The sequence below is a fragment of the Neisseria flavescens genome, assembly GCF_005221285.1.
GTDB lineage: Bacteria > Pseudomonadota > Gammaproteobacteria > Burkholderiales > Neisseriaceae > Neisseria > Neisseria flavescens.
In genome coordinates this window covers 114,034-228,491 of the sequence record NZ_CP039886.1, presented here as the reverse complement: position 1 = coordinate 228,491, position 114,458 = coordinate 114,034, and the positions used below count along the sequence as shown (strand labels likewise).

At 49.3% G+C, this 114,458-nt stretch carries 106 protein-coding genes, 3 tRNA genes, 3 rRNA genes, 7 pseudogenes and 1 riboswitch (1 of these 120 running past the window's edge); of the genes and pseudogenes, 46 read left to right on the top strand and 73 right to left on the bottom strand.

What is annotated here, in order from left to right:
* The 6 genes and pseudogenes from nusA to FAH67_RS01190 all read left to right on the top strand — a co-directional run.
* Positions 1-1,476 carry the 3' portion of a transcription termination factor NusA gene (nusA, locus tag FAH67_RS01215; RefSeq protein ID WP_003678742.1) on the top strand. 30 nt of this gene lie to the left of the window's left edge, so 1,476 of the gene's 1,506 nt are visible here — the last part of the coding sequence; the start codon falls outside the window, past its left edge; the stop codon is at positions 1,474-1,476.
* 11 nt (positions 1,477-1,487) lie between these two features.
* Positions 1,488-4,355 carry a translation initiation factor IF-2 gene (gene infB / locus FAH67_RS01210; RefSeq protein WP_115287601.1) on the top strand — a complete coding sequence of 956 codons (2,868 nt, stop codon included), beginning with the start codon at positions 1,488-1,490 and terminating at the stop codon, positions 4,353-4,355.
* A 338-nt stretch (positions 4,356-4,693) separates the two neighbouring features.
* A pseudogene (locus FAH67_RS01205) lies at positions 4,694-5,191 on the top strand (calcium-binding protein); the annotation flags it as partial.
* A gap of 52 nt (positions 5,192-5,243) precedes the next feature.
* Positions 5,244-6,200: an immunity 49 family protein gene (locus FAH67_RS01200; protein WP_039863457.1), complete on the top strand. Its 957-nt coding sequence runs from the start codon at positions 5,244-5,246 to the stop codon at positions 6,198-6,200.
* Between the two features lie 19 nt (positions 6,201-6,219).
* Positions 6,220-7,740, top strand: a complete 1,521-nt coding sequence (locus FAH67_RS01195) for a calcium-binding protein (protein WP_003678751.1) — start codon at positions 6,220-6,222, stop codon at positions 7,738-7,740.
* A gap of 110 nt (positions 7,741-7,850) precedes the next feature.
* Positions 7,851-8,408, top strand: a complete 558-nt coding sequence (locus FAH67_RS01190) for a nitroreductase family protein (protein WP_003678753.1) — start codon at positions 7,851-7,853, stop codon at positions 8,406-8,408.
* A gap of 79 nt (positions 8,409-8,487) precedes the next feature.
* Here FAH67_RS01190 and FAH67_RS01185 read toward each other — a convergent pair.
* The 4 genes and pseudogenes from FAH67_RS01185 to yajC all read right to left on the bottom strand — a co-directional run bounded on the left by FAH67_RS01185 (position 8,488) and on the right by yajC (position 12,828).
* A pseudogene (locus tag FAH67_RS01185) lies at positions 8,488-9,368 on the bottom strand (carbohydrate kinase family protein).
* A gap of 325 nt (positions 9,369-9,693) precedes the next feature.
* Positions 9,694-10,629, bottom strand: coding sequence for a protein translocase subunit SecF (gene secF / locus FAH67_RS01180; RefSeq protein ID WP_003678758.1), 936 nt, complete (start codon positions 10,627-10,629; stop codon positions 9,694-9,696).
* 3 nt (positions 10,630-10,632) lie between these two features.
* The gene (gene secD / locus FAH67_RS01175; protein WP_003678760.1) at positions 10,633-12,486 is read right to left on the bottom strand and encodes a protein translocase subunit SecD; all 1,854 of its coding nucleotides are present in this window, start codon (positions 12,484-12,486) and stop codon (positions 10,633-10,635) included.
* Between the two features lie 75 nt (positions 12,487-12,561).
* Entirely contained in the window at positions 12,562-12,828 is a 267-nt protein-coding gene (gene yajC / locus FAH67_RS01170; protein ID WP_003678762.1) for a preprotein translocase subunit YajC, read from the bottom strand.
* A gap of 177 nt (positions 12,829-13,005) precedes the next feature.
* On the opposite strand from yajC, the gene FAH67_RS01165 reads away from it, so the two are divergent.
* From FAH67_RS01165 to copM, 6 genes are all read left to right on the top strand, one after another.
* Positions 13,006-14,064: a histone deacetylase family protein gene (locus tag FAH67_RS01165; protein WP_115287600.1), complete on the top strand. Its 1,059-nt coding sequence runs from the start codon at positions 13,006-13,008 to the stop codon at positions 14,062-14,064.
* Positions 14,065-14,296: 232 nt separating this feature from the next.
* Positions 14,297-15,361 (top strand): 2,3-butanediol dehydrogenase, encoded by a 1,065-nt coding sequence (locus tag FAH67_RS01160; RefSeq protein ID WP_003678765.1) that lies wholly within the window; start codon positions 14,297-14,299, stop codon positions 15,359-15,361.
* A gap of 141 nt (positions 15,362-15,502) precedes the next feature.
* Positions 15,503-16,051, top strand: a complete 549-nt coding sequence (locus tag FAH67_RS01155) for a GNAT family N-acetyltransferase (protein WP_039863458.1) — start codon at positions 15,503-15,505, stop codon at positions 16,049-16,051.
* 132 nt (positions 16,052-16,183) lie between these two features.
* Positions 16,184-17,326 carry an NADH-dependent flavin oxidoreductase gene (locus FAH67_RS01150; RefSeq protein ID WP_003678768.1) on the top strand — a complete coding sequence of 381 codons (1,143 nt, stop codon included), beginning with the start codon at positions 16,184-16,186 and terminating at the stop codon, positions 17,324-17,326.
* Positions 17,327-17,539: 213 nt separating this feature from the next.
* Entirely contained in the window at positions 17,540-19,135 is a 1,596-nt protein-coding gene (locus FAH67_RS01145) for a peptide chain release factor 3 (protein WP_003678769.1), read from the top strand.
* 241 nt (positions 19,136-19,376) lie between these two features.
* Positions 19,377-19,760 carry a CopM family metallochaperone gene (copM, locus tag FAH67_RS01140; protein WP_108043333.1) on the top strand — a complete coding sequence of 128 codons (384 nt, stop codon included), beginning with the start codon at positions 19,377-19,379 and terminating at the stop codon, positions 19,758-19,760.
* A gap of 24 nt (positions 19,761-19,784) precedes the next feature.
* Here the strand turns inward: copM and FAH67_RS12375 are convergent.
* Both FAH67_RS12375 and FAH67_RS01130 read right to left on the bottom strand, forming a co-directional pair.
* Positions 19,785-19,880, bottom strand: a pseudogene (locus tag FAH67_RS12375) (IS3 family transposase); the annotation flags it as partial.
* A gap of 61 nt (positions 19,881-19,941) precedes the next feature.
* Positions 19,942-20,508: pseudogene (locus FAH67_RS01130) on the bottom strand (sulfite exporter TauE/SafE family protein); the annotation flags it as partial.
* A gap of 376 nt (positions 20,509-20,884) precedes the next feature.
* Between FAH67_RS01130 and FAH67_RS01125 the strand changes: the two are divergent.
* Complete coding sequence (locus FAH67_RS01125; protein ID WP_003678776.1) at positions 20,885-21,166, top strand: YqhA family protein; 282 nt, start codon at positions 20,885-20,887, stop codon at positions 21,164-21,166.
* 173 nt (positions 21,167-21,339) lie between these two features.
* On the opposite strand, the gene FAH67_RS01120 is transcribed toward FAH67_RS01125, so the two are convergent.
* Both FAH67_RS01120 and FAH67_RS01110 read right to left on the bottom strand, forming a co-directional pair.
* Positions 21,340-22,290, bottom strand: a complete 951-nt coding sequence (locus FAH67_RS01120; protein WP_003678778.1) for a bile acid:sodium symporter family protein — start codon at positions 22,288-22,290, stop codon at positions 21,340-21,342.
* 308 nt (positions 22,291-22,598) lie between these two features.
* The gene (locus FAH67_RS01110; protein ID WP_305887810.1) at positions 22,599-23,486 is read right to left on the bottom strand and encodes a YicC/YloC family endoribonuclease; all 888 of its coding nucleotides are present in this window, start codon (positions 23,484-23,486) and stop codon (positions 22,599-22,601) included.
* Between the two features lie 138 nt (positions 23,487-23,624).
* On the opposite strand from FAH67_RS01110, the gene rph reads away from it, so the two are divergent.
* Positions 23,625-24,353 carry a ribonuclease PH gene (gene rph, locus FAH67_RS01105; RefSeq protein ID WP_039863460.1) on the top strand — a complete coding sequence of 243 codons (729 nt, stop codon included), beginning with the start codon at positions 23,625-23,627 and terminating at the stop codon, positions 24,351-24,353.
* A 62-nt stretch (positions 24,354-24,415) separates the two neighbouring features.
* Here rph and FAH67_RS01100 read toward each other — a convergent pair whose 3' ends face one another.
* Together FAH67_RS01100 and FAH67_RS01095 are read right to left on the bottom strand one after the other, a co-directional pair.
* Positions 24,416-25,312, bottom strand: a complete 897-nt coding sequence (locus tag FAH67_RS01100) for an IS3 family transposase (protein WP_112890689.1) — start codon at positions 25,310-25,312, stop codon at positions 24,416-24,418.
* The gene (locus FAH67_RS01095) at positions 25,216-25,566 is read right to left on the bottom strand and encodes a helix-turn-helix domain-containing protein (protein WP_112890781.1); all 351 of its coding nucleotides are present in this window, start codon (positions 25,564-25,566) and stop codon (positions 25,216-25,218) included. Before FAH67_RS01095 ends, FAH67_RS01100 begins: the two co-directional genes overlap by 97 nt.
* Positions 25,567-25,777: 211 nt before the next feature.
* On the opposite strand from FAH67_RS01095, the gene FAH67_RS01090 reads away from it, so the two are divergent.
* Entirely contained in the window at positions 25,778-26,998 is a 1,221-nt protein-coding gene (locus tag FAH67_RS01090) for an aspartate kinase (protein ID WP_003678784.1), read from the top strand.
* A 79-nt stretch (positions 26,999-27,077) separates the two neighbouring features.
* On the opposite strand, the gene FAH67_RS01085 is transcribed toward FAH67_RS01090, so the two are convergent.
* Positions 27,078-27,518 (bottom strand): DNA polymerase III subunit chi, encoded by a 441-nt coding sequence (locus FAH67_RS01085; RefSeq protein WP_003678786.1) that lies wholly within the window; start codon positions 27,516-27,518, stop codon positions 27,078-27,080.
* A 37-nt stretch (positions 27,519-27,555) separates the two neighbouring features.
* The gene (locus FAH67_RS01080; protein ID WP_003678788.1) at positions 27,556-30,042 is read right to left on the bottom strand and encodes a heavy metal translocating P-type ATPase; all 2,487 of its coding nucleotides are present in this window, start codon (positions 30,040-30,042) and stop codon (positions 27,556-27,558) included.
* Between the two features lie 360 nt (positions 30,043-30,402).
* Between FAH67_RS01080 and FAH67_RS12230 the strand changes: the two genes are divergently transcribed.
* Entirely contained in the window at positions 30,403-30,528 is a 126-nt protein-coding gene (locus FAH67_RS12230; RefSeq protein ID WP_003678791.1) for a hypothetical protein, read from the top strand.
* Positions 30,529-30,596: 68 nt separating this feature from the next.
* On the opposite strand, the gene hflX is transcribed toward FAH67_RS12230, so the two are convergent.
* Genes hflX through FAH67_RS11980 form a run of 3 tightly spaced genes read right to left on the bottom strand, consistent with a single transcriptional unit; the run spans position 30,597 to position 33,022 of the window.
* Entirely contained in the window at positions 30,597-31,757 is a 1,161-nt protein-coding gene (gene hflX, locus FAH67_RS01075; protein ID WP_039863461.1) for a GTPase HflX, read from the bottom strand.
* A 44-nt stretch (positions 31,758-31,801) separates the two neighbouring features.
* Complete coding sequence (locus FAH67_RS11985) at positions 31,802-32,275, bottom strand: hypothetical protein (protein ID WP_003678795.1); 474 nt, start codon at positions 32,273-32,275, stop codon at positions 31,802-31,804.
* Between the two features lie 27 nt (positions 32,276-32,302).
* Positions 32,303-33,022, bottom strand: coding sequence for a glycosyltransferase (locus tag FAH67_RS11980; RefSeq protein ID WP_232500788.1), 720 nt, complete (start codon positions 33,020-33,022; stop codon positions 32,303-32,305).
* 4 nt (positions 33,023-33,026) lie between these two features.
* On the opposite strand from FAH67_RS11980, the pseudogene FAH67_RS12370 reads away from it, so the two are divergent.
* A pseudogene (locus tag FAH67_RS12370) lies at positions 33,027-33,227 on the top strand (IS5/IS1182 family transposase); the annotation flags it as partial.
* Positions 33,228-33,246: 19 nt separating this feature from the next.
* Here FAH67_RS12370 and lptG read toward each other — a convergent pair.
* On the bottom strand, positions 33,247-34,317 hold the full coding sequence (lptG, locus tag FAH67_RS01065) for an LPS export ABC transporter permease LptG (protein ID WP_003678801.1): 1,071 nt from the start codon (positions 34,315-34,317) through the stop codon (positions 33,247-33,249).
* Positions 34,308-35,429 carry an LPS export ABC transporter permease LptF gene (gene lptF, locus FAH67_RS01060; protein WP_003678804.1) on the bottom strand — a complete coding sequence of 374 codons (1,122 nt, stop codon included), beginning with the start codon at positions 35,427-35,429 and terminating at the stop codon, positions 34,308-34,310. Before lptF ends, lptG begins: the two co-directional genes overlap by 10 nt.
* A 180-nt stretch (positions 35,430-35,609) precedes the next feature.
* On the opposite strand from lptF, the gene FAH67_RS01055 reads away from it, so the two are divergent.
* From FAH67_RS01055 to znuD, 3 genes are all read left to right on the top strand, one after another.
* On the top strand, positions 35,610-37,019 hold the full coding sequence (locus FAH67_RS01055; protein WP_039863462.1) for a leucyl aminopeptidase: 1,410 nt from the start codon (positions 35,610-35,612) through the stop codon (positions 37,017-37,019).
* Positions 37,020-37,120: 101 nt separating this feature from the next.
* Positions 37,121-37,603, top strand: coding sequence for a cupin domain-containing protein (locus FAH67_RS01050; protein ID WP_039863463.1), 483 nt, complete (start codon positions 37,121-37,123; stop codon positions 37,601-37,603).
* Between the two features lie 219 nt (positions 37,604-37,822).
* Positions 37,823-40,099, top strand: a complete 2,277-nt coding sequence (znuD, locus tag FAH67_RS01045) for a TonB-dependent zinc receptor ZnuD (protein ID WP_003678809.1) — start codon at positions 37,823-37,825, stop codon at positions 40,097-40,099.
* 84 nt (positions 40,100-40,183) lie between these two features.
* Here the strand turns inward: znuD and FAH67_RS01040 are convergent, their stop codons facing one another.
* Positions 40,184-41,002, bottom strand: a complete 819-nt coding sequence (locus FAH67_RS01040; RefSeq protein WP_003678811.1) for a phosphatidylserine decarboxylase — start codon at positions 41,000-41,002, stop codon at positions 40,184-40,186.
* A gap of 225 nt (positions 41,003-41,227) precedes the next feature.
* Complete coding sequence (locus tag FAH67_RS01035; protein WP_232500789.1) at positions 41,228-41,497, bottom strand: hypothetical protein; 270 nt, start codon at positions 41,495-41,497, stop codon at positions 41,228-41,230.
* Positions 41,498-41,831: 334 nt separating this feature from the next.
* On the opposite strand from FAH67_RS01035, the gene FAH67_RS01025 reads away from it, so the two are divergent.
* Positions 41,832-42,158, top strand: a complete 327-nt coding sequence (locus tag FAH67_RS01025) for a hypothetical protein (protein ID WP_003678816.1) — start codon at positions 41,832-41,834, stop codon at positions 42,156-42,158.
* Between the two features lie 173 nt (positions 42,159-42,331).
* On the opposite strand, the gene FAH67_RS01020 is transcribed toward FAH67_RS01025, so the two are convergent.
* From FAH67_RS01020 to lpdA, 6 genes are all read right to left on the bottom strand, one after another.
* Entirely contained in the window at positions 42,332-42,739 is a 408-nt protein-coding gene (locus tag FAH67_RS01020; RefSeq protein ID WP_039863466.1) for a phage holin family protein, read from the bottom strand.
* Positions 42,740-42,848: 109 nt separating this feature from the next.
* Positions 42,849-43,283: an ElaB/YgaM/YqjD family protein gene (locus FAH67_RS01015; protein ID WP_003678820.1), complete on the bottom strand. Its 435-nt coding sequence runs from the start codon at positions 43,281-43,283 to the stop codon at positions 42,849-42,851.
* Positions 43,284-43,475: 192 nt separating this feature from the next.
* Positions 43,476-44,366, bottom strand: a complete 891-nt coding sequence (gene sucD / locus FAH67_RS01010) for a succinate--CoA ligase subunit alpha (protein WP_003678822.1) — start codon at positions 44,364-44,366, stop codon at positions 43,476-43,478.
* A gap of 10 nt (positions 44,367-44,376) precedes the next feature.
* A complete protein-coding gene (gene sucC / locus FAH67_RS01005; RefSeq protein ID WP_039863467.1) occupies positions 44,377-45,543 on the bottom strand; it encodes an ADP-forming succinate--CoA ligase subunit beta in 1,167 nt (388 codons plus the stop codon).
* Between the two features lie 71 nt (positions 45,544-45,614).
* Positions 45,615-45,902: a hypothetical protein gene (locus FAH67_RS01000; RefSeq protein ID WP_002213751.1), complete on the bottom strand. Its 288-nt coding sequence runs from the start codon at positions 45,900-45,902 to the stop codon at positions 45,615-45,617.
* A 124-nt stretch (positions 45,903-46,026) separates the two neighbouring features.
* Positions 46,027-47,460, bottom strand: coding sequence for a dihydrolipoyl dehydrogenase (gene lpdA, locus FAH67_RS00995; RefSeq protein WP_003678824.1), 1,434 nt, complete (start codon positions 47,458-47,460; stop codon positions 46,027-46,029).
* Between the two features lie 205 nt (positions 47,461-47,665).
* Here lpdA and FAH67_RS11680 point away from each other — a divergent pair.
* Positions 47,666-47,773, top strand: a pseudogene (locus FAH67_RS11680) (IS5/IS1182 family transposase); the annotation flags it as partial.
* Positions 47,774-47,824: 51 nt separating this feature from the next.
* Here FAH67_RS11680 and odhB read toward each other — a convergent pair.
* From odhB to sdhC, 8 genes are all read right to left on the bottom strand, one after another.
* Positions 47,825-49,009: a 2-oxoglutarate dehydrogenase complex dihydrolipoyllysine-residue succinyltransferase gene (gene odhB, locus FAH67_RS00985; RefSeq protein ID WP_002239635.1), complete on the bottom strand. Its 1,185-nt coding sequence runs from the start codon at positions 49,007-49,009 to the stop codon at positions 47,825-47,827.
* A gap of 99 nt (positions 49,010-49,108) precedes the next feature.
* Positions 49,109-51,937: a 2-oxoglutarate dehydrogenase E1 component gene (locus tag FAH67_RS00980; protein WP_003678826.1), complete on the bottom strand. Its 2,829-nt coding sequence runs from the start codon at positions 51,935-51,937 to the stop codon at positions 49,109-49,111.
* 209 nt (positions 51,938-52,146) lie between these two features.
* Positions 52,147-53,430, bottom strand: a complete 1,284-nt coding sequence (gene gltA, locus FAH67_RS00975; RefSeq protein ID WP_003678828.1) for a citrate synthase — start codon at positions 53,428-53,430, stop codon at positions 52,147-52,149.
* A gap of 124 nt (positions 53,431-53,554) precedes the next feature.
* The gene (locus FAH67_RS00970) at positions 53,555-53,803 is read right to left on the bottom strand and encodes an FAD assembly factor SdhE (RefSeq protein ID WP_003678830.1); all 249 of its coding nucleotides are present in this window, start codon (positions 53,801-53,803) and stop codon (positions 53,555-53,557) included.
* 3 nt (positions 53,804-53,806) lie between these two features.
* Positions 53,807-54,514 (bottom strand): succinate dehydrogenase iron-sulfur subunit, encoded by a 708-nt coding sequence (locus tag FAH67_RS00965; RefSeq protein WP_003678833.1) that lies wholly within the window; start codon positions 54,512-54,514, stop codon positions 53,807-53,809.
* A 119-nt stretch (positions 54,515-54,633) separates the two neighbouring features.
* Positions 54,634-56,397, bottom strand: coding sequence for a succinate dehydrogenase flavoprotein subunit (gene sdhA, locus FAH67_RS00960; protein ID WP_003678835.1), 1,764 nt, complete (start codon positions 56,395-56,397; stop codon positions 54,634-54,636).
* A gap of 2 nt (positions 56,398-56,399) precedes the next feature.
* The gene (sdhD, locus tag FAH67_RS00955) at positions 56,400-56,741 is read right to left on the bottom strand and encodes a succinate dehydrogenase, hydrophobic membrane anchor protein (RefSeq protein ID WP_003678837.1); all 342 of its coding nucleotides are present in this window, start codon (positions 56,739-56,741) and stop codon (positions 56,400-56,402) included.
* On the bottom strand, positions 56,735-57,112 hold the full coding sequence (gene sdhC, locus FAH67_RS00950) for a succinate dehydrogenase, cytochrome b556 subunit (RefSeq protein WP_003678839.1): 378 nt from the start codon (positions 57,110-57,112) through the stop codon (positions 56,735-56,737). The genes sdhD and sdhC overlap by 7 nt, the downstream gene beginning before the upstream one ends.
* A gap of 463 nt (positions 57,113-57,575) precedes the next feature.
* On the opposite strand from sdhC, the gene FAH67_RS00945 reads away from it, so the two are divergent.
* Positions 57,576-57,959, top strand: coding sequence for a YkvA family protein (locus FAH67_RS00945; RefSeq protein WP_039863469.1), 384 nt, complete (start codon positions 57,576-57,578; stop codon positions 57,957-57,959).
* Between the two features lie 84 nt (positions 57,960-58,043).
* Here the strand turns inward: FAH67_RS00945 and FAH67_RS00940 are convergent, their stop codons facing one another.
* From FAH67_RS00940 to dapF, 4 genes are all read right to left on the bottom strand, one after another.
* Entirely contained in the window at positions 58,044-58,544 is a 501-nt protein-coding gene (locus FAH67_RS00940) for a membrane lipoprotein lipid attachment site-containing protein (protein WP_370446675.1), read from the bottom strand.
* A 154-nt stretch (positions 58,545-58,698) separates the two neighbouring features.
* The gene (cysK, locus tag FAH67_RS00935; protein ID WP_100066411.1) at positions 58,699-59,631 is read right to left on the bottom strand and encodes a cysteine synthase A; all 933 of its coding nucleotides are present in this window, start codon (positions 59,629-59,631) and stop codon (positions 58,699-58,701) included.
* Between the two features lie 105 nt (positions 59,632-59,736).
* On the bottom strand, positions 59,737-60,339 hold the full coding sequence (locus FAH67_RS00930; protein WP_003678846.1) for a hypothetical protein: 603 nt from the start codon (positions 60,337-60,339) through the stop codon (positions 59,737-59,739).
* Positions 60,336-61,187: a diaminopimelate epimerase gene (gene dapF / locus FAH67_RS00925; protein ID WP_003678849.1), complete on the bottom strand. Its 852-nt coding sequence runs from the start codon at positions 61,185-61,187 to the stop codon at positions 60,336-60,338. The genes FAH67_RS00930 and dapF overlap by 4 nt, the downstream gene beginning before the upstream one ends.
* Before the next feature lie 180 nt (positions 61,188-61,367).
* On the opposite strand from dapF, the gene FAH67_RS00920 reads away from it, so the two are divergent.
* Complete coding sequence (locus tag FAH67_RS00920) at positions 61,368-61,859, top strand: hypothetical protein (protein ID WP_003678851.1); 492 nt, start codon at positions 61,368-61,370, stop codon at positions 61,857-61,859.
* 139 nt (positions 61,860-61,998) lie between these two features.
* Positions 61,999-62,074 (top strand) — tRNA-Asn (locus FAH67_RS00915).
* 154 nt (positions 62,075-62,228) lie between these two features.
* On the opposite strand, the gene FAH67_RS00910 is transcribed toward FAH67_RS00915, so the two are convergent.
* The gene (locus FAH67_RS00910; protein ID WP_003678854.1) at positions 62,229-62,564 is read right to left on the bottom strand and encodes a YbaB/EbfC family nucleoid-associated protein; all 336 of its coding nucleotides are present in this window, start codon (positions 62,562-62,564) and stop codon (positions 62,229-62,231) included.
* Positions 62,565-62,653: 89 nt separating this feature from the next.
* Positions 62,654-64,654, bottom strand: a complete 2,001-nt coding sequence (gene dnaX, locus FAH67_RS00905; protein ID WP_003678856.1) for a DNA polymerase III subunit gamma/tau — start codon at positions 64,652-64,654, stop codon at positions 62,654-62,656.
* 198 nt (positions 64,655-64,852) lie between these two features.
* Between dnaX and FAH67_RS00900 the strand changes: the two genes are divergently transcribed.
* Positions 64,853-65,566: an aldose epimerase family protein gene (locus FAH67_RS00900; protein WP_039863478.1), complete on the top strand. Its 714-nt coding sequence runs from the start codon at positions 64,853-64,855 to the stop codon at positions 65,564-65,566.
* Positions 65,567-65,626: 60 nt separating this feature from the next.
* Here FAH67_RS00900 and mltB read toward each other — a convergent pair whose 3' ends face one another.
* From mltB to rpsF, 5 genes are all read right to left on the bottom strand, one after another.
* A complete protein-coding gene (gene mltB / locus FAH67_RS00895) occupies positions 65,627-66,706 on the bottom strand; it encodes a lytic murein transglycosylase B (RefSeq protein WP_003678860.1) in 1,080 nt (359 codons plus the stop codon).
* Positions 66,707-66,914: 208 nt separating this feature from the next.
* The gene (rplI, locus tag FAH67_RS00890) at positions 66,915-67,367 is read right to left on the bottom strand and encodes a 50S ribosomal protein L9 (protein WP_003678862.1); all 453 of its coding nucleotides are present in this window, start codon (positions 67,365-67,367) and stop codon (positions 66,915-66,917) included.
* A 16-nt stretch (positions 67,368-67,383) separates the two neighbouring features.
* Positions 67,384-67,614 (bottom strand): 30S ribosomal protein S18, encoded by a 231-nt coding sequence (gene rpsR, locus FAH67_RS00885; RefSeq protein WP_003678863.1) that lies wholly within the window; start codon positions 67,612-67,614, stop codon positions 67,384-67,386.
* A 6-nt stretch (positions 67,615-67,620) separates the two neighbouring features.
* Positions 67,621-67,923, bottom strand: coding sequence for a primosomal replication protein N (gene priB, locus FAH67_RS00880; RefSeq protein WP_172459153.1), 303 nt, complete (start codon positions 67,921-67,923; stop codon positions 67,621-67,623).
* Positions 67,920-68,291, bottom strand: coding sequence for a 30S ribosomal protein S6 (gene rpsF, locus FAH67_RS00875; protein ID WP_003678865.1), 372 nt, complete (start codon positions 68,289-68,291; stop codon positions 67,920-67,922). Before rpsF ends, priB begins: the two co-directional genes overlap by 4 nt.
* A 245-nt stretch (positions 68,292-68,536) precedes the next feature.
* Here rpsF and hscA point away from each other — a divergent pair, with 245 nt between their 5' ends.
* The 4 genes from hscA (at position 68,537) to fdx (ending at position 72,475) form a co-directional block, all read left to right on the top strand.
* A complete protein-coding gene (gene hscA / locus FAH67_RS00870) occupies positions 68,537-70,399 on the top strand; it encodes a Fe-S protein assembly chaperone HscA (protein ID WP_112890840.1) in 1,863 nt (620 codons plus the stop codon).
* An 85-nt stretch (positions 70,400-70,484) separates the two neighbouring features.
* On the top strand, positions 70,485-71,237 hold the full coding sequence (locus FAH67_RS00865; protein ID WP_003678870.1) for a DUF695 domain-containing protein: 753 nt from the start codon (positions 70,485-70,487) through the stop codon (positions 71,235-71,237).
* 76 nt (positions 71,238-71,313) lie between these two features.
* Positions 71,314-72,072, top strand: coding sequence for a DUF2314 domain-containing protein (locus FAH67_RS00860; protein ID WP_003678872.1), 759 nt, complete (start codon positions 71,314-71,316; stop codon positions 72,070-72,072).
* A 61-nt stretch (positions 72,073-72,133) separates the two neighbouring features.
* Positions 72,134-72,475, top strand: coding sequence for an ISC system 2Fe-2S type ferredoxin (fdx, locus tag FAH67_RS00855; protein ID WP_003678874.1), 342 nt, complete (start codon positions 72,134-72,136; stop codon positions 72,473-72,475).
* 76 nt (positions 72,476-72,551) lie between these two features.
* Here fdx and FAH67_RS00850 read toward each other — a convergent pair whose 3' ends face one another.
* Complete coding sequence (locus tag FAH67_RS00850) at positions 72,552-73,172, bottom strand: hypothetical protein (protein ID WP_039864320.1); 621 nt, start codon at positions 73,170-73,172, stop codon at positions 72,552-72,554.
* 316 nt (positions 73,173-73,488) lie between these two features.
* On the opposite strand from FAH67_RS00850, the gene iscX reads away from it, so the two are divergent.
* The 3 genes from iscX to metE all read left to right on the top strand — a co-directional run bounded on the left by iscX (position 73,489) and on the right by metE (position 77,105).
* Positions 73,489-73,686: a Fe-S cluster assembly protein IscX gene (iscX, locus tag FAH67_RS00845; protein ID WP_003682097.1), complete on the top strand. Its 198-nt coding sequence runs from the start codon at positions 73,489-73,491 to the stop codon at positions 73,684-73,686.
* A 171-nt stretch (positions 73,687-73,857) separates the two neighbouring features.
* On the top strand, positions 73,858-74,739 hold the full coding sequence (metF, locus tag FAH67_RS00840) for a methylenetetrahydrofolate reductase (RefSeq protein WP_003682095.1): 882 nt from the start codon (positions 73,858-73,860) through the stop codon (positions 74,737-74,739).
* A gap of 89 nt (positions 74,740-74,828) precedes the next feature.
* A complete protein-coding gene (gene metE, locus FAH67_RS00835; RefSeq protein WP_003682093.1) occupies positions 74,829-77,105 on the top strand; it encodes a 5-methyltetrahydropteroyltriglutamate--homocysteine S-methyltransferase in 2,277 nt (758 codons plus the stop codon).
* A 92-nt stretch (positions 77,106-77,197) separates the two neighbouring features.
* Here metE and FAH67_RS00830 read toward each other — a convergent pair whose 3' ends face one another.
* Entirely contained in the window at positions 77,198-77,455 is a 258-nt protein-coding gene (locus FAH67_RS00830) for a hypothetical protein (RefSeq protein WP_003682091.1), read from the bottom strand.
* A gap of 102 nt (positions 77,456-77,557) precedes the next feature.
* Here FAH67_RS00830 and FAH67_RS00825 point away from each other — a divergent pair, with 102 nt between their 5' ends.
* Together FAH67_RS00825 and FAH67_RS00820 are read left to right on the top strand one after the other, a co-directional pair.
* Positions 77,558-78,157 carry a hypothetical protein gene (locus tag FAH67_RS00825; protein WP_003682089.1) on the top strand — a complete coding sequence of 200 codons (600 nt, stop codon included), beginning with the start codon at positions 77,558-77,560 and terminating at the stop codon, positions 78,155-78,157.
* A gap of 160 nt (positions 78,158-78,317) precedes the next feature.
* A complete protein-coding gene (locus tag FAH67_RS00820) occupies positions 78,318-78,659 on the top strand; it encodes a hypothetical protein (protein WP_003682087.1) in 342 nt (113 codons plus the stop codon).
* Between the two features lie 194 nt (positions 78,660-78,853).
* On the opposite strand, the gene FAH67_RS12225 is transcribed toward FAH67_RS00820, so the two are convergent.
* Both FAH67_RS12225 and FAH67_RS12365 read right to left on the bottom strand, forming a co-directional pair.
* Positions 78,854-78,994, bottom strand: a complete 141-nt coding sequence (locus FAH67_RS12225) for a replication initiator protein A (protein WP_256593451.1) — start codon at positions 78,992-78,994, stop codon at positions 78,854-78,856.
* A 13-nt stretch (positions 78,995-79,007) separates the two neighbouring features.
* Positions 79,008-79,151: a replication initiator protein A gene (locus tag FAH67_RS12365; RefSeq protein WP_198400932.1), complete on the bottom strand. Its 144-nt coding sequence runs from the start codon at positions 79,149-79,151 to the stop codon at positions 79,008-79,010.
* Between FAH67_RS12365 and FAH67_RS00810 the strand changes: the two genes are divergently transcribed.
* Positions 79,123-79,743 carry a hemagglutinin repeat-containing protein gene (locus FAH67_RS00810; protein ID WP_003682083.1) on the top strand — a complete coding sequence of 207 codons (621 nt, stop codon included), beginning with the start codon at positions 79,123-79,125 and terminating at the stop codon, positions 79,741-79,743. The two genes, FAH67_RS12365 and FAH67_RS00810, sit on opposite strands and share 29 nt — an antisense overlap.
* A gap of 432 nt (positions 79,744-80,175) precedes the next feature.
* A complete protein-coding gene (locus tag FAH67_RS11450) occupies positions 80,176-80,352 on the top strand; it encodes a hypothetical protein (protein WP_157749801.1) in 177 nt (58 codons plus the stop codon).
* 889 nt (positions 80,353-81,241) lie between these two features.
* Here the strand turns inward: FAH67_RS11450 and ilvE are convergent.
* From ilvE to FAH67_RS00780, 5 genes are all read right to left on the bottom strand, one after another.
* Positions 81,242-82,240, bottom strand: a complete 999-nt coding sequence (gene ilvE, locus FAH67_RS00800) for a branched-chain-amino-acid transaminase (RefSeq protein ID WP_002224877.1) — start codon at positions 82,238-82,240, stop codon at positions 81,242-81,244.
* Between the two features lie 82 nt (positions 82,241-82,322).
* The gene (locus FAH67_RS00795; protein ID WP_003682079.1) at positions 82,323-83,126 is read right to left on the bottom strand and encodes a LicD family protein; all 804 of its coding nucleotides are present in this window, start codon (positions 83,124-83,126) and stop codon (positions 82,323-82,325) included.
* A gap of 73 nt (positions 83,127-83,199) precedes the next feature.
* Positions 83,200-83,928, bottom strand: a complete 729-nt coding sequence (locus FAH67_RS00790) for an NTP transferase domain-containing protein (protein WP_003682077.1) — start codon at positions 83,926-83,928, stop codon at positions 83,200-83,202.
* A complete protein-coding gene (locus FAH67_RS00785) occupies positions 83,925-84,803 on the bottom strand; it encodes a DMT family transporter (protein ID WP_003682075.1) in 879 nt (292 codons plus the stop codon). The genes FAH67_RS00790 and FAH67_RS00785 overlap by 4 nt, the downstream gene beginning before the upstream one ends.
* Complete coding sequence (locus FAH67_RS00780; protein ID WP_172459139.1) at positions 84,803-85,771, bottom strand: choline/ethanolamine kinase family protein; 969 nt, start codon at positions 85,769-85,771, stop codon at positions 84,803-84,805. The genes FAH67_RS00785 and FAH67_RS00780 overlap by 1 nt, the downstream gene beginning before the upstream one ends.
* A gap of 120 nt (positions 85,772-85,891) precedes the next feature.
* Here FAH67_RS00780 and FAH67_RS00770 point away from each other — a divergent pair, with 120 nt between their 5' ends.
* Both FAH67_RS00770 and lapB read left to right on the top strand, forming a co-directional pair.
* The gene (locus FAH67_RS00770; protein ID WP_003682072.1) at positions 85,892-86,206 is read left to right on the top strand and encodes a LapA family protein; all 315 of its coding nucleotides are present in this window, start codon (positions 85,892-85,894) and stop codon (positions 86,204-86,206) included.
* 10 nt (positions 86,207-86,216) lie between these two features.
* Positions 86,217-87,386, top strand: a complete 1,170-nt coding sequence (gene lapB / locus FAH67_RS00765; protein WP_039864322.1) for a lipopolysaccharide assembly protein LapB — start codon at positions 86,217-86,219, stop codon at positions 87,384-87,386.
* 114 nt (positions 87,387-87,500) lie between these two features.
* Here lapB and FAH67_RS00760 read toward each other — a convergent pair whose 3' ends face one another.
* The 3 genes from FAH67_RS00760 to FAH67_RS00750 all read right to left on the bottom strand — a co-directional run bounded on the left by FAH67_RS00760 (position 87,501) and on the right by FAH67_RS00750 (position 92,453).
* Positions 87,501-88,007: a thioredoxin family protein gene (locus FAH67_RS00760; RefSeq protein ID WP_003682068.1), complete on the bottom strand. Its 507-nt coding sequence runs from the start codon at positions 88,005-88,007 to the stop codon at positions 87,501-87,503.
* Positions 88,008-88,010: 3 nt separating this feature from the next.
* Positions 88,011-91,310 (bottom strand): exodeoxyribonuclease V subunit gamma, encoded by a 3,300-nt coding sequence (gene recC, locus FAH67_RS00755; protein ID WP_003682067.1) that lies wholly within the window; start codon positions 91,308-91,310, stop codon positions 88,011-88,013.
* A gap of 267 nt (positions 91,311-91,577) precedes the next feature.
* Complete coding sequence (locus FAH67_RS00750; protein WP_003682066.1) at positions 91,578-92,453, bottom strand: lysophospholipid acyltransferase family protein; 876 nt, start codon at positions 92,451-92,453, stop codon at positions 91,578-91,580.
* Between the two features lie 108 nt (positions 92,454-92,561).
* Positions 92,562-92,672: riboswitch (SAM-I-IV-variant riboswitch) on the top strand.
* Between the two features lie 173 nt (positions 92,673-92,845).
* Here FAH67_RS00750 and metK point away from each other — a divergent pair.
* From metK to FAH67_RS00715, 6 genes are all read left to right on the top strand, one after another.
* Positions 92,846-94,015, top strand: a complete 1,170-nt coding sequence (metK, locus tag FAH67_RS00740; RefSeq protein ID WP_003682062.1) for a methionine adenosyltransferase — start codon at positions 92,846-92,848, stop codon at positions 94,013-94,015.
* A gap of 109 nt (positions 94,016-94,124) precedes the next feature.
* The gene (locus FAH67_RS00735; protein WP_003682060.1) at positions 94,125-94,445 is read left to right on the top strand and encodes an accessory factor UbiK family protein; all 321 of its coding nucleotides are present in this window, start codon (positions 94,125-94,127) and stop codon (positions 94,443-94,445) included.
* Positions 94,446-94,458: 13 nt separating this feature from the next.
* Complete coding sequence (locus FAH67_RS00730; RefSeq protein ID WP_003682057.1) at positions 94,459-95,955, top strand: YifB family Mg chelatase-like AAA ATPase; 1,497 nt, start codon at positions 94,459-94,461, stop codon at positions 95,953-95,955.
* A gap of 154 nt (positions 95,956-96,109) precedes the next feature.
* Positions 96,110-97,114 carry an SPOR domain-containing protein gene (locus tag FAH67_RS00725; RefSeq protein WP_112890839.1) on the top strand — a complete coding sequence of 335 codons (1,005 nt, stop codon included), beginning with the start codon at positions 96,110-96,112 and terminating at the stop codon, positions 97,112-97,114.
* Positions 97,115-97,127: 13 nt separating this feature from the next.
* On the top strand, positions 97,128-97,769 hold the full coding sequence (locus tag FAH67_RS00720; protein WP_003682051.1) for a thiol:disulfide interchange protein DsbA/DsbL: 642 nt from the start codon (positions 97,128-97,130) through the stop codon (positions 97,767-97,769).
* Between the two features lie 44 nt (positions 97,770-97,813).
* Positions 97,814-98,638, top strand: a complete 825-nt coding sequence (locus FAH67_RS00715) for an undecaprenyl-diphosphate phosphatase (RefSeq protein ID WP_003682048.1) — start codon at positions 97,814-97,816, stop codon at positions 98,636-98,638.
* A gap of 78 nt (positions 98,639-98,716) precedes the next feature.
* Here the strand turns inward: FAH67_RS00715 and FAH67_RS00710 are convergent, their stop codons facing one another.
* From FAH67_RS00710 to FAH67_RS00680, 7 genes are all read right to left on the bottom strand, one after another.
* Positions 98,717-99,130: a type IV pilin protein gene (locus tag FAH67_RS00710; RefSeq protein ID WP_341869382.1), complete on the bottom strand. Its 414-nt coding sequence runs from the start codon at positions 99,128-99,130 to the stop codon at positions 98,717-98,719.
* A gap of 264 nt (positions 99,131-99,394) precedes the next feature.
* On the bottom strand, positions 99,395-99,682 hold the full coding sequence (locus FAH67_RS00705) for a ComEA family DNA-binding protein (protein ID WP_039863774.1): 288 nt from the start codon (positions 99,680-99,682) through the stop codon (positions 99,395-99,397).
* Positions 99,683-99,982: 300 nt separating this feature from the next.
* Positions 99,983-100,096: ribosomal RNA gene (gene rrf, locus FAH67_RS00700) — 5S ribosomal RNA — on the bottom strand.
* 96 nt (positions 100,097-100,192) lie between these two features.
* Positions 100,193-103,081: ribosomal RNA gene (locus FAH67_RS00695) — 23S ribosomal RNA — on the bottom strand.
* Positions 103,082-103,429: 348 nt separating this feature from the next.
* Positions 103,430-103,505 (bottom strand) — tRNA-Ala (locus tag FAH67_RS00690).
* Between the two features lie 5 nt (positions 103,506-103,510).
* Positions 103,511-103,587, bottom strand: a tRNA-Ile gene (locus tag FAH67_RS00685).
* Positions 103,588-103,692: 105 nt separating this feature from the next.
* Positions 103,693-105,233, bottom strand: a 16S ribosomal RNA gene (locus FAH67_RS00680).
* Together the 16S, 23S and 5S rRNA genes with 2 tRNA genes alongside form the textbook arrangement of a ribosomal RNA operon.
* 526 nt (positions 105,234-105,759) lie before the next feature.
* On the opposite strand from FAH67_RS00680, the gene thrB reads away from it, so the two are divergent.
* Positions 105,760-106,677, top strand: a complete 918-nt coding sequence (thrB, locus tag FAH67_RS00670) for a homoserine kinase (protein WP_003682602.1) — start codon at positions 105,760-105,762, stop codon at positions 106,675-106,677.
* Positions 106,678-106,858: 181 nt separating this feature from the next.
* Here the strand turns inward: thrB and FAH67_RS00660 are convergent, their stop codons facing one another.
* The 10 genes and pseudogenes from FAH67_RS00660 to FAH67_RS00625 form a co-directional block, all read right to left on the bottom strand.
* Entirely contained in the window at positions 106,859-107,263 is a 405-nt protein-coding gene (locus tag FAH67_RS00660) for a hypothetical protein (protein WP_003682599.1), read from the bottom strand.
* 119 nt (positions 107,264-107,382) lie between these two features.
* On the bottom strand, positions 107,383-107,865 hold the full coding sequence (locus FAH67_RS11665; RefSeq protein ID WP_112890680.1) for an IS5 family transposase: 483 nt from the start codon (positions 107,863-107,865) through the stop codon (positions 107,383-107,385).
* A gap of 17 nt (positions 107,866-107,882) precedes the next feature.
* Entirely contained in the window at positions 107,883-108,146 is a 264-nt protein-coding gene (locus FAH67_RS11660; protein ID WP_208648187.1) for a transposase, read from the bottom strand.
* 144 nt (positions 108,147-108,290) lie between these two features.
* Positions 108,291-109,817: a DHA2 family efflux MFS transporter permease subunit gene (locus tag FAH67_RS00650; protein ID WP_003680001.1), complete on the bottom strand. Its 1,527-nt coding sequence runs from the start codon at positions 109,815-109,817 to the stop codon at positions 108,291-108,293.
* A gap of 101 nt (positions 109,818-109,918) precedes the next feature.
* Positions 109,919-111,109 (bottom strand): HlyD/EmrA/EmrK family protein, encoded by a 1,191-nt coding sequence (locus FAH67_RS00645; RefSeq protein WP_003680002.1) that lies wholly within the window; start codon positions 111,107-111,109, stop codon positions 109,919-109,921.
* Between the two features lie 292 nt (positions 111,110-111,401).
* Positions 111,402-111,513 (bottom strand): annotated as a pseudogene (locus FAH67_RS11655) (IS5/IS1182 family transposase); the annotation flags it as partial.
* Between the two features lie 134 nt (positions 111,514-111,647).
* A complete protein-coding gene (locus FAH67_RS00640; RefSeq protein WP_003680004.1) occupies positions 111,648-111,947 on the bottom strand; it encodes a hypothetical protein in 300 nt (99 codons plus the stop codon).
* Between the two features lie 3 nt (positions 111,948-111,950).
* Positions 111,951-112,175: a hypothetical protein gene (locus tag FAH67_RS00635; RefSeq protein ID WP_003680006.1), complete on the bottom strand. Its 225-nt coding sequence runs from the start codon at positions 112,173-112,175 to the stop codon at positions 111,951-111,953.
* Positions 112,176-112,244: 69 nt separating this feature from the next.
* The gene (locus FAH67_RS00630; protein WP_003680009.1) at positions 112,245-113,651 is read right to left on the bottom strand and encodes an efflux transporter outer membrane subunit; all 1,407 of its coding nucleotides are present in this window, start codon (positions 113,649-113,651) and stop codon (positions 112,245-112,247) included.
* A gap of 48 nt (positions 113,652-113,699) precedes the next feature.
* Positions 113,700-114,194 (bottom strand): MarR family transcriptional regulator, encoded by a 495-nt coding sequence (locus tag FAH67_RS00625; protein WP_003680011.1) that lies wholly within the window; start codon positions 114,192-114,194, stop codon positions 113,700-113,702.
* Positions 114,195-114,458: the final 264 nt, after the last annotated feature.

Here is a 114,458-nt window from a genome sequence, read left to right as displayed (position 1 = left end):
GCGCTGGCAAGTGAAAAAAACGTTGAAACGGAAGTCGTATTCAAAGCCCTTGAATTCGCCCTCTCTACTGCTGCCAAGAAAAAAGCCGACCGCGAGCACATGGACGTGCGCGTTGAAATCGACCGCGATACCGGCGAATACCAAACCTTCCGCCGCTGGCTGATTGTTGCCGATGAAGACTACACCTACCCCGACGTAGAAAAAACCATCGAGGAAATCCAAGAAGAAATTCCCGGCACTACCATCCAAATCGGCGAATACTACGAAGAGCAGCTGCCAAACGAAGGCTTCGGCCGCCAAGCCGCACAAACTGCCAAACAAATCATCCTGCAACGCATCCGTGATGCAGAGCGCGAGCAAAACCTGAACGAGTTCCTCGCTTCTAAAGAAGACATCGTTTCCGGTACGGTAAAACGCGTTGAGCGCCACGGCATCATCGTTGAAGTCGTCGCAGGCAAACTTGACGCACTGATTCCGCGCGAAGAAATGATTCCGCGCGAAAACTTCCGCAGCGGCGACCGCATCCGCGCCCTCTTCCTGCGTGTGGACGAAATCGGCAATACCGGCCGCAAACAAGTCATTTTGAGCCGTACCAGCGGCGACTTCTTGGCCAAACTCTACGCCAACGAAGTACCTGAAATTGCAGACGGCCTGTTGGAAATCCGCGAAGTAGCACGCGACCCCGGCCAACGCGCCAAAGTTGCCGTTAAAGCCAACGACCAACGCATCGACCCGCAAGGTACTTGTATCGGCGTGCGCGGTTCCCGTGTTAACGCCGTGAGCAACGAATTGTCCGGCGAACGCATCGACATCGTATTGTGGTCTCCTGAGCCAGCCCAATTCGTGATGAATGCGCTGTCTCCTGCCGAAGTGAGCCGCATCGTGATTGACGAAGACAAACACGCCGTTGACGTGATTGTTGATGAAAACCAACTGGCGCTAGCCATCGGCCGCGGCGGTCAAAACGTCCGTTTGGCTTCCATCCTGACCGGCTGGCAGCTGAACATCATGACCGTTGAAGAAGCAGACGAGCGCAATGCCGCCGAAGACGCGGTTATCCGCAACCTCTTCACCACCCACTTGAACATCGACGACGAAACCGCCGATATCTTGGTGGAAGAAGGCTTTGCCACTTTGGAAGAAGTTGCTTACGTTCCAGCGGCAGAATTGCTCTCGATTGACGGTTTTGACGAAGAAATCGTTGAAACCCTGCGCAACCGCGCACGCGATGCGATCCTGACCATTACCATCGCCGCAGAAGAAAAACTGGGTGAAGTGTCTGAAGACATGCGCAATTTGGACGGTGTAGATTCCGATATGTTGCGCAAACTTGCCGAAGCCGGCGTGACCCAACGCGATGATCTGGCCGAGTTGTCTGTTGACGAATTGGTCGAAATTACCGGTGTTGACGAAGAAGAAGCCAAAAAAGTAATTTTGGCTGCACGCGAACACTGGTTTACTGAAGAAAACAACTAAGGGGGTACTGAATGAGTAATACAACCGTAGCGCAATTTGCCGCCGAACTAAACCGCCCCGTCGATGATTTGCTTAAACAATTGAAAGAAGCCGGGGTCAACAAAAACAGCGGCAATGACAGCATAACCACTGACGACAAACAACTGTTGACTGCTTATCTGCAAAAGAAAAACGGCAGCAACAGCGGCATCATCAGCATCCGCCGCAAAAAAACCGAAGTCAGCACCGTTGACGGCGTAAAAGTGGAAACTCGCCGCCGCAGCCGTGCCGTTACCATTCCTTCTTCCGAAGAATTGGCAGCGGAAGCCAAAGCCAAAGTAGCAGCGGAAAACCAAAAGGCCGAAGCAGAAAAAGCAGCCGCCCAAGCAGCCGAAGAAAAAGCCAAAGCTGCTGCAAAAGCCGAAGCCCGCGCCAAAGCAGAGGCCGAAGCAGCCAGACTGAAAGCAGCCAAAGCGGAAGGCAAACCTGCCGAAGCCAAAAAAGAAGAAGCCAAACCGGTTGAAACCGTAGAAGCCAAGGCCGAAGCAAAAGTTGAAGCTAAAGCAGACAACAAGCCGTCTGAAAAATCCGTTGAAGCTGAAAAACCAGCAGAAGCCAAAAAACCTGCCAAAGCCAAACAAGACAAAGGCAGCAAAGGCAAAGAAGCGAAAAAGGCAGCCAAACCTGCCGCTCCTGCCGTACCGCAACCTGTCGTCAGCGTGGAAGAACAGGCTCAACGCGATGAAGAAGCCCGTCGTGCCGCCGCCCTGCGTGCGCATCAAGAAGCCTTGTTGAAAGAAAAACAAGAGCGTCAGGCGCGCCGCGAAGCCATAAAACAACAGGCCGAGAAAGACTCAAAACCTACGAAAGAAGCCAAATCAGGCGAACGCAATAAACCTGCTGAGAAAGCCAAAGCAGCATCCGGCGAAGGCAAATCCGAACACAACGCTCGCGGTAAAAAAGAAGACCGTCGTGAGCGTGATGAAGACATTCAAGGCCACAATGCTAAAGGCAAAGGCGGCAAAGGTGGTCGCGACCGCAACAATGCCCGCAACGGCGACGACGAGCGCGTACGCGTCGGCAAAAAAGGCAAAAAACTCAAACTCGAGCCGAACCAGCACGCCTTCCAAGCGCCGACCGAACCTGTCGTACACGAGGTTTTAGTTCCCGAAACCATTACCGTTGCCGATTTGGCGCACAAAATGGCGGTCAAAGGCGTGGAAGTGGTCAAAGCCCTGATGAAGATGGGCATGATGGTAACCATCAACCAATCCATCGACCAAGACACCGCCCTGATCGTGGTGGAAGAACTCGGCCATATCGGCAAACCTGCCGCCGCCGACGACCCTGAAGCATTCTTGGATGAAGGCGTTGAAGCGGTGGAAGCCGAAGCATTGCCGCGTCCGCCGGTGGTTACCGTGATGGGGCACGTCGACCACGGTAAAACCTCGCTGCTGGACTACATCCGCCGCGCCAAAGTGGTGCAGGGCGAAGCGGGCGGCATTACGCAGCACATCGGCGCGTACCACGTCAAAACGCCGCGCGGCGTGATTACCTTCTTGGATACTCCGGGTCACGAAGCGTTTACCGCTATGCGCGCCCGCGGCGCGAAAGCGACCGACATCGTGATTCTCGTGGTTGCCGCAGACGACGGCGTGATGCCGCACACCATCGAGGCGATTGCCCACGCCAAAGCCGCGGGCGTACCGATGGTGGTTGCCGTCAACAAAATCGATAAAGAAGCCGCCAACCCTGAGCGTATTCGCCAAGAGCTGACTGCGCACGAAGTCGTGCCTGACGAATGGGGTGGCGATGTACAGTTTATCGACGTTTCCGCTAAAAAAGGCCTGAACATCGATGCATTGCTCGAAGCCGTCTTGCTCGAAGCCGAAGTTTTGGAACTGACTGCCCCTGTCGATGCACCTGCCAAAGGCATCATCGTTGAGGCGCGTTTGGACAAAGGCCGCGGCGCGGTTGCCACATTGCTGGTTCAAAGCGGTACGCTGAAAAAAGGCGATATGCTGCTGGCCGGTACCGCGTTCGGCAAAATCCGCGCGATGGTCGATGAAAACGGCAAAGCCATCAATGAAGCCGGCCCGTCCATCCCCGTCGAAATCCTCGGCTTGTCCGACGTACCGAACGCAGGCGAAGACGCGATGGTGTTGGCGGACGAGAAAAAAGCGCGCGAAATCGCCCTCTTCCGCCAAGGCAAATACCGCGACGTGCGCCTTGCCAAACAGCAGGCGGCGAAGCTGGAAAATATGTTCAACAATATGGGCGAAACCCAAGCCCAATCTTTGTCGGTCATCATCAAGGCAGACGTGCAAGGTTCTTACGAGGCTTTGGCGGGCAGCCTGAAAAAACTGTCCACAGACGAAGTGAAAGTGAACGTATTGCACAGCGGCGTGGGCGGCATTACCGAATCGGATGTCAACTTGGCCATCGCGTCCGGGGCGTTCATTATCGGCTTTAACGTGCGTGCTGCCTCTTCGCGCAAACTTGCCGAAAATGAAAACGTGGAAATCCGCTACTACAACATCATCTACGATGCCATCGACGACGTGAAGGCGGCGATGAGCGGTATGCTTTCCCCGGAAGAGAAAGAGCAAGTAACCGGTACGGTCGAAATCCGTCAGGTCATCTCCGTTTCCAAGGTCGGCAACATTGCAGGCTGTATGGTTACCGACGGCGTGGTCAAACGCGATTCCCATGTCCGCCTCATCCGCAACAACGTGGTCATCCACACGGGCGAACTGGCTTCGTTGAAACGCTATAAAGACGACGTAAAAGAAGTCCGCATGGGCTTCGAGTGCGGTCTGATGCTCAAAGGCTACAACGAAATCATGGAAGGCGACCAACTGGAATGCTTCGACATCGTCGAAGTGGCCCGTACTCTGTAATCAGACAGGCCGTCTGAAAAATCAGAAGCAGGTTTTGCAATGCGAAACCTGCTTCTTTTTTCAGACGGCCTTTTTACAACCATTCATAGTTTGAAACTATTGAAATTGATGTGTGGTATATAAGCCGCACAAGGCAAAGCCATTTGGCAAAAGAATTGGCGGCAAACTAAGCCTGATGAAGCTCCCTATATATTGTCATATCTTAACGTTTCTGTTGTTTTTATCAAATTTCGGCACTAGTATATACAGCCTAAACACAATACAAATTAAGCAATACCGACCATATGCCGGATACGTTTACTTCCTTGTTACTCTCATCAATATCTAAAGAAAATATCATGACAATCGAAAAAGCAATGCGCATCCGCAATGCGCAATTTGAATTACGACATTTAGAGCAATTACAGCCATCTCCCCTTGCACAAGCAACAACAGGCACGTCGGAAGATGACGTTTATTACGTAACCCTCAGTGACGATATAATCATTGAAAACCCAAATAGCGGCGATGATACGGTTTGCAGCAACGTCAGCTATACCCTTCCAAACCACGTTAAAAACCTTGTTTTGACCGGTACGGCCAATATTTTTGCCGCCGGCAACAACAGCCATAACATCCTGACCGGTAACGAAGGCCGCAACCGCCTCAACAGCGGTCGCGGTGATGATACCGTTTACGGCATGGGTGGCAACGACAACCTCAACGGCGGCGACGGCAACGATTATCTGGATGGTGGCGACGGTAACGATGCCATCAACGGTGATGCAGGCGACGACATTTTGGTGGGCGGCAAGGGGAAAGACATTCTGAAAGGCGAAGCCGGAAACGATACCTATTCCCTTATACTTCCCCACTCAACAAATAAACAAACCGAAGAGGTAAACCAGCATGAGTTTTATGTGCAGTAAAAAATGGTACGACCATATCAGCAGCATCGTTATCGAGTACGCCGAAAGTTTCAACCAATACCTTTCGGGTAAAGGCGATCCTGATATTGCAAACAGTCTTTCATATATTGACGAGCGCAAAGGCTCCCCCTTTGCAGCCATGTCGATTCTGGAACAGCCGGTGTATGCGGCCTGCGCCCACGCATTGTGGGCGGAGCGCGACCTGCCCAAATTCAAGCGCTATGCCTACCAACTGGGCAAGCTCGAAATCTTAAGCAGCATGGGTTGGAGTGCCCCCGAGCCGTTTTTCCTGTGTGCCGAAACCCCCAATGTGGCCAACCCGCTGTTTGTGATGCTGATGAGCGACAGCCCGAAAATCCGCTCCTTCCTGCTGCGCAATATCGATTTAATCAGCAACGATACCGAAGAGTTTGCCGACCGCTACGATTTGAACCGCCAGTTGAAGTACAACACCCTGCTGATGCTGGAAGGCACACAGTTGGAACGCTTGGAACGGCGCAGCCTGAATGTGCTCGAAAACCACCAGCAAAATAAATGGCTGCAACTGCGGCGCGAAGACTTCCTCTTCTTCCTGGCCTTCGCCCGCCAAGATCCTGCTGCTATGCGGCAGGCGCTCGATCCTTTGTTTGAGAAAAAACGCGCCCGTCAGGCAGCTAAAGAAACCCTCAGCTATTTCGATTTCTTCTTGCAGCCGCAAATTGTGATGTACGCCAAAATCGCCGCCATCCACGGTTTTGATTTGGGCATCGACCATGAAATCGCGCCCAAAGAAGCCATTGCCTATGCGCCACTGCCTGAGGACGAATACCAAGATCCCTTCGACTTTATGCGCGCCTACGATTTGGACTTCCCCTACGAATACCTGCAAAACTGGGTGGATTACTACACCGGCCAAACAGATACTTTGGGTTTGCCGCCGCTTGCGAATGACGAATAGAGTTTAGGATTAAGTTGCTGTGTGTTTACATCGCAGGCAGCCTGCCCCCTTTTCCCATTTTCAGGCTGCTATCTACGGCGACAACGATACCATTATCGACAACCAAGGCATCAATACCCTCAAGTTTTCAGACGGCCTGAGCAATGCCAAGCTCAACCTGAAGACCATTCATAACGATGATGGCAGCCAAAGTTGGGAAATTACTTCGGAACAAGGTTCAGCCCTGATTCAAAACCAAATCGGCGCGGATGGCAGCATTTCCATCGACCGCTTCCAGTTCAATGACCAAACCTATACTGCCGCGCAGTTCCAACAAGCCTTCCAAGCTCTGAAGGCCGAAACCATTAAATTTGTCGGCACAAACAGCGACGATACCTTGCATGGCGATGCAGGCAACAATGAAATCGACGGCGGCAACGACGGCCATGACACACTATACGGCCACGATGGCGATGACATCTTGCGCGAACACAGCGAAACCTATTACGGCAACGAGCCCGCTTCCGACGATAAACTCTATGGTGGCAACGGCAATGACAAACTCTATGCCCATGTAGGCACCGACTTACTCGACGGCGGTGCAGGCAATGATTATCTGGAAGGCGGCGAACACAACGATACCTATGTTTTCGGAAAAGGTTACGGTCACGACACCATTTTTGACTACAACTTCGGTTCTGATAGCGAAGCAAGCCTACACAGACTCAACGCCAACGTCGTTAAATTTACCGGCGGCATTACCCTTGACGACCTCGAAATTACCGTTGAAAAAGGTTACGACAAAACCGGGATTGCCAACATGCCCGACAGCAACCAATTTGTATCTAATCCCCTGCTGGATGGCGACACATGGCATATCCGCATTAAAGGTACAGATGATGTTTTAACCATCAAAAACCAAAGCGGCATTTATGGTGCGATTTCCGAGTTTCAGTTTGACGGCAATACCTCATACAGCACAGGCGAGCTGATCAACCACTTCAAACTGTCCATCCCGCACATGATCGGCAATACAAACATCGTCCAATACACCGGCCAACCCGTTGAAGAACTCAACCGTGATGTGTACAACAACTTCAACCACACCATCCACGCCGATAGCGACAACAACGATTTAGATTTGTCGCGTTACACTTCTGTTGTCGAATACAGGGGCAATCGCAGCGATGAAACCATTACATTAGGACATGGCATCACCATCGTTGATACATCCAGCGGCAACGATACCATTACCGACCCGGATGCCGACAACACCGTTATCATGTTTGGCAGAAACAGCGGCAACGACACCTTTAATCCGTATGGTGGCAGCGATACCCAAGTCCTTTTCAAAGAAGGGCTTGCACTGAAAGATTTACAGTTGAAAACCGGCGATGATTGGGTCTTAACCATCAAAGATACAGGCGATCCCCTGACCATCCATGACATTGCCAACAATAATGTCGACAGCTTTGTATTCGGAAACGGTAAGAGCTACACCACCGACGAAATCAACAAAGCACTGATTACTGAAAATACACAAAACAACGGTATCCTGTAAAACTCAAAGGCCGTCTGAAACCTTAATTCAGACGGCCTTAGTCCTTTGCTGATTTATTTACCTTTCCGCTATATAATTATTCTCATTCTAGTTCAAAAGAAAGACTAAAAATGGATGCCTTAAATCTCCTCACCACGCGTCGCTCTTCCAAAAAACTGACTGCTCCGGCACCCAATGCCGAGCAACTGGAACAAATGCTGCAAGCGGCAACACAAGTTCCTGATCACGGCAATATGCGCCCTTACCGCTTTACCGTTATTCAAAGCGAGGACGGCTTACAACGTTTCCGCGAGCTGTTGAGCAAGACCGTTACCGAACTCAACTTCGGCGATGATGCCATGAAAAAAGCCGAACGCATTGGGAACATGGCACCTATGATTATCGGCGTTACATTTACGCCGAACCGTGAAGTGGCAAAACCCAAACCTGAATGGGAGCAAATGCTGACTGCCGGCTGCGCCGCCTATGCTTTGCAACTGGCTGCTTCAGCCCAAGGCTTTGACAATGTTTGGATTACGGGCATGTGGGTCAATAGCCCATTGTTGCGCGAAGCATTTGAGTGTGCCGACAAAGACAAAATCATCGGCCTGATGATGATTGGTTCGCCGACCGAAGAAGGCGGCGGCCCGAAAAATACCAACTTGAAATGTTTTACAACTTATTGGTAAAGCCTGAAAACACTAAGGCCGTCTGAAAATCAGATTTAATGGTTTTTCAGACGGCCTTTTTATATCTATTATCGAAGCATCAAGCCGGATACATAAACGCTTCAATTTCTTCCAAAGAAATATCCGCCGTTGCACCATGACGTGAAGCCACCAACGCACCCAGCGCACAAGCAAAAGCAATGGCTTCTTGAGGAGGCGCATTGTTCAGCAGTTTGTAAGTCAAACCCCAAGGAAGCTGTCGCCGGTGCCAACAGTATCCACCACTTTGACGCGGAAACCGCAATGACGGTATAACTCGCCGTCCTTATACAAAACTGCGCCATGGCTGCCCAAAGTCACGCAAAGGATTTTGACGCCGGTCAGCCCAACGAGGTAGCCGATATTTTGTTCGATACTGTGATAAGGAGAGCCATAGGCCGCAGCCAATTCATACAACTCATCATCATTGAGCTTGACCATATCGGACTGTTTCATGGTCTCCAACAAGCGGTCAATATCGTAATGGGGCTTACGCAGGTTAACGTCAAAAATTTTGAATTTGGCTTCTTTCAGCAAAACTGCCAAGCTTTTACGCGAAACTTCATCACGGGTTGCCAAGCTGCCAAAAACGAAAGCATCTGATTCTGCCACACGTTTGATTGCCGCATCATCAACCGCAATTCTGTCCCACGCGCAAGGATAGACAATCTCATAAGACGCGCTGCCACACTTGTCCAAGTGTACTTTCACCAAGCTGGTCGCACATTCATGGCAAACCTGCAAATAATCAGTGTTGACGTTTTTACTTTGAATCTGGCGTAGCAATTCTTCGCCATCGGCATCATCGCCACGACGGCTGATGATGGCGGTATCGATACCCAAAGACTGCAAACGAACGGTAACATTCAGAGGCGCACCACCCAATACCTTTCCGTTTGGAAAATCGTCCCACAGCACTTCGCCGAAACTGGTTACTTTCATTCTTGGCCTTCCTTTTTTGAGGTTGATTGGCAGGGTCTGCACACCCGATAGATTTTTTGCAAATCATGTACTTGTAGTAAAACTCCAGCATCGGGGGCGAAAGTATTATGTTTTAAAATATTGGGACTGACAAGCAATTAAGGGCATATCCGACAATAAACTTGATTCATCACAAAATTATATTGTTCCTATTTTTTTCTTTTTCTTTCACATTTATCCTCTTCTATTTCATTAAAACAAAATATTCTGAAATTTAAATACAAAAGGCCGTCTGAAAACTGATTCAATCAATTTTCAGACGGCCTTTATCGAATTATTGCAGTGTTTAGACTACAACTTCTTCTTTTTTCTTCACTTCTTTGGCAATGTTCTCACGACTCAAGCCAAACATCAGCAAGAGCGGACTGGCAACCAATACGGAAGAGTAAATACCGAACACGATACCGATGGTCAGCGCCGTAGAGAAACCGTGCAAGGCTGCGCCACCGAACACCAGCATAGAAACAACCATTGCCTCGGTCGAACCGTGGGTAATGATGGTACGGCTCATGGTTGCAGTAATCGCGTTGTCGATGACTTCCGGCACAGTATGGCCGCGCATATGCGGCTTACGGAAGTTTTCACGAATACGGTCAAACACAACCACAGATTCGTTCACGGAATAACCCAAAACTGCCAAGATACCTGCCAAGACAGTCAATGAGAATTCCCATTGGAAGAAGGCGAAACAGCCGAGAATAATCACGATGTCGTGCATATTCGCAATAATCGCGGACACTGCAAAACGCCACTCAAAACGCATGGACAAGTAAATAATAATACCCGCCACCACGAAGCCCAAGGCCATCAAACCATTGGTAACCAGTTCTTCACCAACCTGAGGGCCGATGAATTCGACTTGGCGCAAAGCAACGTCAGGATTGTCTTTTTTCAGCAAATCCATCACTTGGTTGGACAGCTGGGCAGACGTTACGCCTTCTTTATTCGGCAGGCGAATCATGATGTGTTTGTTCGTACCCAGTGCCTGAACCTGTACATCACCCATTTTCAGCGTATCGAGGCGTTCGCGCGTTTTATTCACATCCACGCCCTGCTGATATTGGACTTCCATCACCGTACCGCCGGTAAATTCGACGGAGAAATTCAGGCCTTTGGTTACCAAAAAGAACACGGCAGCGATAAACGTAACCAACGAAATAAAAGTCGTCAGTTTGCCGTAGCTCATAAACGGAATATCGCGTTTGATTTTAAATAATTCCATGTTTTACTCCTTGCCTTCTGCCATTTCAGCTTTCGGCTTCCATACCGCACCAATGGAAATATTCCGCAATTTGCGACGGCGGCCGTACCACAGGTTGACCAAAGCACGGAACACGACCACAGATGAATACATCGAGGTCAGAATACCGATACAGTGTACAACGGCAAAACCGCGTACAGGACCGGAACCGAATACCAACAAAGCAATACCGGCAATCAGAGAAGTCAAGTTAGAGTCGACAATGGTTGCCCAAGCATGTTGGAAACCCAGATTGATTGCCTGCTGAGGTGGCATACCTCCGCGCAATTCTTCACGGATACGCTCGTTAATCAATACGTTGGAGTCAATCGCCATACCCAATGTCAATGCCAACGCGGCAATACCCGGCAAGGTCAGCGTTGCCTGCATGGCAGACAAAATACCTAACAAGAACAAGATATTGGTACTCAAAGCGATGGTAGAGAAGAAACCCATCAGGCGGTAGTAAACCACCATAAATGCAGCAACGGCGGCAAAGCCCCACAAGGTGGAATTGAAGCCTTTTTCAATGTTTTCTTTACCCAAAGACGGGCCGATGGTACGTTCTTCGACAATCTGCATAGGCGCAGCCAGCGAGCCTGCACGCAGCAACAATGACGTATCGTTGGCTTCGGCAGTTGTCATGCTGCCGGAAATTTCCACACGGCCACCGGTAATGGCGGAGCGGATGACAGGCGCGGTCACGACTTCGGATTTACCTTGGTCGATCAACACCATAGCCATACGTTTACCCACATTGGCTGAAGTCAATTCGCCAAAAATGCTGCCACCTGCGCTGTCCAAGCTCAGGCTCACGGCAGGCGCACCCACTTGGTCAAAGCTAGGTTGCGCGTCGTTGATGTTGTCGCCGGTCAGTTCAACTTGTTTGCTGACCAAAATAGTTTCCGGACGATCGCCACCGCTTGACAGCAACTCATAACCAGTCGGTACATTACCGTTTAAGGCTTCTTGCAATTTAATCGGATCGTCTTCCACCATGCGAACTTCCAAAGTCGCGGTACGACCGATAATGTCTTTTGCTTTGGCAGTATCTTGTACACCCGGCAGCTGTACAACAATGCGGTCAAGACCGGATTGTTGGATAACCGGTTCTGCCACACCCAATTCGTTCACACGATTGTGCAAAGTATTGATGTTTTGTTTTACCGCATCAGAGCGTACTTTATTGATCGCCTCTTCAGACAGAGTCAGCACGATATTGTTGCCGTCTGCAAGTAAAGTAGCTTCAGGGAACATCTTTTGCAACTGAGGCAAGGCCTTTTGTACATCGGCAGCATCTTGCAGAGGCACGGTCAGACCGTTTTCAGCCTGATGCACCGTACCGGTACGGATTTTTTCGCGACGCAATTCGCGGCGGATATCGCCGGCATAACGTTCAAACGTTTTCTGCATAGCGGCTTTCATGTCCACCTGCATGGTGAAATGCACGCCGCCGCGCAAGTCCAGACCCAAGAACATCGGATTAGCTTTGATTTTCGCCATCCACTCAGGACTGTCTGCCAAAAGATTGAGTGCGGTAATATAACCTTCGCCCAAAGTATTTTCGATGATGTCGCGTGCTTTCAATTGCGTTTCAGTGTCTTTGAAACGCACTTTCAACGAATTGTCGACGACAAACATCCCATCAGTCTGAATACCGGCCTGCTTCAGTGCGGCATCTACTTTAGACTGGGTTTGCTCATTGATAACGATGGCTTGTCGGTTGGTTGATACCTGTACGGCAGGCGTTTCACCGAAAAGGTTGGGCAGCGAATATACAGCCGCAACCACAATCGTGAACGCAATCAGCAGGTATTTCCATAAAGGATAACGGTTCATGGTAAACCTTTGCTTTATTTATAAAGGCAAACAGCCGCACTCGGAAAATGAGGCGGCTTTTCGCAAAAAAACGGATTATTCAGCTTTCGCGGCAATCGCGTTGCGTTCCACTTCTACTTCGATTCTCGCACCTTGGCCGATGTCGACAGTGTAGAATTGCTCGCCAACTTTGGTCACGCGGCCTTTGAAACCTGCAGCCAAAACGACTTTATCGCCTACTTTCAAAGCAGCCAGCATAGCTTGGTGTGCTTTGAATTTCTTTTGTTGAGGACGCATAATCAGGAAGTAAAACACCACCATAATCAGCAGTAAGGGGGCAAATTGAGCCACAGCTTGATTCATAATATATCCGTTCTTTTGAGTTTTAAGATAAAGTAAAAAACTGCATACAGCCCAAAACGCAGTTGGTTGGACTGTAAAATTGAGCTATTCTAAAGGCCGTCTGAAAAATTTCCAAGCATTTCCGTATTTATTAACCATATTTAGCAGTCCGTGCGACTCGTTCGATACACACCTTCCATGCTTAAAAAAATCATTTGGCGCGTGCGTACCCTGCTGCGTCGACTACTCGGCAAAAATGCCCGCACCGTATGGATTTCCCATCCGATATTTTTGCGGCACCAGCCGGGCACCAACCACCCCGACAAGCCTGAACGCATCAGCGCCATTCAAGCCACCTTAAAAAAGGAAGGCATTTGGCGTCATCTGCAAACCGCTAAAGCGCCCGAAATCAAAGATGCGCAACTGGCATTGGTCCACTCGCGCAACTATCTGCACGAATTGGAGGCCGCCCAGCCGCTTCCAGGAAAAATCCACCGCATCGATGATGATACGGTCATCTGCCACGACTCCCTTAAAGCCGCCCGTTTTGCAGCCGGTGCCGTTGTCAAAGCAGTCGATATGGTGATGAACAAAAAGGCCTGGCATGCTTTTTGCGCCATCCGCCCACCCGGCCACCATGCCCACAGCAACAGCGCCAGCGGATTCTGCCTCGTCAACAACATCGCCGCCGGTGTGATGCACGCCATTGCCCAATATCGCTTGCAACGCATCGCCGTCATCGATTTCGACGCCCACTTCGGCGACGGTACGGCGGAGATTCTACGAGACGATCCGCGCGTGATGTTTTTCAACCTATTTGAAACCGACATCTTCCCCTTCCCGGAGGCGGAACAATACGCCTGCAGTAAAAATATGCTGCATACGCCCCTCAAACCGGGCACAGGCAGCCGTATCTTCCATACGACCATCCGTGAACAATGGCTGCCCAAGCTCACGGCTTTCCATCCCGAGTTGGTGTTACTTTCAGCAGGTTTTGACGGGCACAAACAAGACGAAACAGGCCGTCTGAACCTGCATGAAGCCGATTTTGCCTGGCTGACGCACAAAATCGTCCAAGCAACGGCAAGCTGTCAGGGGCGTGTCGTTTCCGTACTGGAAGGCGGCTACACTTTGGAATCCATGTCCAAATCCGCCGCCGCCCACATCCGCGTATTGGCGGGCTTGAGCAAGGCCGATTACGTCATCGCCTACCAAAAGCATTTGAAGCGTGACAAAAGTAACAATCCTACGCAATAACGCATTTAAGCTATCGATCCAAGCCGTCTGAAAACACATCATCCGTTTCAGACGGCCTTTTCTTCATTTACACACGTTAATTTGAGCAAAGACAAACCATTTCCATATTATCAGTAGTAAAATAACAAAAATAAAACGTACAAATAAAAATAGTTCACACACCTCACTGCTACCCTTTCCCCAATTGACCGTCTTTTTCAGACGGCCTCCATTTAAAAAAAGGAGCGTTACAATGAAAGCAGCACGTTTTTATAACAAAGGCGACATCCGCATCGAAGACATTCCCGAGCCAACCGTCGCTCCGGGTACTGTCGGCATCAATGTTGCTTGGTGCGGTATCTGCGGTACCGACCTGCACGAATTCATGGAAGGCCCGATTTTCATTCCGCCTTGCGGCCATCCGCACCCAATCTCCGGCGAGTCAGCGCCAGTTACCATGGGTCACGAGTTCTCCGGTGTAGTTTATGCTGTAGGCGAAGGCGTGGACGACATCAAAGTCGGCCAACACGTTGTTGTCGAACCCTACATCATCCGCGACGACGTACCGACCGGCGAAGGCAGCAACTACCACCTCTCCAAAGACATGAACTTCATCGGCTTGGGCGGTTGCGGCGGCGGCTTGTCTGAAAAAATTGCCGTCAAACGCCGTTGGGTACACCCTATTTCCGACAAAATCCCGTTAGACCAAGCCGCTTTGATTGAACCCCTGTCCGTCGGTCATCACGCCTACGTCCGCAGCGGCGCGAAAGCAGGCGACGTCGCATTGGTCGGCGGCGCAGGCCCTATCGGTTTGCTGCTTGCCGCCGTGTTGAAAGCCAAAGGCATCAAGGTCATCATCACCGAATTGAGCAAGGCGCGCAAAGACAAAGCCCGCGAATCCGGCGTTGCCGATTACATCCTCGACCCGTCCGAAGTCGACGTCGTCGAAGAAGTGAAAAAACTGACTAACGGCGAAGGCGTGGATGTCGCATTCGAATGCACCAGCGTCAACAAAGTGTTGGATACTTTGGTGGCCGCCTGCAAACCCGCTGCCAACTTGGTCATCGTATCCATTTGGAGCCACCCCGCCACCATCAACGTCCACAGCGTTGTGATGAAAGAGTTGGACGTGCGCGGCACCATCGCCTACTGCAACGACCACGCCGAAACTATCAAATTGGTTGAAGAAGGCAAAATCAACCTCGAGCCTTTCATCACCCAGCGCATCAAACTGGACGAATTGATTTCCGAAGGCTTCGAGCGCTTGATCCACAACAACGAATCCGCAGTAAAAATCATTGTTAATCCCAATCTTTAATCCTAAGGTTTAAAGATTAGACAGGCCGTCTGAAACTTTTCAGACGGCCTGTTTACTTGATAAATTCCCGAATGGCCCAATTCTATATGATAAATGAATCCTTTTGTGCTCTGTTTTAACCATTGGTTTAGGAGGAAAACGATGAATCCAATAGGAACAAAAACAATTCAGACAGAACGATTGCTACTCAGACCTTTTCAACTAGAAGATGCGTCAGCGATGTTTAAAAACTGGTCGAGTGATGCAGAAGTGACGCATTATTTGACGTGGCTTCCACATGAATCTGTCGAGGTCACGAAGGAGAACCTTAAACGGTGGGTAGACGGCTATCAAAATCCACTTCAATTCAAATGGGCAATCGTATTTAACAATGAGGTTGTTGGTAGTATTGATGTTGTGCATTTAGAAGAAAAGCCGGATGCTGTGGAAATCGGATATGCACTTAGTCGCAAATGCTGGGGAAAAGGAATTATGACAGAAGCGCTTATTGCAGTAATCGATTATCTCTTAGAAGAAGCAGGCTGTAATAGAGTAGCCGCGCGTCACGATGTGAATAATCCAGCCAGCGGAAAAGTGATGCTAAAAGCTGGAATGACTTATGAAGGCACGCTAAGACAATATGGCAAGAATAATCAAGGTATCTGTGATATGGCATATTATTCAATCATTAAAGCGGATAGATTGAAGTAAGAGTAAAACAATTATCATAAGGCTTAAAGAATAAACAGGCCGTCTGAAGTTTTTCAGACGGCCTGTTTACTTGATAAATTCCCGAATGGCCCAATTCTATGCCGACCATTCACTTATCAAGAGTAAAACTCCATGAATCCAAAATACGCCCCACTCTTTCAAACATACACCCTCAATAACGGCGTAACCATCAAAAACCGCCTTGTCGTCGCACCCATGACCCATTTCGGCTCACAAGCCGACGGTTTGATCAGCGACCAAGAGCGTACCTTCCTCAGCAACCGCGCAGGCGATATGGGCTTGTTTATCACTGCCGCCACTTTGGTTCAAAAAGACGGCAAAGCCTTTCACGGCCAACCTGAAGCCACAGGCGAACACTGCCTCGACAGCCTGGAAGAAACCGCACAAATCCTGCAACAACAAGGCGCAAAAGCAATGTTGCAAATCCATCACGGCGGTTCCAAAGCCATTGATGACCTTTTGGACGGTCTCGACAAAATCAGCGCTTCCGCCAGCGAAGCCGAACACGCGCGCGAAGCGACCGAAAAAGAAGTCGAAGCACTCATCGCTTCTTATGCGCAAGCCGCCGATTTGGCGCTTCGTGCCGGTTTTGACGGCGTGGAAATCCACGGTGCCAATACCTATCTGATCCAACAGTTTTACTCTGCCCAAAGCAACCGCCGCAACGACCAATGGGGCGGCAGCTTGGAAAACAGAATGCGCTTCCCGCTGGCCGTTATTGATGCCGTGGTTGCCGTCCGTGAAAAACACCAGCGCGACGACTTCATTATCGGCTACCGCTTCTCCCCCGAAGAGCCGGGCGATGACGGCTTAACCATGACCGAAACCGGCGCACTGATTGACGCATTGGTGCAAAAACCGCTGCAATATCTGCACGTTTCCCTGTGGGAATTTGATAAAAAAATCCGTCGCGGCGGCGATACCGCGCAAACCCGTATGCAGTTTATCCACGAACGCATCAACGGCAAACTGCCGCTTATCGGCGTGGGCAACCTGTTTACCGCCGACCAAATTTTGGCCGCCTATGAAACCGGCTGGGCGGAATTTATCGCATTGGGCAAAACCGTGATGATTAATCCGCACATTGCCACGCAAATCCGTGAAGGCCGCGAAGATGAAATCAAAACGCAACTCGACCCAACGCGTGCCGACCATTACGGCTTACCCGACACCTTGTGGGGCTTTGCCTCCAGCGGTACGCAATCATGGCTGCCGCCGGTAAAAGGCGCAGAATGGAAACCGATGGATATTTAATCATCGATTCATAAACAAAGGCCGTCTGAAACTTTTCAGACGGCCTTTGTTTTGGTACAAACATTGAATTATCAAGCATTTTTTTGTACAATTCCGCATCTTTCAATCTATTGCAGGGCGTGTTGCACACGCCCTTATTTTAGCCTGTTTTCCAATACCCATATCCTTCAGGCCGTCTGAAAAAACGGCCTGAACCTTTTTGCAAAGAAAACCATGTCCCAAGAAATCCTCGACCAAGTGCGCCGCCGCCGCACGTTTGCCATCATCTCCCACCCCGACGCGGGTAAAACCACGCTGACCGAAAAACTCTTGCTGTTTTCAGGCGCGATTCAAAGCGCGGGTACGGTAAAAGGCAAGAAAACCGGCAAATTCGCTACCTCCGACTGGATGGACATCGAGAAGCAGCGCGGCATTTCCGTGGCATCAAGCGTGATGCAGTTCGACTACAAAGACCACACCGTCAACCTCTTGGACACGCCGGGACACCAAGACTTCTCCGAAGACACCTACCGCGTTCTGACCGCCGTGGACAGCGCATTAATGGTTATCGACGCGGCAAAAGGCGTGGAAGCGCAAACCATCAAACTCTTGAACGTCTGCCGCCTGCGCGATACGCCGATTGTTACCTTTATGAACAAATACGACCGCGAAGTGCGCGATTCGCTGGAACTTTTGGACGAAGTGGAAAATATTTTAAAAATCCGCTGCGCGCCCGTAACCTGGCCGATCGGTATGGGCAAAAACTTCAAGGGCGTGTACCACATCCTGAACGACGAAATCTATCTCTTTGAAGCCGGCGGCGAACGTCTGCCGCACGAATTCGACATCATCAAAGGCATAGACAATCCCGAATTGGAACAACGCTTTCCGTTGGAAATCCAACAGTTGCGCGACGAAATCGAATTGGTGCAGGCGGCTTCCAACGAATTCAATCTCGACGAATTCCTCGCCGGAGAACTCACGCCCGTGTTCTTCGGCTCGGCGATTAACAACTTCGGTATTCAGGAAATCCTCAATTCATTGATTGAATGGGCACCTGCGCCGAAACCGCGCGATGCGACCGTACGCATGGTTGAGCCTGACGAACCTAAGTTCTCCGGATTTATCTTCAAAATCCAAGCCAATATGGACCCGAAACACCGCGACCGTATCGCCTTCTTGCGCGTCTGCTCTGGTAAATTCGAGCGAGGCATGAAGATGAAACACCTGCGTATCAACCGCGAAATTGCCGCCTCCAGCGTGGTAACCTTCATGTCGCACGACCGTGAGCTGGTGGAAGAAGCCTACGCCGGCGATATTATCGGTATCCCGAACCACGGCAACATCCAAATCGGCGACAGCTTCTCCGAAGGCGAACAACTGGCGTTCACCGGCATCCCCTTCTTCGCACCCGAACTGTTCCGCAGCGTCCGCATCAAAAACCCGCTGAAAATCAAGCAACTGCAAAAAGGTTTGCAACAGCTTGGCGAAGAAGGCGCGGTACAGGTTTTCAAACCGATGAGCGGCGCAGATTTGATTTTGGGCGCGGTCGGCGTGTTGCAGTTTGAAGTCGTTACCTCGCGGCTGGCCAACGAATACGGCGTAGAAGCCGTGTTCGACAGCGCATCCATCTGGTCGGCGCGCTGGGTATCGTGCGACGACAAGAAAAAACTGGCGGAGTTTGAAAAAGCCAACGCGGGCAATCTGGCGATAGACGCAGGCGGCAACCTCGCCTACCTCGCCCCCAACCGCGTCAACCTGAATCTGACGCAAGAACGCTGGCCGGACATCGTGTTCCACGAAACACGCGAGCATTCGGTTAAACTGTAAAACACAAAGGCCGTCTGAAACATTCAGACGGCCTTTTTTTCATTCGATATCAACCCAATAAATCCCAAGCAAACTTTCCAATGGTCAGGCACAGCAGCAACATAAATCCGTAACGCAGCTCAAATATTGTCTTATTTTAGCTTTTAGCACCTCACCAAACATTTTCGGAATAAATGTTGACTTTAACCTTATGTCAAAGTTTATAATTTGTGCTCCTTCAGTTATCACATAGGCGAAAAACATGAAAAAACTTATGACTTTTATCACACTTAGCGCTGCTGCAGTTTCAATTTATGCCCATGCTAATGAACTACCGCATCAAGCACACATGAATATGCCAATGTCGACAGGTTCTGCAATGCAACAAGAATTTATGCAAGGTATGAATCAAATGCATCAAGACATGATGGCAGCTGCGCAATATAAAGATCCTGATGTTGCTTTTGCAGCAGGTATGTTGCCACACCATATTGGCGCAGTAAAAATGGCGGAAGTTGAATTAAAATACGGAAAAGATCCTGAGATGCGTAAGCTTGCTGAGGATATTATTAACGCACAACAAGCGGAAATTGAACAAATGCAAAAATGGCTTAAAGCACACAACAAAAAAAGCTCCGTAAAATGATCTGACCCCAAAAGTTAGACTGATTTAGTTCAAGGACTGAGTTCTGTAATTCACAGAGCTCAGTCCTTTTAGTTTCCCCTGAATGCGCTCATGGTTGTAATAATGAATGTACTCATGAATCGTTTTTTCCAGTTGTTAGAACGTCTCAAATCATTTACCGTAATAACATTCCATTTTTAATCGTCCAATTGATGACCTTTGCCGAAGCGTTGGCCGCTAAAAAATCATAGCCGTAAAAGCGGACGAACACAAAAGCCAGCAGGCTGCCCGTCCCCGGCCCGAACACGCCGTCGTAAAACCCGATTAATGCGCCGAAAAATAAGCCCCATAAAGTTTCGCGGCGCGTCAGCTTTTCAGTGCGCACCGTCTGCCCCAAGTCTTTTTTCAAAAAAGTGTACAGACACATGGCAATCATGATGACCAACATCGTCGGTTTCATGTATTGCACGGGAAAATACACCACCGTTTTCGCGCCCAAATATGAAGCAGCAAATGCCTACACCGCGGCAGGCAGCAGCATTTTCCACGGCACAGGGATTCGGCGCAGATATTGCCCCGTCGCAGTCAACGTGCCGCAGCAGGAAGCAAATTTATTGACCCCCATCACCGAGGCCACAGGCGTAGCATTTGGCAATAGGTTGAACAATCCGGGAATCTGCAACAGCCCGCCGCCGCCAACGGCCGCATCTATCAGCCCTGCGGCAAAACCGACCAACACCAGATAATAAAAAAACGAATCTGCAAGCATAATGTCCATCTCTAAAAAGCAAAGCGATTTTGCGCGTGTTTGCCTGTCCTGACAACCTACAAGGCCGTCTGAAAACAAGAAACCATATTCTGTTTTCAGACGGCCTTTCTTTTTCAATTCAGCCGCTCAAATTGCAGCTTAAAAATTTTTCCATTAAAATGCCGCCCCTTATCTTTCCTGCACACAACACATTATATGGAACATCCCACCCCCGACCAAACGCACAGCCCACGACCGAATGGGCATCTTCGCGCATTTCATTTTCGCCAGCCGCTGGCTGCAACTGCCGATTTATATAGGCTTAATCATTGCCCAAGTCATTTATGCCTGTAAGTTCCTCAAATCCCTGTGATACTTGATCTCCAACTTCGGCATTATGGATGACAATACCGTCATGATCGCCGTGTTGAATCTGATCGATATCGTGATGATTGCCAACCTACTGACCATGGTCATCGTCGGCGGCTACGAGACCTTCGTTTCCCGCCTCCATGTTGACGAACATCCCTACCAACCCGAATGGCTCAGCCACGTCAATGCTTCGGTTTTGAAGGTTAAGCTGTCGATGTCCATCATCAGCATTTCCTCCATCCATCTGCTGCAAACCTTCCTCAACGCCGCCAATCTGCCAGAAAATAAATCATGTGGCAATGTATGACCCACATCTGCTTCCTGATTTCCGCGCTCGCCATGGCTTTAACGGACAAAATCGTGTACAGCACGACGCATAAAGCGCATTGATAATAAAAGGCAATCAAAAGGCCGTCTGAAAACCATACGTTCAGACGGCCTTTTGATTATTGGGCAATGTTTGAAACCGACACTTTCAACTTATTGCTTACGCTTGTCCCACCAGGCAAACAAGTTGCCCAAAACCGTTCCCGATACGGAGTGCCAAACGCAGGCAACGGCGGCAGCAACGGCAGACTCGGCATTACCGGGGAAGAATTTAGCACTCAAACCGGTGGCAAGTCCGGCATTTTGTACGCCGACTTCGATGGCAAGGGTGCGTTTTTTGGCGGTGTTCATGCCGGTCAGCGCGCCGCTGTAATAGCCGAGGATGTAGCCGCCGATGTTGTGTGCAGCAATGGCGAGGACCATAACGAAAGCGGATTCAGCAAAGCGGTGGCCATGAACGGCAGCAACGCCGCCGACGATGCAGGCAAACGCGACAACGGCAACAGCAGGCATAATCGCGCGCACGTCTTCAAACCAATGTTTTTTATGCAGCAAGATATTGGCGACAGAGCCGATAATGACAGGCAACAAGGTAACAAGCAACATAAACTTAAACATACCCCAACCGTCCATTTCGACGGTTTGACCAACAAGATAAGTCATCCACAATGGCGTCATCACAGGAGCGAGGACGGTGGAAACAGTGGTCATGCCGACCGAAAAGGCAACATCGCCTTTAGCCAAAAAACTCATAATATTGGACGAAACACCGCCCGGACAAGTACCGACCAAAACCAAACCCAACGTCAATCCGGGTGAAAGATCAAAAGCTTTGGCAATACCGATGGCAAGCAGCGGCATGATGGTGTATTGGGCGATGGCACCGATAAAAATATCGAGCGGACGTTGCGCCAAAATTTGATAATCCTCTTTGCCCAAAGTCATGCCCATACCCAGCATGATGATGCCGAGTACGACGACTTGCGTATCGCCTTTTACCCACGAAAAAGTGGCAGGTTCGATAAAGGCGATGATAGAAGCAAGGACGATGATCAGAGCGGTGAAGCGGGTCATTTGCCGACTGATAGCGGTCAGAAAGTTCATATTTTACTCCTTTGTATGTTTTTATCATGACAATAATTGCCATAATTTAACACATGTTAACTCTTGTGTGCAATTACAGTAACGAAACAGGAAATCCGCCATCCAATAATGTTTATAGTGGATTAACAAAAATCAGGACAAGGCGACGAAGCCGCAGACAGTACAGATAGTACGGCAAGGCGAGGCAACGCCGTACTGGTTTAAATTTAATCCACTATAAAAACACACCACAACGATCCCACCCTATATCAACACAAAGGCCGTCTGAAACTTTTCAGACGGCCTTGATTTATCTGGTCGTTATCGATTTATTCGATATTTTGAACCTGTTCACGCATTTGCTCGATTAAGACTTTCAGTTCTACCGAAGCTTGCGTACATTCGGCGGCAATGGCTTTGCTGCCCAAGGTATTGGCTTCACGGTTCAACTCTTGCATCAAGAAATCCAAACGTTTGCCTGCACTGCCCTTGCCTTCGGTAACAATGCGGCGTACCTCGGTGATATGGGTGCGCAAACGGCTAAATTCTTCATCCACATCAGATTTTTGAATAAACAAAGCAAATTCCTGTTGCAGGCGGTCGTTGTCGATGTTGCCGACAGCTTCTGCCAAACGGGCTTTGACTTTGTCCATATGCGCTTGCAGCAGGCTTGGGAACAGCTCGTTCAAAGCGTCCACAATCTCTTCCATAGCGGTCAGACGTTGCAATAAATGTTCGCCCAGTTTTTTGCCTTCGCGTTTGCGGGCTGCGGTAAACTCTTTCAACGCGCCGGTCAATAAATCCTTAACACCTTTCGCCAAAGCCTCAGAGTCTTCGCTCTGACCCGCCAAAACGCCGGGGAAGCGCAAAACGTCGGCCACGCTCAGCTTGCCGAAATTGTGTTCCTTGCGCCATTCTTTGTTCAAATGCGCCAACTGTGCGACCAAATCCTGATTGACTTCCAAAGTCTGCCCACCAGAAGCCGCATCTTGCAGCTGAACGCGGCACTCCAGTTTACCGCGCGCCACAGCCGCGGCAATCTGTTCGCGCAATGCGCCTTCCAAATAGCGCAGCTCTTCCGGCATACGGAATTGGACATCCAAATAACGATGGTTGACCGCGCGGATTTCCAAATTAATCCGCTTACCGCCGCATTCGCCTGCGGCATTGGCAAAGCCGGTCATGCTGTGGATTTGAATAGTTCGTCTTGTAGCCATGGTTTTACTCCGTTTCCAAATACGAGTGAAAGTATGGACACTATAACACACCCGACCGACGATTTTCAGACGGCCTTTGGTGCCAAATTCCTCTATAATTCAAGGCAACCTGTTTTTTATTCTCCCCAAAGGACCATCATGAGCGACTACACCCGCACCGGCCGCGCCGCCGACAGCCTGCGCAACATCAAAATTACACCCAATTTCCTGCCACACGCCGACGGCTCCTGCCTTATCGAGTGCGGCAACACCAAAGTGATTTGCACTGCCTCCATCGACGAAAATGTCCCGCCCTTCTTGCGCGGTAAAGAACAAGGCTGGGTAACGGCCGAATACGGAATGTTGCCGGCCTCCACCGCCTCCCGTATGCGCCGTGAAGCCGCCGCAGGCAAACAGTCCGGCCGCACACAAGAAATCCAACGCCTAATCGGCCGCTCGCTGCGCGCCGTTGTCGATATGGAAAAACTCGGCGAACGCCAAATCCTGATTGACTGCGACGTTATCCAAGCCGACGGCGGCACACGTACCGCTTCCATTACCGGCGCCTACGTCGCCCTGCAAATCGCCGTGGACAAACTCCTTTCAGACGGCCTTATCAGCGAAAACCCCATCCGTGAAGCCGTTGCCGCCGTTTCCGCCGGCGTGGTGGGTGGTGTACCGCTTTTGGACTTGGACTATCCCGAAGATTCAGGCTGCGACAGCGACGTTAACATCATCATGACCGCATCCGGCAAAATCATCGAAATCCAAGGTACAGCCGAAGGCGCACCGTTCAGCATCGAAGAATTGGGCAAACTCATTGCCCTCGCGCATAAAGGCATTGCCGAATTGGTTCAACACCAGCAGGCCGCCCTTTTTGCCCGATAATCAGCAAGGCCGTCTGAAAACTTGAACTGGCCCCCAAATCTTGGACACTCATAAAAGCCTATTCAGGCACTCTGTGTAAGCCGGGTTCTGTATGCGACAGGACTCAGCTTTTTCAATTTCAAACTGCAACGCTCGCGGTTGTAGTAATCCATATAGTCATCTATCTGTTTCATCAATTCATCCACCGTCAATTCCCCTGCACGGTAGAAACACTCCGTCTTCAGCACCGCAAAGAAGCTTTCCATCGGTGCATTGTCCCAACAATTCGCCTTTCGCGACATGCTTTGAACCATGAAATACTCCGCAAGCAATTCCCTATACCCCGCCGTACGGTACAGCACACCTTGGTCGGAATGAAGCATCGTTCCTTTATCAGTCAGCCGGGGTGCCGCTTTTTCGAGCATTTCCTTCACCATTTCACTGTCGGCTCTGCGGCTCATGGCGTAGGCGATGATTTCGCGGTTGAACAGGTCCAAGATCGGCGAGAGGTACAGTTTGCCGTCCTTTCCTTTGAGTTCGGTCACGTCGGTCAGCCATTTTTCGTTGGGCTTTCGGGCTTTGAACCGGCGTTTGAGGAGGTGTTCCGATATTTCGCCCATGGCGGGATGGCGGTAGGCTTTTTTTGCCCGTATGAGGGCTTTCAGTCCTAGCTGCCTCATCAGCCGCGCCACTTTTTTGCGGTTCCAACCTAATGCTGCTGCAATGCGCCTTTGCCCGTAGCGTCCTTTATGCCGTTCGTAGATTTCGGCGATAAGGGCTTTGTCGGCTTCATTGGGGTCGGGTCGGTCCTGATGATGGTAGTAAAAGCTGCTTTTGGGCAGGTTTGCGATGTGCAGCAGGTATTTGAGCGGGTGTTGCGCCCTCAGTGTTTGGACGGTTTGGCTTTGTCCTTTTCGGTCTGTTTTTTGCTGAGGGCTTTTAACTCCTTTAGGTAGGCAACCTTTGCGCGCATATAGCACAACTCTTCGATAAGCTCTGCCTGTGTTTTTTCGTGGTCGGGTTTGTCGGCGATGAAGGGGTTTTTGCGGTGTTGGGGCATGGTTTTGGATTGGGGATGTTCGAGTGCGCCGATGCCGCCTTCTTGATAGGCGCGTATCCATCGTCGCAGGTTGGTTCGGGAAATGCCGTAGTGGTCTGCGGTACGCTGTTGACTGCGTATGTGCAGGTAGTGGAGTACGGCTTGGTATTTGAAGTGTAATGTATATTTGCTCATAAAAAAACTGCACCTTGTGAGTTGGAGGGGGGGTGTCCAACTTTTGGGGTGCAGTTCAAACTTTCAGACGGCCTTTTTCAACCCAACCCTTTTATGCGTATTTACTCAAAAAAGCACGTTCCATCCTTGAATTTCATGTAAAAAATAGTAATAATAACCCTTCTTCCAGCAAACCAAGCTGCCCGACAACCCCCACAAGAAAGCACGAAACATGGCGTTAATCGTACATAAATACGGCGGCACATCAGTAGGCTCGCCCGAACGCATCAAAAACGTAGCCAAACGTGTCGCCAAAGCCCGCGCCGAAGGACACGACATCGTAGTCGTCGTATCCGCCATGAGCGGTGAAACCAACCGACTGGTCGCACTGGCGCACGAAATGCAAGAGCATCCCGATCCGCGCGAACTCGACGTCGTTCTCGCTACCGGCGAACAAGTGACCATCGGTCTGCTGGCCATGGCTCTGAAAGACATCGGCGTTGATGCCAAGAGCTACACCGGCTGGCAAGTCGCCCTCCAAACCGACACTTCCCACACCAAAGCCCGCATCGAAAACATCGACGACGAAAAAATGCGTGCCGATTTGGCCGCCGGTAAAGTCGTTATCGTAGCCGGTTTCCAAGGCATCAGCAGCGAAGGCAATATCTCAACCCTCGGCCGCGGCGGTTCGGACACTTCCGCCGTTGCCATCGCCGCAGCCCTCAAAGCGGACGAATGCCAAATTTACACCGACGTGGACGGCGTTTACACCACCGACCCGCGCGTCGTACCCGAAGCGCGCCGCATGGACACGGTTACATTTGAAGAAATGATCGAACTGGCCAGCCTCGGTTCGAAAGTCTTGCAAATCCGTTCAGTAGAATTCGCCGGAAAATACAAAGTGCGCCTGCGCGTACTGAGCAGCCTGCAAGACGGCGGCAACGGCACCTTAATTACCTTTGAAGAGGACGAAAACATGGAAAGAGCTGCCGTAACCGGTATCGCATTCGATAAAAACCAAGCCCGCATCAACGTACGCGGCGTACCCGACAAACCCGGCGTTGCCTACCAAATCCTCGGCGCAGTGGCCGATGCCAACATCGAAGTCGACATGATCATCCAAAATGTCGGCAGCGAAGGCACAACCGACTTCTCCTTCACCGTTCCACGCGGTGACTACAAACAAACCATCGAACTGCTGCAACAACGCCAAGACAGCATCGGCGCCGCCTGCATCGACGGTGACGACACCGTATGCAAAGTCTCCGCAGTCGGCTTGGGTATGCGTTCACACGTCGGCGTAGCCGCCAAAATCTTCCGCACCCTCGCAGAAGAAGGCATCAACATCCAAATGATTTCAACTTCCGAAATCAAAGTATCCGTCCTGATTGACGAAAAATACATGGAACTGGCTACCCGCGTTCTGCACAAAGCATTCGACTTAGGCAACTAATTCCAGCCAGTCAAAAAGGCCGCCTGAAACTTTATTGCTTCAGACGGCCTTTTATATTAAAACTTTGCTGTTTTAAAACTCAATCCTTCCCTTCTCTCGAAAAATGCTCAATCTCAAATCCGCTCTGACGATAAGCTCGGAAACGGTCTCGGGCTTCGGCCAAATCTTCCAAGCTGTTGCCTACAATTTCGAGGATACGGTTTGGAATGGCCGGGGCTTGGCTCCAAAAATCGGCAGACAGGTTCAAAACTGTGCAATCTTGCGGAATATTCGGCAATGCGTTTCCAAACGCAAGCAATACCGGCGTTTCAGACGGCATGGGATCGGTAGGCAGCCAGACTTCATGCGGAATAAAGCTTTCGGGAATCTGCTGCCACAAATCAATGTCGAGTTGCTGTACTGCCGCAGCAGAATCCGACCACACCAAAATCTGCCCGCCATCGCGTATGGCGCGCGCAATCAGGCGGCAGGCAAAGGCAGCCTGCTGGGCGACGTGTGTATAAAAAGTGGCTTTAGGCATGGCGTATTCTTTCGTTTGAGCAATGAATTTGCTGTTTTCAGACGGCCTTTTTGGTTTTTAACAATCTCAAGGCATTGCCCAACACCAGCAGCGAGCTGAAACTCATGCCGAGCGCGGCGATCCACGGGGTAACGTAACCAAACACGGCCAATGGAACGGCAACCAGATTGTATGCGCTCGCCCAAGTCAGGTTTTGGCGGATGATTTGATGGGTGCGGCGTGCCTGTTCCATCATCACGGGCAAAACGTTCAAATCATCATTGAGCAAAACCACATCGGCACCGTCTCGCGCCACATCGGCACTCGTGGCCACGGCGGCCGATACGTCGGCTTGGGCAAGGACGGGGGCATCGTTGATACCGTCGCCGATCATCATGACTTTACGCCCTTGTTTTTGCAGATTTTCTACATAAGCCAGTTTGTCTTCAGGCGTGGCTTCGGCACGATAGGCATCCAAACCCAGCTCTTGCGCGACTTGGGCTACGGCAGCCTGACGGTCGCCGCTTAAAAGGTGCAGGCGGATGCCGTGCTGTTTCAGGTTTTGCAACATTTCAGCGGCGCTGTCTTTGATTTGGTCTTCCAGCAAAAAGGCCGTCTGAAAACCGCTTTGATTGCCCAAGAAAATAATGCCGCCTGTGTGGTCGATATGGGCAAAGGCTTCGGGCAGATTACCGGCAATTTCCGAAACAAATACCGCTTTGCCCAAAGCCCAAACTTGGGTTTTGCCGTCAAATTCGATTTGCGCGCTGACGCCGTGTCCGATACGGTTGACCCGTTGCTGCACTTTCACATCAAGCGCGGATACAGGGCCGTCTGAAAGCGTATGGTTCAAAATGGCACGGGCGATGGGGTGTTCGGATTGCTGTTCCAATGCTTGTGCGATAGCAAGGGATTGGACTTCGTTCAGACGGCCTGCGGACAACATACGGCTGACGGAGAGCTGCCCTTTGGTCAGCGTACCGGTTTTATCGAACACGACGTCGTCAATTTGGGCAAGCGTTTCCAGGCTTTGTTTGCTGCTGATGAGAATGCCGTCTTTGGCAAGTGCGCCGGTCGAAGCAGCCAGCGCGGTCGGCGTGGCGAGCGACAAGGCACACGGGCAGGTAATGACCAGCAGGGCAACGGTAATCCACAAGGCAGTGTGTGCGTCGGCATACCAAGCCCAGCCGATAAAAACGGGAATAGCAAGCAAGAGTTCGCCAAATACAAAACTGGACGCGTATTTTTCTGCCAACTCGGCGGCACGCGGTTTTTGCGCCAGCGCACGGTCGAGCAGTTTGACGATATGGGACAGGCGCGTGTTGCCGCCGGTATGGTCGGTGCGGATGATTAAAGGACTACTGGTGTTAAGCGTGCCGGCGGTTACTTTTTCAGACGGCCTTTTCACGATGGGCAGGCTTTCGCCGGTCAACATGGCTTCGTTAACTTCACTCTCGCCGGACAAAACCGTACCGTCCACCGGAATGACTTCGCCGGGTTTCACAACAATCGTATCGCCGATATTGAGGCGGACGACTGCGGCTTCCTCGATGGCTTCGCTTTCCGGATAAGCCGGAAAACGGTGGCAGAATGCCGGAACCAGTTTGACCAACCGCTCCGCCGCATCGCCGGCTTTGCGTCGGGCAATCTGTTCCATAAAACGCCCGCCCAACAGGAAAAACAGCAGCATGGCGATGGATTCAAAATACATGCCCTGCCCTGCGTTGGTAGCCAAGCTGTAAATACCGGCGATAAAGGTCATCACAATGGCAATGGCAATCGGCGTATCCATGCCGACACGGCGGTTTTTCCAGTCGCGCCATGCGCCGCGGTAAAACGGCAACGCGCTGTAAAACACAACGGGCAACACCATCAAAAAGCCGCCCCAATGCAGGATTTCCAAATAAAGCGGCTCGATGTCGCCGCCGTAAAAATAAGTTGGCAGGGCAAACATCATCGTCTGCATCATACCCAGACCGGCCACGGCCAATCTGACGATAAACTGTTTGCGTTCCTTCTGCGCCTGCACTTCGATTTTTTGCGCATCATAAGGCGCGGCGGTATAACCGGTTTGGCGGATTTTCAGCAAAATGTCCGACAATTCGATGTGGGCGCTGTCCCACACCACGCGGCAACGATGGGTACTGTAATTCAAATCCACGCGCACCACGCCCTTCATGCGCAACAACTGCTGTTCAATCAGCCACACACACGCGGCGCAGGTAATGCCGCCCAGCATCAACACCGCCTCGCGCTCATCCCCTGCGCCGACCTCGACAAAATCAGCCTGCACTTCGGGCAAATCGTACAGCTTTAATTGCGACAATACTTCCGGCGGCGGCAATTCGGATTTTTCCGCGTCTGCAGTACGCTGTTTGTAATAATTACCCAAACCTGCATCGATGATACTCTGCGCCACCGCTTGGCAACCGGCGCAGCAGGTTTCGTGTTCTTCGTCTTCAAAACGAACCGTCAGATGCAGATGTTCCGGGACTTCAAGTCCGCAATGGAAGCAGTTTTTTTGGGGATGTGTGGAAGATGTCATAATGTGTACGATTTATTTTTCAGACGGCCTGAAACAATCGTTTCAGGGGGTTACATTTTAGCAAAAAGCGTTTTTCGCCTCATTTCATTTACCTTTGAATTAATAGACTGTCGAATTTTATAAAAAACATGGAAAACAAAGTATTGACCGTTTATCATATGATGAACGGTAACATATAAATACCGTTTATCCTTAAAAACTTCCAATTATTTTAATGTAAAAATGGAACTTTTTTAAAAAATACAATACATTTTTTATTGACCTCAATCCATTTAAGCAGCATACTTTAGGCATTCCGCAAAGACAGAAATAAAAAAATACACACTTACTTATAAAACTAACTTATTGGGAAACCTCACCATGATTGATCGCCTTATGCCTATCTTCGCCGTTATCGGCATTTTGTCCAGCACCGTATACCTGAGCCTCGCCGCTTGGATGCTTTACGAAAGCGTGTTCAAAAAGAAAAGCCCTCTGTCGGCATAATCCTCGGATTTAAAATTTTACGGTAAGGCCGTCTGAATATTCAGACGGCCTTGTTTCATTCCATACCATCAATCATTTGGCTGTACGGCCAATTCAATCATCGCTTCGCGCAAACCGTCCAAGCCCAAACTTTCGGCAACGGAAACATTCACGCCGACGGCATGCCCGGAATTGTCGCGCAAAATGCCTGCTTCACGCACACCTGACGGCAGCAAATCGATTTTGTTGTACACCACCAATTGTGGAATTTCATGCGCGCCGATTTCTTCCAAGACTTCGTTGACATCGTCCATCTGCCGTTCAAAATCGGGATTGGACGCATCAACGACGTGAAGTAGCACATCCGCCATCGCCGTCTCTTCCAAAGTAGCGGAAAACGCCGACACCAGCTTGTGCGGCAAATCGCGGACGAAGCCGACGGTATCGGTCAAAATCACGCTCGCTTCGTGCGACAGGAAAAGCCGTCGCGCAGTGGTATCTAAAGTGGCGAACAACTGGTCTTTCGCCAATACGTCCGCTTTGGTCAACCGGTTGAACAGGCTGGATTTTCCGGCGTTGGTATAGCCGACAATGGCAAAGGTTTTCAGACGGCCGCTCATGCGCGATTTGCGGCGTGTGGCGCGTTGTTTGCGGACATCGGCAAGCTGTTTTTTCAATGCCGTGATTTTTTGTCCGATTAAACGGCGGTCGGTTTCCAACTGGGTTTCGCCCGGCCCTTTCAAGCCGATGCCGCCCTTTTGGCTTTGTAAATGTCCATAACCGCGCACCAGCCGTCCGCTCAAATGGTTCAGCTGGGCCAGCTCCACCTGCAACTTACCTTCCTGCGACTGGGCGCGTTTGGCGAAAATCGCCAAAATCAAACCCACTCTGTCGAGGACGCGGCATTGAAGCTCTTTTTCCAGATTACGCTCTTGCGTCGGCGTGAGTTCGTGGTTGAACACGACCAGCCCGACATCATGCTGCTTGACCACTGCCGCCAACTCTTCCGCCTTGCCCGTACCGACAAACAAAGCCGGATGCGGTTTGTCACGGCGTGAAGTTTCGATAGAAACCAAATCGCCGCCGGCCGCGCTCACCAATTCTGCCGCTTCGGTCAAGGCCGTCTGAAAGCCGCGCTCGCGCGTTTCGTTTGCGCCGGAATAGTCCGCCGTCAGCATTACGCCGACCAAGAGGACGCGTTCGGGCTGCTCCAAAGATTTATCGACGGAAAACAGATTGCGCTTGCTCAAAAAATTTCCTTTCAGACGGCCTGGCGGCTGGGTCAAAGTGCTGATTAACGGTTTTTCAAAATATCGGCAAAATATTCGGTTACTTCTGCCAAACGTCCGCCCTGCGCGGCATAAGGCTGCATCACCGCCACCAGCTGCTCCAACGCTTCACGCGTTTCGGTTTGCGCGTGTTCGCGGTAGAGCCACATATTTTGCATGGTCACCGTGGTCAATGCCTCGCGTACATTAAGCAAGAGCAAGTGTCTGCAAGACTCATAGCCTTGGCGAAAATCGCCGGCCGCATAGGCGGTAACCGACAATTCATAGTCGATGTCCAACTGATAAACATTGCTTTGGACAAAAAGAATATCGTCTGTTGGGAACGGAATGCGTTTCGCCATCAGGCCGATCGCATGGGAAATGCGGTATTTTCCTTCCTGACGCAGCATGGTTTGCGCAAGGTAGAGACACTCGGCACGGCGCGGATTGTAATCGTAGCCTGCCAACCAAGTCACCAAGGCTTCATCGCGTTTGCCCATTAATTTGTAGCACTCGCCCAGTTGTTGTTAAGAAACCGTCACTTCCTCAATCCAACCGCCCAACTCGATGCGTTTTTTAAACCATTCGCTTGCACGCTCGGGCATATCAGAATCCCAATAAGAACGCGCCGCATAAAAGGCGTAACGCGGTTTCAGCTCCTCATCTTCAGGGCTGTAAAACGCTTTTTCCAAAGAAACGGCGTCGAGCAGGTATTTGTTCGCCATATTGCTGCGTGCGCCGAAACGGCCGCTGAGAACCATATAGTCGCCATGAAGCGTGGCTTCGCTGGTATCTTGTTTGTCGGTTTCGATAAACTCGTGCAACACGCCGCGCCAGTAGAATGTTCCGTCATTGCGCAACAACAGCGGACGGTAATAAACCACGCTGCCCATGGCATTTCGCATGCGGAGGCGGTAACGGTCGGCGGTCAGCTCGGGCAATTCCAATTTGCCTTCAAAGCGGTCGTCCGCATCAAAAATCAACACATAATCGGTTTTGTCTTTTGCGTGTTTCAACGCCTGATTGCGGTTGTACGCAAAATTTTGCCAACCATCATGATGAATCTCGCCTGCGATGCTTTTTGCATCGAAAAAGTGGCGGAACACGCCGACGGTATCATCGGTCGAGCCGGTGTCGCTGATGACATAGTAGTCAAGTTTAATGTGGTCGGTGATGTTGGCCAGTGTTTCTTCGATGATTGCCGCTTCGTTTTTGACAATCATATTCAAGCAGATGGTTTGGGACATTTTCAATAGCCGCATTGGTTTGGAAAGGTATAGTGGATTAAATTTAAATCAGGACAAGGCGACGAAGCCGCAGACAGTACAGATAGTACGGCAAGGCGAGGCAACGCCGTACTGGTTTAAATTTAATCCACTATATTATTTTACTTTAGCATTTTGTTTTTTGCACACAAAATACTCAGGCCGTCTGAAGATTGCCTTTCAGACGGCCTGAAGTTTATTTTGCCTTATCTTTTTTCCTGACAGCGTATCAGATACACCGCCAACAGTGCAAACAAAACCGTCGGCAATGCACCTGCCAAAAATGGCAGCACGCCGTACAACTGGCTGGTAAAGCCGAAGAGCCTTCCGGCAAAGTGGAACAGCAAACCGAGGCAGATACCGCCGAAGAGTTTCAAGCCCATATTGCCGTGGCGCGTGGTTTGCGGCGTAAAGGCGAAGGCAACGAGCGCCATCACCCAGGCGGCGACGGGGTAAACCAATTTGCGCCACCAGGCGATGGCGTAGATTTGGGTGTTTTGGTTGTTGTTTTCGAGGTGGCTGATGTAGGTGGTCAGTTCGCCGACGGACATTTGGTCGGGTTTGACGAGCAATACGTCCATCAGGTTGCGCTTGACGGCAATCGGCCAGTTTTCTTCGGCGGCGGTGGAGACTTCGACTTTGTCTTCGCTAAGTGTGCTGCGGCGGATGTTTTTCAACTGCCAACTGCCGTCGTTGTTTAAAACGGCGGATTCGGCTTCCGTCGCCTGCGTCAGTTCGTTTTTGTCGTTGCGCGCCCAGATTTTAATGCCCAGCAGGGTATGGTCGGGCAGCATTTCGCGCACGTTGATAATGCTGTTTTTTTCTTTGAGCCAAAGGCCGGTATTGCCGGTACTGATTTTGCCGTTGATGGCGGCGGCTTTGATGTTTTCGGCTTTTTGGCTGAGGACGGGAGCGATCCATTCGCCGAGTGTGGCGGTAGCGATAGCGAAAATCAGTCCGAACTGCGACAGAATCAGTAATATTTTTTTGGTACTCATGCCGCTTGCTTTGATAACGGTCAGTTCGCTTCCTGCGGCAAGCTGGCTGAGGGAAACCAGTCCGCCGATAAGGACGGCGAGGGGCATGAGTTCGTAGGCGCGCGCGGGCATCTGCATAAGGACGTATTGCGCCATGGTTGTGCCGTTATAGCTGCCTTTGCCCAAATCGCCGACTTCGTTGATGATCTCGAAAAAGCTATACAAAGCGAGGAAGGCAAGGAGGGCGTAAACCGCCATAACCGCCATTTGGCGGATGATGTAACGTGAAATCAGGTCCATTTTCCGCCTTTCAATGTCAGACTTTTGCCAACCGCCTGCCAGAAGGGTTGGCTAGGCATACTGCGGACACGCAGCAGAACGACGGCAATCACAAACATGATGATGTGCATAGGCAGTAGTCCGAGCCAGAAATGGATTTTGCCGTCTTCCACGGCATTGCGCAGGAAGGTCAGACCGTTTTGGTAAATCAGGAAAAGCCCGATTGCGATGAGGATGTTGTAGGTGTGGCCGCTGCGCGGGTTGAAATAGGAAAGCGGCACGGCAAGCAGGCACAGCAACAAAACGCTGACGGTCAAGGAAATACGCCACATCAATTCCGCCTGATGTTGCGGGTTGCTGCTGCCGATAAGTTGGGATGTCGGGATGGTGCGGCGGTGTGAAACAGGGTCGATGAGTTTGGGCGTGGTGCTGATAATCAGGCTGAGGTTTTGGAAGGAAACGCGGTTGTAGTCGGCGCGTCCGGGCGTGCCGCTGTATCGGTAGCCGTTGCGCAGGTCGAGTGTGCGCTTGTTGTCGTTCAGCGAGAAATTACCTTCTTTGGCGAAGATAATGTTGTCGTTGCCGTTTTTGTCCTGTTCGCGCAGGAACAGGTTTTTCATGATGCCGGATTCGGTATCGAAGGTTTCGACGAAGTAAACCCTGCCGTTGCGTTTGCCCAAACTGTTGAACTCGCCTGCCTCCACCAAAGACAATTCCTGCTTCTGCTTCAGGATTTCGGCGTATTCGCGGCTGCGCAACTCTGCCCACGGCATCACCCAAAGCTGCATGACGGCAATCAAAATGGCAAACGGCACGGCAAACTGCATGACCGGGCGTATCCATTGTTTCAATGCCAATCCGCAGGAAAGCCAAACCGACATCTCGCTGTCGCGCCAGTAGCGGGTCAACACAGTCAGCGTGCTGATGAACGCGGTCAAAACCAGCAAAAGCGGCGTCATACCGATGACCCAGAAGCCGACCAATGCCAGCACGGCATCGATGGCGACACGCCCGTCGGCGGCACGTCCGAGCAAGTTGATCGCTTGCGTGGAGACCAACACCGCCAAGAGGACGACGAAAATGCCGACGGCGGTAAAAGAGAGTTCTTTGATGAAGTTTCTTTGGTAAATCATAAGATTAAGCGTGGTATACGGTTTATGGGAAACCTATATTTATTTTATGGGAAACCTATATTTATTAATAAGGCTTCAGACGGCATGACACAAATGGAGTACAATGATTTTCATCTGTTCGGACGGCTGGTCAACAGGCCGTCTGAACAACCGACAACCGTTCCAATCAGGAGAATAAACGTGAAATTTAGCACAAAAGCCGAAACTTTGCAGGCTCAGCAGACAGGTGCGCAATTATTTGTCTGCGCCGAAGCATCGCAACTGAACAACCCGACTGCCCTCGCCCTCTTCGCTTCCCTTGAAGAAGGTCAAACTTTTGCAGACACAAAAATCCCGACAGGCAACGGTTTACAAGCCATTGCCGTCGCCCGCCTCGCTAAAACCGACCGTGCCGCGCTGAACAAAGCTGCTGCCGAAGCCGCCAAATGGGCGCAAAATCAAGAAACGGTCAATGTGGACGTTCATGCCTTTGAAGAAGCGCAAGCCGCAGCCGTTGCCGAAGCGTTTGCGATTGCGTTCGGCAGTGCCGCCTACCGTTTCGACCGCTACAAAAAAGAAGCCAAACCGGCCAAATTTGCAGAAGCCGTGTTCCACAGCGCACACGAAGCTGCCGTCAAAGAAGCCTTGCGCGTCGCCGAAGCGCAAGTTTACGGACAAAACCTCTGCCGCGATTTGGGCAATGCCGCGCCCAATGAATGCACGCCCGAATTTTTAGCGCGCACCGCCAAAGCCGAAGCCGAAAAACTGGGCGCACACGCCAAAATCATTGAAAAAGACTACATCAAAGAAAACATGGGTTCGTTCTGGTCTGTCGCCAAAGGCAGCGTCGAAGATCCCTATTTGGTCGAACTGAGCTATTTCGGTGCGGCGGACAAAGAAGCCGCGCCTGTGGTATTGGTCGGCAAAGGCATTACCTTCGACACCGGCGGCATTTCCCTCAAACCTGGCCTGAACATGGACGAAATGAAGTTTGATATGTGCGGCGCGGCAACCGTCATCAGCACCTTCTGCGCCGCCGTCAAGCTGCAACTGCCGATTAACCTGATTGCCGTCGTCGCTACTTGTGAAAATATGCCTTCCGGCGCGGCAAGCAAACCGGGCGATGTCGTGAAAAGTATGAAAGGTCTGACGATTGAAGTGTTGAACACCGATGCCGAAGGCCGTCTGATTTTGTGCGACGCGCTCACTTACGCCGAACAGTTCAAACCCAAAGCCGTCATCGACGTTGCCACTCTGACCGGCGCGTGCATCATCGCCTTGGGTCATGATGTCAGCGGCGTGATGGGCAATAATCAGGATTTGGTCGACAGCCTGCTTGCCGCCTCCCGCAACGTGGACGACAAAGCATGGCAACTGCCGCTCTTTGAAAGCTATAAAGATCAGCTCAAGTCCAATTTTGCCGACATCCCCAATATCGGCACGCCCGGCGCAGGCACGATTACTGCCGCAACATTCTTGTCTTACTTTACCGAAGACTACCCGTGGGCGCACCTCGACATCGCGGGTACGGCATGGAAATCCGGCAGCGAAAAAGGCGCGACCGGCCGCCCTGTTCCTTTATTGTTAAACTATCTGCGCAATGTGAAATAAATCTTGGGGGGAAGCCTGTGGGGTTACACATTTCAACCCCGCAGGCCGTCTGAAAACGGAATCCGCATTATCTGACTCAACCTGACAAACGGAGAACCATGATGAAACCGCTATTTGCCGCATTGTCCGTCGCCCTTCTGCTCGGCACATCCATAAGCGCTCAAGCTGCCGAACAAACCACCCCCACCGACCGCAGCATCCAAGTGTACAAAAAAGCCGACTTGGCAGAATGGAACCGCGAAAACGCAGCTGGAGGCCAAGGCCCGTTGCTCGGCAGCTTTGCCTTCACGCGCCATCAAACCGCCGACCAAGACGCATTCAAAGAAATCGGCTGGCTCACATTACCGCCGGGCGCTTTCATCGGCCAACACAAACATACCGGCAATGAAGACGTTTACATCATCGTATCCGGCAAAGGCCTGTTTACCGACAGCGAAGGCAAACAAACCGAAGTCGGCGCCGGCGACATTACCATCGCCCGCCCAGGCCAGTCACATGCACTCAAAAACATCGGCAAAAAGCCGTTGGTATTCCTTGATCTGATTGCAGAGACCGCTGGCGCTAAAGCCGCCGAAACCAAGTAATGCTTTCAATGAAAGCAAACCATCTGCCATGACTTTCTGCCTTACCCAAACCAGGCTGCAGAGAGATTGTTCCATTTTCATTTAAACCCACATACAAGCTAAAGGCCGTCTGAAAACCACGCTTCGTTTTCAGACGGCCTTTTTTTCTCAAAAATCTTATCATATAAATGACGCAATGTTATATAATAACAACCTTTCAAAATATGATGAGAAACTAAAATGACACAAACTACACTCAAACCCATTGTTTTATCAATTCTTTTAATCAACACACCCCTCCTCGCCCAAGCGCATGAAACCGAGCAGTCTGTTGACTTGGACGAGGTTACCGTCGTCGGCAAAAGCCGTCCGCGCGCCACATCCGGGCTGTTGCACACTTCGACCGCTTCCGACAAAATCCTCTCCGGCGATACCTTGCGCCAAAAAGCCGTCAACTTGGGTGATGCTTTAGACGGCGTTCCGGGCATCCACGCTTCGCAATACGGCGGCGGCGCGTCCGCTCCCGTCATTCGCGGTCAAACGGGTAGGCGGATTAAAGTGTTGAACCATCACGGCGAAACAGGCGATATGGCGGATTTTTCGCCCGATCACGCCATTATGGTAGATACCGCCTTGTCGCAACAGGTTGAAATCCTGCGCGGGCCGGTTACGCTTTTATATAGTTCGGGCAATGTGGCGGGGCTGATTGATGTTGCCGACGGCAAAATCCCCGAAAAAATGCCTGAAAACGGAGTATCGGGCGAACTGGGGCTGCGTTTGAGCAGCGGCAATCTGGAAAAACTCACGTCCGGCGGCATCAATATCGGCTTGGGCAACAACTTCGTGCTGCATACCGAAGGCTTGTACCGCAAATCGGGCGATTACGCCGTACCGCGTTACCGCAATCTGAAACGACTGCCCGACAGCCATGCCGATTCCAAAACAGGCAGCATCGGGCTGTCTTGGGTAGGCGAAAAAGGCTTTATCGGCGTAGCGTACAGCGACCGTCGCGACCAATACGGTCTGCCTGCCCACAGCCACGAATACGATGATTGCCACGCCGACATCATCTGGCAAAAGAGCTTGATTAACAAACGCTATTTGCAGCTTTATCCGCACCTGTTGACCGAAGAAGACATCGATTACGACAATCCGGGCTTGAGCTGCGGCTTCCACGACGACGATAATGCACACGCACACACCCACAACGGCAGACCGTGGATAGACCTGCGCAACAAACGCTACGAACTCCGCGCCGAATGGAAGCAACCGTTCCCCGGTTTTGAAGCCCTGCGCGTACATCTGAACCGCAACGACTACCGCCACGACGAAAAAGCAGGCGATGCGGTGGAAAACTTCTTCAAAAACAAAACGCAAAACGCCCGCATCGAGTTGCGCCACCAACCCATAGGCCGTCTGAAAGGCAGCTGGGGCGTTCAATATTTACAACAAAAATCCAGTGCTTTATCTGCCACATCCGAAGCGGTCAAACAACCGATGCTGCTTGACAACAAAGTGCAACATTACAGCTTTTTCGGTGTAGAACAGGCAAACTGGGACAACTTCACGCTTGAAGGCGGCGTACGCGTGGAAAAACAAAAAGCCTCCATCCGGTACGACAAAGCATTGATTGATCGGGAAAACTACTACAACCACCCCCTGCCCGACCTCGGCGCGCACCGCCAAACCGCCCGCTCGTTCGCACTTTCGGGCAACTGGTATTTCACGCCGCAACACAAACTCAGCCTGACCGCCTCCCATCAGGAACGCCTGCCGTCAACGCAAGAGCTGTACGCACACGGCAAACACGTTGCCACCAACACTTTTGAAGTCGGCAACAAACACCTCAACAAAGAGCGTTCCAACAATATCGAACTCGCGCTGGGCTACGAAGGCGACCGCTGGCAATACAATCTGGCACTCTACCGCAACCGTTTCGGCAACTACATTTACGCCCAAACCTTAAACGATGGACGCGGCCCCAAATCCATCGAAGACGACAGCGAAATGAAGCTCGTGCGCTACAACCAATCCGGTGCGGACTTCTACGGCGCGGAAGGCGAAATCTACTTCAAGCCCACACCGCGCTACCGCATCGGCGTTTCCGGCGACTATGTACGAGGCCGTCTGAAAAACCTGCCATCCCTGCCCGGCAGGGGGGATGGCAACGACAAGCGTCCCTTCATCGCACAAGCCGACCAGAACGCGCCCCGCGTTCCGGCTGCGCGCCTCGGCTTCCACCTGAAAGCCTCGCTGACCGAACGTATCGATGCCAATTTGGACTACTACCGCGTGTTCGCCCAAAACAAACTCGCCCGCTACGAAACGCGTACGCCTGGACACCATATGCTCAACCTCGGCGCAAACTACCGCCGCAATACGCGCTATGGCGAGTGGAATTGGTATGTCAAAGCCGACAACCTGCTCAACCAATCCGTTTACGCCCACAGCAGCTTCCTCTCTGATACGCCGCAAATGGGTCGCAGCTTTACCGGCGGCGTGAACGTGAAGTTTTAAAATCGGACAGGCAAACAAAAAAGGTTTTCAGACGGCCGTCTGAAAACCTTTTTCTTGTTTTAACCAATCATTTAAAACTGACTATTAATCTTTCAACACATCTTGCACAGCCGCTTGAATCTTAGCCGCCGCCGCTTCGATTTGCTGCTGTTCGGTAGATTGGTTTGCCACTGTCTCAACCGGAGCAGCTTGAGAAACCGGAGTCGCTTGTGAAGCTGGTGCAGCGGCTTTAGGCTCAGATTCAGTTTGCGGCGCAGTCAGCGGCAAACGCGCCAATACAGTGCTGACGCCGGTAACTTTATCGCCAATCGCCACTTGCGCCTGCGCATCGACAGGCAGATACATATCCACGCGCGAGCCAAAGCGGATGAAGCCATAGCGTTCACCGCGAGACAGTTTCGCACCTGCTTGGGTGTAGCACAAAATACGGCGCGCCACCAAACCGGCCACTTGAACAAAAGTAATTTCACGACCAGAAGCCGTAGTCGCCAACACCGCATTGCGTTCGTTTTCCGTGCTGGCTTTGTCCAAATCCGCATTCACGAATTTGCCTTTGTTATAGACCACTTTCGTTACCGTACAATCGGCAGGCGATTTTTGCGAATGCACGTTGAACACGTTCATAAAAATACTGATTTTCAAAGCATCGACATCACGATACGGATCGCGTGCGCGCTCAACCACCACGATACGGCCGTCAACCGGGCTCAACACCGCTTCAGGATTTTGCGGAATCTCACGCGCAGGGTCGCGGAAAAACTGCAATGCAAATACGGTAAACACCCAAAACGGCAAAGACCACCAACCGCAGCACATCGACACCAGCAGGCTCAAAGCCAAACCGCCGCCGATAATCGGCCAGCCCTCACGGGCGATAATCGGGTGGGGATACAAACGGTTCATCACTTATCCTTTATTTAATAATTTCAAAATTGCCGCCATTATATCTGAAACTCCAAACATTGAGGCCGTCTGAAATGTTCAGACGGCCGGTGTCTTTTGTAAAAAATACTCAACATAAATAAAGCTTCAGTTGCGGCAACACAATGACGCAGCGTCCTCAACAAGCGGTTCACACTCTCCAACAACACGCCGCAAATATCATTTTGACCAAACCTCAGCCCTCGGTTATCTCGACAAGCCCAGCATGACCGCCAATACCAGCCAAATCCAATGCCGACGGCGCGATGTAGAAAACAAAGCGCGTTGAGACAGCAAACGCGTTTGGCTCAACTGATACGCCATATCGGCCAACATCACCAAGCAATTAGTCTGCCGAGCATTACTTTCTTCCGCTTTACGCAGTTTCAAATTTTCCGCTTCAATCCGCAGCCGCACCAGCTTGGCTTCCAAAAGCAGCAGCTCGCGCGCTTCCTCATACTCCTGTTGCTTCATCATCCGCATCCTTGTCTATCTCACCGCGCAAATACGCAATATCCGATCGAATATCCTGCAAGGTCTCAGCCACGCGACTGCCCTGCTCCCGATAATCTGCCGATACTGTTTAAAATAATACAGTATAATCAACAGTTTCATAAAAATAGCTAAAAATATCCTCAAAGCCACCAGATTTGACAATGCTATTTTAATTATCTCTTTTCAGGAAAACATAAGGATTAAATAAAAGAAGATGTAACTGCCCTTAAAAATTAAAAGTTTGAGAGTCTTTTTCCAATAATAAATAACAGCTCGAAATCTTCTGCTACCATAATACTCAAAGGAGGAAACCAGAATGAATAATGCTAAATTAGTGATTCCAAATTGTAATGAGTTTATGTCTATTTATGGGTTTGATTGCGAAATAGATGATGTTATTCAGACCGTTAAGTTTGTTAACGGTGATGAGCGAGTTACTTTGAGCTTTGATCTGACAGTAAATTCTGTCAAACTCTTGTTTTACAGAAAAGATTGTATTGTCATTGATCTTTATCTAGAAGATCTGTCGGAGCTATATTTGGATGAAAATGGTAATTCTCTATCATTTAAATTTTCCAACAGCCTTCATATAATGATAAATTTCTATCCACAAATCAATATTATTGGAACTGCCCTGCTATAGATAACCAGAACAAATCTTTCTTTACTGATTATTCGAGGGCAACCCCTTATCATTAGATAGCAAGTGCCTAATCAAGGTTTCAAGAGTATCTTAAAAGCTACGAGAATATTTTTATGTCTATCTATGACGGCATTTGCAATAAAATTGACATGTTCTAATATTCTTAGAAAACTCTATGTCCTTGTTGCTTCATCGTCCGCACCCTTGTCTATCTCACCGCGCAAATACGCAATGTCCGATCGAATATCCTGCAAGGTTTCAGCCACGCGGCTGCCCTGCTCCCGATAATCTGCCGATACTTTGCGGAACAATACGGCAATAATCAGCAGGCTCACAAAGAAAATGCCGAAAAATACCCACAAAGCGGCGACATCCGACAGCACGCGGTTCAATCCGAACAGCAAACCGACCAAGCCCACCATCAACAGCGCGCCGGACAATACCAACCAAATCGCCAACCGGAACACATTCTCCGCCTGACGCGTCAAATCCAAGCTCAATACCTGCAAACGCAGCAGCAGCAAATCCGCGCCCTGATTCAACAAAGCCTTGCCATGTTCAAAACGCTGGCGAATTCCCATCTCGATTATCCTTTTTCTCAGGAAACATAAGGCTAAGGCCGTCTGCACGGCGCAATGAAATCCATGATTTCATGTGCACGCCTGTTCAGACGGCCTTAACATATTCACATTAACGGCGGTTCAACAACACACCGACAACCAAACCGGCCAATGCAGCAAAACCCATCGCATAGTATGGTTTTTCATGCACCACTTCATCAGCGTGTTTGGCACCGCGTTTCAAACGCGCACCTGCATCGGCTTCAAATTCGGCAAAACGCTCTTTGCCTTCTTTAAAACGCTCCTGAGCCGCTTCTTCAAACTGCTCGTATTTTTCACGCGCACGCTCGGCATGATGGCGCAGACGCTCGCCGGCCTCTTCTTCAAAACGACTCAAACGCTCTTTGGCCACAGCCAATTTTTCTTCCAATTTGGCCCGGGCTTTGCCGCCCTCTTCCGAACCGGCTTCAACCCCATTGCGGTACAACTCTTCCACATCATCCATTACTTCTCGGATGTCTTTCAGCAAAGCCTCGCGACGTGCTTCAAAATCGTGTTTTTTCATGCTTTTCTCCTTGATATAGGTTGATATGGTTACAGACTGTTTATCTGTTAATAAATTATAACCGTTTATTCCAAAATAAACGTTAATTTAAATAAAATTAAGTGCTTATTCTGAAAACAAGCAAATGGAATTTAAAAAAGGCCGTCTGAAAACTTCAGACGGCCTTTTCAACTCAGCTTAAAGACCTAAGTCTTATGCCAAACCTTTTGCTTTCAACACTTCCAGCATCGTCGTGCCCAATTCGGCAGGGCTGCGGGTGTAAGCGATACCGGCTTTTTCAAACGCGGCGAATTTTTCTTCGGCAGTACCTTTGCCGCCGGAAATAATCGCACCGGCGTGTCCCATACGTTTGCCTTTAGGAGCGGTAACGCCGGCGATGTAGCCGACAACAGGTTTGGTTACATTGGATTGGATGTATTCGGCTGCTTCTTCTTCCGCAGTACCACCGATTTCACCAATCATGATGATGGCGTCGGTATCTGGGTCTTCTTGGAAGAGTTTCAGTGCGTCGATTTGGTTCATACCAGGAATCGGGTCGCCGCCTATACCGATACAGGTTGATTGACCCAAGCCCAGTTTGGTGGTTTGTGCCACAGCTTCGTAAGTCAATGTACCGGAGCGGGAAATAATACCGATGCGGCCAGGTTGGTGGATGTGGCCCGGCATAATGCCGATTTTGCACTCGCCCGGAGTAATCACGCCCGGGCAGTTAGGGCCGACCAAACGTGTGCCGTTGCCGTTGGTTTCCAAGTAACGTTTGGCTTTGAGCATGTCCAGAGTAGGCACGCCTTCGGTAATCACAACGACCAAGCCTACGCCTGAATCAACGGCTTCAACGATAGAATCCAAAACAAACGGAGCGGGAACGTAAATTACAGATGCGTCCGCGCCGGTTTCTTTAACGGCTTCTTTCATGGTGTTGAACACAGGCAGGTTCAGGTGGGTTTGACCGCCTTTGCCCGGGGTAACGCCGCCGACAACTTTAGTGCCGTAAGCCAGAGCTTGTTCGGAGTGGAAAGTACCGTTTTTACCGGTGAAACCTTGAACCAATACTTTGGTGTCTTTATTAATCAATACGCTCATTCTTTTCTCCTTAGGCGTTTACGGCTGCAACAATTTTTTCGGCTGCGTCATTCAGGCCGTCTGCAGAAGTCAGTTTCAGACCTGATTCGTTCAGGATTTTCGCGCCGAGTTCGGCGTTGTTACCTTCCAAACGAACAACGACAGGAACGTTGACGTTGATTTCTTTAACGGCTGCCACGATGGCTTCCGCAATCATGTCGCAACGTACGATACCGCCGAAGATGTTGATCAATACGCCTTTAACGGATTTGTCTTCCAGAATCAGTTTGAACGCTTCAACCACGCGGTCTTTGGTTGCGCCGCCGCCGACGTCCAAGAAGTTGGCAGGTTGGCCGCCTTTGAGTTTGATGATGTCCATAGTGGCCATCGCCAAACCGGCACCGTTAACCATACAGCCGATGTTGCCTTCCAGGGCAACATAGTTCAGGTCGAATTCAGAAGCTTTCAGCTCACGTTCGTTTTCTTGAGATTTGTCGCGCAAAGCGGCAATTTTCGGCAGGCGGTAGAGCGCGTTGCTGTCGATACCGATTTTGCCGTCCACGCAAGCCAGTGCGCCGTTTTCTCGAACTGCCAGTGGGTTTACTTCAAACAGTGCGAAGTCGTTTTCGACAAACGCTTTGTACGCGCCAGTCATCAGTTTGACGAACTCGTTGATTTGTTTGTCTTTCAAGCCCAGTTGGAAGGCAACTTCGCGAGCTTGGCAAGGTTGCAGGCCGACCAGCGGATCAACGGTTACTTTGAAGATTTTTTCAGGAGTTTCGGCAGCAACTTTTTCAATTTCCACGCCGCCTTCGGTAGAAGCCATGAATGTAACGCGGCGGGTAGAACGGTCAACCACTGCGCCCAAGTACAGCTCGGTTTGAACCGGATACATGTCTTCGCAAACCAAAACGCTGTTGACAGGTTGGCCGTTGGCATCGGTTTGGTAAGTTACCAAGTTGGTGCCAATCAGGCTTTCAGCCACTTCTTTAGCTTCTTCGCGGCTTTTAACGACTTTTACGCCGCCCGCTTTACCGCGGCCGCCGGCGTGTACTTGTGCTTTGACAACAGCGAATTTGCCGCCCAATTTATCGTAAGCTGCAGCGGCTTCTTCGCCGTTGTGTGCCAAAATACCGCCTTGTACGGGCAAACCGTAGCTAGCCAGCAGTTCTTTAGCCTGATACTCGTGTAAATTCATGGATTTCTCCTTAAGGTGAGTGGGTTTTAGGAATCGCCCTGCGGGCAATCCCATATTTTCAGACGGCCCTACTATTTACTGAAGGGCAACCACATCCGCGCCAGCAGATACATGGCTGCACCGCCTCCCCCGAGAATAAAAAAGACAATGCCTTTTTTACGCGAATTCGGGCAAAGCAGATAAACGGCAAGGCTGAAACTGATAAACAACAATGCCACGCGCCAAACCAATTCTTTATCTTTGAAACGGTTGAGCGTATAAGTTTCGGTCATCATCACATACATCTGCCACAATGCGGCCATACACATGCTGATGATGCCCATCGGTATAAAGAAAATACCGACTATTTCTTTGTTCATAATGAATGTAAATGCTGTTTGTTTGTCTGACGGAATTATAAATCAGAAAACGAAGCTCTCGGAACATTCAATTTGTCGAAGGCCTTAAGGCCGTCTGAAAAGTTTCAGACGGCCTTAATGTCTATCAACCGTGCAAAGCGCGTTTGTCGGCCGCCAATGCAGCTTCGTGAACCACTTCGGACAAGGTTGGGTGGGCATGGATAATGCGGGCGATGTCTTCGCTGCTGGCGAAGAATTCGAGCGCAGTCACGCCTTCGGTAACCAATTCGCTGACAACCGGGCCAATCATGTGTACGCCCAAGATACGGTCGGTTTTGGCATCTGCCAATACTTTAACCGTACCTTTGGCTTTGCCCATGGCCAATGCGCGACCATTCGCACCGAAACCTGAAGTACCTTTTTTGTACTCCACGCCTTCGGCTTTGAGCTGCTCTTCGGTTTTACCCACCCAAGCGATTTCAGGGTCGGTGTAAATCACAAACGGTACGTTGTTGAAGTCGATATGCGGTTTTTGACCGGCAATGCGCTCGGCAACGGCAACACCTTCGTCGCTGGCTTTGTGTGCCAACATCGGGCCGCGAACCACGTCACCGATTGCCCATACATTAGGCAGGTTGGTACGGCATTCGCCATCTACTTTGATAAAGCCGCGCTCGTCTTTTTCCAAGCCTACGGCTTCGGCGTTCAGGCCTTTGGTGTTTGGAATACGGCCGATGGCAACAATCAGTTTGTCGAATACTTCGGTTTTGGCTTCGCCGGCAGCAGTTTCGTAAGCAACAGAAACGCCTTTGCCTTCAGATTTGATGTCGCCGATTTTCACACCCAATTCAATGCTCAAGCCTTGCTCTTTGGTAAAGTATTTGAAGGCTTCTTTGGCGATTTGTTGGTCGGCGGCAGCCAAGAAGGTCGGCGCAGCTTCAAGAATGGTAACTTCTGCACCCACGCGGTTCCATACGGAACCCATTTCCAAACCAATCACGCCGGAACCGATCACGCCGAGTTTGGCAGGTACTTCGATCAGGTTCAATGCGCCTTCGTTGTCCAATACGTTCACATTGTCGATAGTGACTTGTGGCAGCGGACGCGGTACGGAACCGGTGGCTACGATGACGTGTTTGGCTTCGATAACGGTTTTCTCGCCTTTGTTATCGACTTCGATTTGATAAGCATCGCCATTTTTACCGGCAAAGGAAGCCGTACCGAACAGGCTGGTTACTTTATTTTTTTGAAACAGGAATTTCACGCCGCCGGTCAGTTTGGTCACGATGGCATCTTTGCGCTCAATCATTTTGGCCGCGTCGAATTTTACGTCGCCGACAGTGATACCGTGTTCGGCAAAATCGTGTTGCGCGGCGTGGAAATGTTCGCTGGATTGCAACAGGGCTTTGGAAGGAATACAGCCTACGTTCAAGCAAGTACCGCCCAATGCAGGGGCATTGCCTGCTTTGTTAACGCCTGCATCGACACAGGCAGTTTTGAAACCCAGTTGCGCGGCACGGATAGCGGCAACGTATCCGCCCGGGCCTGCACCAATCACTACTACATCATATTGAGACATCGTGTCATCCTTTGCTTTTGGCAGTATCTCAAAATAAAAACGATACTTTTTGTTTCTTTTTTATTTTGAATGACTGCGTTTTGATGGTTTTAAGAAAAGGCCGTCTGAAAGTCTATATCTGTCGATTCATTCGAATCAAATGTTTCAGACGGCCTCAATCGTTCGTTGAGCCTATTGTAGCACGATACTACATTACGCTACATCTAAATATAGTGGATTAAATTTAAATCAGGACAAGGCGACGAAGCCGCAGACAGTACAGATAGTACGGCAAGGCGAGGCAACGCCGTACTGGTTTAAATTTAATCCACTATAAAAATTCAGACGGCCTTTTCATTAACAAATAAAAGGCCGTCTGAAACGATTACAGATCCAACAACAGGCGGGCTGGGTCTTCCAACGCGTCTTTAATGGCTACCAAGGTCAATACAGCTTCGCGACCGTCAATGATACGGTGGTCGTAAGACAGAGCCAGATACATCATTGGACGGACAACAACTTGACCGTTTTCAACCACAGCGCGCTCTTTAGTGGCGTGCATACCCAAAATCGCAGATTGAGGTGGGTTGATGATCGGGGTAGACATCATAGAACCGAAAGTACCGCCGTTGGTAATACTGAATGTACCGCCGGTCAGATCTTCGATAGCGATTTTGCCGTCTTTGGCTTTTTTCGCGTAATCAACAATTGCTTGTTCGATGTCGGCAATGCTCATTTGGTCGGCATCACGCAGAATTGGCACAACCAAACCGCGTGGGCTGCCAATTGCGATACCGATGTCGAAGTAGCCGTGGTACACGATGTCTTTGCCGTCAACAGAAGCATTCACAACCGGATATTTTTTCAGGGCGGCAACAGCGGCTTTAACGAAGAAGGACATAAAGCCCAGTTTTACGCCGTGTTCTTTCTCGAATTTTTCTTTGTACTTCGCACGCAAGTCCATGATCGGTTTCATGTTGACTTCGTTGAATGTAGTCAAAATGGCGTTTTCTTGTTGAGAAGCCAGGAGACGTTCTGCAACACGGGCACGCAGGCGGCTCATCGGTACGCGTTCTTCAGGACGTGCGCCGGCAGGCAGTGCAACGGCAGGAGCAGCGGCTGCGGCAGGTTTGGCAGCGGCATTTTGTACGTCTTCTTTCAATACGCGACCGTCACGGCCGGAACCTTGCAATGCGTTCACGTCAACACCGGTCTCGGCAGCCAGTTTGGCGGCAGCAGGCATAGCGGCGTTGTTTTGTGCAGCATCAGGAGCGGCGGCGGCTGGGGTAGCTTCGGCAGGCGCGGCGGCTGGGGCTTCAGCAGCGGCAGTAGCAGCGGTATCGATGCGTGCTAAAACTTGGTCGGCAACAACGGTTTCACCGTCTTGCGCTACGATTTCAACCAATACGCCGGCTTGTGGAGAAGGTACTTCCAAAACCACTTTGTCCGTTTCGATATCGATCAGGATTTCGTCACGGGCAACTGCTTCGCCAACTTTTTTCTTCCATTCCAAGAGCGTGCCTTCAGATACGCTTTCAGACAGCATAGGTACTTTTACATCAATAATCATTTTGTGTCTCCAATGGCCCTTTCAGACGGCCTGTTGTGTGTTTTTCATTCTGCATATGGGCATTCCGCCTGAGCAGCCTCAGACGGAATGCCACTTGGCTTACAACGCCAAAGCGTCTTCAACCAATTGTTTCAATTGGGCAATGTGTTTGCTTGAGTAGCCCACTGCAGGCGATGCGCTGCTTGGACGACCGGCATAAGACAGTTTTTGCCCTTCGCTGATAACGTCTTCGATGCGGTGGCGGATTTGGTAGAACGCGCCTTGGTTTTTCGGCTCTTCTTGCGCCCAAACCACAGATTTTGCGTTCGGATATTTCGCCAGTTCGGCTTTAACCTCGTCGTATGGGAACGGATACAGCTGCTCAACGCGGACAATCGCAACATCATCTTCCAGTTTACGTTCGGCACGGCCGGCTTCCAAGTCATAGTAAACCTGACCGGCACACAATACCACGCGTTTCACGCTGTCGTTGCTTGCGCGTTCGGCGGTATCGCCGATAACCGGACGGAAAGTCGAACCTTCGGTGAAGTTTTCCAGCGGGCTCATTGCCCCTTTGAAGCGCAACAGGCGTTTGGACATGAAAATCACTAGCGGTTTGCGGTATGAACCCAAGACTTGACGTTGCAAGAGGTGGAACATTTGCGACGCTTCAGACGGCATGATGACTTGCATATTGTTCTCAGAACACAGTTGCAACCAACGCTCTACGCGTGCAGAAGAGTGCTCAGGGCCTTGACCGTCGTAACCGTGCGGCAGGATGGTGGTCAGGCCGCACAAACGACCCCATTTGGTTTCGCCTGAAGACAGGAATTGGTCAATAGTCACTTGCGCGCCGTTGGCGAAGTCACCGAATTGAGCTTCCCAAATGGTCAGTTTGTCAGGTGCGGAGCAGGCAAAGCCGTACTCGAACGCCATCACGGCTTCTTCGTTCAAAATGGAGTCGATAACCAGGAACTCGCCCATGCCTTCGCCCATATGGCGCAGAGGAACATAAGTACCGTCGTCCCATTTTTCACGGTTTTGATCATGCAGTACTGCATGACGGTGTGAGAATGTACCGCGGCCGGAGTCCTCACCGGAAATACGCACGCCATGACCTTTGGTTACGAGGCTGGCGTATGCAAGGGTTTCCGCCATACCCCAGTCGATGGCTTGTTTGCCGGATGCCATGGCTTTACGCGCTTCAATCACACGTTTTGCAGTCGGATGCAGGGCAAAGCCTTCCGGTACGGCGGTAAACTTCTCGGTGAGACGCTCAATATCCGCAGCAGGCAAACCGGTTTCGATGTGTTCCCGCCAATCTTTGCCTTGGTATTTGCTCCAGTCGATTTGTGTGCGTTGGAAGTTGCTCAACGTTGTTTGTTCAACATGTTCACCTTTGTCCAAAGCATCACGGTATGCTTGGATGTAACCGTCAGCCTCGGCTTGGGTTACCACGCCTTCGGCAATCAGTTGCTCGGTGTACAAAGCACGCGCACCCGGGTGTTGCGATACTTTTTTGTACATCATCGGTTGGGTCAAGGTAGGATCGTCGCCCTCGTTGTGGCCCCATTTACGGTAGCAGACAACGTCAATCACGATGTCCTTATGGAATTTTTTGCGGTAATCCAAAGCAGCTTGGATAGCAAAGCAAACGCGTTCGGGATCATCGCCGTTCACATGGATAACCGGAGCGGAAACCATTTTCGCGATATCGGTACAGTGTACGGTTGAACGGGTATCGCGGATATCGGAAGTGGTAAAGCCGATTTGGTTGTTGATCACGATGTGAACCGTACCGCCGGTGGTATAACCGCGCGTTTTAGACAGGTTAAATGTTGCTTGGTTGACACCCAAACCGATAAATGCGGAGTCGCCGTGAATCAATACGGGCAAGACTTTATCGCGGCCGTTTTCGCCCAAACGTTTTTGTTTGGCGCGTGCAGAACCTTCGACTACCGGGTTAACGATTTCCAAGTGGGACGGGTTGAACGCCAAAGAAACGTGCATCGGGCCGTGCGGAGTGGCAATATCGGAGCTGAAGCCCATATGGTATTTCACATCGCCGCTGGGCAGTTTGATTTCGGCACGACCTTCAAATTCGGCGAACAAATCGCCGGGTTTTTTGCCCAAAATGTTAACTAAAACATTCAGACGGCCACGGTGTGCCATACCGATGATGACTTCTTCCACACCGTCTTTACCGGCGTTTTGAATCAGGTAGTTCAAACCGGCAATCGCGCTTTCGCCACCTTCTACACCAAAGCGTTTTTGACCGACATATTTGGTGTGCAGGTAGCGTTCCAGAGTTTCGGCAGCAGTCATTTCTTTCAAGATACGGCGTTTTTGTTCAACGTTGTAGCTTGGCGTAGACAGTACGCTTTCAAAATAATTGCGAACCCAGCGGCGCTCTTCGGTATTTGGAATGTAGATGTACTCTACCGCGATATGGCCGCAGTAGGTTTGTTTAAGGTTGCTGATGATTTGGGACAGAGGCAGTTTGCTCTGACCGGAAAAATCGCCCTCGCCCATATTGAACTGAAGCGCCATATCGGCATCTGACAGACCGTGGAATTTAGGATCGAGAGCTTCGATATTTTGAGGAGGGATACGTTTGAGCGGATCAAGTTGGGCTGCACCCACGCCTTGGATACGATAGGCAGAAATCAGTCGCAAAACGCTGACTTGCTTTTTCATCATTGCCTCATCCACACCGCCTGCGACGGCTGCGGCAATTTTCTTTTTAGCCAAAGTGGCAAATGATTCACGAATCGGTGTATGGGCAACATCGACAGCGACTGCGCCCGGCTGTTTACTCAAATCGGTAAAGTACTGTTTCCATTTTTCATCGACAGATTCCGAATTATCCAGAAACTTTTCATACAACTCCTCGATGTATGGCGCATTAGAACCAAACAGATAAGAGAAATTGAGTTTTTCGTCCATCATGGCGTGAGCTCTTTTCTTTAAAATATAAACAAAGGGTAGAATCCCGTGTTCTCCGAACGGAATTCAGGCCGTCTGAAATGACACTTTATTCTACCCTATTTCAAATCAAATTACCTGCTATCAACTTAATTAATTACGACCAACCTTATTGAAAACGGCAATTCGATTTTTTCAAACGACTTTTCAACAATATATTAATGTATTGTCTATTAGCGTTTATCTACCGGAACGTAATCGCGACGCTCTGCACCGGTATACAGTTGACGTGGGCGACCGATTTTCAGTGCCGGATCGCTAATCATTTCATGCCAATGAGAAATCCAACCTACACTGCGCGACAATGCGAAGATAACGGTAAACATTTCAGTTGGAATACCCAATGCGGACAAGACAATACCGGAGTAGAAATCGACGTTTGGATACAGCTTGCGCTCAACAAAGAATGGATCTTTCAGTGCAATTTGTTCCAATTCCATCGCCAGCTTGAATTTAGGACTGTCTTCCAAGCCCAATTCTTTCAAGACTTCATAACAGGTTTCGCGCATGATATTGGCTCGTGGGTCCATATTTCGGTATACGCGGTGACCGAAGCCCATCAGACGGTATTTGCGTTGTTTCACACCTTCCATGTATGCGGCAACATTAGATACATCGCCGATTTCGTCCAGCATCTTCAACACAGCTTCGTTTGCACCGCCGTGTGAAGCACCCCACAGACAGGCGATACCGGCAGCGATACAGGCAAATGGGTTTGCGCCTGAAGAGCCGGCCAAACGTACAGTCGAAGTTGAAGCATTTTGCTCGTGGTCGGCATGCAAGATAAAGATGCGGTCGAGTGCGCGAGCCAATACAGGATTAGGTTTATATTCTTCACATGGTGTCGCAAACATCATGTACAAGAAGTTTTCAGCATAGGAAAGGTTATTTTTTGGATAATTGAACGGCAGACCGTTGGAATAACGGTAACACATTGCCGCAATTGTCGGGATTTTGGAGATTAAGCGGTAAATCGCAATTTTGCGGTGTTCAGGATTGGCAATATCCAGGCTGTCTTGGTAGAAAGCAGATAAAGCGCCAACCACGCCAACCATCATCGCCATCGGATGCGCATCGCGACGGAAACCGCGGAAGAACCAAGTCAACTGCTCATGCAGCATAGTATGGCGACTGACTGTGGCATCAAATTCTTTTTTCTGTTCCAGGGTAGGCAGTTCGCCGTAAATCAACAGATAGCAAACTTCCAAATAATCGGATTTTTCTGCCAGCTGCTCGATAGGATAACCACGGTAATACAACAGACCTTCATCGCCATCAATATAAGTGATTTTGGATTCGCAACTTGCAGTTGACACAAATCCGGGGTCGAAGGAAAACAGACCTGTATTTTTAGTCAAAGTACGGATATCAACCACATCATGGCCGATACTTGCTTCCAATACTGGCAGTTCCAAGGTCTCTTGATTTGGGGTGGTGAGCTTGACTGATTTAGACATTCTTAAACTCCTTTGTAAGTTGGGGCTTTCGTTGCCGCCCAAGCGGCACGGTCCTTTTTTTCAGACGGCCTCCGTATGGAAAGAGCTTGTTCGGATTGGCATCGCAAACAAGCTCTATAATACGTCATGCCTGTCTGATTTTTTCAAGCATGGGAATCAGGTGTTTCTTGTCCGTCGCCGAATGTCCGTTAATCAAGGCAAGTAACTCTTGGTCTTGAAATTCGAGGATTTCGGAAAATTCGGACAACTCCTGATCACTCAGGTGCTCGAATTCTTTTTCCATAAACCTGCCGAAGATTAAGTCTAATTCCAACAATCCCCGGCGGGTTTGAAAACGGATTTTCCGTTTGGCAATATCGTCAAAAACCATCATTTCTTAAACGGCTCGTTTCAACATAATCTCTTTAATCTTACCGATGGCTCGGGTCGGATTCAAGTGTTTAGGACATACGTCTACGCAGTTCATAATGGTGTGGCAACGAAACAAACGGTATGGGTCGTTCAGATTATCCAAACGCTCATTAGTAATGGTATCACGGCTATCCGCAATGAAACGGTAAGCATTCAGCAAGCCAGACGGACCGACGAATTTATCAGGGTTCCACCAGAATGATGGGCAGGCAGTCGAACAGCAGGCGCACAAAATACATTCGTACAAACCGTCCAACTCTTTACGCTCTTCCTGAGTTTGCAGACGCTCTTTGTCCGCATCGATAGGGTTATCGTTGACAACGTAAGGTTTGATGGAGTGATATTGTTTGAAGAATTGGGTCATATCCACAATCAGGTCGCGGATAACGGGCAGACCTGGCAGAGGACGGATTTTGACCGGTTGTTTCAGGCTGCGCAGATCGGTCAGACATGCCAAGCCGTTTTTGCCGTTGATGTTCATACCGTCCGATCCGCAAATCCCTTCGCGGCAGGAGCGGCGGAAAGATAAAGTATCGTCTTGTGCTTTCAGGCGCACCAGCGCGTCCAAAAGTTTCACGTCGGTCGGTTCCAATTCCAATTCGTAACGCTGCATATAAGGCTTGGCATCAACGTCCGGGTTGTAACGGTAAATTTCAAAACTCATTTTTTCCATGAGAAGTGTTCCTTTTCTCATCAACTGCCCAATGATTTTGTATTATGAATTCAAGCAGTTCAATGTGGGTATGGTTAGGTTTCAGACGGCCTTTGAGGTAAAGGCCGTCTGAAAAGGCATCAATAAACGCGCTTGGCCGGTTTGATGTATTCCACGCTCAAAGGCTTGGTGTGTACCGGTTTGTAAGACAAGGTATTGGTGTCCGAATGATACAGGGTATGTTTCATCCAGTTTTCGTCATCGCGCTCAGGATGATCGTCTGAAGCGTGTGCACCACGCGATTCTTTACGCGCTTCGGCGGACACCAAAGTCGCTTTCGCTACTTCAATCAGATTATCCAATTCCAAAGCTTCGATACGCGCGGTATTCCATACTTTGCTCTTGTCTTTGATTTCAGTACGTTTTACACGCTTGGCAATCTCCATGATTTCTCGAACGCCTTTGCTCAGAATCTCATCGGTACGGAACACACCGGCGTGCAGTTGTACGGAGCGTTGCAGTTCGCGACGCAATGCATCAACGTTTTCGCCGCCGGTTTGGTTGTCCAAACGCTCGATACGTTGGCGGGTCAACTCACCGGCATTAGCAGGCAGAGGTTTCCAGTCGCTTTGCTCTTTGATGAATTTAATCATACTGTCGCCGGCAGCTTTGCCGAACACCACCAAGTCAAGCAGGGAGTTGGTACCCAAGCGGTTCGCACCGTGTACGGAAGCACAAGCGCACTCACCTGCCGCATACAGACCTTTTACAGGCACTTCGTAATCTTCACCTTGCGGAATGACAACTTCGCCATGATAGTTGGTCGGAATACCGCCCATCATGTAGTGGGTAGTCGGCACAACAGGAATCGGGTCTTTAATCGGGTCGATACCGGCAAACTGAATGGAAATCTCGCGGATGCCCGGCAGTTTTTCCATAATTTTTTCTGCACCGATATGGTCGATTTTCAGCAATACGTGGTCTTTGTTTTTACCACAGCCACGACCTTCGTAGATTTCCATCGCCATCGCACGGGAAACCACGTCACGGGAAGCCAAATCTTTTACGGTTGGAGCGTAACGTTCCATAAAGCGTTCGCCATCGGCATTCAGCAGAATACCGCCCTCACCGCGTACACCCTCGGTAATCAATACACCTGCACCGGCCACACCGGTCGGATGGAATTGCCAGAATTCCATGTCTTCCAACGGAATACCTGCACGGGCACAAATACCCAAACCGTCACCGGTATTCATATAAGCATTGGTAGAAGAAGCATAAATACGACCGCCACCACCAGTAGCAAACATTACAGCTTTAGCGTGGAAAATATAAACTTCGCCGGTTTCCATTTCCATGGCGGTTACACCGACTACGTCGCCGTTTTCATCACGAATCAAATCTTGCGCTGTCCATTCCACAAAGAATTGTGTATTGGCACGGACGTTTTGTTGGTACAAAGTATGCAGCATTGCATGACCGGTACGGTCAGCAACCGCACATGCACGCTCTACCGCGCGTTTGCCGTGTTCGGCAGTATGGCCACCGAAAGGACGTTGGTAGATTTTACCGCTTTCCACACGGTCGAAAGGCATACCCATGTGTTCCAACTCAATTACGGCTTCAGGCGCAGCGCGACACATAAATTCAATCGCATCTTGGTCACCCAACCAGTCAGAACCTTTCACGGTATCGTACATGTGCCAATCCCAACGGTCTTCCTGCACATTACCCAATGAAGCAGAAATACCGCCTTGAGCCGCTACAGTATGAGAACGGGTTGGAAACACTTTAGACAAAACGGCACAATTCAGGCCGGATTTAGACAATTGGAGGGCTGCGCGTAAACCTGCACCACCACCGCCGACAATCACGGCATCAAACTTGCGAACAGGAAAACCCATATTTACCCCCAAATTACTTTAACTGAATACACCAAGCAGCCTACCAACCAAACGATGGTGGCAACTTGTAAAAACAAACGCAGGCCGAAAGGCTTAATGTAGTCCATCCACAAATCGCGGATACCTACCCATGCATGCAGGAATACGGCCAAGAAGCTCACTTGGGTAAATACTTTCACCCAAGTTTGATCAAAAAATGCCTGCCATGCCGAATATTCTTTAGGCAACGTAAACAAAACAACCAAAAGAACCACGGTATACACCAACATGATGACCGCAGTTGCACGTTGCATTGCCCAATCGCGCAAACCGTAATGCGCACCTGTCAATTTACGCTCTACCATAACAAAGCTCCCAAAACGACGGTCAGAATCAAAGCAGAAGCAAATACAACTTTAGCAGTAGCACGGGCAGTATTTAATTCCAAGCCTTTATGCACATCCAAAAACAGAAAGCGGATACCGGCCAAAAAGTGGTGCAGATATGCCCATAACAGACCGATAAGAATCAGCTTCACAAACGGATTGGAGATAGCAGAACGATATGCTTCAAACGACGCTTCGCGATCCAGCGTTCCAGAGAAGAAATACAAGAGAACAGGCAGCATCACAAACAAGCCGACGCCGCTGATACGGTGAAGAATAGATACAATCCCCGGTATGGGCAATCGGATATTCGGAATTTCCAAAAATACCGGGCGTGATTTGGCGGACATGGTCAGTTCCTCTAGATTTATTATCAGCTCAAAACCTATAGCTCAGCACTACAATAAGCTACATAAACCATAATTTACCTGTTTTATCTCATTTTGAACAGTGCAATTTATGAATGCTCTAATGATTTTTACCAAAAGACTAATAAAATCAAACAATCATTCTTAGATTTTTTTTTGCGCGACTAGCCTTTTTTGTTACTTTCCTGCAATTAAGCCATCTCCCCCATCAAAGCACTTACAATAACATCATTATGATTTGAGAATTGTATCTATTGCGAGATAAATTCTCACTCTTGATACCTAATCTTTACAAAGGCATAAGCCATTTTTAACTTATTACCGTTGCATTATCATCACTACTCTTACATAGTTATACATTCAAAGACATTTCATCTATCTCTATATGGACTAAAATACAGTGCGATACCAACAATGTTTCCATACCTTATAAGGAAGCTGCATCATGACACACTCCCCTCATCAAAACACACCCGATCTGGAGGACTACATCCCCTCCTTCCGCCGTCGAAACTTGGACACATCCGGTTTTATGAAAAAACTCGGACGCTTTGCCGGCCGCCTGGGCAAACCTGTCGTCCGTCAACTTTACGCACTTTATTACCTTTGGGAATCCGAACACACGCCCAAACGGGCCAAAATGATTATTGTCGGCGCACTGGTTTATTTCCTCAGCCCTATCGACAGCATTCCCGACCTTCTGATTCCATTTGGCTTCAGCGATGACATTGCCGTCATTGCATTGGTTTATTCTCAAATGAAAAACTATCTGACCGAAGATATTCAAGAAAAAGCCCGACAGGCGGCTGATAAGCTGTTTGGTTCTTAATTGGATACAATTCGACTACACATATATAAATATAAGAAGAAGGCCGTCTGAATATTCAGACGGCCTTCTCGGTTTATGACTTTTTTATTTCAAAGGCTGCATATCCATAACTTCCATCAGGAAGTTGGTAAACGCAGGATTGCTTGGTTTGGTATCCATGTTTTTCCAACGTTGCTGCCAACCGCGCAAAGCACCTTGGATGTACTGTTTGGATTGCTCGGTAGTAATTTCACCACGTTGGCTGTCAACGGCGGAACGCAGATAAACTTCGTACATACTGTCATCGACAGAGTTGCGTCCCACTTGTTGAATACGGAAACGGTTCAAATATTGGGCAGCCTGAACTTTGGTCAGATTACCTTGGCTCACTTGGGTATTCAAGCGACGTGCTTCATCATGAATCTTGGAAACATCTACCCAATGCGAAGAAGCCAAATGATAACCGGTAGCCGAAAATTGTGAATCAGCCTCAGGTTTCTTGACATTGGTTGGTCGAACTGGCACTTCTTTCAATGTTGGAACATAAATCGATTCACAACCGGCAAGTGCTGCCACAGCAAGGATAGGAAGAATGTATTTTTTCATAATGCGCATTATAAGCATGATTCGTTGAAGAAACCAACTTTTGAATAACGGTATTCAAAGCTCATTAACTGAATTACAACAGATTTCATACGATATCTCAAGCCCATACGCAAAAAAGGCCGTCTGAAAACGGCCTTTTAACAACAATCCTATATTATGCCAAATCGGCAAACAGAGGCGTAGAAAGATAGCGTTCGCCATATGATGGCAACAAGACAACAATCAGCTTGCCTTCGTTTTCAGGTTTTTTAGCCAATTGCAATGCACTCCATACCGCGGCACCGGAAGAAATACCTACCAAAATGCCTTCTTTTTCAGCCATAGCGCGCGCAGTTTCAAACGATGCTTCGTTAGGTGCTTTGACAATGCTGTCGTAAACAGTCGTATTCAAAATGCTAGGGATAAAGCCTGCGCCCAAACCTTGAATCGGATGTGGGCCTTTTTCACCACCACTCAATACCGGGGAGGCTTCAGGCTCGACAGCCACGATTTGAACTTCGGGTTTGTATTTTTTCAATACTTCGCCCACGCCGGTAATCGTACCGCCAGTACCCACACCGGCCACGAAAATATCAACTTGGCCGTCTGTATCACGCCAAATTTCTTCGGCAGTGGTTTTGCGGTGAACTTCAGGATTGGCCTCGTTATCAAATTGGCGCGGCATAAAGTAAGTATCTGGATGTTCGTCCACCAAAGATTGGGCTTTAGCGATAGCGCCTGCCATACCTTCGGCTGCCGGTGTCAAAATCAGCTCTGCACCGAATGCACGCAACAGCATTTTGCGTTCTTTACTCATGCTTTCAGGCATAGTAATCGCCAATTTATAACCGCGGGCCGCACACACCATTGCCAAACCGATACCGGTATTGCCGCTGGTCGCCTCAACGATAACGGTATCTTTATTGATTTTACCGGCCTGCTCCGCCGCTTCAATCATGGCTTCGGCAATACGGTCTTTCACGCTGCTGCCCGGATTGAAAAATTCAAGTTTAACGGCGATTTGCGCTTTCAAACCTTCAGTCAGACGGTTCAATTTCACCAAAGGCGTGTTGCCGATCAGCTCAGTAATATTATTTGCAATTTTCATTTCCTGCTCCAGATTTAGATGTGATATAGCCTGCATATTAAACTCAGGCCGTCTGAAAAACCAATACCGAAAATTTCTTTCGTTATAACTTTTAGTTTGGATAAATTAATACCCACCCCGTTCAAAAATCAAAGCCATGGCAACCACAGCCTGCATGACAACCGCAACCAGCCAACCCATTTGCAGCTGAGTGGCACTAAACAAAGTCGCCGACTGCTTGCACACGACCACACGGTGCAGATAAAACACCAGCATCAACACGCCTTGCAAAACAAACCAATAAATCGGTTTCAAGGCATAAATTTTCAGCAAGGCCGCCCATGCAAAAACCGCGCCTGCCAATGGCAAGATGAAATAAACCACGCCTACCAAGAAAACAAAAGCCAAAGTCATGACGACATTGGAAACCGCAAATAAGGTCAAACCGGCATATTCGCCTGCCGACCAAAACTTTTTGTCTTCCGTTTTACTGCAGTCATCAATAAAGAAGAAAATACTGGCGATTGTCAGATAAAAATGAGGGATGAACAAAGGGCCTGTATGCGTAAAGCCCCACATTCCGGGCAACAAGCGCGCGCCCAGTGCCGAAATTCCCAGCCACAACAACACCGCAGCCCAAAGCCATTGAAACCGCTGCGCGCGAAAAATAAACGCCAACGATACCGCAGCATACGCGACGGCAAACCAAAAATCCAAAGAAACCATCATGAATACTGCAACTCGCCTTCAAAAACGGTTTCAGCAGGGCCGGTCATTTGCACATCGCCGCCTTCTTCCCAACTGATAAACAATTCGCCGCCAGGCAGAGTAACACGCACAGGCGCACCCGCTTTCAGCAAGCCATTGCGCACGCCTGCCACCACGGCAGCACACGCTCCAGTGCCGCAAGCCTGAGTTTCCCCCACTCCGCGTTCAAACACGCGCAGGCGGACTGACAATTCATCTTCAACCTGTAAAAAGCCGACATTAACCCGTTCAGGAAACTGCTCGTGAGATTCAATAACGCCGCCCCAATGCTCCACCGGCGCGGTTTCAACATCATCAACCAAAATCACCGCATGCGGATTACCCATATTCACGCAGCTTACCGGTACAGATTCCAAACCGACTAAAACAATATGTGTCAGCGCATCTTCATTTTCACCATGCGCAGGCACAAACGGAATTTCAGACGGCATGAAACGCGGTTTACCCATATTGACGGTAACCAAACCGTTATCCAACAGCTTCGGCACAATAATCCCTTTGGCTGTTTCGACCAAAATTTCCGTTTTATCCGTCAAACCCTTATCCGCGACAAAACGCGCAAAACAACGCGCGCCATTGCCGCACTGCTCTACTTCCCGACCATCGGCATTGAAAATGCGGTACCGAAAATCGACCGCATCAGAAGAAGGCTTCTCCACTACCAAAAACTGATCAAAACCCACGCCGCGATAGCGGTCTGCCCATTGGGCAAGCGGCGCAGCCAACGGATCAAAGTCCTGATTGATGGCATTGACCACCATAAAATCATTGCCCAAGCCGTGCATCTTCGTAAATTTCAAAGTTTTCATGATTCATTCACATTCTTATTAAATCATTATTTCGGCACATTCTACACCAGAATGATATATTCGTTTCTATCTTGTTTTTCAGACGGCCTTGCGCCCTTTTACCAATACTAACACCAGCCACACCGCAAAAATACTATACTTCCCACATTACAAACATTTCTTATTACAAGGATATACATTATGAAAAAAGTTCTCTTACCTGCACTTTTGGCCGCTTCACTCAGCGCATGTACAGTCGGCACGCCCGGTGTTTCCGTCGGTTTAGGTGTCGGCACCAGCATCGGCCGCCATGTCGGCTTGGGTACGTCCATCAACATCCCTGTCGGCTTGGATAAAACCAAAACCACCAAAGGCACGGATTCAGACGGCATCCGTATCTCAGAAGAACAAATCGTGACCTACTTTGATGCACACGGCACACCCAGCAACAGCGCAGTCAAAGGCGGCTTCCATCGCCAACTGATCAGCAAACGCAACAACGAATATGTCGTCCAAGACTTTTACAGCGACAACAGCCAAAAACGCACAGACCCCTACGTCCTCAGCCGCAACCAACTGATGCAGTTCCGTGCCACGCCAAGCAACGGCTCGCTGACCACTTACGCTTACAACGGTACGGTAATGCAGCAGCAAGTGTTCCAAAACGGCAAATTGGTTAACGCCAAATACTAAAGGCCGTCTGAAACGGCTGGGAAGCATGTGAAACTTGATTACAAAATATTTTTAACATTCAAATATTTGAAATATTTTGTACCATTTTCTTAAAAATATTGATTGACACATTTTTTCCAGCCATTATAATACGCCCCATTCCCCGATAGCTCAGTCGGTAGAGCGACGGACTGTTAATCCGCAGGTCCCTGGTTCGAGCCCAGGTCGGGGAGCCAAATTTAAAAAGCCTGAACTTCTGTTCAGGCTTTTTTACATCAATAAGAATAAGGAACGATTGTTCTTTCCCAAAGAAAGCTCTGAATTCTCATAAGAAAAAAGGCCGTCTGAAACCCAAATCTGGCTTCAGACGGCCTTTTATTTGTTTTTAAATCAACGGAAGAAGTCGCCCATACCGGCAGGCAGACCTTGGGTAAATGCACCCATGGTTTTATTGGTCGTTTCTTCGGCTTTTTCAGAAGCGGCATTGATGGCGGCCAATACCAAATCTTCCAACATTTCTTTGTCATCAGCGGCCTCTTGAATCAAATCAGGGCTGATTTCAAGTTTGCGGACAACGTGCGAACACGTCATCACAACTTTCACCAAACCATTGCCTGCTTCGCCTTCAACTTCAGTTTCAGCCAGCTTGGCTTGTGCCTTTTTCATGTTTTCCTGCATTTGTTGAGCCTGTTTCATCAGGCCGCCTAATCCGGCTTTTCCGAACATGTTTTACTCCTATGGGTTTGAATAAATGGGTTTCACTCATGCCGTCTGAAAACACTATTGCCTTTCAGACGGCCTTGTATATCAGTATTTTAAGAATGTCCTGCCAGCTCTAAAGAATCCGGCAGCCATTGTGCTTCAAAGGCTTGCAAGATTTTCTGCGCCGTTGTATCCGCTTCCAGCAAATCTTGCGCCTGCTGCCGCCCTTCTTCTTGAATACGTTTGCGGCGCATAACCGGCGTTTCCCAGCCTTTATCATCCTGCCAAGGCTCGGTTTGCAGCCTTAAATTGCCAAGATGGTAGGCCTCGCTCAACGTCTGGCAGATTTTATCCAAGCGCTCTTTATTGGCAGTCGCTTTGGCCTCATCCGTCAACGACAGCATGATTAAACCTGCTTCCGCATCATAACTCGTCCATGCCGCATTTTTCGCCAACATCTGCGCCGCGCCTAATTTACGGGCAAAGCGTTCGATAATGCTGTGCCAATTCTCAGTTTTAAACTCAGGCAAAGGAGCGAACTGAAGCTCTTCTTCATCTCCCTCCTCTTCTTCAGGCTCAGCAGACGCAACCGGCTGCGGTACTTCCATCACATCAGTATGGTGTGAATCTTCATATGTATATGCTTCATCAAAAAACGGAGGCGGAATTTCCTCATCCATGTGCGGATATTCTTCCGGCTCAAAGGCCGTCTGAACTTTTGCAACAGGCAATGGCTCCACTGCTTCTTGTATCTGCGCCGCTTGAGTTTGAGGCGGCTCAGCCGATACTTGGCTCGGCATTTCCTCCCAAGGCGGTACATCCGCCTGTTGTTGAGCAGACTGAATAGTTTCTTCAGACGGCCTTTCAACGGCATCCTGTTTGCTCGGAACAGCCTCTTTCTCAACCGCCGGTGCTGCTATCGGCTCAGATTTCGGCAGCTGAAAAGGCTTTTTTTCGGCCTCAGCTTTCTGATGATCGGAATGCAAATCCGTGTGTTCAATCTGACTTTGCGTATCGCAACCCGAAGCGGCCAATGGCGCAAATGCAAGCATGCGCAAAAGCGTCATGACAAAACCGGCATACTCGTCCGGAGCCAGCGGCAAATCCTGTTTACCGTGAATAGCACATTGATAATAAAGCTGAATCTGCTCGCCACTTAAAGCCTGACTTAATCGCAACAAAGTTTCACGCTCAGGGTCGTCATTTGCCAAGGCGGAAGGAATGGTTTGAATCAAAGCCAAACGCTGCAACAGCATGGCCAATTCTGCCAATGCGCTGTCAAAACCAATCGCTCTGGCGGACATTTCCTGAGCTTTTTCCAGCAAGGCCTCACCGTTTTGATTGATGATTCCTTCAAGCAATTCAAACAAGTATTGTTTATCAACTGCTCCGATCATCTGGCGGACATCTTGTTCGGCAACTTTACCCGAACCCATGGCAATCGCCTGATCCAAAAGGCTCAACGCATCGCGCATCGAGCCGGCGGCGGCACGTCCTAAAAGCTGCAAAGCCTGCGGCTGATAAGGAACGTTTTCACGATCCAAGACATGTGCCAAATGCTCGGCAACCTGTTGGGTTGTCATGTTGCGCAAAACAAACTGCAAACAACGGCTCAATACAGTAATGGGGACTTTGTGCGGATCGGTGGTCGCCAAAATGAATTTAACGTGCTCAGGCGGCTCTTCCAAAGTCTTCAGCATGGCATTGAACGCGCTTTTGGAAAGCATATGCACTTCGTCGATGATATAGACTTTGTATTTACCTGCAGTCGGCGCGTATTGGGCGTTTTCCAACACTTCGCGGATATTGTCGATACCGGTATTCGATGCCGCGTCGATTTCCAATAAATCCACATAACGGCCGCTGTCGATTTGCGTACAGCTTTCACACTGACCGCATGGCTCGCCATGCACGGCATTTTCGCAGTTCAAGCTCTTGGCCAAAATCCTGGCAATCGTGGTCTTGCCCACACCGCGCGTTCCTGTCAGCAGATAGGCATGGTGCAGACGACCTTCGTCCAGCGCGTTGCGCAGGGCTTTGACGACGTGTTCCTGACCGACCAAATCGGCAAAGGTTTTCGGGCGCCATTTTCGTGCAAGAACTTGATAAGCCATGTTGTTTCTCTACGGGAAATAAATCGGAAGGCCGTCTGAAAAGAATTATCCGCTCTTCAGACGGCCTCAGAAAATGGCATATATTCTAGCATTTTTTTGATTTTTATTAAGGATTTTCTATCAAGCCTACAGCGACAGCATGTCATTGCAATGTTAGAATACTACACAAATGATAACCAAGTTAAAGCTAAAATCATTATGCCTGAAATCATACTACGCAACCAATCAGCCACTATGCAAGTCAACACAATGGGCGGATATATTGACTCCCTGATTCTAAAAGGACGGGAAGTCTTATTTCCGAAAACCAGCGTTCAAGTCGCCAATGACACAAAATTACGCGGCGGCATGCACGTCTGCTTACCCCAATTCGGGCCGGACAGCAAAAATCATCTGGCCCAACATGGTTTCGGCAGAACTTCAGACTGGGAAATCCGCCATCAAAATGAATCGGATATCGGCTTGAAATTAATCAGCACAGAAAAAGGCTATGAACACGTCGAATGGTTGCTTGATTACAGCTTGCCTAACGAAAATGAAGCCATCGCCATCCTGACCGTCTGCAATTACGGCGAATCGCCCATCCGCACTTCCCCGGGGTTCCACCCCTACTTTACCGCCGCCGGCACACAATTTGATTTCAACGGCGCGCCATACGATGCCGACTATATCTCCCATACCGAATTTGTTTCCTCCGAGCAGGACGCACACGTTGCATTTGACGGCTTGAAACTGGATATCCGCACCCACAATCTGCCTGTATATGCCCTCTGGAGCGATCGAAACGGCCAATATACTTGTGCAGAACCAACCGCAGAAGGCAATGCATTTTTATCTCCTGCAAGAGGTGGACAATTTGTTTCAGGACACAGCAAAAAACGTTACGCCATGAAAATCAGACTGACGGCTTAAAATATTCTGTAAAAGCCCCAAATACTTAAAAACCACCCCGAAGGGTGGTTTTCTTATGGCTTACAGGCCATTGTTATTGATTGCATTCGCAATATCGCGTACCGCTGTTACATACATGCGGCTGTGGTTGTATTGCCATACTGTGTAGAAGTTATTCAGGCCCAAATAGTATTCAAATACGCCCGGGCTGGTTTCCAAAGCATACAATACAGCCTTTTCATTATCCGCAACAGCAGCTTGAGGCACCACACCCAAAGCTTTGAAATCTGCGACAGTACGCGTCAAAGCAGTTTTCTCATCAATAATCGCCTGCAAGTACGGAGTAATCGTCAGACTTACCGGCACAACCATCTTGCCGCCGGTCTGCCAGCCATGCTGTTTCATATAATTGGCGACAGAAGCCGCCACATCGCCGACATTATTCCAAATATCGCGATGACCATCACTATCATAGTCTACCGCCCATTTACGGTAGCTTGAAGGCATAAATTGCGGCATACCCATTGCACCGGCATAGCTGCCTTTGAAGTCAAAGATATTTTCTTTTTCTTCTTTTGCCATCTGCAAAAGTTCGCTCAATTCATTTTGGAAGAACTCGGCACGGCGCGGATAATCAAAGGCCAATGTACTCAAGGCATCGGCAACGCGGAAGCTGCCCGTATTTTTGCCGTAATTGGTTTCAATCCCGAGAATCGCCACAATCAATTCGGCAGGTACGCCGTATTTGCGTGCCACATCATCAATTACGGCACGGTTTGCCGCATAGAATTGTCTGCCGTCGTTAAATTTGGCTGCACCAGAGTTACCGGTGCGGAATTCATACCAAGGACGCGAAGTGCTTGGACGGTACATAATGGTAATGATATTGCCTTTATACACCACGCCATTAAAGAAATTACGCAACTCTTCCGCACTGGAACGGCGGTTTTTCACTTCATATTGGATAAACTGCTGAACATTGACGTTCTCATTAAAACCACTGCTGGCAACAGATTCAGCCGCAGCATCAAATACAGGGCGTTTTACAGAGGAAACAGGCTCAACCGGTTTTGCCGTATCAACAGCAGGCTTTTGCGGGGTACTACATGAAGCCAGAGCCAAAGCAGCCAGACCCATCCCAAAGATTTTGATTTTATTCATAAATAATCTCTTTATTAAATACTATGATAAATCCGAATACGAAAGAATATTCATCCAACACATTATCTCTCTATGCCAACCGCCCTACTTTTTAACCAGCCAAAAATATAGACAACTCGACACTGATTTGCTTCGGCTCAAGCACATAGACAAGGCCGTCTGAAATCCAAGGAAACCCTTGATTTTCAGACGGCCTTGAATGAATCAATTACTCAGCGGCTGCAACAACAGCAACGGTAATTTTAGCAACAGCGTCAGTGTGCAGAGCCACTTCAACTTCGTATTCGCCAACAGCTTTCAATGGGCCGTTAGGCAGACGTACGTTTGCTTTAGCAGCTTGGATACCGGCAGCAACAATCGCTTCAGCGATGTCGGCATTGGTAACAGAACCGAACAGACGACCATCAACACCGGCTTTTTGAGCAACAGTAATGGTTTGGCCTTCCAGTTTTTCTTGACGTGCTTTAGCATCAGCCAAGATTTCAGCTTGCTTGGCTTCCAATTCGGCGCGGCGTGCTTCGAATTCTTTCATGTTGGCTTCGGTTGCACGTTTTGCTTTACCGGCAGGGATCAGGAAGTTGCGTGCATAACCGTTTTTAACGGTTACGATGTCACCCAAGTTACCCAGACCGCCGATTTTTTCTAACAGAATAATTTGCATGATTTAAACTCCAAAATTATTTGTGTTGATCGGTGTAAGGCAACAGAGCCAGGAAACGGGCACGTTTCACAGCAGTAGCCAACTGACGTTGGTAGTGTGCTTTAGTACCAGTAATGCGGGCAGGGATGATTTTGCCGTTTTCAGAGATGAAGTCTTTCAACAAATCAACTTGTTTGTAATCAACTTCTTGGATTTTTTCAGCCGTAAAGCGGCAGAATTTTCTACGTTTGAATGATTGACGAGCCATTGTCGTTTAACCTTTATATTCTTTAATGTTCTGTATGCGTAGTACCGGCTTGGGAAAGCATTGGCTGCGTTGCGCCAAAAAACCTTCCGACTCGATGACGGCATCTTGCCGATACTGCCATTCCTCAGCCTGCTTACCTAAAATCCGCGCAGGAATTTCAAATTTGACCAGACATTTCTGTCCGTTTTCTTCCTGCCAAGATTCATGTTGTAACACAACATCTAAAACAGGAATTCCTGCCGGCGTATATCTCAAAGGCTGAACCTGCAAGATACGGGCGGTAAGCTTAATCAGATTGTTCAATCTTATTCGGCTGCTGCAACTTCTTCAGCTGCACCGTTCAGCAAGTTTTTTGCTTTTTCGCCGCCCAGCATTGGGGAAGCTTCAGTTACAGCGTGTTTTGTTTTGATGGTCAGGTGACGCAGTACGGCATCATTGAAGCGGAAAGCAGTTTCCAGCTCTTCAACCACTTCAGGAGTAGTTTCGATATTCATCAAAACATAGTGTGCTTTGTGGATTTTGTTGATTGGGTAAGCCAATTGACGACGGCCCCAGTCTTCCAAACGGTGGATTTTACCGCTGGCTTCAGCAATCATGGTTTTGTAACGCTCAACCATAGCAGGCACTTGCTCGCTTTGATCAGGATGAACGATAAACACGATCTCGTAATGACGCATGTTATCTCCTTATGGATGATTAAAAACAGCCTTTCACCATGCGAAGTAAAAGGCAAGGCAAAGAGGCTGAATTCTATCCGCATTTCTTAAAAAATACAAGTCCGGATTCAAAATCCACTTTCTTTTCAATTAAAAAACAACATTAGGCCTTATGGTTATTTCCTAGCAAACCACTCAACTATCTGCCAAAAATCTGCTAAAATCTGCCCCATCCTAATAAATACAGCATCAGAAGGCACACAATCATGGCTCTTTTGCAGATTTCAGAACCCGGCATGTCCGCCACCCCCCATCAACACCGCCTCGCCGTAGGCATTGATTTAGGCACAACCAACAGCTTGGTTGCCACCGTCCGCAGCGGCAGCGCAGTCTGCCTGCCCGATTCAGACGGCCGCGCCACCCTGCCTTCGGTTGTCCGTTATTTGGAAAACGGCAAGACGGAAATCGGATACGCCGCGTTTGCCGCGCAAAAGTCCGACCCTTTGAACACCGTCAGCTCCGCCAAACGCCTTATCGGGCGGACGCTTGCCGATCTGCATCAAAATACGCATTACCTGCCTTACCGTTTCGGCGACAATCAACGCGTTATCGAACTGCATACGCGGCAGGGGGTGAAAACGCCTGTCGAAGTGTCGTCTGAAATCCTCAAAACCCTCAAAGCGCGTGCCGAAGAAACCTTGGGCGGAGATTTGGTCGGCGCGGTGATTACCGTTCCCGCCTATTTCGACGAGGCGCAACGCCAAGCCACCAAAGATGCCGCGCGTCTGGCGGGTTTGAACGTATTGCGCCTGCTCAACGAGCCGACCGCCGCCGCCATCGCCTACGGGCTGGACAACGCCTCGGAAGGCACGTTTGTCGTGTACGACTTGGGCGGCGGCACATTCGACGTATCCGTATTGCAACTGACCAAAGGTTTGTTTGAAGTCAAAGCCACCGGCGGCAACAGCGCGTTGGGCGGCGACGATTTCGACCATCGTTTGTTCTGCCACCTGCTCGAACAAAACGACCTTTCCAAACTCAACGAACAAGACAGCCGGCTGCTGCTTTCCCTTGTCCGTAGTGCCAAAGAGAAACTGACTACACAAACCGAAGCCGTCATCGAAGCCACGCTTTCAGACGGCCATAAAGTTCATACCGTCATTACCCGCCAAGAGTTTCACAACCTGACCCAAAATTTGGTGCAAAAAACCATCGAACCCGTCAAACAGGCTTTGAAAGATGCGGGCGTGAGCAAGGCGGATGTCAAAGGCGTGATTATGGTCGGCGGTTCGACCCGTATGTTGCACGTCCAACAAGCGGTTGCCACATTCTTCGGACAAACCCCGCTGAATAACCTTAACCCCGACGAAGTGGTCGCGCTCGGCGCAGCCATACAGGCGAACGTCCTCGCAGGCAACAAGGCCGACGGCGAATGGCTGCTGCTGGACGTTACTCCCTTGTCGCTCGGTTTGGAAACCTACGGCGGGCTTGCCGAAAAAATCATCCCGCGCAATTCCACCATCCCTACCGCGCGCGCGCAGGACTTTACCACGTTCAAAGACGGTCAGACCGCGATGACGATACACGTCGTACAAGGCGAGCGCGAACTGGTTGCCGACTGCCGCAGCCTTGCCAAATTTACCTTGCGCGGCATTCCGCCTATGGCGGCGGGTGCGGCGCGTATCCGCGTAACCTTCCAAATCGATGCGGACGGGCTGCTGTCCGTTTCCGCCCAAGAACAAAGCACCGGCGTACACGCGCAAATCGAAGTCAAACCTTCCTACGGCTTGGACGACGGCGCGATTACCCGAATGCTTAAAGACAGTATGGACAACGCCGCCGAAGATATGGCGGTCCGCGCCCGCGCCGAAGCCGTAGTCGAAGCCGAAAGCCTGACCGATGCCGTCAACGCCGCTCTCGAGTTGGACAGCGATTTGCTGGAAGCCGAAGAATTGCAACAGATTCGGCAAGGCATCGCCGCTTTGCAAGGCAGTCTGAAAGACGGAAAAGCCGAAGACATCCGCGCCGCCGTTGCAAAACTCAGCCACAGCACCGACAATTTCGCCGCCAAACGTATGAACCGCAACATCCAACGCGCGCTGACAGGGCAGAGTGTTGATAATATTTGATGGTTAACCGGTTTCAGACGACCTCTAAAAAGCATCAGAGGTCGTCTGAAAAAATTCAAACACTATTTTTAGAGGGTTCCATCCTATGCAAAACCTCTCCATCCCCCAAGACTGGAACGTCTATTTCAGCCGCATTGGCGATGCGTCCGCCGCCTTACGCATCAACCTTGCCTTAATCGAAGTCGCGCCGCTGGCAGAGTATCCGCAACATGTGCGCGTCAGCATGAAATTGGAACAAACCAACGAACACGGTTTCCCGACGCCCGAAGAAAGCGAAGCGGTTTACGACATCGAAGACCAAATCGACCGACTGGCGGGCAACGACAACATCCACGCAGGCATAGTCACCACAAACGGCGTGGCAAATTGGCATTTTTACAGCCGCGATGCCGAAGCTTTCGCCCAAGCCTGCCGTACCCTGCTGACACAAAACGACCGCGTTTGCGACATCAAAATCAGCGAAGATGCCGAATGGTCGTTTTATCAGGAATTCCTGTATCCCGACCGCTACGAGCTGCAAGCCATCCGCAATAAGCAGGTTTTACGCTGTTTCCGACAAGACGGCGACCGCCTCGAACAGCCCCGTCCCATCGACCACTGGCTGTTTTTCCACACTGAAACAGACCTGAACGCCGCAGCTGCCAAAGTTGCTGTATTGGGCTATACCGTCAGCGACAGCGGCCGTATCGAGCAGGAAGAAGACCACCCGAGCTACCGCCTGCAACTTTCCAAAAACGCCCCGCTGACCGACATTGACAACGACACATGGGAGTTAATCGATATCGCCCGCGAAAACAACGGCGACTACGACGGCTGGGGCAGCATATTAGTCCAATAAAGCATCAGGTCGTCTGAAAACACACCAGTAGCCACGTTCAGATGACCCACATCCACTTTAACCTTAGGAGAATCCAATGAGCGAATCCATTGTTTACGGTGTCGATCAGGAAAATGAACTCATGAACCACGCCTTCGAGCAGGCACGTTCCACCTTCAAATATTTCTGGCGCGAGCTTTATTGGGAAAACCGCCGCATCATCCCCGCCTTGGATTTTGCCATGGTCAAAGTACCTTTTTTCCAAGACAGCGAAGACGGCGAAATTTGCGAACACATGTGGATAAACGACATCTACTTCGACGGTCTGCACATTTACGGTACGCTGGTCAACGAACCCAACGACCTGACCAATGTAGAACAAGGCGAGAGCGTTTGCGTTCCGGTTGACGAAATCAGCGATTGGATGTTCCTGTGTAACGGCATTCCCTACGGCGGCTTCACCGTACAGGCAGTCCGCATCCAAATGACGCCGCAAGAGCGGGCAGAACACGATGCCGCATGGGGAATCGACTTTGGCGCCCCCGAAGAAGTCTTGCTGGTTTACGAAGAAAAAGAACACCCCGAAAATCTGGACGAACATCCGATGGCTCGAAACTGCCTCGACGACTTCCGCCAACAGTTGGCACAAAACCCGGATTATCTGCGCGAACAAGACGAAGACGGCTACACACCGCTGCATCACGAAGCCATCGCAGGGAATGCGCTCATGGCCAAAGCCATGCTCGACTTGGGCGCAAACCCCGCCGCTACCACGCAAGAAGGACTGACCGCCCTAGACTTTGACCGCCTTATGGACTGGCAAAACGTCATCGAGATACTCGAACCACGCCACTAAGCAATAGGTCGTCTGAAAATTACCCACAAACCCTACCCACTCATTACAAGAGACAATAAAAATGCCCAAAATCACCGTACTCCCACACGCAACATTATGCCCCGAAGGCGCGGTTATCGAAGACGCGCCGGAAGGCAAAACCGTCCTCGACGTGCTGCTCGACCACGATATCGAAGTCGATCACGCCTGCGAGAAGTCCTGCGCCTGCACCACCTGCCACGTCATCATCCGCAAAGGTTTCGACAGTTTGGAAGAGCCGACCGAATTGGAAGAAGACCTGCTCGACCAAGCATGGGGCTTGGAAGCTGATTCACGTTTGAGCTGTCAGGCAGTTGTTGCCGATGAAGATTTGGTCGTAGAAATTCCTAAATATACGATTAACCACGCTCGCGAAGACCATTAAAACGAGATTTAATGAAAAAGGCCGTCTGAAACCATGTGCGTTATGGTTTCAGACGGCCTTTTTGGTACATCCCAAACTATTCGATATGAGGGAGAATAAAACGCATACGCGAAATCTGCATGGCAGCCACTTTTTGAGTAGCAGAATAATTTTCGATTTTTTCTTGAATTCTGATTTGATACAGATTGCCGTTATACTTAGGAGCAGATTTTTGAGGCTCGCTTGTCGCCTGCAACTCTTGTTCTGTTTTCAACGCTTCCTCCGCCTCGATGGCCAGAAGTGTAGCCTCATCCCTTACCAAACCGAAACGCTCGATAAGGGCATTGGCTTCATCTATATAATGAGATTTGTCCGCGCCATTTACCAACACCGCATCTTCAAGCACGACCGACAAATGTTTGCCACAATTTTCGATACGCTCTGCAATACGCGAATAAACCATCCAACGTTTCAACCTCAATGCGCCTGCATCGTCATTGGGTGAAGCGGCATCCAGTTTAATTAAGCCATAGTGCTTGCCGTAATACAGACGGAACACCAGCTGCTTCAAACCTTCTGTTTCGTCCAGCATCCGATAAAGTTCGCGAACCAACAACAGCAAACGGTCGAATGCGCCTGCTTTAGACAGATACTCCGGATCATCGGAAGCAAGCGTATAAATCAGTTTGGACAGCTTGGCGTTAAGTGCGTTATTCATCATTTTTCCTTTTATTTTTACGTGATGGATTTCTTATTAAGAGCCGTTCCAGATGATTTGGTTGCATTGGGATAATGTAAATTATTCATGCGCAAACCATCATTCAAAACAGAATAAAATATATAAAACGGCAAATTCAAAGCGAATGTGCCGTGTTTTTTTAAGTGTCGTGCCGTATTTTAACGCAAATATGCTATTTTGTTAAAAAATACCCGCATTATTTATATCCGCATCGGCAGTAAAACATTCTGGCAGTCCGCCTACTTCTTGATTAAAATGTTCACCAACTGCCTTAAACCAAATAAAGGAGCACATCATGAAATGGACAGATACCCAACGCATCGCCGAAGAACTCTACGACTTACACGGCGACAGCATCGACCCGAAAACCGTACGCTTTACCCAACTGCGTGATCTGATTATGGCTTTGCCTGAATTTGACGATGACCCGGCGCGTTGCGGCGAGCGTATTCTCGAAGCCGTGCAACAAGCATGGATAGACGAAGCAGAATAAGCTTTCTTCCCTTTTTTATCAAACAAAACCTCAGGCTATTTTTCAGACGGCCTGAGGTCTTTATTAAATCTATTCATACAATTTCGGAAAATTTCGAAATTGACTCATACTGACCTCAAATTTATTATGCAGTCTGACAACAAATAAAAGATATGCAGAAGGTGCATAAGCATGAATCACGCTAGAGAAATTAACGCATTAAATCACAGCCTTTCCGATTTGAAAGGTGACATCAACGTTTCATTCGAATTTTTCCCGCCAAAAAACGAACAAATGGAAACCATGCTGTGGGATTCCATCCATCGCCTGCAAACCTTGCACCCGAAATTTGTTTCCGTAACTTACGGTGCAAACTCAGGCGAGCGCGACCGTACGCATAGCATCGTCAAACGCATCAAACAAGAAACCGGTTTGGAAGCCGCCCCTCACTTGACTGGTATCGATGCCAGCCCTGACGAGTTGCGTCAAATTGCCAAAGACTATTGGGACAGCGGTATCCGCCGTATTGTTGCCCTGCGTGGCGACGAGCCGCCCGGCTACGAGAAAAAACCTTTCTATGCCGAAGATTTGGTCAAACTGTTGCGCTCCGTTGCCGACTTCGACATTTCCGTAGCGGCCTATCCTGAGGTACACCCGGAAGCCAAATCCGCTCAAGCCGACTTGATCAATCTGAAACGCAAAATCGATGCGGGTGCAAACCACGTTATCACCCAATTCTTCTTCGACGTGGAAAGCTATCTGCGCTTCCGCGACCGTTGCGTGATGATGGGCATCGACGTTGAAATCGTTCCCGGCATCCTGCCTGTAACCAATTTCAAACAATTGGCCAAAATGGCACAAGTGACCAACGTCAAAATCCCAAGCTGGCTGTCTAAAATGTACGAAGGTTTGGATGACGACCAAGGCACGCGCAACCTTGTTGCCGCCAGCATCGCCATCGACATGGTCAAAGTCCTCTCTCGCGAAGGTGTCAAAGACTTCCACTTCTACACCCTCAACCGCAGCGAACTGACTTACGCCATCTGCCATATTTTGGGTGTACGCCCCCGTTAATAAAGCAGACGGCCTCCCCATTCTGATTTACAATATCGAACATTCAGGCCATATCGGCCTGATTAAAAATTCCAACTAGGAGAGTTAACATGACAACATTGCATTTCTCAGGCTTCCCGCGTGTCGGCGCCTTCCGTGAATTGAAATTCGCCCAAGAAAAATACTGGCGCAAAGAAATCAGCGAGCAAGAATTGCTGGCTGTTGCTAAAGACTTGCGCGAGAAAAACTGGAAACACCAAGCTGCTGCCAACGCCGATTTCGTTGCTGCAGGCGATTTCACTTTCTACGACCACATCCTCGACCTACAAGTTGCCACCGGTGCCATCCCTGCCCGTTTCGGCTTCGACAGCCAAAACCTGTCTTTGGAACAATTCTTCCAACTGGCCCGTGGTAACAAAGACCAATTCGCTATCGAAATGACCAAATGGTTCGACACCAACTACCACTACTTGGTGCCTGAATTCCACGCCGATACCGAATTCAAAGCGAACGCCAAACACTACGTCCAACAACTGAAAGAAGCCCAAGCTTTGGGCTTGAAAGCCAAACCGACCATCGTTGGTCCGTTGACCTTCCTTTGGGTGGGTAAGGAAAAAGGCGCGGTTGAATTCGACCGCCTGAGCCTGTTGCCTAAACTGCTGCCTGTTTACGTTGAAATCCTGACTGCTTTGGTTGAAGCCGGTGCCGAGTGGATTCAAATCGACGAGCCTGCTTTGGCTGTCGATCTGCCTAAAGAATGGGTAGAAGCCTACAAAGACGTTTACGCCACTTTGAGCAAAGTAAACGCCAAAATCCTGTTGGGCACTTACTTCGGTTCTGTTGCCGAACACGCCGCATTGCTGAAATCCCTGCCTGTTGACGGTCTGCACATCGACTTGGTACGCGCTCCCGAGCAACTGGACGCGTTCGCCGACTACGACAAAGTCCTGTCTGCCGGCGTCATCGACGGCCGCAACATTTGGCGCGCCAACCTGAACAAAGTTTTGGAAACTGTCGAGCCTCTGCAAGCCAAATTGGGCGAGCGTTTGTGGATTTCCAGCTCTTGCTCTCTGCTGCACACTCCATTTGACTTGTCAGTTGAAGAAAAACTGAAAGCCAACAAACCCGATTTGTACTCTTGGTTGGCATTCACCCTGCAAAAAACCCAAGAATTGCGCGTTCTGAAAGCCGCATTGAACGAAGGTCGCGATTCTGTTGCCGAAGAACTTGCCGCCAGCCAAGCTGCCGCCGACTCCCGTGCCAACAGCAGCGAAATCCACCGTGCAGACGTTGCCAAACGCCTGGCCGATTTGCCTGCCAACGCAGACCAACGCAAATCACCGTTTGCCGACCGAATCAAAGCGCAACAAGCGTGGCTGAACCTGCCCCTGCTGCCGACAACCAACATCGGTTCTTTCCCGCAAACTACCGAAATCCGCCAAGCACGCGCAGCCTTCAAAAAAGGCGAACTGTCTGCCGCCGATTACGAAGCCGCGATGAAAAAAGAAATCGCCTTGGTGGTTGAAGAGCAAGAAAAACTGGACTTGGACGTACTGGTACACGGCGAAGCCGAGCGTAACGACATGGTCGAATACTTCGGCGAACTGTTGAGCGGTTTTGCATTCACCCAATACGGTTGGGTACAAAGCTACGGCTCACGCTGCGTGAAACCACCTATCATCTTCGGCGACGTAAGCCGTCCTGAAGCCATGACTGTCGCTTGGTCTACTTACGCTCAGAGCCTGACCAAACGCCCGATGAAAGGTATGTTGACCGGCCCTGTAACCATTCTGCAATGGTCTTTCGTCCGCAACGATATTCCGCGTTCTACCGTGTGCAAACAAATCGCACTGGCTCTGAACGACGAAGTATTGGATTTGGAAAAAGCCAGCATCAAAGTCATCCAAATCGACGAACCTGCCATCCGCGAAGGTCTGCCTTTGAAACGTGCCGATTGGGATGCCTACCTGAACTGGGCGGGCGAATCTTTCCGCCTCTCCTCTGCAGGTTGCGAAGACAGCACCCAAATCCACACCCATATGTGCTACTCCGAGTTCAACGACATCCTGCCTGCCATCGCCGCTATGGATGCCGACGTGATTACCATCGAGACTTCACGTTCCGATATGGAGCTCTTGACTGCGTTCGGCGAGTTCAAATATCCGAACGACATCGGTCCGGGTGTTTACGACATCCACAGCCCGCGCGTACCGACTGAAGCCGAAGTGGAACACCTGTTGCGCAAAGCCATCGAGGTTGTACCGGTCGAACGTCTGTGGGTGAACCCGGACTGCGGCCTGAAAACACGCGGCTGGAAAGAAACTTTGGAACAACTCCAAGTGATGATGAACGTAACCCACAAACTGCGTGCCGAACTGGCTAAATAATGTGAGTTAGATGAAAAGGCCGTCTGAAAATTTTCAGACGGCCTTTTTTTATTTATCGATATTTAGACCATAAAGATTACGGCTTCAACAGCTTACAAAATCCCTGTCGTTGTATGATGTTCTTCCACTCCTGATGTATACACGTTCTTAGTATGGTGATACATAGTCTCTTTAGTCGTTTCGACAATATGGTTGGCTTCTGACAAAATATCGCTCAATGCAACTTTACTGCCGGTCGTATTTACCTTTTTCAGTGCTGCTCCATTATGGCTATTGCCTTCAGAATACATTTTGATGTCGTTTTCAAAGCGTAACCATGAATCATACAGTTCGCCTTTAATGTCCGTCATAATTTTATTATTGGCTACATTATAGCCCTGCTACGTTTACAAGGGAGAGATTTTGAAGCAGGTAGAATATATGAATACAACCATGCAACCCAACAACGGTTAATGTGGTATCAATTGCCAGTAATGGAGCTAGCAGGACGTATCCCTAGTAAATTGGCTAACAAATATAAACTGTACCGCGCAGGTAAGTTATCTGCTACACAACTGGCAGCAGAAATAAAAAAACAAGCACCAATTGTTCCAAATGGAAAAGCATTTGATTTTACCAGCGGGGCATTGATACCTAATCAAACCGTTAAGCTCACACAGGCACAGAATCTGTCCAATGGAACAACCCTGCCGGCAGGGACAATTGCACGGCTAACAGGCAAGAGAGTGGAAGCAACTTTGCCCAATGGTAAAAATGTTAGTTATGCAGGGGTAACTGAGCAAAGGGTATTGCCTGCACCTCGTAAGTCTGATGTAAGCAAAAATGCTGATAATAATAATAAAGTGGTTGATAATGATAGGAAATCTAATTTTAATAAAACGCCTGATGATACAGATAAAGTATCTAATAACGCGGATAAACCTGAAAAACCTAAACGCGATCTTAATGAAATCAAAAAGCGGTACGAAAATGAAATTTCTGATATTGAAGGAATTGCAAATTACACAGGCAGAGAGGCTGAAAGTCGAGGAGGCTTAAAAGGTGCACTTTAGGAATATGCAAGAACTGATAAGGAAGCGGGAGTTAAACATCCGTCAAACCATATCCAAAAGACAGAAAATCTTTTAAAAACAGCAAAAAGATTAGAAAGGCAAATTAAAAACTCAATATTAAGTATGGTAATTTAATAACTACGACCCCAGGTAGAATACAATGAAGAATAATGTTAAAAATTGGACAACGAAAGAAGTCAAGCAATCATTAGATGAATTTAATGATGTTTTAATTAAAAATACTTTTCTTCTTCAGTATCTGAAAAAAGAGTTTTCAGCTTCAAGTGCTTATTGTTTGTCTATGCTGCCTGAAGAAGAAGATATATATGAAATATTGGTTAATGGGAATATTATTATTGATTTAGAATTTAATAAACATACAAATGAAACAGTTGTTATTAATGTTACTGATGTTGATGAATACTTGAAAACTTTAACCAATGAGAGTGGTAGAGTATTTTTTACATTAGCAAAAGAAATCGGTAAACAGAAAAACATTTAACAAGAGCGAAATACAAATTAAAAACTCAATGAAGTGATGGCGTATTTAGGATAGATATGCTGAACGAAGAAAATAAATTTTGTTTTTTTCCGCATGTTTTGGGGAGTAATTACAAAATGAAATCGCTGATGTGATTATATCGGATACTGTTCAAGCGACCTGAAAATAGAACTTTTTTCAGGCTGCCTTTGTGGTTAACGGAGAAATTTAGACCAATCCCGATTGCGCACCCTTAACACATCTTTCTTATCATCATAAGTCAGTCGGTAATCGGGCAAATCATTGCTGGCTACCAATGAGCGAACGGCACGGCGAAACTCTCGTAGCGTAGCCATACTGCCTGATTTCCTACGCAATATTTCCAGAGAAATATTGCCATTTATTTTGCTTCCCGCAATGTTTGGCACATAGTTCATAAATGCGTCTATCCAGCGGTTTACGCAGCCTGAAATAATCCGTTGATATGGGTTTAACCTGTGCCGAACAAACCACCTACCGCCACAGCCATGTCGGCAGCGCAGGCAGTCCCACCGTTATTGTGAGCGGTGGCGACACCAACATCAAAGGCGCACAAGTAACAGGCAAAGGCATCACCGTACGCGCCGCCAACCTCAACATAGAAAGCCTGCAAGACACCGCCGACTACCGCAGCCGCCAACAAAACATCAGAGCCCAAGTAACCGTAGGCTATGGCGCATCCGCCTCAGGCGATTACAGCCAAAGCAAAATCAACGCCGAACACCGCAGCGTCAGCGAACAAAGCGGGCTGTTTGCAGGCGGGGACGGCTTTGATGTGCAAGCAGGCGGGCACACCCGGCTAACAGGCGGCATCATCACCTCCGCCCAAAGCGCAGAAGCACAAGGCAAAAACCGCTTCCAAAGCGGCAGCATCAGCCAAACCGACCTGCACAACATCAGTAAATACGACGGCAGCAGCATCGGCTTCGACGCCGGCGTTGCCCTCAGCGGCGAAACACTGGGGCAAGGACAGCAAAACAACAGCAGATTCACCACCGTTAAAGACGCTTTGCCCTTAGGGTTGGTACTGTGTACGTCTACCAAAGCATCATTCACACGAACATAATTGCCGTACTCTTTAGATTGATATACGCGGTATTTTCCAGATACAACAGCTCTGCCTTCGGCATGATCGTCAATTTTGTTTTCTTTGCCTGAACTAAGGTGGCTATCGTAACTCATGGCTGTTTTTTTGCCGGAAGAAACGCTCTCAACTTTGTAATGGCCGTCTGAATCTTTCAAATTCTTTTTATGCGCAATTTCGACTGTTTCTTTTCCTTCGGCAATTCTGTCTTCCGCCTCTTTCTCTTTGCGGGCGGCTTCTTGTTTGGCTTTACGCTCTGCAGCTGCTTTTTCGACTGCCGCTTTATGCGCTTCTTTTGCGCGCTCAACCGCCTGCGCTTTGGCTGCTGCGGCTTCGGCTATTTTTTTTGCTTTAGCCTCTTCGTAAATTTTTTGCCTTTCAGCTAGGACTTTTTCCATCGATTTATTGACTGGTTTGGCTACCGTTGCTTTATCGGTAGCGGCAGATTTATTTGTTACTTTAGGCGCAATGGTGTTTTTACTGGAAACGCTGCTTACAGAAGCAACGCTGGCCCGTGCGATATGCATTTTTGTCACAAGGCCGTCTGAAGATGATGAGGTACTGTTTAATCTTGCTGCCTCAGCCACATGAACCACCTCTCTCGTTACAGTATTTTTACCGCTTAATTGCTTGAGTTCGGGAGAAACAGACGGACTTCCCCCAAAATTTTGGGTGTATATCCATTCTTTTAGAGGAGAAGATGATTCGGAAGTGGTTTCAGGAGTTGAGGAGCCTTGACGAATATGGGTACGGCCAAGAGGAGCAAGTTTATGTGACATAATCAGCGTATTTCCTTGTATTGAATATCGTCCTTTCCCACCGCACAAGCGTGCAACAAAAAAGTTCGATTGAATAAAGAGGTAAGACGGATTCTGTCGTAACAGCAATTGCCTGTATAAAGGCCAAACTGAAGCTGGCCACTTTGAGAAACTCGGCAGCGTTTCCCCTTCTGCCGGTTTTCTGATTGGAAACGGTAATGGTGTTTAGACAGAACCCTTGGATGACTTTTATAGGCAATCTGTCCGCGTACCATGTATCCGGTTATTTTTGACGGAAATGTATCAGAGTCCCTTTTTAATTGATTAGTTCATCCAAAGTTAAGTTATTTTTGATTTTTATAGCAAAATAAAAATGGTTTTATCTTGTATTGTTTTCCTTTTTGGCGTGACAGAGTTAACCCCCGCGAAGCCAAAAGGAGGGAAATTCTAACACAATATGCTTTTAGCATTCCCCATTTAACTAAATTTACAAAATAAATATCTATAAATGTTTTTAACTTCATCGAAAAATCAATAAAATTCGATATTTTCAATATGTATTTTTACAACATAATTGCGCATTATATACCGATTATCCTAAAATACTACCGTTTATTTGAAAAATTTAGTATTTTATTATTGCTTTCTCCATCTAAAAACCAATAAAAAAAGGCCGTCTGAAAAAATATTTCAGATGGCCTTTTTTATTACATGCGTTCTATTTAACAAACTTCGACCAGCCAGCCGTATTTGTCTTCCGCCAAACCATACTGGATGTCGGTAATCGCCTTACGGATGGCATAGCCGCGTTCTTGGCTTTTCACTTCGATTTCTTTGCCGCCGATGACGAAGGAAGTAACGGGCGAGATGACGGCCGCCGTACCGGTCAGAATCGCCTCCGCACCGTTTTCCACCGCAGCTTTCAGTTCGTCAACCGTGAAATTGCGTTCGCTGACGGTATAGCCCAAATCTTTGGCAACCGTCAGTACGGAATCGCGGGTAACGCCGTGCAAAAACTCGTCGGTCAGCGGTTTGGTAATGATTTCATCGCCGTTAATCAAGATAAAGTTAGATGCGCCGGTTTCCTGCACGTCGCCGTTGGGGCAGAACAGCACTTGGTTTGCGCCGTATTCTGCTTTTGCCTTCAGCACCCAGTGCATGGCGGAAGCGTAGTTGCCGCCGCATTTGACGCGGCCCATATGCGGGGCGCAGCGGATGTGTTCGGTTTCAACCAGAATTTTCACGGGTGAACCGACTTTGAAATAGTCGCCGACAGGGGAAGCCAAAATATACAGCAGGGCGGTTTCGGAAGGAGAACCGGCCTTTCCGATAACGGGGTCGGTACCGATTAAAGTCGGGCGCAGATACAGCGCGGCAGGCGCATCGGGAATTTCATCGGCGGCGCGTTTGACCAATTCAACCAGCGCATCGAGATAAGCTTGGGTTTCGGGGCGCGGCAGGTGCAGGATGTCCGCACTTTGCCGCATACGCGCGATGTTGGCGGTCGGACGGAACAGTACGATTTTACCGTCTGCCTGACGGAAGGCTTTCAAGCCTTCAAAGCATTCGCTGCCGTAGTGCAGGGCGTGCGCGCCTGGTGCGAGGGAGAGGTCTTGCGAGGATTGCCATTCGGTCGGCTGCCATTTGCCTTCGCGGTAGGCGAGGACGGGCATTTGACTGTGAAAAACGCTGCCGAATACGGCGGGTACGGGTCTGCTCATAATGTAAAGCCTTTCTTGTTCGGATATGCACTCGGACATTTTAATCCGTATCGGGGACGGATGGCAATCTGCCCGGCCGCGCTCATTCGGACAACAGGTATGCTTCGGACGTATGGTGCGGTTTCCGTTCTTCTTCGGGCGGCAGCCGCATATAGTCGCCGTAATATTGCGTCAGGTGTTCGTGGTAGCCGTTCATCACTTGAAACTGCCTGCCCTCGAATGTTTTATAGACGACGCTGTCGAAATATTTTTTGGGCATATAGGATTTCTGCCAGCCGCCGTAATCAGATAAAACCAAGCCGATAAAACCGCATTCCCGAATGGGATAGGCGGCTCGAAATTGCTGAAGGTTTTTTGTCATTTTGTCAAACAGAAAACGACTTAAAACGGCAAAAATTTTGTGTTTCAGGCTGCCTTCTTTTGCCCTCAGCCACCTTTTTTTGCAGGAAGAAAAACGCAGCTTGATGCGGCGGTGTCTTTTCATCATACGGAAAATGGTTTTTGGTTCGTCAGGTACGCCGTCATAAATGAAAATGTCGATAAATAAAGGGCTTTTTTTGCCGTATGCGTCGATGAGTTCCGCACGGGGATCAAAGATTTTTGCTATTTCTCCGCTGTGCCGGGCGCGTATGTCTTCGATGGTTTCCAAAAAATAGTGCGGGTGCGCGGTTTTCTGCCAGACACCGACAAATTTTTGGTATTCGTCGAAGTGCATATAAACGTCGATGTCGTCGTCCCAAGGGATGAAGCCTTGGTGGCGTATCGCGCCGATCAGTGTGCCGCCGCCGAGCGAATAGCGGATGCCGTGCCGTTCGCACAGGGCGTGGAAATCGTCCAGAATGTCGAGGCAGACAAGCTGTTGTTCTCTGAGTGTCAGTTTTTTCATCTAAATTCCTTTCCGGTTGAAACGCCGTCATCCGCAGCGGCAAACCCATCGGGCAATACAGCAGGGGCGCGTTTTATGCACCGCCTTGCGTGTCGGGGCATTGCCGTTCTTTAAAGGGGGAGAGTTGCCGTAAGATGGCGCGGTAGTCTTCTTGGTCGTCCATTTCAAATATGTCGCCGCTGCCGAGCAGCTCGGTGCGGATGTCCAGTTTGCCAAGGTGTTCCATCGGGATGTTGTCCCAATAGAGTTTGGGGTTTTCCAAGCGTTCCGCGCCGGCGTATGCACCGAGCAGGTTTAAGACGGTGCGGCAGTCCTCCGCCGTCCAATAAGACACGCCCGACAGGCTGGGGCGGGGTTGGGATCCGATGTCGATGCGGACGACCCGTCCGGTGCCGTCTGAAACGGGCAGCCATTCGTTGTGCGTGCGGGCGCGGACGACGGTAAAATAGGTGCTGTGCCGCGGGCGGTTTAAAAAAATATTGCGCCCGAGCACCACGTCGGCATCGATGACGTAGCAGCCGTTGAAAAAATCACGCGCCAGCGAAAAGGAATAGATGCTGTTGTATTCCCGATATTTTTCGTTGTGAATCAAAATACAGCCGTATTTTTCTTGAAGATAATCGAATTGCCGGTGCAAATGGCCGGTCACGACGGCGATATTGTTTATGCCGGCTTCGCGCAGGAAGGACAGCGTCCTTTCGAGGTTGGGTGTGCCGCAGATGTCCAAAAGGGCTTTGTGGACGGTTTGCGTCATTTCTTTAAAGCGGCTGCCCAGCCCCGCCGCCAAAATAATGGCATTCATATTTCACCTTCCCGCCCATACAGGCTCAATGCCGCGCCGGTTCCCAACAAAACCGCCCATATTATGGCGGACGGCGGAACCGGGTGGCGGTAAACGAAGAACCCCAAAACCATCGCCCAAATAGGGTAGGTGATGTTCAAAGCCATCGCCTTGAGGGGTTTCAACAGATAAATCGCCTGATAATAACAGGCATAAGACAACGCGCCGAAGGCAATGATGCCGATGATGCGCGCGTCGTAAAAATCGGAGGGGTTTAAAGAAAACCCCCGGGCAGACAGGCAGACAAGGATCAGCAGGTAGCCGCATACCGATCCGCACAGGCGCAAACAATAAACCTGAAGGCCGGAGAGCGTACGCATCGTCCGGGCAGACAAAACAACCTCGAGCGACCAGCCCGAAACGCACACTGCGATACAAACCAAGCCCAAAGCGTTCAGTCCGCCCCGTCCGCCTGCATCCGCAGCCAAGCCCGCCGAAGAGAGTACCGCCAGCGCGAAACCGGCACGCGCCGCCGTCCCCGTGCGTTCCTTTAAAAACCAAGCCGACAAAGCCGCCGCCAATACGGGGAACAGGGACGATAAAGGCGCGGCGTAATATACCGTCAGGTAATGGATGCCCAAAAGGTATGCCGACATACCGACCGGCCCGCCAAGCAGCCCCGACAACACGGGCCGCCAAAAAACGCCGCGAAACCCCGGTCGCCCGCCGCTCCCCAAGCCCGCCCACACTGCCGACAAAGAACACAAATCAATCAAAAACAGCAAAAAAACCATCTGTCCGAATGCCGCGCCGCGCGCAAACGGCAAACGGTCGAACAACAGGCCGGAAGCTGCCCAAAATACCGCCGAGACCGCTCCGAACAGATAGCCGCGCATCACGGCAGCACCGCCGACAGTTCAAACGCCGCCGCCAGCCGCCGTGCCGCATAACCGCCGAAATCTTCGCCCTGTTCCTCTTTAACCTTCGTCCACAAAAACCACAGCACGTTTTGGCAAAAACGGTGGATGGTCAGGCGCGCCGCCGCGTCCCGCGCCGAAATGCCGTCTGAAGCCCCACCGGCAAAATAGGCTTCCAGCAGGCAGTCTGCCGCTTCAGACGGCATCCGCCCCTCCTCGATAACGGCGGCAAGGTCGAACAAGGGGTCGTTCATACCCGAATACTCCCAATCGATAAAAAACAGCCCCTCCCCCTGCAACAGCATATTTTCCGGTACCAAATCATTGTGGCACGGGCGCAGGGGCAGTTTCCGGCATACGCCTTCCAGCCGCCAAAAAGCATCCGCGAGCCTGTCCATACGCGCGTCCGCCTTCAGGAACAAATCCTTGTCCTGCAATAAGGAAAAATACCGGCGGAATGCGTCAAAGGCATTGAATGTGTTGCGGAAGGCGAAGTTTCCGCCGTGCAGCCGGCGCAGGTTGCCCGCAATCAGGCGCAGGCAGCGTCCGTCTTGCAGTTGCGTTTGATTTAAGGGCGCGGCATTTTCCAGATAACGCGTCAGCTTTACGCCGCTTCGTACATCCAAAACGGGCGTTTCCACATTCAAACCGGCGCGGTACGCCACATCATTGTTGAACGCCTCGTGCCCCCGGTCGATTAAGGCGGCGCGGGCAGAATGAGGCAGGCGCAGGACGAATTTCCCGCCGGGCAGATCCAGCAGGATATTTTGGTTGGTCATCCCCCCGATGGGTGAGAAGGGGACGGCGTGGCGCGTGAGAAAATCAAATACTTCGCCAGGCTTGCGGCAGGTTCGGGCAAAGCCTACAATTTTGTCGATTGATTGATTGATTGGTTGCTTGGCATTTTGGTATCGGCGCGAGGAGTTTGTCTTTGCATATTTTAGCATTGCGGACTGCCCGTGTCAGCGGCTTCCCTATCCGGAAACGTCCAAATCGTTTAAACTTGCACAATCCGGCTGCCGCACCGTTTGGGCGCGCCGCCCGTCTGTCTTACCTGCGGAACGCATATGAAACTTATTTATACCGTCGTCAAAATCATCATCCTGCTGTTCTTCCTGCTGCTTGCCGTCATTAATACGGATGCCGTTACCTTTTCCTACCTGCCGGGGCAGAGTGTCGATTTGCCGCTGATTGTCGTCTTGTTCGGCGCGTTTGTCGTCGGCATCGTGTGCGGAATGTTTGCCCTGTTCGGGCGGCTGCTGTCCTTGCGCGGCGAAAACAGCCGCCTGCGTGCCGAAGTGAAGAAAAGTGCGCGCTTGAGCGGACAGGAATTGACTGCACCGCCGGCACAAAATGCTGCCGAATCTGCCAAACAGCCTTAAGAAAGCCGATATGGACAACGAATTATGGATTATCCTGCTGCCGATTATCCTTTTGCCCGTTTTCTTCGCTATGGGCTGGTTTGCCGCCCGCGTGGATATGAAGACCGTGTTGAAGCAGGCAAAAAGCATACCGGCAGGGTTTTACAAAAGCCTTGACGCCCTCGTTGACCGCAACAGCGGCCGTGCCGCGCGCGAATTGGCGGAAGTGATTGACCAACAGCCACAGTCATACGACTTAAATCTGACTTTGGGCAAGCTCTACCGTCAGCGCGGCGAAAACGACAAAGCCATCAATATGCACCGCGCCCTGCTCGATTCGCCCGACACAGTCAACGAAAAACGCGCGCGCGTGCTTTTTGAATTGGCACAAAACTACCAAAGCGCAGGCTTGGTGGACCGTGCCGAACAAATCTTCCTCGGCTTGCAGGAAGGCGATATGGCACGCGAAGCCCGCCAACACCTTTTGAGCATCTACCAACAAGACCGCGACTGGGAAAAAGCCATCGAAATGGCACAGCTCTTGAGCCATGACGAACAGACCTACCAGTTTGAAATCGCCCAGTTCTATTGCGAAATCGCCCAAGCCGCGCTGTTCAAATCCAACTTCGACACCGCACGCTACAACATCGGCAAAGCACTCGAAGCCAACAAAAAATGTACGCGCGCCAACATCATTCTCGGCGACATCGAATACCGTCAGGGCAACTTCCCTGCCGCAGTGGAAGCGTATTCCGCCATCGAGCAGCAAAACCACGCCTATTTAAGCATGGTCGGCGAGAAGCTCTATGAGGCCTATGCCGCGCAAGGCAAGCAGGAAGAAGGCCTCAACCGCCTCATCGGCTATATGCAGACCTTCCCCGATCTTGACCTGATCAACGTCATCTACGAAAAGGCCCTGTTGCTCAAAGGCGAAACCGAAGCGGCGCAAATCGCTGTCGAACTCGTCCGCCAAAAACCCGACCTCAACGGCGTGTACCGCCTGCTTGGTTTGAAACTCAGCAATATGAATCCGGAGTGGAAAGCCGATACCGATATGATTCGTTCCATTATCGGCCGCCAGCTGCAAAAAAGCGTCATGTACCGCTGCCGCAACTGCCACTTCAAATCCCAAGTCTTCTTCTGGCACTGCCCGGCCTGCAATAAATGGCAAACCTTTACGCCGAATAAAATCGAGATTTGATAAAGCGTTAAGTATCAAAAAAGGCCGTCTGAAATCTTTTCAGACGGCCTTTTTATTACAAAGCAAAATATCAAAATAGCTCAAAACATAGGCGCACACACCAGCAATATCTGCTCAACACCGCTGCTCTGCCCATGCCAACGCCGCTACAATCTGAGCCTCAATATCGGCATTAAACTCGCCGACACGGTACGCATCGCGCAATTCTGTGCGACGGGTTTCATCTGCCGCAATTTGGTTCAACACCACTTGCGGAAACTCGTTAAATACAGGCCCGGCTTCTTCATGACCCATCAAAAACAGCGCAGGGATTTTTTGATTGGCGCGGACGATTTTCTGTTGGCGCGGATTCTCAAAACGGCTGCTATCGTCAAAATCGTTTCGGGCAATATAGTTGATGCGGATATTGGGATTCAACTCCGCCATTTTTTGAATAAATGGCACAAACACGCGGCAATCTGGGCAATATGGCGCAGCGGCAAGCAGCCAGTTTTGCGGACGGCTGATCTTTTTAACCGCCGCTACCGTTTGCACCGACAGCTCGGTTTCCTGATAGAGCTGCTGCTGTTTCAATTTGTCTTCTTCGGTATCAAAATCCAAATATTCTGCATAAGCGGCCATGCTTTACTCCTGTTCTGTTGTATCGGTTTTCCCTGCCACGCCGTTCAAAAGCGGCACAAGCAGATTGACGACGAGGTTTTCAAATAGCGGCTCATCAAGAGGCGATTCTTCCGAATGGCCAAACACCAGCTTCACTTCGGTATATTCCTTCTGCCCTTTGCTCATTTTATTGCCGTTAAAAACATCATGGGCTTTTCTCAAGGCAGCATCCCAATCCTCTTTCTTGTTGTACTCTTCCGCAGCGGCAAGACTGGTTTTGGCAAAAAACGGCAAGGGGGTATTTTGTCCGATTCGGAAATATACCAGCCATTCTTTCAAAAGTTCTTTTGCTGTTTGTTGCCCGATGGCGGCATAGGTTTCAGTCTGCCCCAAGCTGACAATATGGGTTTGTCGGTTTGCAACGGATTTAGGGGCGACGGCACAAAAAATCAAATGCTCCAACAAACGGGCAATGCGGTTGGGGGCATTGTCTTTTTGGTTTAGAAACACAATGCGGCCGCATTCGTAAAGATTGCCGATGGTGCCTTGTAACACCAAGTCGTCAAAGGATTCTTCATAAGGTTCAGACGGCCTTTTGTCACTACGTATCAGCTCGGCATCCACGTTTTTCGCAGATACTTGATACTGCTTCTGCCACAAACCGCCCAATTCGCCTACCGGCATCAGGCTTTCGGCATTCAGCCGAATGGCCGTATCTTCAAAATCTTCCCCTTTGCGCCGCGCATCCAAATAGGCATCGGCAATCCGACCTTCATGTTGCGGCTCAAACGGTTCGGCAGACTCCCATGCGCCGTCCAGATACGGCTGACCCCAGCTTAAATTTTTCTTCAGCCAAACTTTGACAGGGTTACGCCAAAAACTGACAAGCTCGCCCTGGTGAATGGTTTTGCCCGGTTCTTCCTGACTTAAGGCCTCAAGGAAAAACGGCTGCGCTTCCGCTTGCGGTTGATTTAACGCATCGGCGTAATCTTGGCGCGCACTGAAGAGGCCGTCTGAAAGCGCGTCCTTTTGGAAATAACGGCGTGAGAACGCCTGCAAAGGATGATGTTTCACCCATTTCTCTGACAACTCGCGTCCGCTTTTCCCCGTCATGGCGGCAATGGTATCCAGCAGCTCACTGATTAACGAGGACGGCGCAAACTCGGCATCATTGCGTATATCGCGGCCGATATAAGACAAATACAGCATGTCTCGCGCACTGATTAAGGCTTCGAGGAAGAGATAACGGTCGTCGTCGCGGCGGGCGCGGTCGCCTTTTTTCGGATGTTTGGCAATCAGGTCAAACACCGCTGCTTTGGTATTGCGCGGAAAATCGCCGTCATTCAAACCCAACAGGCAAACCATTTTAAACGGCAGGCTGCGCATCGGCACCATACTGCAAAAAGTGATACCGCCGCTCAAAAATCCGGCTTGGCTTTCGCTGTCCAAAAAGCGGCGGATATGGCGGATAACGGTTTTACACGGCAACAATCCGTCAAATTCGGCCAACTGCGCCTCTTCCTGCCATTTCGCCAAAGCCTGCTCAAACTGCTGCTTGGCGTATTGGTCGTCCGTATCCGGAGCAAACAGTTTCTCCAGCAAATCGTGGCAACGCTGCACCCAACTTTCCACATTGGCAGGCTCTTGCCATTGCGCCGCCATATCGGCCAAAGTACGGACAAATTCGGCAAAACCGCTGAACACGTCCAGCTGATTGACGTTGCTATGCCACGCGCTCACGCCCTGCCACATGCCGTTGCCGCCTTCGGGCAGCATCCAGCCCAAGGCCAAGCGCTCTACCGCCTGCTGCCAAGTAAAAAGGTTGTCTTTACCGTCGCGCATGGTTTGGTCCAAACCCCAATGCACATTCAATCCGGCAACAGTCTCATGCAGCAGCGGCACATCTTCCTCGCTCAAACCGAAACGTTGCAGCACCAACCGGCTTTCCAGCAAAGGCAGCACCTTGTCCACTTCAAACCGACTTTCCAGCAAGTCCAAAGTTTGCGCCAAAGCATACAGTAACGGCTGGCGGCGGCTGAGCTTCACATCCGAAATCGAATACGGCAAAGCCTGGCTGCCTGCATGCGCCTGTCCAAAAACGGCTTCGATAAACGGGCTGTACGGCTCGATGTTCGGTGTCAACACGGCAATATCGTGCGGCTGCCAGTCGGGATTATTTTGCAACACCAGCGACAGCTCTTCTTTCAAAATCTGCAATTCGCGCAAAGGGCTGTGTGCTGCGACGATTTTGACGGAGCCGTCATTCAACAGTTTGTCCGGCTCGACACACACTGGATTGCCGTCCGCATCGTGAACCTGAACCAAAGCCGACTGCACGCCTACTTCACCTTCTTCCTGTTGATACAAGCGTTCAGACGGCATGATTAACTTTTGGATATCGTTTTGCAGGCAATGCAACAAGGTATCGTCTTTTCCCTCTTCATAAACCTGAATATCCTGTTCGGTTTCCACTTCCGACAGAAAATCAAAGAAATCGCGCCCCTGCTTGCCTAAAGAAGCCAACAGCGGATGCCCTGCCTGCGACAAATCCGCCTCATCGCCCCTTTTCAAAATCTGCGCCTCGTCGATGACCTCGCCCCAATATTGGCTGCTCGGGTTGAGCGCAAACACAAACACATCGCAATGCTTGGAAATTTGGTGCAGTAGTTGCAAATACATCGGCGCTATTGTCGAAATACCGAATACAAAAAACCTTTGCGGCAAGACCGATTTATCCAACTGCGCCAACAGCTTTTCCCACAAGGCCACGCGGTGCGGCGCAGATTGGCTGCCATCGTCTAAATAACGCCACAGCCGCGCCTGCCAATCCTCATCATCGCCCAAACCCAGCAGCTTCCCAGCCTGCCACGCATCAATCCAATCCGGGCGGTACACCAAATATTGGTCGAAAATATCCGCCATCTGTCCGGCAAGCTGATAATCCGCCGATGCCGAGCTGTGCAAATAACTTTCCAGCTTCAGGCGCACGTTTTCGTATTCCGGTGCTGTCTGAAACACTTCGCTGCGGAACAAATCCAGCAAACGCCAACGCATGACTTCAGGCGAAAACGGACTGAGCGGCGGCACATCGGGAACCAATTTGCGCATCAGCTGCCACGCCAAACCGGCAGGCAGGCTGAACTTCAAATTCGCCGCCACGCCGAGTTCGCGCGCGAAAAACACATTCAGATAACGCCGCATCCCCTGGCTCTGCACCACCACTTCTTCCTGCGCCAATACAGAATCCAAGGGCGAAGCCTGATGAATACGCGCACACATTTCGGCAAGCGATTCCAAACGGTCGGATTGAAAGAGATAAAACATGACATGCCATCGAAAAAAACAATTACGTGCATTATAATGCCATCAGGGCAAACGGTTCAGCAGCGCATGAAAATAAAAGGCAAAAGATTATGGTAAAGGCCGTCTGAAATCGCTTTTCAGACGGCCTTTACTGTTTCAGCGAAAATGCTAGGCTTTAATGTATTTCTTTCTGAACCTCGGCTTTGTTTAAGCCGAAAGAAAATCTTCCGAGTTCCCAACCAAAATAAAAACCTGCTTCCCTTAAAGCAGGTTTTTAATCTATTCCACTCAAGCAGGCGGCAACGGTGCGCCTTCGGGATGTTTGTAGCGGTTGTACATAAACAAATATTGTTCCGGAAAACGGCGTATCCAATATTCGGTATTTTCATTGATCACGCGCGCGTCGTTCTCCTTATCGCCGTTCAATTCGCCGCGCAAAGGTTCGATGTGCAAGACAAAGCCTTTGCCGTCGGGCAGACGCTCGCCACAGAAAAACAAAGCCTTCACGCCTTTGACTTGCGCCAGCTTGCCCGCCAACGTCATGGTATAGGCAGGTTTGCCGAAAAAGTCCACCCACACGCCGTCGCCGCCTTCCTCTGGAGACGGTACATGGTCCGGCAACACAATGGTCGCTTCGCCGCCGCGCAGTGCCTTGATGATTTGTTTGACGCCCTGAATACTGGTCGGCGCAGTCTTGCCTTTGCCGCGCACGCGCCCTGCCTGCATAACGGCATCAAATGCCTTGATTTTCGGCGGCTTGTACATCGCCGTCAGCGGAAACGGCAATTGCTGGCTGATGTAGCGGCCGGCCAAATCATAGCTGCCGATGTGCGGCGTGATAAACAGCAAACCCTCGCCCGCGCTCAAGGCCGTCTGAACATGTTCCCAACCGTTGACGCTGACAAACAGGTTTTCAATTTCCTCAGGCCGTCTGAAAAACGCCACCGGCAATTCCAAGCCGCCTTTTGCCGTTTCACGGAAAACTTTTTTCACCGCCTCGTCCGTCGGCTTCAATCCGGCAAGTTTTATGTTTTCGAAAACGCGCCGGCGATCTTTCGACAGCACGCGGAAACCCAAACTGCCCAGCAGATTGCCTAATTTGTGCAACCAAGCCAAAGGCAGAGCGGCCAAAAATTTAAAAACAAAGGTAACAAGCGTTTGCATAAGGTTTTACCAAAATGAAGTGGACAGATTGTAAACGAAACAGGCTATCTGAACAAAACAGACTTCGGGCAAATATATTGCGGCACACCTGCTTTTCTGCTACTATCCTCGCTGCATTAAGAGTTGGGAATTCCATGCCAACCTGCTTTTCAAACGGAAAGGTAAGGTGGACGGTTGAAAAGCCGATGTGGCTCGCCAGAGCAATCCAAACCCGCTTAATGCGGGAATTTTTTTGCCTGTAAGAAACGCGCAACAGGATTCCGAAACAGCAGGCAAGTGCGAATGTTTCTCACTTGTATAGAGAAAAAGCGGAGTTTTTGTTATGATTTCCGCTGTCCGAAATAAAAGGCCGTCTGAAAACACAGCAGCCTGTTTTTAATGAAAGAATAGCAATGAGCGAATATCTGTTTACTTCCGAATCGGTATCCGAAGGCCATCCGGATAAAGTTGCCGACCAAGTATCCGATGCGATTTTGGATGCCATTTTGGCGCAAGACCCCAAAGCGCGTGTCGCCGCAGAAACCTTGGTCAACACAGGCTTGTGCGTATTGGCAGGCGAAATCACTACCACCGCCCAAGTGGACTACATCAAAGTCGCACGCGAAACCATCAAACGTATCGGCTACAACTCCTCCGAGTTGGGTTTTGATGCCAACGGCTGCGCAGTCGGCGTGTACTACGACCAACAATCTCCGGACATCGCCCAAGGTGTGAATGAAGGCGAAGGCATCGACTTGAACCAGGGCGCGGGCGACCAAGGTTTGATGTTCGGCTATGCTTGTGACGAAACCCCTACCCTGATGCCGTTTGCCATCTATTACAGCCACCGCCTGATGCAGCGTCAAAGCGAATTGCGCAAAGACGGCCGCCTGCCTTGGCTGCGTCCTGATGCCAAAGCCCAACTGACCGTGGTTTACGACAGCGAAACCGGCAAAGTAAAACGCATCGACACCGTTGTCCTGTCCACCCAGCACGATCCTGCCATCAGCCATGAAGAACTGAGCAAAGCCGTGATTGAGCAGATTATCAAGCCTGTTCTGCCGTCTGAACTGCTGACTGACGAAACCAAATACCTGATCAACCCGACCGGCCGCTTCGTTATCGGCGGTCCGCAAGGCGACTGCGGTTTGACCGGCCGTAAAATCATCGTCGATACCTACGGCGGCGCGGCTCCGCACGGTGGCGGCGCGTTCTCAGGTAAAGACCCGTCCAAAGTCGACCGTTCCGCCGCTTATGCCTGCCGCTATGTGGCAAAAAATATCGTCGCCGCCGGTTTGGCAACCCAATGCCAAATCCAAGTTTCCTACGCCATCGGCGTTGCCGAACCGACTTCGATTTCCATCGACACTTTTGGCACAGGCAAAATCAGCGAAGAAAAACTGATTGCCTTGGTTCGCGAACATTTCGACCTGCGCCCTAAAGGCATCGTCCAAATGCTCGACCTGCTGCGCCCGATTTACAGTAAATCCGCCGCCTACGGCCACTTCGGCCGCGAGGAGCCTGAATTTACTTGGGAGTGCACTGACAAAGCAGCCGCATTGAAAGCAGCCGCAGGCGTGTAAACTTCCGCATTTGAGGCCGTCTGAAAAGCAAAACGTTTTCAGACGGCCTTTTCCCTTATACAATAGCCACTTGAATTTCTATATACATTCTGAATAAAGGATACGGATTATGTTCGGCAAACAACTTTTCGAAGAAGTCAGCTCCAAAATCAGCGAAACCATCGCCAACAGCCCTGCCAAAGACATGGAAAAAAACGTTAAAGCCATGCTCGGCAGCGCGTTCAACCGCATGGATTTGGTGACCCGCGAAGAATTCGACATCCAACAACAGGTTTTGATTAAAACCCGTACCAAACTGGCCGAATTGGAAGCCCGTTTGGCAAAAATCGAAGCCGCTCAAGAGCCTGAAGAAGCTGTTTTGAAAGCTGCCGAAGCCGCTGCTGAAGAAGCTGTTGCCGAAATCAAACAACAAACCGAAGCTGCCGAATAAGGCCGTCTGAAACATGTCGCTTGCTTTGGTTTACAGCCGCGCCTTAAGCGGCATGAATGCGCCGTTGGTCGAAGTGGAAGCCCACCTTGCCAACGGCTTGCCACATTTCAATATCGTCGGTTTGCCCGATACTGAAGTCAAAGAAAGCCGCGACCGTGTGCGTGCCGCCATCATCCAAAGCGGCTTCGACTTTCCCGCCAAGAAAATTACCGTCAACCTCGCACCGGCCGACCTCCCAAAAGAATCCGGCCGTTTCGATTTGCCGATTGCCTTAGGCATTCTTGCCGCATCGGGACAAATCAATCCTGAAAAGCTCTCGCAATATGAGTTTGCCGGAGAATTGGCACTATCCGGCCTGCTGCGTCCCGTACGCGGCGCGCTGGCTATGGCATGGCAAGGAATGCAGGCTGGCCGTTCGTTCGTCTTGCCGCAAGAAAATGCCGAACAGGCTGCCGTCATGCGCGGTATCGCGGTTTATGGTGCACGTTCTTTAGGCGAAGTGGCCGCGCATTTAAACGGTATCGAACCGTTGATACAAACTGAATGCAAGCTGACGCAAAGGCCGTCTGAACAAAGTAAAATTCCTGATTTAGCCGATGTTAAAGGCCAGCACACCGCCCGCCTTGCTTTGGAAATCGCAGCGGCAGGCGGACACAGCCTGTTGATGATGGGCCCTCCGGGTACGGGCAAATCCATGCTTTCGCAACGTTTGCCCGGCATCCTTCCGCCTTTGACCGAAGACGAATTGGTCGAAGTCTGGGCATTGCGTTCGCTCCTGCCCAACCATCAACAACAACTCGACAGCAACCGTCCTTTCCGCAGCCCTCATCACAGCGCCAGCTCGGCTGCCATGGTAGGCGGCGGTTCAGACCCACGTCCGGGCGAAATCTCATTGGCACACCACGGAGTGTTGTTTTTAGACGAATTGCCCGAGTTTGACCGTAAAGTATTAGAAGTATTGCGCGAGCCTTTGGAAAACGGCGAAATCCATATTTCACGCGCCGCTCGCCAAGCAGTTTATCCGGCCAAGTTCCAACTTGTCGCCGCCATGAACCCCTGCCCTTGCGGCTATCTTGGCCATCCGTCCAAACCTTGCCGCTGCACGCCTGAAAGCGTTGCCCGCTACCGCAACAAAATTTCAGGGCCATTGCTCGACCGTATTGATTTAACCATCGAAGTACCCAGCCTTTCCGCTGCCGAGCTGATGCAACAAGAAGCAGGCGAATCCAGTGCCACCGTATTGGAACGCGTTACCACCGCACGAAAAATCCAATACAACAGACAAGGCAAAGTCAATGCAGAACTGAGTGTCGGAGAACTCGATGGCAAAGCCCGCATCCAAAAAGAAGCGCAAGAAGCCTTGGGAACCATGCTTGAAAAACTGTCCCTTTCCGCACGAAGTTTCCACCGCATCATGCGCGTTGCCCGTACACTGGCCGATTTAGCAGGGGACGAAGAAGTCAGCAAAACCCATGTGATGAAAGCCATCGGCTTCCGTCGCGCCCTTTAACTTTTCAGACGGCCTGAATCTTTATGTTTAAGTAAAACTAGAGTAAACAAAGCATCAGGATTTTGCCGTCTATAACGGTTATTGATAAAATATCGAATCCAAACTCAGACAGTCTCCTTTCAGGCCGTCTGAACACATTATTACAAGGTAAGTCATGAAAAAATCTACACAATATGGCAAAGGCTTGGCCGGTTTCTTTTTCGGCCTGATACTGGCAACAGGTATTATTGCCGGTATTTTGTTCTTCTTGAACCAAGGCAACCAAAACGTTTTCAAAGAGCTGACTCAGCCTAAACAAAGCGAAGAACCTGAAATCCTGAAACCTCAGGACAAAGCGGAGAAACACCCAGCTACCGACAATTCATCTACCCAAGCAGATGAAGAAAAAGCCAAAGCAGAAAAAGAAGCTGCTGAAAAAGAAGCGGCTGAAAAGGCTGCCAAAGAAGCTGAAGAAAAAGCTCAAGCGGAAAAAGAAGCTCAGGAAAAAGCCAAACAAGCAGAACGTGAAACCAAAGAAAGAGCAGACAAAACTGCTGCCGACGAAGCCGAACGCGAAGCCAAAGAAAAAGCTGCAAAAACTGAAGTAGAAAAAGAAGCTGCTAAGAAAAAACTAGCTGAGAAAAAAGCCGAGTTAGAGAAAAAACGCGCAGAAAAAGCTCAAGCGGAAAAAGAAGTTGCCGATAAAGCTGCCAAAGACAAAAAAGCAGCCGACCAGCTGACTGCCAAACAAAAAGAGCGTGCCGAACGCAAACTGGCCGAGAAAAAAGCAGCTGAAGCCAAAAAGCAAAACAAGCCAACACCTGAGCAAATCCTCAATAGCGGCAGCATCGAAAAAGCACGTAAAACAGCAAATGCCTCTGCAGCAAAAGAAAGCAGCAACTCTGTAAGTAAACAGTCAGCAGAAAAAGCCGAAACAGCTGCCAACAGCGGTAAAAAAGCCTTCCTGCAACTTGGTTCATATGCAGACCGCTCCAGCGCAGACTCACAACGTGCAAAACTGGCTATTTTAGGTGTTTCTTCCAGAGTGGTTGAATCGCAAAACGGCGACAAAACCATTTACCGAGTTCAAAGTAACACCATGCCGCAGGAAGCCGCTGTGAAACTGCAAAAAAACCTGCAAGGTCATAATATCTACAGCTTGATTCGTTCTATCAAATAATGGAATCATTGATATGAAGCAGCGTATAAAACAAACCATTGCCGCACTCAGCCTGAGCCTGCTCAGCCTGATTGCGCAAGCTGCTACCGAGGGCGTGGACTATACTGTCCTCAGTCGTCCTATCCCGCAGCAACAAGCCGGAAAAATTGAAGTACTTGAGTTTTTCGGCTACTTCTGCGTTCATTGCTACCATCTCGATCCTGTTTTGTTGCAACACAGTAAAACCTTCGCTAAAGATGTTTCCTTACGAACAGAACACGTCGTTTGGATGCCTGAAATGTTGGGCTTGGCCAAGGTTGCCGCAGCCGTCAATCTTTCAGGTTTGAAATATCAAGCCAATCCAGTCATCTTCAAAGCAGTTTATGAACAAAAAATCAACCTGGCCGATACCAATGCATTCCGATCATGGGTGGGTAAACAGACGGGTTTTGACAGTAAAAAACTGCTTCAAACCTACAACAGTCCTGCTGCCGCATCGGCTGCTGCAAAAATGCAGCAATTGACGGAAACTTATCGAATTGAAAACACACCAACTGTCATCGTCGGTGGTAAATACAAAGTCAATTTCAACGGTACCGACTGGAAAGCCGGTATGAAAACCATAGACGAGCTCATCGTCAAAGTCCGCCGCGAACAATCCTCAAAACCACTTTAACTATTCAACAAAAGAAAGACGGCCTCAAGGCCGTCTGAAAACTTATGGACATTCTGATTTTATTTAAAGCACTTATTCTCGGTATTATCGAAGGTTTAACCGAGTTTCTCCCTATTTCCAGTACCGGTCACTTGATTGTATTCGGCGATTTAATGAACTTTCAAAGCAACGGAAAAGTATTTGAAATTGCTATTCAACTTGGTGCAGTATTAGCCGTCGTATTCGAATACCGCCAACGATTTACCCATATCATAAAAGGACTGGGTAAAGAACGAACAGCCAACCGCTTTGTACTGAATTTATTTATTGCCTTCATACCTGCTGCGGCTGTGGGTCTATTGTTCAGCAAAAAAATTAAATTACACCTTTTCAACCCAATTACCGTTGCTACCATGCTGGTACTGGGGGGCTTCTTCATTTTATGGGTTGAAAAACGCCAAGCAACAGCCAAACCTAAAGTCAACCATGTAGATGATATGCGCCCAATCGACGCATTTGTTGTAGGATGCTCCCAAATTTGTGCCCTTATCCCTGGTACATCACGTTCAGGCAGTACCATCATGGGCGGTATGTTGTGGGGGCTAGAACGTAAAACAGCTACCGAATTCTCATTCTTCCTTGCCGTACCGATGATGATTGCGGCAACAGGTTATGACATCTTGAAAAACTACAAACTCTTTACCTTGCAAGATGTCGGACAAATTGCCATCGGTTTTATCGCGGCATTTATCGCCGGTTTATTGGCAGTAAAAGCTTTGCTAAAATTTGTCTCCAGTAAAAACTATGTTCCTTTTGCCTACTACCGCATCGTATTCGGTGGTCTGATTCTCCTTACTTGGATGCTGGGCTGGGTCAGCTGGAGCGAATAACTCATTGCCCCCAAAGGACGTGTCCACACACGTCCTTTTCTTTTGCCCTTTTTTCTTTTATCCCTTCAGACGACCACCCTATGCGCCAAATGGTTTACACTCCGCATCATTGCCCCTAAATATCTCCTCGCCGTCCGTACAGCTTCCCTTCCCCTTCATCTTCCCGCACACCACCGCCGTCAGCGACTCGTTCAAGCGTAATACCCTCGGCTCCGCCTCCCTGTCCAACGCCACCGCCTTCAGGGTAAACTTCCCTTCCAGTATCCCCTTAGCCTGACCGTTCATCCGAATGCAGAAACCACCCGCCTCCTTCACCGGCAGCTCCGGCCACTTCGTCGACGTCAGCTTAAAGCTGCCCTTTTTCGTATAGAACTGCTCCATAAAGCGCGCATTTTCCAGCAGGGCGGCATGCGCCGCACGCAGGTTGGCCGAGCGGACCGATTCCCGATAGGCCGTAAATGCCGCCGTCGCCAATATCGAAACCAACAGCATCACCACCAACAGCTGTATCAAGGAATACCCCCTCTGCACAGTTACCCCATTCCGTATTCCGTCAAATGCCTTTGAGTACATATCTTTATTCCCTTTATCTTTTATATCCCCATCCGACAGGAGACTATCCGTTTATCCCTTTTACCCAATGTAAAGCCCCGCTTTGCCCAAGCTCTCATTGCCGGCCCCATACAAAGCCGCCCGTCAACCCGAACCGGCAAGCGGTTCGGCCTCGGGGCGGCATACGGCAGTTAACCGTCAGACTTATTTTTTCACGGCAGGCTGTGCGGCCTTAGGCGCAGCAGAAGAAACCGTCGCCTCCGCCTTCAACTTGTTCAGCACCGCATCACCGATGCCCTTCACGTTTTTCAGCTCCTCCACCGATTTGAACGCACCGTTCTTCTGACGGTATTCCACAATCGATTTCGCCTTAGCCGGACCGATACCCGGCAAGGCCTCCAGTTCGACAGAAGACGCAGTATTGATGTTCACGGCAGCCAAAGAGAACGCCGCACAAACGGCGGCAAACGCACCAAATAAAAATTTCTTCATCAGATTTTTTCCCATAACATATTTGATTGAATCAGTCATGCTGTTTACAGAATGGTTTTATTCCACTCTGTAAACACTGTCACATACGCAGATAGGGCAACAGCTCATACCCACATAAATGCTTACAACATATTAACGCAAATATCGTTTGATTTCAAATATTCTAAACGGTTAACCGTAACTTCGGTACTTTTGTTTAAGAATAACAACAAGGTAATCATAATCTCCCTATCACCAAACCGACAGAAACGACAGGCATGTAAAAAGCCCCCGACATCAGTCGGGGGCTTCGGAATGGGTGTTTGGCGGTGACCTACTTTCACATGGAAGAACCACACTATCATCGGCGCTGAGTCGTTTCACGGTCCTGTTCGGGATGGGAAGGCGTGGGACCAACTCGCTATGGCCGCCAAACTTAAACTGTTACAAATCGGTAAAGCCTTAATCAATATATTCGGTGATGACTGAATCAGTCAGTAAGCTTTTATCTCTTGAAGTTCTTCAAATGATAGAGTCAAGCCTCACGAGCAATTAGTATGGGTTAGCTTCACGCGTTACCGCGCTTCCACACCCCACCTATCAACGTCCTGGTCTCGAACGACTCTTTAGCGTGGTTAAACCACAAGGGAAGTCTCATCTTCAGGCGAGTTTCGCGCTTAGATGCTTTCAGCGCTTATCTCTTCCGAACTTAGCTACCCGGCTATGCAACTGGCGTTACAACCGGTACACCAGAGGTTCGTCCACTCCGGTCCTCTCGTACTAGGAGCAGCCCCCGTCAAACTTCCAACGCCCACTGCAGATAGGGACCAAACTGTCTCACGACGTTTTAAACCCAGCTCACGTACCACTTTAAATGGCGAACAGCCATACCCTTGGGACCGACTACAGCCCCAGGATGTGATGAGCCGACATCGAGGTGCCAAACTCCGCCGTCGATATGAACTCTTGGGCGGAATCAGCCTGTTATCCCCGGAGTACCTTTTATCCGTTGAGCGATGGCCCTTCCATACAGAACCACCGGATCACTATGTCCTGCTTTCGCACCTGCTCGACTTGTCGGTCTCGCAGTTAAGCTACCTTTTGCCATTGCACTATCAGTCCGATTTCCGACCGGACCTAGGTAACCTTCGAACTCCTCCGTTACTCTTTGGGAGGAGACCGCCCCAGTCAAACTGCCTACCATGCACGGTCCCCGACCCGGATTACGGGTCTGGGTTAGAACCTCAAAGACACCAGGGTGGTATTTCAAGGACGGCTCCACAGAGACTGGCGTCTCTGCTTCTAAGCCTCCCACCTATCCTACACAAGTGACTTCAAAGTCCAATGCAAAGCTACAGTAAAGGTTCACGGGGTCTTTCCGTCTAGCAGCGGGTAGATTGCATCTTCACAACCACTTCAACTTCGCTGAGTCTCAGGAGGAGACAGTGTGGCCATCGTTACGCCATTCGTGCGGGTCGGAACTTACCCGACAAGGAATTTCGCTACCTTAGGACCGTTATAGTTACGGCCGCCGTTTACTGGGGCTTCGATCCGATGCTTGCACATCTTCAATTAACCTTCCAGCACCGGGCAGGCGTCACACCCTATACGTCCACTTTCGTGTTAGCAGAGTGCTGTGTTTTTAATAAACAGTCGCAGCCACCTATTCTCTGCGACCCTCCAGGGCTTACGGAGCAAGTCCTTAACCTTAGAGGGCATACCTTCTCCCGAAGTTACGGTATCAATTTGCCGAGTTCCTTCTCCTGAGTTCTCTCAAGCGCCTTAGAATTCTCATCCTGCCCACCTGTGTCGGTTTGCGGTACGGTTCAATTCAAACTGAAGCTTAGTGGCTTTTCCTGGAAGCGTGGTATCGGTTACTTCATGTCCGTAGACACTCGTCATCACTTCTCGGTGTTAAGAAGACCCGGATTTGCCTAAGTCTTCCACCTACCGGCTTAAACAAGCTATTCCAACAGCTTGCTAACCTAACCTTCTCCGTCCCCACATCGCATTTGAATCAAGTACAGGAATATTAACCTGTTTCCCATCGACTACGCATTTCTGCCTCGCCTTAGGGGCCGACTCACCCTACGCCGATGAACGTTGCGTAGGAAACCTTGGGCTTTCGGCGAGCGGGCTTTTCACCCGCTTTATCGCTACTCATGTCAACATTCGCACTTCTGATACCTCCAGCACACTTTACAATGCACCTTCATCGGCCTACAGAACGCTCCCCTACCATGCCAGTAAACTGGCATCCGCAGCTTCGGTTATAGATTTGAGCCCCGTTACATCTTCCGCGCAGGACGACTCGACCAGTGAGCTATTACGCTTTCTTTAAATGATGGCTGCTTCTAAGCCAACATCCTGGCTGTCTGGGCCTTCCCACTTCGTTTACCACTTAATCTATCATTTGGGACCTTAGCTGGCGGTCTGGGTTGTTTCCCTCTTGACAACGGACGTTAGCACCCGCTGTCTGTCTCCCGAGGAACCACTTGATGGTATTCTTAGTTTGCCATGGGTTGGTAAGTTGCAATAACCCCCTAGCCATAACAGTGCTTTACCCCCATCAGTGTCTTGCTCGAGGCACTACCTAAATAGTTTTCGGGGAGAACCAGCTATCTCCGAGTTTGTTTAGCCTTTCACCCCTATCCACAGCTCATCCCCGCATTTTGCAACATGCGTGGGTTCGGTCCTCCAGTACCTGTTACGGCACCTTCAACCTGGCCATGGATAGATCACTCGGTTTCGGGTCTACACCCAGCAACTGTTCGCCCTATTAAGACTCGGTTTCCCTACGCCTCCCCTATTCGGTTAAGCTCGCTACTGAATGTAAGTCGTTGACCCATTATACAAAAGGTACGCAGTCACACCACAAGGGTGCTCCCACTGTTTGTATGCATCAGGTTTCAGGTTCTATTTCACTCCCCTCCCGGGGTTCTTTTCGCCTTTCCCTCACGGTACTGGTTCACTATCGGTCGATGATGAGTATTTAGCCTTGGAGGATGGTCCCCCCATATTCAGACAGGATTTCACGTGTCCCGCCCTACTTTTCGTACGCTTAGTACCACTATTGAGATTTCGAATACGGGACTATCACCCACTATGGTCAAGCTTCCCAGCTTGTTCTTCTATCTCGACAGTTATCACGTACAGGCTCCTCCGCGTTCGCTCGCCACTACTTGCGGAATCTCGGTTGATTTCTTTTCCTCCGGGTACTTAGATGGTTCAGTTCTCCGGGTTCGCTTCGCTTATCCTATGTATTCAGATAAGGATACCTCCTAAGAGGTGGGTTTCCCCATTCGGACATCGTGGGATCATAGCTTTATTGCCGGCTCCTCCACGCTTTTCGCAGGCTTACACGTCCTTCGTCGCCTATCATCGCCAAGGCATCCACCTGATGCACTTATTCACTTGACTCTATCATTTCAAGAACCTCTTTGACTTCGTTTACCTACCCGTTGACTAGGGAAGCAAACTTGAAATTCCTACTTTGATAAAGCTTACTGCTTTGTTATGTCTTAATCCTGCCTTTTGTGTTTCAGGATTAAGTCGATACAATCATCACCCAAATACTGTGTTTGTTTTCTTTTCTCTTACGAGAGATTTTTTATCCTTTGCAAGGAACAAAAAATCAAAACAAACTCATTGTCTTTGTTTGTTGATTTCGGCTTTCCAATTTGTTAAAGATCGATGCGTCGATATTTCACTTCGCAAATCAAAATAAGCTGCTAAGTATAGCAGGCTTCCTTTGATTTGTAAAGTTCTTGGTGGAGGCAAACGGGATCGAACCGATGACCCCCTGCTTGCAAAGCAGGTGCTCTACCAACTGAGCTATGCCCCCGTTCTTGGTGGGTCTGGGAGGACTTGAACCTCCGACCCCACGCTTATCAAGCGTGTGCTCTAACCAGCTGAGCTACAAACCCGGATTCTCTTCTTAAGCGAATCTTGTCTTCACTCAAGCTTTTCTCTTCCGCATCTTTTACAGTTTACCGATAAGTGTGAATGCATCAGACCTCTTCTTTCTCTAGAAAGGAGGTGATCCAGCCGCAGGTTCCCCTACGGCTACCTTGTTACGACTTCACCCCAGTCATGAAGCATACCGTGGTAAGCGGACTCCTTGCGGTTACCCTACCTACTTCTGGTATCCCCCACTCCCATGGTGTGACGGGCGGTGTGTACAAGACCCGGGAACGTATTCACCGCAGTATGCTGACCTGCGATTACTAGCGATTCCGACTTCATGCACTCGAGTTGCAGAGTGCAATCCGGACTACGATCGGTTTTGTGAGATTGGCTCCACCTCGCGGCTTGGCTACCCTCTGTACCGACCATTGTATGACGTGTGAAGCCCTGGTCATAAGGGCCATGAGGACTTGACGTCATCCCCACCTTCCTCCGGCTTGTCACCGGCAGTCTCATTAGAGTGCCCAACTAAATGATGGCAACTAATGACAAGGGTTGCGCTCGTTGCGGGACTTAACCCAACATCTCACGACACGAGCTGACGACAGCCATGCAGCACCTGTGTTACGGCTCCCGAAGGCACTCCTCCGTCTCTGGAGGATTCCGTACATGTCAAGACCAGGTAAGGTTCTTCGCGTTGCATCGAATTAATCCACATCATCCACCGCTTGTGCGGGTCCCCGTCAATTCCTTTGAGTTTTAATCTTGCGACCGTACTCCCCAGGCGGTCAATTTCACGCGTTAGCTACGCTACTAAGCAATCAAGTTGCCCAACAGCTAATTGACATCGTTTAGGGCGTGGACTACCAGGGTATCTAATCCTGTTTGCTACCCACGCTTTCGAGCATGAACGTCAGTGTTATCCCAGGAGGCTGCCTTCGCCATCGGTATTCCTCCACATCTCTACGCATTTCACTGCTACACGTGGAATTCTACCTCCCTCTGACACACTCTAGTTACCCAGTTCAGAACGCAGTTCCCGGGTTGAGCCCGGGGATTTCACATCCTGCTTAAGTAACCGTCTGCGCTCGCTTTACGCCCAGTAATTCCGATTAACGCTCGCACCCTACGTATTACCGCGGCTGCTGGCACGTAGTTAGCCGGTGCTTATTCTTCAGGTACCGTCATCAGCTGTCGATATTAGCAACAGCCTTTTCTTCCCTGACAAAAGTCCTTTACAACCCGAAGGCCTTCTTCAGACACGCGGCATGGCTGGATCAGGCTTGCGCCCATTGTCCAAAATTCCCCACTGCTGCCTCCCGTAGGAGTCTGGGCCGTGTCTCAGTCCCAGTGTGGCGGATCATCCTCTCAGACCCGCTACTGATCGTCGCCTTGGTAGGCCTTTACCCCACCAACTAACTAATCAGATATCGGCCGCTCGAATAACGCAAGGCCCGAAGGTCCCCTGCTTTCCTCCTCAGAGAATATGCGGTATTAGCTAATCTTTCGATTAGTTATCCCCCATTACTCGGTACGTTCCGATATATTACTCACCCGTTCGCCACTCGCCACCCAAGAAGCAAGCTTCTCTGTGCTGCCGTCCGACTTGCATGTGTAAAGCATGCCGCCAGCGTTCAATCTGAGCCAGGATCAAACTCTTATGTTCAATCTCTAACTTATAACTTCTGGTCTGCTTCAAAGAAACCGACAGGACAATGTCTAAAACATCATCTTGTCTGTCTTTCAAACAGTGTGAGGCCTAATGCACTCACACTTATCGGTAATCTGTTTTTTAAAGAGCGAATCGAATTATACAGTATATTTAGCAAATGTCAACTAAAATTATCGATAATTCTAACTAACTGTGTTATACTGTCTGCTTCATTTTCTTCACCGCGTCAGCAGCGAAGAACCGAACTATACGCCTCCAAACAAAACCAGTCAACACCTTTCGCAAAATTATTTCTAGAAAATTAATCACCGCCCTGTTTTAACAGGGTTTTTATTTTATAAAAAAACTCCAGCAAACCTTTCTACACTTTCCATACATACAAAAAACACAAAACAAAGGCCGTCTGAAATGCTCTTTCAGACGGCCTTTTGAATTTGACCCTCGCTTTAATTTATATTGTTGGCGCTTGTTTTTTGGTATGATGTTTCCTTGATTTTTTTATATCAGCCTCGAGTTTGCTATGTCTGTCTATACCAGTGTTTCCGACGCTCAAATGCGTGATTTCCTACTGCAATATGATTTGGGAGATTTTGTTTCTTTGCAGGGGATTGCTCAAGGAATTACTAATAGTAATTATTTTTTGACTACTTCAACCGGTCGTTATGTATTGACTGTTTTTGAGGTTTTGAAATCAGAAGAACTGCCTTTCTTTCTAGAACTCAACCAGCATTTAAGTCTGAATGGTGTTGCCTGCGCTGCTCCAATTGCTCGTCAAGATGGCGGACTGCATTCTATTTTGGTTGGGAAACCGGCTTGTTTGGTTACTTGTTTGAATGGTTCTGATACCGGCTGGCCAACCGAGGCTCAATGCTTTCATACCGGCGCAATGCTGGCTAAAATGCATTTAGCCGGTCAAGACTTTCCTTTAAAAATGAAAAATCCTCGTTATGATGACTGGTGGCATGATGCCTGCACTCAGTTGCTGCCTGTTTTAGATTCTGAGGATGCTGCTCTGCTTCAATCTGAAATTGCTGCTTTAGATGAAAATCTGGGAGAGCATTTACCTTCCGGCATTATCCATGCCGATTTATTTAAGGACAACGTATTGCTTAATGGAGATGAAGTTTCCGGCTTTATCGACTTCTATTATGCGTGTAACGGTAATTTCATGTACGACCTGGCAATTGCGGTTAACGATTGGGCACGAACAGCTGATAACAAATTAGACCCTGTCCTTCATGATGCCTTTATCCATGGCTATGAAAGCGTACGTCCATTATCTAATGAAGAACGTGCGTATTTCCCTACTGCACAAAGAGCCGGATGTATTCGTTTCTGGGTATCTCGCCTGCTCGATTTCCATTTCCCTCAATCAGGAGAAATGACGTTTATTAAAGATCCGAATGCATTTAGGGATCTACTCTTGAGTCTTAAATAATATATGGAGATGCTGACTTGTTTGACATTGGTCGTGCCGTTGGCTAAGTTTTGTGCGCCTTTGCCTGTTTGATAGGCTTGCCAACCTGCATTGGCAGCCGCCATGGCATTGACACGACCATTTTTGCTTTGTCCGACTAAAGATATCAGTTAAGCCAAACAACATAAAACATAAGCATATCTTACCAACATGAAACAGATGTAATAATATTATCTTCAATCCAAAATAAAGCATTCAACTTTTCTGATTGATAAAAATCTCCTTTTAAATCTAAAGTTAAGTCATTAATATTTATATTTTTCATCATATTAATAAATTTATTAATGGGTAAGCCAATAATGCTTATGTCGTTTAAGTATAGATTTTTCTGAATTTCAAACCCACTACAGATTAAATCATTTGTTAAAGTAATTGAAATACCAAATTCGTTAGAAATATATTCAAAATCTAACTCATCATTAGCAAGTCCTTTATCAATATATGCTAAATTGAAATTATATTTAATTAATAGATCTTTAGAGCATTCTTTATTCAAAAAGAATTCATTTACACCTATATTGGGCAACCAAATCCATTTACTTGTCATAAAATAGTTCCTGTTAGTGTTTATGTTTCATAGAATGATTTTCACCTGTTTCATTCATTTTATTGCGCCAATGTCGTACTTATCTTTCAAGAGGTTTAAGAACCTGTATTCACAAACAACTATTTGATAAATTTTAATATTTGTGAAATATACCCTAGTTTGACAAAATTTTCAGCAGATAAATTCGTCTGCTCAAAATCTTTTGCCAAACGTCGAGACCAACCCAACCATGCAAACGTTCGTTCTACAATCCAACGTTTGGGCAGAATATGCCAAGAAATATCTTGAATTTTCTTTGAAATCTCAACAGTTAAACCCAATTGCTCCGATACTTCGCGCTCAAATGTATTCCGATAACCTGCGTCTGCACAGAAACCTTTTAAACCCGGATAGGTCTCAAACGCTTTTTTTGCTGCAAAAATACCTGCTTTTGTGTCATGAATATTGGCTGCATGAACCACAACAGACAATAGGTTACCCAACGTATCAACAGCTATATGTCGCTTACGGCCTTTGATTTTTTTACCTCCGTCAAAACCTTTATCATGTGCGCCGGAAGCTGTTTTGACACTTTGCGAATCAATAATGGCATAAGTCGGCATCGCTTGTTTTTGATGGATTAAACGTTTTTTTGAACCAATGCCAAAAGAATCCTATCCCATAAGCCTGATTGGTTGGCTCTGCGATAGAAACTCCATACGGTCGGATAAGGTGGAAAATCATTGGGCAGCATGCGCCATTGGCAACCTGTTTTGGTAATGTACAAAACGGCATTCACTAATGTACGTTTATCCCATTTGTAGCGGCGCAGCCGGTTAAAATGCGGCTCAATCGCTTGCCATTGGGCATCTGTTAAGTCTGTTGGGTAGGATTTTCTAGTCATAAAGATATTTTATCATTTTTGTGAATACAGGTTCTAAGTTCTTTTTTTGAAAGTCTTTGCTGTTTCGCTTCTTTTAACGCCTTTTCTGCCTGTTCTAATTTTTTAATAGATAAAAGGCCGTCTGAAATTCAGACGGCCTTTTATCTAATGCCCTCCCCCGCCGGAACCGCTAAACGGAGGTCTGGCAAGCCAAATAATGGGAATCATACTGATGAATATAATACTGCCTGCCAAGAAGATTTCATTTGAGCCAATAATAAAGCCTTGTTGGGAAATGGTGCTATTTATCGCCACCAAAGCCTGCTCCTTGCTCAGACCATTAGCCATCATACCTTGAATAGATTGGTTGCCGATTGAGGACAATAAATTAACATGTTCGGTCAGTTGAGTATGGTGGAGAGCTTCGCGTCGTTCCCACATGGTGCTGACAACAGATACTCCGACACCGCCCATAAAGACTCGTAAGAAGTTAGACAAGCTACTGGCCGAGGCAATTTGGTTGCCTTTCATATGCGACAAGGTAATACTGGTCAAAGGCAGGAAGAACATGGCTACGCCTAAACCCTGCCAAAACTGCGGCCAAACGACGTTGCTCATATCCATACCGGCATAGAAATCGGTTCGCCAATGGAATGTATAGGCAAACACCAAGAAGCTGGCGCTGACAAACAGCCGCATATCGACGCGATTCCCGAACTTACCGATAATCGGCGACAGAATAATCGGCAGGAAGCCCACCGGTGCAGCAGCCAAACCTGCCCAAGTAGCGGTATAACCAAGATTTGATTGCAGCACCAAAGGCAGCAGGGTCAATGTGCCCATATAGACCATGAAGCCCAACGATGTAGCAACAACGCCTATTGTGAAGTTTCTATTTTTAAACAATGACAAATCGACAATCGGGTATTTCTCGCCCAGCTCCCAAACAATAAAATATGTTAGGAACACTAAAGCGGTAACGCCCAAAACGATAATCTCTCCCGAGGCAAACCAGTCCAATTCCTTGCCCCTATCAAGCATCATTTGCAATGCGCCGATACCGACAATCATCAACACCAGCCCGACATAATCGATTGGTGCTCTGACGATTTCAGTTTCCCTGTGTCTAAGCTGCTTCCAAGCAATAGTTGCAGACAAAATCCCGATCGGGATATTGATAAAGAAAATCCATCCCCAATGCCAGTTGTCCGAAATCCAACCGCCCAAAATCGGCCCCAATACAGGGGCAACAACGACGGTCATCGCCCATAATGCCAGTGCCAATGTTCGTTTTTCAGGCGGATAGGAGGCCATCAACAGGCTTTGGGACAAGGGAATCAATGGCCCGGCGATAAAGCCTTGCAATACACGAAAAAAAACCAAGGCTTGAAGATTATGCGCAATGCCACACAGCCATGACATTACAACAAACCCGATCACAGCGGCGATAAAGATTTTGACCTCGCCAAACCGCTTGGCCAAAAAACCTGTCAAGGGAACGGAGATGGCATTGGCTACGGCAAACGAGGTAATCACCCAAGTCCCCTGCGTGGTAGCCGCACCCAAATCCCCTGCAATAACAGGCACAGCGACGTTGGCGATGGTGCTGTCCAAGACTTCCATGAATACGGCCAAGCTGAGCGCCAAAGTTGCCAACACCAGCTTAAACCCTTGTAACGGCGGATAATTCATATTTGTAAACTATAAGACAACCGCCAAAGCGGTCGATTGAAGAGAATCAATATTTCAGACGGCCTGAGCCTTCAATAAAAGACTCAGGCCGTCTGAAAAGATTATTTTGCATATTGCTCGAAGATTTTATCGACTAAAGCATCGGCGGCTTTCCAATCCACACTTTCCGTTTCCGGCAAGGCAGTATTTCGTTCTGCTTCAGCAGTCATGGCTTTACCGCTGCCCTTCTCGGCAATATCGACTTTAACAGTCATCGACAAACCGACACGGAGCGGATTTTGTTGCAATTCTTTAGCATCCAAACTGATACGCACCGGCACACGTTGCACAACTTTAATCCAGTTGCCCGTTGCATTTTGAGCCGGCAGTAATGAGAACGCACTGCCCGTACCGGCCGACAAGCCCATTACCTTGCCATGGTAAACCACTTTACTGCCGTACAAATCAGCTGTCATTTCAACAGGCTGGCCGATTTTCATTTTGCGCAGTTGCGATTCTTTAAAGTTGGCATCCACCCACAATTCGGACAGAGGCACAACGGCCATCATCGGCGTACCTTGTACGATACGTTGGCCGACTTGGACATTGCGTTTGGCAATTTGGCCGCTAATCGGCGAACGGATTTGCGTACGTTGCAGATTCAGCCAAGCGTCTTTGATGTGGCTGATGGCCGTCTGAACCGCCGGTTGTTGGCGCAGAGGAATATTGTTGCCCAACGCTGCCTGAGCAGAAACTTCTTCTGCTTCAACCGCTTTTAATGCAGCCTGAGCCTGAACCACAGCGTCGCGGGCATGGCTGAGTTCTTCGCCGGAAACCGCTTCCGTACCCGCCAAAGATTCACGGCGGCGCAAATCGGCTTGTGCACGGGCCAAATCGGCTTTGCTCAACAACACTTGAGCTTTGGCTTTTGAATTGACCGCAGTTTGCTGTTTGTTTTGACGGATGGCCTGAATCAATTCATTTTGCGCGCGTTCGTATGCCAACTGAAAATCGCTGTCGTCCAAAGCCACCAACACATCGCCTTTTTTCACGACATCCGTATCGTCATACATGACTTTGCGCACCGTGCCGTTCACCTGCGGCGTAATCATCACCAAATGACCGGCCACATAAGCATCTTCCGTTTCTTCTTCATGCTGCCAAAACAGGAAATATGCCAAAGCAACTCCTGCTGCCGCAATAAGGAATAGAAGCGTAACGATAACCAAATTGCGTTTGCGATGCGTTTTAGCGCCGGAAGCGGCTACTTCCGGTTCTTTTTGGACATTATTTTTTTCTGATTGAGTATCCATAAGTCCCAACTTTAATTCTGCACATATGATAACGATATTATTGTCTTGCTGGGTGCTGACTTATACCATCAGTCCCCAATACGCGCGTTTAACGCACTAAAGGGTCATATTCTAAAGTTACACTCTATTCATTACAATAATTTCTTCCGGTAGCAAATGTAAATAAGGTAAGTAAAAGGCCGTCTGAAATCACTTTCAGACGGCCTACATTAAACGATGAAGTTCGAGGCTTTTGTTGCAGTACGAAAAACCTGCAAGCGCTCTATTGCGGACGATTTCATTTTACGATAAAACCATAGTGGATTAAATTTAAACCAGTACGGCGTTGCCTCGCCTTGCCGTACTATTTGTACTGTCTGCGGCTTCGTCGCCTTGTCCTGATTTAAATTTAATCCACTATATTTTTTCCAATAAGCGGTTAGCATTCAGCGTACCGATAGCAGCTAATTGTATTTTTTCTACCACTTTTGATTGTGGCCGGGTGTTAGTTACTACATTATTACCGCCCGAGAGCGGCAATTTTTCATTATAGCATTTGCTATCTTCTGTTTCGTTCTTCGTTCATGTTCTGAATGCGGATATGCTCCACTAACTCGCGGTGCTTGTCGGCTTCTGTCCGCTCTCCCCAATCAAAGCCGCTTTTATTTCCTGTTGTGTCTATGCTCGCCCAAAATTCGGGAAGGAATGGTAAAAACAACCTGAAAAAACCGTAAACAATGCCAACAACGGCGGTTATCAACGCAATGGGCAACGCAACCACGACATAAAGAGTAACGCCCGCCGCAACAACGGCAACAATCCAAACAAAGCAAAGGAAAATAGTATGTAACCAGTCCATGATTTACCTTTGATATTTTTGTTTGATAGCCTTGCATTCACTTAAGATTTTTTCATAATCAATCTCATCCGAGAATGTTGAATATAAGTAATCTCTTATTTCAATCAACCTATTATTGTCTTCATTATTATTCAAATACTCTAGATTGTATTTTAATTTGCGGCTAATTAAAGCCAAACCTGAAGCTACAACTTCAATCAATACATCTTTTTCCATTATTGTTGCCATAATCAACTCCCTTCAGACGGCATTTTGTCTGTAAAACAAAGGCAGGATATTTGCTTTTTAATAAAACGTTTATTTCTTATTTAATTTAAAGCCTCCGCCCAACTGGGCATTGAGGTTACTCCAAGCTGTCAGATATTCTGCATGATATTGAACCGCCGACATTTTTGTACGCGCAGCTTCATCTTGTTTTTGCAAAGCGGTCAAGCCGTTATCCAAACCTGCACGAACACGTCCTTTCGCATTTTGTACAGATTTATCGGCAATATTGACCATCTTGTTCCAAGTATCTTGTCGGCTTTTCAGGCTTTGATAGTCGACTACAGCATCTGCCGCCGAACGCATGGCGTTCAAAACGGTTTGGTCATACACGGCAACCTGCTCGTTATATTGGGCACGTTTGCCCGCCAATTTGGACTGCAGCGCACCGGAAGTAAACAATGGCAGATTCAAAGCCGGAACAATGCCCAGCATACCGGATGTCCGTCCGCGAATCAGATTGAACGCATCAATGTGCGTCATACCTGCCAAAACTTTCAACTCGATATTCGGATAAAACTCTGCTTCGGTCGATTTAACGATATGCCATTTCTCTTCAAGCAAAGCTTTTTGTGCCGCGATATCGGGGCGTGCCGCCAGCAAATCCGCTTCGATGCGACTAACCGGCAATGACGGCACAGCCGCCATTTTTTCCGGAACCTGTCCATTCAATGCACCCGGTACACGACCGGTCAATACAGCCAGACTGTTGCGGATTTTCTCATTTTTCTGAGTCCATGCCGATTTTTCAAGCTGTAATTGTTGTTGCGCCATTTCCAGAGTGTGCAAGGCATCGGCAGGAGCCAGCTGCGCTTTAACGCGTTGTTGCATCAGTTTCAATGCCTTATCCGCCAGCTCTATGCGCGTATCCAGCAAAGCCAGTTGTTCTGTCGCCATCTGCCACGCAAAATATTGGGCGGCAACGGCATGAGCCAACTCGGTGCGGATATGATGCGCCTCATACACCGCAGCCCTGCTTTTTCCTAAAACAGCTTGAATCTGCTCTCGGTTTTTACCCCAAAAGTCGAAAACCAAACTGCCTTGTAAAGCTGCGTGCGCCAAAACCAATGTATGATCGGTATCGACCATACCGGCTTGAGGTTTGGGCGAAACATAGGTACCAATACCGGTTACACCCAAGCCGACTTGCGGTTTGTTTGCGGCTCCTACAACGCCCAGCTGCGCCTGAGCCTGCTCAAACCTTGCCTTGACGACACGCAGATTGGTAGACGTCTGAATGGCGGAAGCAATCAAATTGTTTAATTTTTTATCTTTCAGCTTCATCCACCAGCCGTCTTGGGCAGTAGCGGCAGATTGGCCTTGCGGCAGCGGATAGGCTGTTGGCTCATCCAAAGGCGACTGTTTGCCGAACGGCGCACATGCCGCCAACAGCGAAACAGCGGCAACGCATACGCTTGATTTGACCAAACCTAATTTCATACAGACTCCGTTTATGTGTGCCTGCCGCAGACCATAGGCCGTCTGTTGTCAATTGCCCAAACGGTTCAACAGTTTACCCAACAGGTGTTGCAGCGTATCATAATCCTCTTTCGTGAAATCTTCCCACGCCTGGCCGCTCTGACGGGCAATTTGCGGCCATACTTCGTGGATGAAGGTCTCACCCGAAGGGGTCAATTTTAGCACAATCTGACGGCGGTCTTTTTGATTGATATAACGCTCCACCCAGCCGCGCTCAACCATATCGTCCGACAGGCGTGTCGCACTGGTGCGCGTCAAGTCCATCAGGTCGCTCAAGCGCGAAGGTAGGATTTCGCTGTTTGGGCTGACGTAAACCGCCATCAGGGAAAACCACAGGTTTTCATTGATGCCGAACGCTTTTAGGTTTTCGTTCAAATGGCTGCTCAAACGTTCGGTTACGATGCGCAACATGCGGGATACTTGGTTTTGCTGCTCCGGAAACTGCGGCAGACGGGTAGAAAGCAAACTCATTGCGTTGACTAATTCGGTTTGTGAAAAACTCATAAATTCCTTCTTTCTGAGTGAGTTATTTTATTCGATATCAATCAAAATAAAATATGATATAACAATTTACTTTAAGATACCAATTCCTTACTTTAAGACGTTATACTAATTCAGATGATTATTTTAGTGTATGAAAATCTGATAATCGGTTACATGATCCTACTAAACGGATTTTCCTATGCCTAAATCATGAGAATCAGACCATAAAAAAGATAGTGTAGTGATATGTCCACGTCTTTTACACTATCTTTACATTTTGTTTTG

Bases quoted from the DNA above. Each gene is read 5' to 3' on its own strand.
- FAH67_RS01090 (WP_003678784.1), top strand. From the start codon at position 25,778: ATGGCGTTAATCGTACATAAATACGGCGGCACATCAGTAGGCTCGCCC.
- FAH67_RS01200 (WP_039863457.1), top strand. From the start codon at position 5,244: ATGAGTTTTATGTGCAGTAAAAAATGGTACGACCATATCAGCAGCATC.
- FAH67_RS12230 (WP_003678791.1), top strand. From the start codon at position 30,403: ATGATTGATCGCCTTATGCCTATCTTCGCCGTTATCGGCATTTTGTCC.
- FAH67_RS01150 (WP_003678768.1), top strand. From the start codon at position 16,184: ATGAATCCAAAATACGCCCCACTCTTTCAAACATACACCCTCAATAAC.
- FAH67_RS00810 (WP_003682083.1), top strand. From the start codon at position 79,123: ATGGGTTTAACCTGTGCCGAACAAACCACCTACCGCCACAGCCATGTC.
- FAH67_RS01120 (WP_003678778.1), bottom strand. From the start codon at position 22,290: ATGAACTTTCTGACCGCTATCAGTCGGCAAATGACCCGCTTCACCGCT.
- FAH67_RS00635 (WP_003680006.1), bottom strand. From the start codon at position 112,175: ATGGCAACAATAATGGAAAAAGATGTATTGATTGAAGTTGTAGCTTCA.
- FAH67_RS00865 (WP_003678870.1), top strand. From the start codon at position 70,485: ATGCAAAACCTCTCCATCCCCCAAGACTGGAACGTCTATTTCAGCCGC.
- FAH67_RS11980 (WP_232500788.1), bottom strand. From the start codon at position 33,022: ATGTCCCAAACCATCTGCTTGAATATGATTGTCAAAAACGAAGCGGCA.
- FAH67_RS01165 (WP_115287600.1), top strand. From the start codon at position 13,006: ATGCTTAAAAAAATCATTTGGCGCGTGCGTACCCTGCTGCGTCGACTA.
- FAH67_RS00830 (WP_003682091.1), bottom strand. From the start codon at position 77,455: ATGACGGACATTAAAGGCGAACTGTATGATTCATGGTTACGCTTTGAA.
- FAH67_RS01020 (WP_039863466.1), bottom strand. From the start codon at position 42,739: ATGGGAATTCGCCAGCGTTTTGAACATGGCAAGGCTTTGTTGAATCAG.
- fdx (WP_003678874.1), top strand. From the start codon at position 72,134: ATGCCCAAAATCACCGTACTCCCACACGCAACATTATGCCCCGAAGGC.
- FAH67_RS00940 (WP_370446675.1), bottom strand. From the start codon at position 58,544: ATGAAAAAATACATTCTTCCTATCCTTGCTGTGGCAGCACTTGCCGGT.
- FAH67_RS00715 (WP_003682048.1), top strand. From the start codon at position 97,814: ATGGACATTCTGATTTTATTTAAAGCACTTATTCTCGGTATTATCGAA.
- FAH67_RS01000 (WP_002213751.1), bottom strand. From the start codon at position 45,902: ATGAACAAAGAAATAGTCGGTATTTTCTTTATACCGATGGGCATCATC.
- ilvE (WP_002224877.1), bottom strand. From the start codon at position 82,240: ATGAGCAGACCCGTACCCGCCGTATTCGGCAGCGTTTTTCACAGTCAA.
- FAH67_RS01025 (WP_003678816.1), top strand. From the start codon at position 41,832: ATGAATAATGCTAAATTAGTGATTCCAAATTGTAATGAGTTTATGTCT.
- FAH67_RS00730 (WP_003682057.1), top strand. From the start codon at position 94,459: ATGTCGCTTGCTTTGGTTTACAGCCGCGCCTTAAGCGGCATGAATGCG.
- FAH67_RS12225 (WP_256593451.1), bottom strand. From the start codon at position 78,994: ATGGCTACGCTACGAGAGTTTCGCCGTGCCGTTCGCTCATTGGTAGCC.
- FAH67_RS00760 (WP_003682068.1), bottom strand. From the start codon at position 88,007: ATGGCCGCTTATGCAGAATATTTGGATTTTGATACCGAAGAAGACAAA.
- gltA (WP_003678828.1), bottom strand. From the start codon at position 53,430: ATGTCTAAATCAGTCAAGCTCACCACCCCAAATCAAGAGACCTTGGAA.
- FAH67_RS00710 (WP_341869382.1), bottom strand. From the start codon at position 99,130: ATGCTGTTGGTTTCGATATTGGCGACGGCGGCATTTACGGCCTATCGG.
- FAH67_RS00920 (WP_003678851.1), top strand. From the start codon at position 61,368: ATGAAAAAAGTTCTCTTACCTGCACTTTTGGCCGCTTCACTCAGCGCA.
- metK (WP_003682062.1), top strand. From the start codon at position 92,846: ATGAGCGAATATCTGTTTACTTCCGAATCGGTATCCGAAGGCCATCCG.
- FAH67_RS00630 (WP_003680009.1), bottom strand. From the start codon at position 113,651: ATGAAATTAGGTTTGGTCAAATCAAGCGTATGCGTTGCCGCTGTTTCG.
- FAH67_RS00825 (WP_003682089.1), top strand. From the start codon at position 77,558: ATGTGGTATCAATTGCCAGTAATGGAGCTAGCAGGACGTATCCCTAGT.
- FAH67_RS01040 (WP_003678811.1), bottom strand. From the start codon at position 41,002: ATGAACCGTTTGTATCCCCACCCGATTATCGCCCGTGAGGGCTGGCCG.
- FAH67_RS01035 (WP_232500789.1), bottom strand. From the start codon at position 41,497: ATGATGAAGCAACAGGAGTATGAGGAAGCGCGCGAGCTGCTGCTTTTG.
- secD (WP_003678760.1), bottom strand. From the start codon at position 12,486: ATGAACCGTTATCCTTTATGGAAATACCTGCTGATTGCGTTCACGATT.
- FAH67_RS00705 (WP_039863774.1), bottom strand. From the start codon at position 99,682: ATGAAGAAATTTTTATTTGGTGCGTTTGCCGCCGTTTGTGCGGCGTTC.
- FAH67_RS00785 (WP_003682075.1), bottom strand. From the start codon at position 84,803: ATGCGCGGCTATCTGTTCGGAGCGGTCTCGGCGGTATTTTGGGCAGCT.
- FAH67_RS00650 (WP_003680001.1), bottom strand. From the start codon at position 109,817: ATGAATTATCCGCCGTTACAAGGGTTTAAGCTGGTGTTGGCAACTTTG.
- lptF (WP_003678804.1), bottom strand. From the start codon at position 35,429: ATGATTTACCAAAGAAACTTCATCAAAGAACTCTCTTTTACCGCCGTC.
- FAH67_RS00965 (WP_003678833.1), bottom strand. From the start codon at position 54,514: ATGGAAAAAATGAGTTTTGAAATTTACCGTTACAACCCGGACGTTGAT.
- FAH67_RS01095 (WP_112890781.1), bottom strand. From the start codon at position 25,566: ATGAGCAAATATACATTACACTTCAAATACCAAGCCGTACTCCACTAC.
- rpsR (WP_003678863.1), bottom strand. From the start codon at position 67,614: ATGGCTCGTCAATCATTCAAACGTAGAAAATTCTGCCGCTTTACGGCT.
- mltB (WP_003678860.1), bottom strand. From the start codon at position 66,706: ATGAATAAAATCAAAATCTTTGGGATGGGTCTGGCTGCTTTGGCTCTG.
- FAH67_RS00640 (WP_003680004.1), bottom strand. From the start codon at position 111,947: ATGGACTGGTTACATACTATTTTCCTTTGCTTTGTTTGGATTGTTGCC.
- thrB (WP_003682602.1), top strand. From the start codon at position 105,760: ATGTCTGTCTATACCAGTGTTTCCGACGCTCAAATGCGTGATTTCCTA.
- FAH67_RS00910 (WP_003678854.1), bottom strand. From the start codon at position 62,564: ATGTTCGGAAAAGCCGGATTAGGCGGCCTGATGAAACAGGCTCAACAA.
- FAH67_RS00930 (WP_003678846.1), bottom strand. From the start codon at position 60,339: ATGATGGTTTCTTTGGATTTTTGGTTTGCCGTCGCGTATGCTGCGGTA.
- sucD (WP_003678822.1), bottom strand. From the start codon at position 44,366: ATGAGCGTATTGATTAATAAAGACACCAAAGTATTGGTTCAAGGTTTC.
- FAH67_RS00645 (WP_003680002.1), bottom strand. From the start codon at position 111,109: ATGGATACTCAATCAGAAAAAAATAATGTCCAAAAAGAACCGGAAGTA.
- FAH67_RS01110 (WP_305887810.1), bottom strand. From the start codon at position 23,486: ATGGCTACAAGACGAACTATTCAAATCCACAGCATGACCGGCTTTGCC.
- FAH67_RS01050 (WP_039863463.1), top strand. From the start codon at position 37,121: ATGAAACCGCTATTTGCCGCATTGTCCGTCGCCCTTCTGCTCGGCACA.
- FAH67_RS00770 (WP_003682072.1), top strand. From the start codon at position 85,892: ATGAAACTTATTTATACCGTCGTCAAAATCATCATCCTGCTGTTCTTC.
- FAH67_RS00900 (WP_039863478.1), top strand. From the start codon at position 64,853: ATGCCTGAAATCATACTACGCAACCAATCAGCCACTATGCAAGTCAAC.
- FAH67_RS01085 (WP_003678786.1), bottom strand. From the start codon at position 27,518: ATGCCTAAAGCCACTTTTTATACACACGTCGCCCAGCAGGCTGCCTTT.
- FAH67_RS00820 (WP_003682087.1), top strand. From the start codon at position 78,318: ATGAAGAATAATGTTAAAAATTGGACAACGAAAGAAGTCAAGCAATCA.
- FAH67_RS00735 (WP_003682060.1), top strand. From the start codon at position 94,125: ATGTTCGGCAAACAACTTTTCGAAGAAGTCAGCTCCAAAATCAGCGAA.
- hscA (WP_112890840.1), top strand. From the start codon at position 68,537: ATGGCTCTTTTGCAGATTTCAGAACCCGGCATGTCCGCCACCCCCCAT.
- lptG (WP_003678801.1), bottom strand. From the start codon at position 34,317: ATGGACCTGATTTCACGTTACATCATCCGCCAAATGGCGGTTATGGCG.
- FAH67_RS00660 (WP_003682599.1), bottom strand. From the start codon at position 107,263: ATGACAAGTAAATGGATTTGGTTGCCCAATATAGGTGTAAATGAATTC.
- FAH67_RS00970 (WP_003678830.1), bottom strand. From the start codon at position 53,803: ATGATGGTTTTTGACGATATTGCCAAACGGAAAATCCGTTTTCAAACC.
- FAH67_RS00750 (WP_003682066.1), bottom strand. From the start codon at position 92,453: ATGCAAACGCTTGTTACCTTTGTTTTTAAATTTTTGGCCGCTCTGCCT.
- cysK (WP_100066411.1), bottom strand. From the start codon at position 59,631: ATGAAAATTGCAAATAATATTACTGAGCTGATCGGCAACACGCCTTTG.
- copM (WP_108043333.1), top strand. From the start codon at position 19,377: ATGAAAAAACTTATGACTTTTATCACACTTAGCGCTGCTGCAGTTTCA.
- lapB (WP_039864322.1), top strand. From the start codon at position 86,217: ATGGACAACGAATTATGGATTATCCTGCTGCCGATTATCCTTTTGCCC.
- dnaX (WP_003678856.1), bottom strand. From the start codon at position 64,654: ATGGCTTATCAAGTTCTTGCACGAAAATGGCGCCCGAAAACCTTTGCC.
- metF (WP_003682095.1), top strand. From the start codon at position 73,858: ATGAATCACGCTAGAGAAATTAACGCATTAAATCACAGCCTTTCCGAT.
- rplI (WP_003678862.1), bottom strand. From the start codon at position 67,367: ATGCAAATTATTCTGTTAGAAAAAATCGGCGGTCTGGGTAACTTGGGT.
- lpdA (WP_003678824.1), bottom strand. From the start codon at position 47,460: ATGTCTCAATATGATGTAGTAGTGATTGGTGCAGGCCCGGGCGGATAC.
- FAH67_RS00945 (WP_039863469.1), top strand. From the start codon at position 57,576: ATGACACACTCCCCTCATCAAAACACACCCGATCTGGAGGACTACATC.
- sdhA (WP_003678835.1), bottom strand. From the start codon at position 56,397: ATGGGTTTTCCTGTTCGCAAGTTTGATGCCGTGATTGTCGGCGGTGGT.
- rph (WP_039863460.1), top strand. From the start codon at position 23,625: ATGAGCGACTACACCCGCACCGGCCGCGCCGCCGACAGCCTGCGCAAC.
- FAH67_RS01015 (WP_003678820.1), bottom strand. From the start codon at position 43,283: ATGAAAAAACACGATTTTGAAGCACGTCGCGAGGCTTTGCTGAAAGAC.
- FAH67_RS01125 (WP_003678776.1), top strand. From the start codon at position 20,885: ATGGATGACAATACCGTCATGATCGCCGTGTTGAATCTGATCGATATC.
- FAH67_RS00720 (WP_003682051.1), top strand. From the start codon at position 97,128: ATGAAGCAGCGTATAAAACAAACCATTGCCGCACTCAGCCTGAGCCTG.
- dapF (WP_003678849.1), bottom strand. From the start codon at position 61,187: ATGAAAACTTTGAAATTTACGAAGATGCACGGCTTGGGCAATGATTTT.
- rpsF (WP_003678865.1), bottom strand. From the start codon at position 68,291: ATGCGTCATTACGAGATCGTGTTTATCGTTCATCCTGATCAAAGCGAG.
- secF (WP_003678758.1), bottom strand. From the start codon at position 10,629: ATGGAATTATTTAAAATCAAACGCGATATTCCGTTTATGAGCTACGGC.
- znuD (WP_003678809.1), top strand. From the start codon at position 37,823: ATGACACAAACTACACTCAAACCCATTGTTTTATCAATTCTTTTAATC.
- FAH67_RS00725 (WP_112890839.1), top strand. From the start codon at position 96,110: ATGAAAAAATCTACACAATATGGCAAAGGCTTGGCCGGTTTCTTTTTC.
- FAH67_RS01145 (WP_003678769.1), top strand. From the start codon at position 17,540: ATGTCCCAAGAAATCCTCGACCAAGTGCGCCGCCGCCGCACGTTTGCC.
- sdhD (WP_003678837.1), bottom strand. From the start codon at position 56,741: ATGGTAGAGCGTAAATTGACAGGTGCGCATTACGGTTTGCGCGATTGG.
- FAH67_RS01160 (WP_003678765.1), top strand. From the start codon at position 14,297: ATGAAAGCAGCACGTTTTTATAACAAAGGCGACATCCGCATCGAAGAC.
- FAH67_RS00850 (WP_039864320.1), bottom strand. From the start codon at position 73,172: ATGAATAACGCACTTAACGCCAAGCTGTCCAAACTGATTTATACGCTT.
- sdhC (WP_003678839.1), bottom strand. From the start codon at position 57,112: ATGTCCGCCAAATCACGCCCGGTATTTTTGGAAATTCCGAATATCCGA.
- FAH67_RS11665 (WP_112890680.1), bottom strand. From the start codon at position 107,865: ATGCCGACTTATGCCATTATTGATTCGCAAAGTGTCAAAACAGCTTCC.
- infB (WP_115287601.1), top strand. From the start codon at position 1,488: ATGAGTAATACAACCGTAGCGCAATTTGCCGCCGAACTAAACCGCCCC.
- odhB (WP_002239635.1), bottom strand. From the start codon at position 49,009: ATGATTATTGATGTAAAAGTACCTATGCTGTCTGAAAGCGTATCTGAA.
- yajC (WP_003678762.1), bottom strand. From the start codon at position 12,828: ATGAATCAAGCTGTGGCTCAATTTGCCCCCTTACTGCTGATTATGGTG.
- sucC (WP_039863467.1), bottom strand. From the start codon at position 45,543: ATGAATTTACACGAGTATCAGGCTAAAGAACTGCTGGCTAGCTACGGT.
- FAH67_RS00860 (WP_003678872.1), top strand. From the start codon at position 71,314: ATGAGCGAATCCATTGTTTACGGTGTCGATCAGGAAAATGAACTCATG.
- FAH67_RS00625 (WP_003680011.1), bottom strand. From the start codon at position 114,194: ATGAGTTTTTCACAAACCGAATTAGTCAACGCAATGAGTTTGCTTTCT.
- recC (WP_003682067.1), bottom strand. From the start codon at position 91,310: ATGTTTTATCTCTTTCAATCCGACCGTTTGGAATCGCTTGCCGAAATG.
- FAH67_RS01155 (WP_039863458.1), top strand. From the start codon at position 15,503: ATGAATCCAATAGGAACAAAAACAATTCAGACAGAACGATTGCTACTC.
- FAH67_RS00980 (WP_003678826.1), bottom strand. From the start codon at position 51,937: ATGATGGACGAAAAACTCAATTTCTCTTATCTGTTTGGTTCTAATGCG.
- FAH67_RS00795 (WP_003682079.1), bottom strand. From the start codon at position 83,126: ATGAAAAAACTGACACTCAGAGAACAACAGCTTGTCTGCCTCGACATT.
- FAH67_RS01080 (WP_003678788.1), bottom strand. From the start codon at position 30,042: ATGACATCTTCCACACATCCCCAAAAAAACTGCTTCCATTGCGGACTT.
- FAH67_RS11985 (WP_003678795.1), bottom strand. From the start codon at position 32,275: ATGGGCAAACGCGATGAAGCCTTGGTGACTTGGTTGGCAGGCTACGAT.
- FAH67_RS01190 (WP_003678753.1), top strand. From the start codon at position 7,851: ATGGATGCCTTAAATCTCCTCACCACGCGTCGCTCTTCCAAAAAACTG.
- FAH67_RS00790 (WP_003682077.1), bottom strand. From the start codon at position 83,928: ATGAATGCCATTATTTTGGCGGCGGGGCTGGGCAGCCGCTTTAAAGAA.
- FAH67_RS00780 (WP_172459139.1), bottom strand. From the start codon at position 85,771: ATGCTAAAATATGCAAAGACAAACTCCTCGCGCCGATACCAAAATGCC.
- iscX (WP_003682097.1), top strand. From the start codon at position 73,489: ATGAAATGGACAGATACCCAACGCATCGCCGAAGAACTCTACGACTTA.
- metE (WP_003682093.1), top strand. From the start codon at position 74,829: ATGACAACATTGCATTTCTCAGGCTTCCCGCGTGTCGGCGCCTTCCGT.
- FAH67_RS11660 (WP_208648187.1), bottom strand. From the start codon at position 108,146: ATGACTAGAAAATCCTACCCAACAGACTTAACAGATGCCCAATGGCAA.